This is a genomic window from Cronobacter universalis NCTC 9529, from assembly GCF_001277175.1.
Classification (GTDB): Bacteria; Pseudomonadota; Gammaproteobacteria; order Enterobacterales; family Enterobacteriaceae; genus Cronobacter; species Cronobacter universalis.
On record NZ_CP012257.1, the window covers coordinates 1,148,870 to 1,262,069 of the forward strand.

The 113,200-nt window shown below is 58.9% G+C and carries 103 protein-coding genes, 1 tRNA gene, 4 pseudogenes and 1 other annotated feature (1 of these 109 only partly in view); of the genes and pseudogenes, 59 read left to right on the forward strand and 49 right to left on the reverse strand.

All coding sequences use genetic code 11. The annotated features are described in order from the left end of the window. From maa to acrA, 5 genes are all read right to left on the reverse strand, one after another. On the reverse strand, positions 1–276 hold the 5' portion of the coding sequence (gene maa / locus AFK65_RS05215) for a maltose O-acetyltransferase (protein WP_007706151.1). Its footprint begins 276 nt before the window's first position; only the first 276 of its 552 coding nucleotides appear in the window; it begins with the start codon at positions 274–276; its stop codon lies off the left edge, out of view. A gap of 214 nt (positions 277–490) precedes the next feature. Continuing rightward, a complete protein-coding gene (locus AFK65_RS05220) occupies positions 491–709 on the reverse strand; it encodes an HHA domain-containing protein (RefSeq protein WP_007706154.1) in 219 nt (72 codons plus the stop codon). Positions 710–735: 26 nt separating this feature from the next. Next, positions 736–1,110 (reverse strand): Hha toxicity modulator TomB, encoded by a 375-nt coding sequence (gene tomB / locus AFK65_RS05225; protein ID WP_007706157.1) that lies wholly within the window; start codon positions 1,108–1,110, stop codon positions 736–738. A gap of 463 nt (positions 1,111–1,573) precedes the next feature. Next, a complete protein-coding gene (acrB, locus tag AFK65_RS05230; RefSeq protein WP_007706160.1) occupies positions 1,574–4,723 on the reverse strand; it encodes a multidrug efflux RND transporter permease subunit AcrB in 3,150 nt (1,049 codons plus the stop codon). Positions 4,724–4,744: 21 nt separating this feature from the next. After that, positions 4,745–5,950: a multidrug efflux RND transporter periplasmic adaptor subunit AcrA gene (gene acrA, locus AFK65_RS05235; RefSeq protein WP_007706161.1), complete on the reverse strand. Its 1,206-nt coding sequence runs from the start codon at positions 5,948–5,950 to the stop codon at positions 4,745–4,747. Positions 5,951–6,094: 144 nt separating this feature from the next. On the opposite strand from acrA, the gene acrR reads away from it, so the two are divergent. After that, positions 6,095–6,760 carry a multidrug efflux transporter transcriptional repressor AcrR gene (acrR, locus tag AFK65_RS05240; RefSeq protein ID WP_007706162.1) on the forward strand — a complete coding sequence of 222 codons (666 nt, stop codon included), beginning with the start codon at positions 6,095–6,097 and terminating at the stop codon, positions 6,758–6,760. A gap of 116 nt (positions 6,761–6,876) precedes the next feature. After that, entirely contained in the window at positions 6,877–10,248 is a 3,372-nt protein-coding gene (gene mscK, locus AFK65_RS05245) for a mechanosensitive channel MscK (RefSeq protein WP_172461544.1), read from the forward strand. A 40-nt stretch (positions 10,249–10,288) separates the two neighbouring features. Here mscK and rsmS read toward each other — a convergent pair whose 3' ends face one another. Together rsmS and priC are read right to left on the reverse strand one after the other, a co-directional pair. Then, positions 10,289–10,441: a pleiotropic regulatory protein RsmS gene (gene rsmS / locus AFK65_RS20735; protein WP_007706164.1), complete on the reverse strand. Its 153-nt coding sequence runs from the start codon at positions 10,439–10,441 to the stop codon at positions 10,289–10,291. A 23-nt stretch (positions 10,442–10,464) separates the two neighbouring features. Further along, complete coding sequence (gene priC, locus AFK65_RS05250) at positions 10,465–10,980, reverse strand: primosomal replication protein PriC (protein WP_007706167.1); 516 nt, start codon at positions 10,978–10,980, stop codon at positions 10,465–10,467. A 66-nt stretch (positions 10,981–11,046) separates the two neighbouring features. Here priC and AFK65_RS05255 point away from each other — a divergent pair, with 66 nt between their 5' ends. The 12 genes from AFK65_RS05255 (at position 11,047) to AFK65_RS05310 (ending at position 24,649) form a co-directional block, all read left to right on the forward strand. Beyond that, positions 11,047–11,424 (forward strand): DUF454 family protein, encoded by a 378-nt coding sequence (locus AFK65_RS05255; protein ID WP_032804336.1) that lies wholly within the window; start codon positions 11,047–11,049, stop codon positions 11,422–11,424. A gap of 151 nt (positions 11,425–11,575) precedes the next feature. After that, positions 11,576–12,127, forward strand: a complete 552-nt coding sequence (apt, locus tag AFK65_RS05260; protein ID WP_007706173.1) for an adenine phosphoribosyltransferase — start codon at positions 11,576–11,578, stop codon at positions 12,125–12,127. 90 nt (positions 12,128–12,217) lie between these two features. Beyond that, a complete protein-coding gene (dnaX, locus tag AFK65_RS05265) occupies positions 12,218–14,188 on the forward strand; it encodes a DNA polymerase III subunit gamma/tau (RefSeq protein ID WP_038857796.1) in 1,971 nt (656 codons plus the stop codon). Next, positions 13,521–13,585, forward strand: a sequence feature (DnaX frameshifting element). Its footprint overlaps the gene before it by 65 nt. Positions 14,189–14,270: 82 nt before the next feature. Beyond that, positions 14,271–14,603, forward strand: a complete 333-nt coding sequence (locus AFK65_RS05270; protein ID WP_004386900.1) for a YbaB/EbfC family nucleoid-associated protein — start codon at positions 14,271–14,273, stop codon at positions 14,601–14,603. A gap of 178 nt (positions 14,604–14,781) precedes the next feature. After that, positions 14,782–15,387 (forward strand): recombination mediator RecR, encoded by a 606-nt coding sequence (gene recR, locus AFK65_RS05275; protein ID WP_007706179.1) that lies wholly within the window; start codon positions 14,782–14,784, stop codon positions 15,385–15,387. A 157-nt stretch (positions 15,388–15,544) separates the two neighbouring features. Then, a complete protein-coding gene (gene htpG, locus AFK65_RS05280) occupies positions 15,545–17,419 on the forward strand; it encodes a molecular chaperone HtpG (protein WP_007706182.1) in 1,875 nt (624 codons plus the stop codon). Between the two features lie 314 nt (positions 17,420–17,733). Beyond that, positions 17,734–18,378 (forward strand): adenylate kinase, encoded by a 645-nt coding sequence (gene adk, locus AFK65_RS05285; protein ID WP_007706188.1) that lies wholly within the window; start codon positions 17,734–17,736, stop codon positions 18,376–18,378. Between the two features lie 135 nt (positions 18,379–18,513). Next, on the forward strand, positions 18,514–19,647 hold the full coding sequence (locus AFK65_RS05290) for a sugar diacid recognition domain-containing protein (RefSeq protein ID WP_038857795.1): 1,134 nt from the start codon (positions 18,514–18,516) through the stop codon (positions 19,645–19,647). Positions 19,648–19,767: 120 nt separating this feature from the next. Next, positions 19,768–21,033: a GntP family permease gene (locus AFK65_RS05295; RefSeq protein ID WP_038857792.1), complete on the forward strand. Its 1,266-nt coding sequence runs from the start codon at positions 19,768–19,770 to the stop codon at positions 21,031–21,033. A gap of 10 nt (positions 21,034–21,043) precedes the next feature. Continuing rightward, entirely contained in the window at positions 21,044–22,198 is a 1,155-nt protein-coding gene (locus tag AFK65_RS05300) for a glycerate kinase (RefSeq protein WP_038857789.1), read from the forward strand. Positions 22,199–22,318: 120 nt separating this feature from the next. Beyond that, positions 22,319–23,281: a ferrochelatase gene (hemH, locus tag AFK65_RS05305; protein WP_038857788.1), complete on the forward strand. Its 963-nt coding sequence runs from the start codon at positions 22,319–22,321 to the stop codon at positions 23,279–23,281. A 63-nt stretch (positions 23,282–23,344) separates the two neighbouring features. Continuing rightward, a complete protein-coding gene (locus AFK65_RS05310; RefSeq protein WP_007706203.1) occupies positions 23,345–24,649 on the forward strand; it encodes an inosine/guanosine kinase in 1,305 nt (434 codons plus the stop codon). A gap of 124 nt (positions 24,650–24,773) precedes the next feature. On the opposite strand, the gene ybaL is transcribed toward AFK65_RS05310, so the two are convergent. Then, entirely contained in the window at positions 24,774–26,456 is a 1,683-nt protein-coding gene (gene ybaL, locus AFK65_RS05315) for a YbaL family putative K(+) efflux transporter (protein ID WP_007706206.1), read from the reverse strand. Between the two features lie 520 nt (positions 26,457–26,976). Here ybaL and ushA point away from each other — a divergent pair. Then, positions 26,977–28,629, forward strand: coding sequence for a bifunctional UDP-sugar hydrolase/5'-nucleotidase UshA (ushA, locus tag AFK65_RS05320; protein WP_038857787.1), 1,653 nt, complete (start codon positions 26,977–26,979; stop codon positions 28,627–28,629). A gap of 1 nt (position 28,630) precedes the next feature. Here the strand turns inward: ushA and ybaK are convergent, their stop codons facing one another. The 5 genes from ybaK to copA all read right to left on the reverse strand — a co-directional run bounded on the left by ybaK (position 28,631) and on the right by copA (position 33,392). Further along, a complete protein-coding gene (ybaK, locus tag AFK65_RS05325) occupies positions 28,631–29,110 on the reverse strand; it encodes a Cys-tRNA(Pro)/Cys-tRNA(Cys) deacylase YbaK (protein ID WP_007706210.1) in 480 nt (159 codons plus the stop codon). A 204-nt stretch (positions 29,111–29,314) separates the two neighbouring features. After that, positions 29,315–30,115, reverse strand: coding sequence for a TraB/GumN family protein (locus tag AFK65_RS05330; RefSeq protein WP_038857785.1), 801 nt, complete (start codon positions 30,113–30,115; stop codon positions 29,315–29,317). A gap of 67 nt (positions 30,116–30,182) precedes the next feature. Then, positions 30,183–30,443 carry a type II toxin-antitoxin system RelE/ParE family toxin gene (locus AFK65_RS20740; protein WP_081639391.1) on the reverse strand — a complete coding sequence of 87 codons (261 nt, stop codon included), beginning with the start codon at positions 30,441–30,443 and terminating at the stop codon, positions 30,183–30,185. A 57-nt stretch (positions 30,444–30,500) separates the two neighbouring features. Then, positions 30,501–30,752, reverse strand: coding sequence for a type II toxin-antitoxin system Phd/YefM family antitoxin (locus AFK65_RS05335; RefSeq protein ID WP_032805251.1), 252 nt, complete (start codon positions 30,750–30,752; stop codon positions 30,501–30,503). 132 nt (positions 30,753–30,884) lie between these two features. After that, positions 30,885–33,392, reverse strand: a complete 2,508-nt coding sequence (gene copA / locus AFK65_RS05340) for a copper-exporting P-type ATPase CopA (protein ID WP_038857783.1) — start codon at positions 33,390–33,392, stop codon at positions 30,885–30,887. Between the two features lie 276 nt (positions 33,393–33,668). Here copA and AFK65_RS05345 point away from each other — a divergent pair, with 276 nt between their 5' ends. Beyond that, on the forward strand, positions 33,669–33,896 hold the full coding sequence (locus tag AFK65_RS05345) for a hypothetical protein (protein ID WP_007706231.1): 228 nt from the start codon (positions 33,669–33,671) through the stop codon (positions 33,894–33,896). A gap of 173 nt (positions 33,897–34,069) precedes the next feature. Beyond that, complete coding sequence (gene cueR, locus AFK65_RS05350; protein ID WP_004387263.1) at positions 34,070–34,480, forward strand: Cu(I)-responsive transcriptional regulator; 411 nt, start codon at positions 34,070–34,072, stop codon at positions 34,478–34,480. A gap of 2 nt (positions 34,481–34,482) precedes the next feature. Here the strand turns inward: cueR and AFK65_RS05355 are convergent, their stop codons facing one another. From AFK65_RS05355 to tesA, 7 genes are all read right to left on the reverse strand, one after another. Continuing rightward, complete coding sequence (locus tag AFK65_RS05355; RefSeq protein ID WP_038857781.1) at positions 34,483–35,202, reverse strand: DUF3142 domain-containing protein; 720 nt, start codon at positions 35,200–35,202, stop codon at positions 34,483–34,485. Then, positions 35,172–37,316 (reverse strand): tetratricopeptide repeat protein, encoded by a 2,145-nt coding sequence (locus AFK65_RS05360; RefSeq protein ID WP_038857779.1) that lies wholly within the window; start codon positions 37,314–37,316, stop codon positions 35,172–35,174. Before AFK65_RS05360 ends, AFK65_RS05355 begins: the two co-directional genes overlap by 31 nt. A gap of 92 nt (positions 37,317–37,408) precedes the next feature. Next, positions 37,409–37,864, reverse strand: coding sequence for an NfeD family protein (locus AFK65_RS05365; RefSeq protein WP_038857778.1), 456 nt, complete (start codon positions 37,862–37,864; stop codon positions 37,409–37,411). Then, positions 37,861–38,778 carry an SPFH domain-containing protein gene (locus tag AFK65_RS05370; RefSeq protein WP_038857777.1) on the reverse strand — a complete coding sequence of 306 codons (918 nt, stop codon included), beginning with the start codon at positions 38,776–38,778 and terminating at the stop codon, positions 37,861–37,863. The genes AFK65_RS05365 and AFK65_RS05370 overlap by 4 nt, the downstream gene beginning before the upstream one ends. Positions 38,779–38,887: 109 nt before the next feature. Next, on the reverse strand, positions 38,888–39,742 hold the full coding sequence (locus tag AFK65_RS05375; protein WP_007706245.1) for a co-chaperone YbbN: 855 nt from the start codon (positions 39,740–39,742) through the stop codon (positions 38,888–38,890). A 58-nt stretch (positions 39,743–39,800) separates the two neighbouring features. Beyond that, positions 39,801–40,571, reverse strand: a complete 771-nt coding sequence (locus AFK65_RS05380) for an SDR family oxidoreductase (protein WP_038857775.1) — start codon at positions 40,569–40,571, stop codon at positions 39,801–39,803. 28 nt (positions 40,572–40,599) lie between these two features. Further along, complete coding sequence (gene tesA / locus AFK65_RS05385; RefSeq protein WP_038857952.1) at positions 40,600–41,229, reverse strand: multifunctional acyl-CoA thioesterase I/protease I/lysophospholipase L1; 630 nt, start codon at positions 41,227–41,229, stop codon at positions 40,600–40,602. Between tesA and ybbA the strand changes: the two genes are divergently transcribed. Continuing rightward, entirely contained in the window at positions 41,197–41,883 is a 687-nt protein-coding gene (gene ybbA / locus AFK65_RS05390) for a putative ABC transporter ATP-binding protein YbbA (RefSeq protein ID WP_007767829.1), read from the forward strand. The two genes, tesA and ybbA, sit on opposite strands and share 33 nt — an antisense overlap. Further along, complete coding sequence (ybbP, locus tag AFK65_RS05395) at positions 41,880–44,294, forward strand: putative ABC transporter permease subunit YbbP (protein WP_038857773.1); 2,415 nt, start codon at positions 41,880–41,882, stop codon at positions 44,292–44,294. Before ybbA ends, ybbP begins: the two co-directional genes overlap by 4 nt. Here ybbP and mnmH read toward each other — a convergent pair. Then, positions 44,284–45,417, reverse strand: coding sequence for a tRNA 2-selenouridine(34) synthase MnmH (gene mnmH / locus AFK65_RS05400; protein ID WP_050569314.1), 1,134 nt, complete (start codon positions 45,415–45,417; stop codon positions 44,284–44,286). The two genes, ybbP and mnmH, sit on opposite strands and share 11 nt — an antisense overlap. Positions 45,418–45,751: 334 nt before the next feature. On the opposite strand from mnmH, the gene AFK65_RS05405 reads away from it, so the two are divergent. Together AFK65_RS05405 and AFK65_RS05410 are read left to right on the forward strand one after the other, a co-directional pair. After that, positions 45,752–47,122, forward strand: a complete 1,371-nt coding sequence (locus AFK65_RS05405) for a pyridoxal-phosphate dependent enzyme (RefSeq protein WP_038857771.1) — start codon at positions 45,752–45,754, stop codon at positions 47,120–47,122. 11 nt (positions 47,123–47,133) lie between these two features. Then, a complete protein-coding gene (locus AFK65_RS05410; protein ID WP_038857769.1) occupies positions 47,134–48,279 on the forward strand; it encodes a trans-sulfuration enzyme family protein in 1,146 nt (381 codons plus the stop codon). A gap of 162 nt (positions 48,280–48,441) precedes the next feature. Here the strand turns inward: AFK65_RS05410 and purK are convergent, their stop codons facing one another. The 4 genes from purK to ppiB form a co-directional block, all read right to left on the reverse strand. Next, positions 48,442–49,509, reverse strand: coding sequence for a 5-(carboxyamino)imidazole ribonucleotide synthase (gene purK / locus AFK65_RS05415; protein WP_038857768.1), 1,068 nt, complete (start codon positions 49,507–49,509; stop codon positions 48,442–48,444). Beyond that, a complete protein-coding gene (gene purE, locus AFK65_RS05420) occupies positions 49,506–50,015 on the reverse strand; it encodes a 5-(carboxyamino)imidazole ribonucleotide mutase (protein WP_007706288.1) in 510 nt (169 codons plus the stop codon). Before purE ends, purK begins: the two co-directional genes overlap by 4 nt. Before the next feature lie 131 nt (positions 50,016–50,146). Next, a complete protein-coding gene (lpxH, locus tag AFK65_RS05425) occupies positions 50,147–50,869 on the reverse strand; it encodes a UDP-2,3-diacylglucosamine diphosphatase (RefSeq protein WP_007706289.1) in 723 nt (240 codons plus the stop codon). Between the two features lie 3 nt (positions 50,870–50,872). After that, positions 50,873–51,367, reverse strand: coding sequence for a peptidylprolyl isomerase B (gene ppiB, locus AFK65_RS05430; RefSeq protein ID WP_007706290.1), 495 nt, complete (start codon positions 51,365–51,367; stop codon positions 50,873–50,875). Between the two features lie 176 nt (positions 51,368–51,543). Here ppiB and cysS point away from each other — a divergent pair, with 176 nt between their 5' ends. Then, positions 51,544–52,929 carry a cysteine--tRNA ligase gene (gene cysS, locus AFK65_RS05435; RefSeq protein WP_038857767.1) on the forward strand — a complete coding sequence of 462 codons (1,386 nt, stop codon included), beginning with the start codon at positions 51,544–51,546 and terminating at the stop codon, positions 52,927–52,929. A 163-nt stretch (positions 52,930–53,092) separates the two neighbouring features. Beyond that, positions 53,093–53,310: pseudogene (gene vapB / locus AFK65_RS22185) on the forward strand (type II toxin-antitoxin system VapB family antitoxin). A 59-nt stretch (positions 53,311–53,369) separates the two neighbouring features. On the opposite strand, the gene AFK65_RS05440 reads toward vapB, so the two are convergent. After that, positions 53,370–54,290: a LysR substrate-binding domain-containing protein gene (locus AFK65_RS05440; protein ID WP_007706303.1), complete on the reverse strand. Its 921-nt coding sequence runs from the start codon at positions 54,288–54,290 to the stop codon at positions 53,370–53,372. Positions 54,291–54,505: 215 nt separating this feature from the next. Here AFK65_RS05440 and AFK65_RS05445 point away from each other — a divergent pair, with 215 nt between their 5' ends. From AFK65_RS05445 to AFK65_RS05460, 4 genes are read left to right on the forward strand one after another with little or no spacing between them, the layout of a single operon-like run. Beyond that, positions 54,506–55,837 carry an MFS transporter gene (locus tag AFK65_RS05445; RefSeq protein ID WP_007706306.1) on the forward strand — a complete coding sequence of 444 codons (1,332 nt, stop codon included), beginning with the start codon at positions 54,506–54,508 and terminating at the stop codon, positions 55,835–55,837. Between the two features lie 36 nt (positions 55,838–55,873). Then, positions 55,874–56,623, forward strand: coding sequence for an SDR family NAD(P)-dependent oxidoreductase (locus tag AFK65_RS05450; RefSeq protein ID WP_038857766.1), 750 nt, complete (start codon positions 55,874–55,876; stop codon positions 56,621–56,623). A 12-nt stretch (positions 56,624–56,635) separates the two neighbouring features. Continuing rightward, positions 56,636–57,481, forward strand: a complete 846-nt coding sequence (locus AFK65_RS05455; protein WP_007706312.1) for a transketolase — start codon at positions 56,636–56,638, stop codon at positions 57,479–57,481. Then, entirely contained in the window at positions 57,481–58,479 is a 999-nt protein-coding gene (locus tag AFK65_RS05460) for a transketolase family protein (protein ID WP_007706315.1), read from the forward strand. The genes AFK65_RS05455 and AFK65_RS05460 overlap by 1 nt, the downstream gene beginning before the upstream one ends. A gap of 399 nt (positions 58,480–58,878) precedes the next feature. Here the strand turns inward: AFK65_RS05460 and malI are convergent, their stop codons facing one another. Further along, on the reverse strand, positions 58,879–59,895 hold the full coding sequence (gene malI, locus AFK65_RS05465; RefSeq protein ID WP_007706318.1) for a Mal regulon transcriptional regulator MalI: 1,017 nt from the start codon (positions 59,893–59,895) through the stop codon (positions 58,879–58,881). Positions 59,896–59,959: 64 nt separating this feature from the next. After that, positions 59,960–61,459, reverse strand: a complete 1,500-nt coding sequence (locus AFK65_RS05470; protein WP_038857764.1) for a PTS transporter subunit EIIC — start codon at positions 61,457–61,459, stop codon at positions 59,960–59,962. Between the two features lie 244 nt (positions 61,460–61,703). Here AFK65_RS05470 and AFK65_RS05475 point away from each other — a divergent pair, with 244 nt between their 5' ends. Beyond that, on the forward strand, positions 61,704–62,648 hold the full coding sequence (locus AFK65_RS05475) for a hypothetical protein (RefSeq protein WP_007706341.1): 945 nt from the start codon (positions 61,704–61,706) through the stop codon (positions 62,646–62,648). Between the two features lie 39 nt (positions 62,649–62,687). Here the strand turns inward: AFK65_RS05475 and ybcJ are convergent, their stop codons facing one another. After that, entirely contained in the window at positions 62,688–62,900 is a 213-nt protein-coding gene (gene ybcJ / locus AFK65_RS05480) for a ribosome-associated protein YbcJ (protein ID WP_007706344.1), read from the reverse strand. A gap of 1 nt (position 62,901) precedes the next feature. Further along, entirely contained in the window at positions 62,902–63,768 is an 867-nt protein-coding gene (gene folD / locus AFK65_RS05485) for a bifunctional methylenetetrahydrofolate dehydrogenase/methenyltetrahydrofolate cyclohydrolase FolD (RefSeq protein WP_007706347.1), read from the reverse strand. 208 nt (positions 63,769–63,976) lie between these two features. Here folD and AFK65_RS05490 point away from each other — a divergent pair. After that, positions 63,977–64,053: transfer RNA gene (locus tag AFK65_RS05490), tRNA-Arg, on the forward strand. A gap of 11 nt (positions 64,054–64,064) precedes the next feature. Here AFK65_RS05490 and AFK65_RS05495 read toward each other — a convergent pair. After that, positions 64,065–64,289, reverse strand: a pseudogene (locus tag AFK65_RS05495) (integrase); the annotation flags it as partial. Between the two features lie 54 nt (positions 64,290–64,343). Between AFK65_RS05495 and AFK65_RS05500 the strand changes: the two are divergent. The 8 genes and pseudogenes from AFK65_RS05500 to bamE all read left to right on the forward strand — a co-directional run. After that, a pseudogene (locus AFK65_RS05500) lies at positions 64,344–64,949 on the forward strand (LysR substrate-binding domain-containing protein); the annotation flags it as partial. A gap of 215 nt (positions 64,950–65,164) precedes the next feature. Next, on the forward strand, positions 65,165–65,446 hold the full coding sequence (locus AFK65_RS05505; RefSeq protein WP_007706353.1) for a hypothetical protein: 282 nt from the start codon (positions 65,165–65,167) through the stop codon (positions 65,444–65,446). A 35-nt stretch (positions 65,447–65,481) separates the two neighbouring features. Beyond that, positions 65,482–65,826: a carboxymuconolactone decarboxylase family protein gene (locus AFK65_RS05510; protein ID WP_007706356.1), complete on the forward strand. Its 345-nt coding sequence runs from the start codon at positions 65,482–65,484 to the stop codon at positions 65,824–65,826. A gap of 40 nt (positions 65,827–65,866) precedes the next feature. Further along, positions 65,867–66,550 (forward strand): cupin domain-containing protein, encoded by a 684-nt coding sequence (locus AFK65_RS05515; RefSeq protein WP_081589329.1) that lies wholly within the window; start codon positions 65,867–65,869, stop codon positions 66,548–66,550. Further along, a complete protein-coding gene (locus AFK65_RS05520) occupies positions 66,547–67,641 on the forward strand; it encodes a flavin monoamine oxidase family protein (RefSeq protein WP_007706358.1) in 1,095 nt (364 codons plus the stop codon). Before AFK65_RS05515 ends, AFK65_RS05520 begins: the two co-directional genes overlap by 4 nt. Before the next feature lie 388 nt (positions 67,642–68,029). Beyond that, positions 68,030–68,101, forward strand: coding sequence for a hypothetical protein (locus AFK65_RS22190; RefSeq protein ID WP_236692224.1), 72 nt, complete (start codon positions 68,030–68,032; stop codon positions 68,099–68,101). A gap of 184 nt (positions 68,102–68,285) precedes the next feature. Continuing rightward, on the forward strand, positions 68,286–68,810 hold the full coding sequence (locus tag AFK65_RS05525; protein ID WP_226993377.1) for a hypothetical protein: 525 nt from the start codon (positions 68,286–68,288) through the stop codon (positions 68,808–68,810). Continuing rightward, entirely contained in the window at positions 68,807–69,154 is a 348-nt protein-coding gene (gene bamE / locus AFK65_RS05530; protein ID WP_007706365.1) for an outer membrane protein assembly factor BamE domain-containing protein, read from the forward strand. Before AFK65_RS05525 ends, bamE begins: the two co-directional genes overlap by 4 nt. A 459-nt stretch (positions 69,155–69,613) precedes the next feature. On the opposite strand, the gene AFK65_RS05535 is transcribed toward bamE, so the two are convergent. After that, positions 69,614–70,090 (reverse strand): glutathione peroxidase, encoded by a 477-nt coding sequence (locus tag AFK65_RS05535; RefSeq protein ID WP_007706367.1) that lies wholly within the window; start codon positions 70,088–70,090, stop codon positions 69,614–69,616. Positions 70,091–70,256: 166 nt separating this feature from the next. Further along, positions 70,257–70,985 (reverse strand): SDR family NAD(P)-dependent oxidoreductase, encoded by a 729-nt coding sequence (locus tag AFK65_RS05540; RefSeq protein WP_007706369.1) that lies wholly within the window; start codon positions 70,983–70,985, stop codon positions 70,257–70,259. A gap of 98 nt (positions 70,986–71,083) precedes the next feature. On the opposite strand from AFK65_RS05540, the gene AFK65_RS05545 reads away from it, so the two are divergent. Continuing rightward, positions 71,084–71,467 carry a winged helix-turn-helix transcriptional regulator gene (locus AFK65_RS05545; protein WP_007706371.1) on the forward strand — a complete coding sequence of 128 codons (384 nt, stop codon included), beginning with the start codon at positions 71,084–71,086 and terminating at the stop codon, positions 71,465–71,467. A 28-nt stretch (positions 71,468–71,495) separates the two neighbouring features. Here the strand turns inward: AFK65_RS05545 and AFK65_RS05550 are convergent, their stop codons facing one another. Then, a complete protein-coding gene (locus AFK65_RS05550; RefSeq protein WP_007706373.1) occupies positions 71,496–72,125 on the reverse strand; it encodes a glutathione S-transferase family protein in 630 nt (209 codons plus the stop codon). A gap of 120 nt (positions 72,126–72,245) precedes the next feature. Between AFK65_RS05550 and AFK65_RS05555 the strand changes: the two genes are divergently transcribed. After that, positions 72,246–72,725, forward strand: a complete 480-nt coding sequence (locus tag AFK65_RS05555; RefSeq protein ID WP_007706376.1) for an RES family NAD+ phosphorylase — start codon at positions 72,246–72,248, stop codon at positions 72,723–72,725. A gap of 4 nt (positions 72,726–72,729) precedes the next feature. Here the strand turns inward: AFK65_RS05555 and AFK65_RS05560 are convergent, their stop codons facing one another. Together AFK65_RS05560 and AFK65_RS05565 are read right to left on the reverse strand one after the other, a co-directional pair. Next, a complete protein-coding gene (locus tag AFK65_RS05560; RefSeq protein ID WP_007706378.1) occupies positions 72,730–73,083 on the reverse strand; it encodes a DUF1304 domain-containing protein in 354 nt (117 codons plus the stop codon). A gap of 65 nt (positions 73,084–73,148) precedes the next feature. Then, complete coding sequence (locus AFK65_RS05565; protein ID WP_007706380.1) at positions 73,149–74,342, reverse strand: MFS transporter; 1,194 nt, start codon at positions 74,340–74,342, stop codon at positions 73,149–73,151. Between the two features lie 206 nt (positions 74,343–74,548). Between AFK65_RS05565 and AFK65_RS05570 the strand changes: the two genes are divergently transcribed. From AFK65_RS05570 to AFK65_RS21730, 3 genes and pseudogenes are all read left to right on the forward strand, one after another. Beyond that, positions 74,549–74,854, forward strand: coding sequence for an ArsR/SmtB family transcription factor (locus AFK65_RS05570; protein WP_007706382.1), 306 nt, complete (start codon positions 74,549–74,551; stop codon positions 74,852–74,854). A 1-nt stretch (position 74,855) separates the two neighbouring features. Continuing rightward, positions 74,856–75,397 (forward strand): annotated as a pseudogene (locus AFK65_RS05575) (rhodanese family protein). Positions 75,398–75,730: 333 nt separating this feature from the next. After that, positions 75,731–76,297 (forward strand): hypothetical protein, encoded by a 567-nt coding sequence (locus AFK65_RS21730; protein ID WP_032804348.1) that lies wholly within the window; start codon positions 75,731–75,733, stop codon positions 76,295–76,297. Between the two features lie 573 nt (positions 76,298–76,870). On the opposite strand, the gene AFK65_RS05580 is transcribed toward AFK65_RS21730, so the two are convergent. Together AFK65_RS05580 and AFK65_RS05585 are read right to left on the reverse strand one after the other, a co-directional pair. Beyond that, positions 76,871–78,778 carry a methyl-accepting chemotaxis protein gene (locus AFK65_RS05580; protein ID WP_038857761.1) on the reverse strand — a complete coding sequence of 636 codons (1,908 nt, stop codon included), beginning with the start codon at positions 78,776–78,778 and terminating at the stop codon, positions 76,871–76,873. A gap of 265 nt (positions 78,779–79,043) precedes the next feature. Beyond that, positions 79,044–80,159 carry a YbdK family carboxylate-amine ligase gene (locus AFK65_RS05585; protein ID WP_007706620.1) on the reverse strand — a complete coding sequence of 372 codons (1,116 nt, stop codon included), beginning with the start codon at positions 80,157–80,159 and terminating at the stop codon, positions 79,044–79,046. A 182-nt stretch (positions 80,160–80,341) separates the two neighbouring features. On the opposite strand from AFK65_RS05585, the gene AFK65_RS05590 reads away from it, so the two are divergent. Then, a complete protein-coding gene (locus AFK65_RS05590) occupies positions 80,342–81,055 on the forward strand; it encodes a GNAT family N-acetyltransferase (protein ID WP_038857760.1) in 714 nt (237 codons plus the stop codon). On the opposite strand, the gene entD is transcribed toward AFK65_RS05590, so the two are convergent. Both entD and AFK65_RS05600 read right to left on the reverse strand, forming a co-directional pair. Then, on the reverse strand, positions 81,024–81,692 hold the full coding sequence (gene entD / locus AFK65_RS05595; RefSeq protein ID WP_167343470.1) for an enterobactin synthase subunit EntD: 669 nt from the start codon (positions 81,690–81,692) through the stop codon (positions 81,024–81,026). The genes AFK65_RS05590 and entD overlap by 32 nt on opposite strands. Before the next feature lie 35 nt (positions 81,693–81,727). Further along, entirely contained in the window at positions 81,728–84,001 is a 2,274-nt protein-coding gene (locus AFK65_RS05600; protein ID WP_038857757.1) for a TonB-dependent siderophore receptor, read from the reverse strand. A 279-nt stretch (positions 84,002–84,280) separates the two neighbouring features. On the opposite strand from AFK65_RS05600, the gene fes reads away from it, so the two are divergent. The 3 genes from fes to AFK65_RS05615 all read left to right on the forward strand — a co-directional run bounded on the left by fes (position 84,281) and on the right by AFK65_RS05615 (position 89,666). Further along, positions 84,281–85,525: an enterochelin esterase gene (fes, locus tag AFK65_RS05605; protein WP_071602547.1), complete on the forward strand. Its 1,245-nt coding sequence runs from the start codon at positions 84,281–84,283 to the stop codon at positions 85,523–85,525. 3 nt (positions 85,526–85,528) lie between these two features. Then, positions 85,529–85,750, forward strand: coding sequence for an MbtH family protein (locus tag AFK65_RS05610; protein WP_007706641.1), 222 nt, complete (start codon positions 85,529–85,531; stop codon positions 85,748–85,750). A gap of 79 nt (positions 85,751–85,829) precedes the next feature. Next, positions 85,830–89,666 carry an enterobactin synthase subunit F gene (locus tag AFK65_RS05615; protein WP_050569315.1) on the forward strand — a complete coding sequence of 1,279 codons (3,837 nt, stop codon included), beginning with the start codon at positions 85,830–85,832 and terminating at the stop codon, positions 89,664–89,666. A 184-nt stretch (positions 89,667–89,850) separates the two neighbouring features. Here AFK65_RS05615 and AFK65_RS05620 read toward each other — a convergent pair whose 3' ends face one another. From AFK65_RS05620 to AFK65_RS05630, 3 genes are read right to left on the reverse strand one after another with little or no spacing between them, the layout of a single operon-like run. Then, positions 89,851–90,393: a 1,2-dihydroxy-3-keto-5-methylthiopentene dioxygenase gene (locus AFK65_RS05620; RefSeq protein WP_007706649.1), complete on the reverse strand. Its 543-nt coding sequence runs from the start codon at positions 90,391–90,393 to the stop codon at positions 89,851–89,853. After that, the gene (gene mtnC, locus AFK65_RS05625; RefSeq protein ID WP_007706651.1) at positions 90,390–91,079 is read right to left on the reverse strand and encodes an acireductone synthase; all 690 of its coding nucleotides are present in this window, start codon (positions 91,077–91,079) and stop codon (positions 90,390–90,392) included. Before mtnC ends, AFK65_RS05620 begins: the two co-directional genes overlap by 4 nt. Then, positions 91,076–91,690, reverse strand: coding sequence for a methylthioribulose 1-phosphate dehydratase (locus tag AFK65_RS05630; protein WP_007706653.1), 615 nt, complete (start codon positions 91,688–91,690; stop codon positions 91,076–91,078). The genes mtnC and AFK65_RS05630 overlap by 4 nt, the downstream gene beginning before the upstream one ends. A gap of 136 nt (positions 91,691–91,826) precedes the next feature. Here AFK65_RS05630 and AFK65_RS05635 point away from each other — a divergent pair, with 136 nt between their 5' ends. Further along, on the forward strand, positions 91,827–92,987 hold the full coding sequence (locus AFK65_RS05635) for a pyridoxal phosphate-dependent aminotransferase (RefSeq protein ID WP_007706657.1): 1,161 nt from the start codon (positions 91,827–91,829) through the stop codon (positions 92,985–92,987). Here the strand turns inward: AFK65_RS05635 and citR are convergent. Next, positions 92,982–93,944, reverse strand: coding sequence for a DNA-binding transcriptional repressor CitR (citR, locus tag AFK65_RS05640; RefSeq protein WP_038857756.1), 963 nt, complete (start codon positions 93,942–93,944; stop codon positions 92,982–92,984). The two genes, AFK65_RS05635 and citR, sit on opposite strands and share 6 nt — an antisense overlap. A gap of 489 nt (positions 93,945–94,433) precedes the next feature. On the opposite strand from citR, the gene ahpC reads away from it, so the two are divergent. Next, a complete protein-coding gene (gene ahpC / locus AFK65_RS05650; RefSeq protein ID WP_007706673.1) occupies positions 94,434–94,997 on the forward strand; it encodes an alkyl hydroperoxide reductase subunit C in 564 nt (187 codons plus the stop codon). Between the two features lie 257 nt (positions 94,998–95,254). Continuing rightward, positions 95,255–96,820, forward strand: a complete 1,566-nt coding sequence (gene ahpF, locus AFK65_RS05655; RefSeq protein ID WP_007706676.1) for an alkyl hydroperoxide reductase subunit F — start codon at positions 95,255–95,257, stop codon at positions 96,818–96,820. 176 nt (positions 96,821–96,996) lie between these two features. On the opposite strand, the gene uspG is transcribed toward ahpF, so the two are convergent. Next, positions 96,997–97,425 carry a universal stress protein UspG gene (gene uspG / locus AFK65_RS05660; RefSeq protein WP_007706679.1) on the reverse strand — a complete coding sequence of 143 codons (429 nt, stop codon included), beginning with the start codon at positions 97,423–97,425 and terminating at the stop codon, positions 96,997–96,999. A gap of 242 nt (positions 97,426–97,667) precedes the next feature. Here uspG and AFK65_RS05665 point away from each other — a divergent pair, with 242 nt between their 5' ends. After that, positions 97,668–98,900, forward strand: coding sequence for a zinc-dependent alcohol dehydrogenase (locus tag AFK65_RS05665; protein ID WP_007706681.1), 1,233 nt, complete (start codon positions 97,668–97,670; stop codon positions 98,898–98,900). 67 nt (positions 98,901–98,967) lie between these two features. Here AFK65_RS05665 and rnk read toward each other — a convergent pair whose 3' ends face one another. Next, positions 98,968–99,378 (reverse strand): nucleoside diphosphate kinase regulator, encoded by a 411-nt coding sequence (gene rnk, locus AFK65_RS05670; protein ID WP_038857755.1) that lies wholly within the window; start codon positions 99,376–99,378, stop codon positions 98,968–98,970. Positions 99,379–99,529: 151 nt separating this feature from the next. Beyond that, the gene (locus AFK65_RS05675) at positions 99,530–100,906 is read right to left on the reverse strand and encodes a GntP family permease (protein ID WP_038857753.1); all 1,377 of its coding nucleotides are present in this window, start codon (positions 100,904–100,906) and stop codon (positions 99,530–99,532) included. 399 nt (positions 100,907–101,305) lie between these two features. Here AFK65_RS05675 and AFK65_RS05680 point away from each other — a divergent pair, with 399 nt between their 5' ends. The 7 genes from AFK65_RS05680 to AFK65_RS05710 all read left to right on the forward strand — a co-directional run bounded on the left by AFK65_RS05680 (position 101,306) and on the right by AFK65_RS05710 (position 109,429). Next, entirely contained in the window at positions 101,306–102,571 is a 1,266-nt protein-coding gene (locus tag AFK65_RS05680) for an ABC transporter substrate-binding protein (protein ID WP_038857750.1), read from the forward strand. A gap of 233 nt (positions 102,572–102,804) precedes the next feature. Continuing rightward, positions 102,805–103,758, forward strand: coding sequence for a carbohydrate ABC transporter permease (locus AFK65_RS05685; protein ID WP_038857749.1), 954 nt, complete (start codon positions 102,805–102,807; stop codon positions 103,756–103,758). Continuing rightward, positions 103,758–104,603, forward strand: coding sequence for a carbohydrate ABC transporter permease (locus AFK65_RS05690; protein WP_007706701.1), 846 nt, complete (start codon positions 103,758–103,760; stop codon positions 104,601–104,603). Before AFK65_RS05685 ends, AFK65_RS05690 begins: the two co-directional genes overlap by 1 nt. 3 nt (positions 104,604–104,606) lie before the next feature. Then, positions 104,607–105,722: an ABC transporter ATP-binding protein gene (locus AFK65_RS05695; RefSeq protein ID WP_038857748.1), complete on the forward strand. Its 1,116-nt coding sequence runs from the start codon at positions 104,607–104,609 to the stop codon at positions 105,720–105,722. Positions 105,723–105,731: 9 nt separating this feature from the next. Beyond that, positions 105,732–107,387 (forward strand): glycoside hydrolase family 13 protein, encoded by a 1,656-nt coding sequence (locus tag AFK65_RS05700; protein WP_007706703.1) that lies wholly within the window; start codon positions 105,732–105,734, stop codon positions 107,385–107,387. Beyond that, positions 107,387–109,063 carry a glycoside hydrolase family 13 protein gene (locus tag AFK65_RS05705; protein ID WP_038857746.1) on the forward strand — a complete coding sequence of 559 codons (1,677 nt, stop codon included), beginning with the start codon at positions 107,387–107,389 and terminating at the stop codon, positions 109,061–109,063. Before AFK65_RS05700 ends, AFK65_RS05705 begins: the two co-directional genes overlap by 1 nt. 84 nt (positions 109,064–109,147) lie before the next feature. Then, positions 109,148–109,429, forward strand: a complete 282-nt coding sequence (locus AFK65_RS05710) for a hypothetical protein (protein ID WP_007701137.1) — start codon at positions 109,148–109,150, stop codon at positions 109,427–109,429. Positions 109,430–109,447: 18 nt separating this feature from the next. Here the strand turns inward: AFK65_RS05710 and rna are convergent, their stop codons facing one another. Continuing rightward, a complete protein-coding gene (rna, locus tag AFK65_RS05715; protein ID WP_038857745.1) occupies positions 109,448–110,254 on the reverse strand; it encodes a ribonuclease I in 807 nt (268 codons plus the stop codon). Positions 110,255–110,361: 107 nt separating this feature from the next. Continuing rightward, on the reverse strand, positions 110,362–111,723 hold the full coding sequence (gene dcuC, locus AFK65_RS05720; RefSeq protein WP_050569313.1) for an anaerobic C4-dicarboxylate transporter DcuC: 1,362 nt from the start codon (positions 111,721–111,723) through the stop codon (positions 110,362–110,364). A gap of 472 nt (positions 111,724–112,195) precedes the next feature. Here dcuC and pagP point away from each other — a divergent pair, with 472 nt between their 5' ends. Next, positions 112,196–112,774, forward strand: a complete 579-nt coding sequence (gene pagP, locus AFK65_RS05725; protein ID WP_007699880.1) for a lipid IV(A) palmitoyltransferase PagP — start codon at positions 112,196–112,198, stop codon at positions 112,772–112,774. Positions 112,775–112,964: 190 nt separating this feature from the next. Continuing rightward, on the forward strand, positions 112,965–113,174 hold the full coding sequence (gene cspE / locus AFK65_RS05730; protein WP_002439184.1) for a transcription antiterminator/RNA stability regulator CspE: 210 nt from the start codon (positions 112,965–112,967) through the stop codon (positions 113,172–113,174). Positions 113,175–113,200: the final 26 nt, after the last annotated feature.

Sequence of the window (113,200 nt, forward strand, 5' to 3'; positions counted from 1 at the left end):
GCAGACGTCCAGAATAACGCAGTCGAAATTGGCGTAAAAATTCTCGCCCAGGTAAATGTTGTAACCGTAGTCGCAGCGGAAGGTTGGCTCAATGTACGCGTTTCCCGCTTCGCCCAGCAGCGACTTCAGTAGAGCCTGACGTTGCGCTTTCTCATCGGGCGCGCTGTGGTTGTATTCATGCAGGAGATGCCGCGCGCGCACGCGATCCTCGCGCAGTTCCGGGTCGTTCGGGCGGTACAGCTCGCCCGCAATCATTTTGCGTTTCTCTTCGCTCATGGCTGGTGTCGCTCAGTTTCAGTTAATGGAAAGCCTGATAGTAGTCACTAAATGCGCGACTGACCATTCACTGCATTTTAGGGGGAAGAGAAAGCCGGGGAGGAGCCATGCTAACGGAGGACATATCCGGTGTGGCACGCACAACGCGAATCGCTCGACACTAACATGGCGCCGACATTATCAAAAAGATAATCACATACAAAATAGCGGGAGATTAACGAACAAATTTCCACACAGACGTCGGGATTTTATCGTAAAGCTTATTCATGGTCAGTTCAGCCAGGCGATGATCTGCGGCTGAATAAAATACCGCCAGTTCATTGTCGGATAATTCATATTTATTTTTTTCAATAACGCGCTCAAGCGTGTCAATTGTCTGACAGCGTCTCAGTCGCATTAAATAATCGATTTTGGTTAATGGTTTGGTCGTCATAATACACCTAAGTGATTGTTCTATTTTTAAAAAGACAAGCTCACAGGGTTTTCTTTGCTGGCGTTAATGAAACACCGGAAAAGCCTGTTTCCGGACTTGCGCCATTTTTGCAAATCTTGCGCATTGATACCGTAATTGCTGAAAAGCATAAAGGTATCGTCCAGATATTCATCTAATTGTTCAATGAGAGCGGTATCATCTTCATGCTTAATTTTATAATTAAGACCGAAGCTGGCAATATGCTCAATCAAGTCGTTGAGTTGCAGGTTAACGGCGGATGTGGGGTCGTTAACCCAGCCATGCTGGTTTTCGCCTAGCGTGGCGAGGCAATCATGATACAGGCTTTCACACAGAAATTTAAGCTGCGCTATATCATGCCGTTTTGGTGAGTATTCGTCCATAACGTATCCCCTTTTTAGCGAAAATTTTTAGTCAACAACACCGCAGGGGCAGATACACAACCAGTGTCCGGAGGCGTGGCGCTCCATTTTTAATCTACTTTTACTATAAAACACCCTGAGGATTTTTTCCTGGCACGATTACGAAAAATTACATTTCCGCTGTTAATCGCACATCGGCGCAGACTCTTTTACGCGAATCAATAAAGGTAAGGTACGCAGACGCATTCAGAAAGAAAACTTAACCTTTAAGTCTTAGTTTTACCTTAGTTTAAAACTTTCATTTATTCGCGCCTGAAGAATATTCTGTAATAAAGTCTTTTTCTGCATCAGATTAATCCCAATAAAATATTTCTCGTGAAAAAAAGATGCGTGAAAGAGGGCGGTGGCGATTTTTTGCGCGAGGCGTTAAAAAGCGGCGGGCAGGGAAGGGGTAAAAAAAAGGCCGCGTAAGCGGCCTTTTTTATTAGTGATGCTCAACCGGATGGCTGTGCTCAACATCTTCATTCTTACGGCTGAAGCGGCGGCGGACCACCACGAAGAACACCGGAACGAAGAAGATAGCCAGGATGGTGGCGGTCACCATCCCGCCCATGACGCCGGTACCGACGGCGTTCTGCGCGCCGGAGCCTGCGCCAGAGCTAATCACCAGCGGCATAACGCCGAGGATAAACGCCAGCGAGGTCATCAGGATGGGACGCAGACGCATACGTACCGCTTCCAGCGTCGCTTCTATCAGGCCTTTACCTTCTTTCTCCATCAGATCCTTAGCGAATTCCACAATCAATATGGCGTTCTTCGCCGACAGGCCGATGGTAGTCAGCAGACCCACCTGGAAGTACACGTCGTTGTTAAGCCCGCGCAGCGAGGCCGCCAGCAGCGCGCCGATAACCCCGAGCGGAACCACCAGCATGACCGAGAACGGAATCGACCAGCTCTCATAGAGCGCCGCCAGACACAGGAACACCACGATAAGCGAAATGGCGTACAGCGCCGGGGCCTGGTTGCCGGACAGACGTTCCTGATAGGACATGCCCGTCCAGTCGTAGCCGATACCGGTCGGCAGCTTGCTGGCGATCTCTTCCATCATCGCCATCGCTTCACCGGTACTCTTACCTTGCACCGCCTGGCCCTGGATCTGCATGGATGGCAGACCGTTATAACGCTCCAGACGCGGCGAACCATATTCCCAGTGGGACGTCGAAAAGGCCGAGAACGGCACCATCTGCCCGTTTGCGCCACGCACATACCAGTTATTGATATCGCCCGGCAGCATACGGTACTGCGCCTGCGACATGACATACACCTTCTTCACGCGACCGCGGTCGATGAAGTCGTTGACGTAGCTGCCGCCCCAGGCAGAAGCGAGCGTGGTATTGATATCGCTGATGGATACACCCAGCGCCTGCGCTTTTTCCTGGTCGATATCGATTTTAAACTGCGGCGTATCTTCCAGACCGTTCGGACGTACCTGCGAGAGCAGATCCGGGTGTTTGGCCGCTTCGCCCAGCAGCTGGTTACGGGCCTGCGTCAGCTTATCGTGGCCCAGGTTGCCCTGGTCGATAAGCTCGAAGTCAAAGCCGGTCGCCGTACCGAGTTCCACAATCGCCGGCAGGTTAAAGGCGAAGACCATCGCATCTTTAATCTGCGAGAAACGTCCCATCGCGCGGCCGGTAATGGCCGGGACTTTGTTTTCCGCACCCGAACGCTCATCCCAGTTTTTCAGCGAGACGAACGCCAGACCGGTGTTCTGGCCGCGGCCGGAGAAGCCAAAGCCGTTAACGGTAAAGACGGAGTTAACGTTGTCTTTCTCCTGGGTGAGGTAGTAGTTGGTGACCTCATCCAGCACCTTCTGGGTACGCTCCTGCGTGGCGCCAGCCGGGAGCTGCGCCATCGTCAGGAAGACGCCCTGGTCCTCTTCCGGCAGGAACGAGCTCGGCAGACGAATAAACAGGAACGCCATCGCCACGACGATCAGCAGGTAGAGCAGCAGATAACGGCCGGTGCTGCGCAGAATGTTGCCTACGCTGTCGGTGTAATGGTGCGTGCTCTTGTCGAACATGCGGTTAAACCAGCCGAAGAAGCCTTTTTTGCCTTCGCCGTGATCGCCTTTCGCGACAGGTTTAAGCATGGTGGCGCAGAGCGCCGGCGTCAGGATCAACGCCACGATAACCGACAGCACCATCGCGGAAACGATAGTAATAGAGAACTGACGATAAATCGCACCGGTTGAACCGCCGAAGAACGCCATCGGGATAAATACCGCCGAGAGCACCAGCGCGATGCCGACCAGCGCGCCCTGGATCTGACCCATCGATTTGCGGGTCGCTTCTTTGGGCGGCAGGCCTTCTTCGACCATGACGCGCTCGACGTTCTCGACCACCACGATGGCGTCATCCACCAGCAGGCCGATGGCAAGCACCATCCCGAACATAGTGAGGGTGTTTATCGAGTAGCCGAAGGCCGCCAGTATCGCAAACGTACCAAGCAGGACGACCGGCACCGCGATGGTCGGGATAAGCGTCGCGCGGAAGTTCTGGAGGAACAGGTACATGACCAGGAACACCAGCACGATCGCTTCGACCAGCGTTTTCACCACTTCGAAAATGGAGATTTTAACGAACGGCGTGGTGTCATACGGGTAAACGACTTTCAGACCGCTCGGGAAGAACGGCTCAAGACCGGCAATGGTCTTACGCACCGCTTCAGCTGTATCCAGCGCGTTCGCGCCGGTCGCGAGTTTAATACCGAGACCCGCCGCCGGCTGGCCGTTGTAACGCGCGATAATGTCATAGTTCTCGCCGCCAAGCTCAACCTTCGCCACGTCTCGCAGCAGCACGCGCGAACCATCCTGATTCACTTTCAGCAGGATTTTGCTGAACTCCTCGGCGGAGGTCAGACGGGTCTGCGCGATAATCGAGGCGTTCAGCTGCTGGCCTTTCACCGGCGGCGTACCGCCAAGCTGACCGGCCGCCACCTGGGCGTTCTGCGCTTTAATGGCGCTGATCACATCCACCGGCGTTAACTGGAAGTTGTTCAGTTTGTTCGGGTCGAGCCAGATACGCATCGCGTACTGGGAGCCGAAGAGCTGCACGTCGCCCACGCCCGTGGTACGGCTGATCGGATCTTTAATGTTCGCGCCCGCGTAGTCGGCGATATCTTCCTGCTTCATCGAGCCATCGGTGTTGATAAGGCCTAACACCATCAGGAACGAGCTGGAGGATTTCTCGACGCTCACGCCCTGTTGCTGCACTTCCTGCGGCAGGAGCGGCATGGCGAGCTGCAGCTTGTTCTGCACCTGCACCTGCGCGATATCCGCGTCAGTGCCGGATTCGAACGTCAGCGTGATCTGCACGGTACCCGAGGAGTCGCTGGTGGAGGACATGTACATCAGGCCATCGATACCGTTCATGTTCTGTTCGATAACCTGCGTCACGGTGTCCTGCACCGTTTTCGCATCCGCGCCCGGGTAGGTCGCGTTAATCGTCACCGCTGGCGGCGCAATCGACGGATATTGCGCCACGGGCAGTTTCATAATGGACAAGCCACCTGCCAGCATGATGATGATGGCGATCACCCACGCGAAGATGGGGCGATCGATAAAAAACTTAGCCATGTTTTAACGGCTCCTGTTAACTCAAGACTGCGGTTGCTGTGACTGCGTCTGACCAGCGGCGCCGGATTGCTTCTGTTGCTGCTGGTTGTCAGTCACTTCCTGCGCTTTGACCTGCGCGCCCGGGCGAACCTTCTGCAACCCGGAGATAATCACGCGATCGCCGGCCTTCACGCCGTCCGTCACGACCCACTTATCGCCCATCGCCTGGCCGACCTGCACCGGACGCACTTCCACTTTGTCGCCTTCGCCTACGACCATCACGGTCGCATCGCCGCGCGGAGTACGGGCCACGCCCTGCTGCGGCACCAGAATCGCGTTCGGGTTAACCCCTTCTTCGAGACGGGCGCGGACAAACATGCCCGGCAGCAGCGTGTGGTCAGGGTTCGGGAAAATCGCGCGCAGCGTGATGGAGCCGGTGGTCTGATCCACGGTCACATCGGAGAACTCCAGCGTGCCGTCCTGCGGGTATTTCAGGCCGTCGGCGGTCGAGAGCGTAACTTTCGCTTTTCCGTTCTCCTGCTTCAGTTGGCCGTTCGCCAGCTCCTGCTTAAGACGCAGGAAATCGTTGCTGGACTGGGTGACGTCAACATAGATAGGGTCAAGCTGCTGCACGGTGGCGAGCGCCGTGGTCTGGCCGTTCTGCACCAGCGCGCCTTCGGTCACGTTGGATTTGCCGATACGACCGCTGATAGGCGAGGTCACTTTGGTGTACGCGAGGTTAATACGCGCGGTTTCTACCGCGGCTTTCGCTGCCACCACGGCGGCGTTAGCCTGCTGGGCTTCCGCCTGCGCATTGTCATAGTCCTGCTGGCTGATGTACTGCGTGCCGAGCAGTTTCTGATAACGCTTGAGCGTCACCTGCGCGATATTCGCGCTGGCCTGCGCTTTGGCCAGATCGCCTTTCGCACTTTCGTAAGAGGCCTGATATGGCGCCGGGTCGATTTGATAAAGCGACACGCCAGCCTTGATTTCACTGCCTTCTTCGAAATTACGTTTGAGAATAATGCCGCTGACCTGAGGACGAACTTCCGCCACACGGTAAGCGAGGGTGCGGCCCGGAAGTTCAGTTGTGATTTGCAGAGGTTCGCTTTTCAGCGTCACCACACCCACTTCGGGCGCCTGGGGCGCTTGTTGCTGAGCCTGTTCACCGTCACATCCTGTAAGCGCAAAGCTGCCTGAGAGCATCAGAACGACCGCCAGAGGCGTGAACCCTCTGTTTTTGTTCATATCTAAACCTCGAGTGTTCGATTCCAAAAAATGACCAATGGATCAAAAGTCCGCAAACCCATTGCTGCGTTTATAGTGTCGTCATGCTATGGTACATACATACAAAAATGTATGTAAGTCTGACTCCTGTAAATTCACCGACCTATGGCACGAAAAACCAAACAGCAAGCCCTGGAGACGCGTCAACACATTCTGAATGTGGCGATTCGCTTGTTCTCGCAACAGGGTGTGTCAGCCACGTCGCTGGCGGACATTGCCCAGGCGGCGGGCGTAACGCGAGGCGCCATTTACTGGCATTTCAGGAACAAGTCGGATTTGTTTAGCGAAATCTGGGAATCATCAGAGGCCAGCATTGGCGATCTTGAAAATGAGTATCGGGCAAAATTCCCAGACGATCCACTCTCTGTTTTACGGGAGATTCTCGTTTATATACTTGAAGCTACGGTGACAGAAGAGCGTCGTCGCCTGATGATGGAAATAATTTATCACAAATGTGAGTTTGTTGGAGAAATGGCTGTCGTCCAGCAGGCGCACCGCAGTCTGTGCTTCCAGAGTTACGACCGCATCGAACAGGCGCTAACGCAGTGTATCCAGACCGGCATGCTGCCGGAAAACCTGCAAACCCGTCGCGCCGCTATCCTGATGCGCAGCTATATCTCCGGGCTGGTGGAAAACTGGCTTTTCGCTCCTCAGACGTTTGATCTTAAAAAGGAAGCGCGCGAACTGGTGGCGATTTTACTGGAGATGTACCAGTTCTGCCCAAGCCTGCGCCGCGCCCCTGACGCCGCGCCCGCCGCTGACCCGCACTGAAATTATCTTAAAGCCCCGCGGGCTGCTATTCCATGCGCGAGAGGCGTGCTATTCTCAGCGCCGTTCCAGTATCCCCGCAGGCATTCCGCGTGCGGTCCGGCCATGACGTCACTCAAATGATTATGCAGCACACAACCCTTTCGCGGCGCCTGGCGTCCGCTGTTTTTTTTGCCGTTTTGCTGGTGTTCGGCGCGCTTTCGCCTGTCGCGGCGCAGGCGGGGTCGGCAAGCGGCGAACTTCCGTCGCGCGCTGACGTGCAGTCGCAGCTCGACGCGCTCGGCAAACAAAAAAACCACTCCGCGCAGGACAAACTGACGACTGAAGATTTGTCGGCGACGCTTGAGACGCTGGATAAAATCGAGCGTATCAAACAAGAGACCGTGCAGCTGCGCCAGCAGGTCTTGCAGGCGCCGGAGAAAATGCGCCAGGCGACAGACAACCTCAGCGCTCTGCAAAATCAGGACAGCGACGAGGTGGTGCGCCAGACGCTGAAAAACCTGTCGCTGCGCCAGCTGGAGTCGCGCGTGACGTCTGTGCTGGATGACCTGCAAACGGCGCAGAACGATCTCGCGACGTTTAACAGCCAGCTGGTGTCGCTACAGACCCAGCCGGAGCGCGTCCAGAACGCGATGTACAACGCCTCGCAGCAGCTTCAGCAGATCCGCAACCGCCTGAACGGCACAGCCCCTGGCGAAGAGGCGCTGCGCCCGTCTCAGCAGACGCTCCTGCTCGCGCAGCAGGCGCTGCTGAACGCCCAGATAGAACAGCAGCGTAAAAGCCTTGAAGGCAACACGGTATTGCAGGACGCGCTCCAGAAACAGCGCGACTACACCACCGCGCATATCAACCGTCTTGAGCATCAGTTACAGCTGTTGCAGGAAGCGGTGAACAGCAAGCGCCTGACGCTCACCGAGAAAACCGCGCAGGAGGCGATTGCGCCGGAAGACGCCTCCAGTATTCAGAACAACCCGCTGGTGCGCCAGGAGCTGGAGGTGAACCATCAGCTCAGCCAGCGCCTGATCGACGCGACCCAGAGCGGCAACACGCTGGTGCAGCAGAACATCCGGGTGAAGAACTGGCTCGACCGCGCGCTGCAATCCGAGCGCAACCTGAAAGAGCAGATCTCCGTGCTGAAAGGCAGCCTGCTGCTGTCGCGCATTCTGTATCAGCAACAACAGACGCTGCCGTCCGCCGATGAGCTGGAAGATATGACCAACCGCATCGCGGATCTGCGTCTTGAACAGTTCGAGGTGAATCAGCAGCGCGACGCGCTGTTCCAGAACGACGCGTTCGTCGCGAAGCTGGAAGAGGGGCACAAGAGCGAAATCAACGACGACGTGCACGACGCGCTGTTGCAGGTGGTCGATATGCGCCGCGAGCTGCTCGATCAGCTCAACAAACAGCTTGGCAATCAGCTGATGATGGCGATTAACCTGCAAATCAACCAGCAGCAGTTGATGAGCGTCAGCACCAATCTTCAGGAGATGCTGACCCAGCAAATCTTCTGGGTGAACAGCAACAAGCCGATGGACTGGGAGTGGGTAAAAGCGTTCCCGCAGGCGCTGCACGATCAATTAAAGGCGATGAAAATCACCCTTAACTGGGAGAAAGCCTGGCCTGCGATGCTGAAAGCGCTGCTGGCGGGGCTGCCGCTGCTGTTAATCGCCGGGCTTATTCGCTGGCGTTTCGGCTGGATGCGTCAGTACCTCAATAAGCTGGCGGGCGAAGTCGGCCAGCTGCGCAACGACAGCCAGTTGCATACGCCAAAAGCGATACTTATCAACCTCGTCCGCGCACTGCCGGTCTGCCTGATTATTCTGGCGGTCGGGCTTATCCTTTATGTAATGCAGCTAAACATCAGCGATCTGCTCTGGGCGTTCAGTAAAGAGCTGGCGGTGTTCTGGCTGGTCTTCGGCCTCTGCTGGCGCGTGCTGGAAAAAGACGGCATGGCGGTAAGCCACTTCAATATGCCCGCCACGCTGACCAGCCACTGGCGCCGTCAGATTGTGCGGATAAGCCTGGCGCTGCTTCCGCTGCTGTTCTGGTCGGTGCTGGCGGAGCTGTCGCCGCTGCACCTGATGGACGACGTGTTTGGCCAGAGCATGATTTTCCTGAACCTGCTGTTAATCAGCGCGCTGGTATGGCCGATGTGCCGCGACAGCTGGCGCGATAAAGAGTCACACACCATGCGGCTGGTGACGGTGACCGTGCTCTCTATCGTGCCGGTGGCGCTGCTGGTGCTGACGGCAACGGGCTATTTCTATACCACGCTGCGCCTCGCCGGGCGCTGGATCGATACCGTTTATCTGGTCATTGTCTGGAACCTGCTCTACCAGACCGTGCTGCGCGGCCTCAGCGTCGCGGCACGGCGGATTGCGTATCGTCGCGCGGTGGCGCGTCGCCAGAATATGGTGAAAGAGGGCGCAGAAGGGGCTGAGCCGGTAGAGGAAACCTCGCTGGCGCTCGATCAGGTGAACCAGCAGACATTGCGTATCACCATGCTGGTGATGTTCGCGCTGTTTGGCGTGGTGTTCTGGGCTATCTGGTCCGATTTAATCACCGTCTTCGCCTATCTCGACAGCATTGTGCTGTGGCACTACAACGGCACCGAAGCCGGAGCGGCGGTCACAAAAAGCGTGACGCTCGGCAGCATTCTGTTCGCGGTGGTGGCGTTTATGGTCGCCTGGGCGCTGATTCGCAACCTGCCAGGCCTGCTGGAAGTGCTGGTGCTTTCGCGCCTGAAAATGCGCCAGGGGGCGTCTTACGCGATTACCACTATCCTGAACTATGTGATTATCGCGGCGGGCGCCATGACGGTGTTCGGCTCGCTCGGCGTGTCGTGGGATAAACTCCAGTGGCTGGCGGCGGCGCTGTCGGTGGGTCTCGGGTTCGGCCTCCAGGAGATCTTCGGTAACTTCGTCTCCGGTCTGATAATCCTGTTCGAACGCCCGGTGCGTATCGGCGATACCGTCACCATCGGCACGTTCTCGGGCACGGTCAGCAAGATCCGCATTCGCGCCACGACCATCACCGATTTTGACCGTAAAGAAGTGATCATCCCGAACAAAGCGTTTGTGACGGAGCGTCTGATCAACTGGTCGCTCACCGACACCATCACCCGCGTGGTGATCCGCCTCGGCGTGGCGTATGGATCGGATCTCGATAAAGTGCGCGAGATCTTACTGAAAGCGGCGATGGAGCACCCGAAAGTGATGCACGATCCTGAACCGGCGGTGTTCTTTACCACTTTCGGCCCAAGCTCGCTGGATCACGAACTGCGCCTCTATGTGCGTGAACTGCGCGATCGCAGCTATACCGTGGATGAGCTGAACCGCACCATCGACAGACTGTGCCGCGAAAGCGACATCAATATCGCCTTTAACCAGCTGGAAGTGCATCTGCATAACAACAACGGCGAGACGCACACCGAAGTGAAGCGCGATTTACGCAATGATAACGACGGCGAAGCGAACGCCGCCAAAGCCTGACGCCGGTAATCGCCCTTTTTCCCGCACGGGGGAGGGGCGATTACTTTTCGGTTTCGCTAAGCTTGCGAAGATAGTCGTTACGCACAATCTCCAGCGCCGCCAGCACCGTTTGCGGCGGGATCTCATGATTCTCCAGCAACATAATCAAATCGACCGCGAGCTTGACCTCGTCAGGGGCTTGTTCCAGCGACATGGTTTCTCTCCTCCGTAATTTATTCAGCGCGTGATGCGTTCAAGCGCGCGCTCGGTGCGGGCGATAGCCGCGCGGCAGCGCGCCAGACGCTCGTCAAACGCGGTGATTTCACGCGCCAGTTGCGGATCATGACGTTCAGCGTAGCGTTGCTCGCGTTCGTTTTTCATCGCCAGCAGGCGCCGTTCATACTCCTGATACTCCGCAAGCCTTGCATGTAGCCGCCCGCCCGGCAAATGCGCGTTCTCATGACGACGCAGCGTGGCCGTCGCCGCCTCGCGCTGTAATGCCTCGATTTGTGCCGCGAGCCGCTCCGCAAGCCACGCCACGCGCGCCGCATCGCCCTGAGTGACCGCCGCCTCAAGGTGCGAGAGGCTCTCTTCGGCTTCCGCCAGATAGTCGCCGAGCCGCGCGCCGCCGCACGAAAACAACTGTCTGTCGAAGCGCGGCGAAAAGTGGCGCTGCGAGGCGAGCGGCCCGATAAGCGTATGCAGCGTGGCGACACGGGTCTTCAGCGATTGTAATAATAGGGGGGTTCTCATTTTACTCCGGGCGTCTGGTCATGCGCGCTGTGCTACAGTAACTCACCTGCTTTCGCGAGTACGATTATGCAAAGGACTATATTACTCATCCTGGGGTGGCTGGCGGTAGTGCTGGCGACGCTGGGCGTGGTGCTGCCGCTGCTGCCGACAACGCCGTTTTTGCTGCTGGCCGCCTGGTGTTTTGCGCGCTCATCGCCGCGTTTTCATCACTGGCTGCTCTATCGCTCGTGGTTTGGCGGTTATCTGCGCCACTGGCAGCAGCACCGCGCGATGCCGCCCGGCGCGAAGCCGCGCGCGATTCTTTTTATTCTCGCCACGTTCGCTATCTCGCTGTGGCTGGTCAAGATTTTTTGGGTGCGTATTCTGCTGCTGGTCATCCTTTCCGGGCTGCTGATTTTCATGTGGCGCATCCCGGTGATTGATGAAAAACAACAAAACGGGTAAAGCGTACCCGTGATAGTTGCATTTACCGCGCGCAGCCAGTAAATTCGAGCGTTTTCGAGTACAGGGGCCGTTGATTAAAGGGTGAACAAATTCGCCTTTCAGTCGTGTCCGGCAACCTGTGAGTAATACCGTTTTTATCAGGCATACATCCATGACCGCAACTGCGCAGCAGCTTGAATATCTTAAAAATAGCATCAAAAGCATTCAGGATTACCCGAAGCCGGGCATTCTCTTTCGTGACGTCACCAGCCTGCTGGAAGACCCCAAAGCCTATGCGCTGAGCATCGAACTGTTAGTGGAGCGCTATAAAAACGCGGGCATCACGAAGGTGGTGGGCACCGAAGCGCGTGGTTTCCTGTTCGGCGCGCCGGTCGCGCTGGCGCTGGGCGTGGGTTTTGTCCCGGTGCGTAAACCGCGTAAGCTGCCGCGTGAAACGATCGCAGAAAGCTATGAGCTGGAGTACGGCACCGATCAGCTGGAGATCCACGTTGATGCGATCAAGCCTGGCGATAAAGTGCTGGTGGTCGACGATCTGCTGGCGACCGGCGGCACCATTGAAGCCACCGTGAAGCTTATCCGTCGTCTGGGCGGCGACGTAACCGACGCGGCGTTTATCATTAATCTGTTCGACATCGGCGGCGAAGAACGCCTCAACAAGCAGGGCATCACCTGCTACAGCCTCGTGCCGTTCCCGGGCCACTGATCTTCCTTCCCGGCAGCCTCGCCCATCGGGTGGGGCTGTGTTAGCATTACCCCTTCAGAATCCACCACTCAAGCGTTTCAGAGCCTGCCCATGAGTTATCAGGTCTTAGCCCGAAAATGGCGCCCACAAACCTTTGCTGACGTCGTCGGCCAGGAGCATGTGCTCACCGCCCTGGCGAACGGTTTATCGCTGGGCCGAATTCACCACGCCTATCTGTTTTCCGGTACGCGCGGCGTCGGCAAGACTTCTATCGCCCGTCTTCTGGCGAAGGGGCTGAACTGTGAAACCGGCATCACCGCCACCCCGTGCGGCGTGTGCGACAACTGCCGTGAAATCGAGCAGGGGCGTTTTGTCGATCTGATTGAAATCGACGCCGCTTCGCGCACCAAAGTGGAAGATACCCGCGACCTGCTGGATAACGTCCAGTACGCGCCGGCCCGCGGCCGCTTTAAAGTTTACCTTATCGATGAAGTCCACATGCTCTCGCGCCACAGCTTCAACGCGCTGTTGAAAACGCTGGAAGAGCCGCCCGCGCATGTGAAGTTCCTGCTCGCGACCACCGATCCGCAAAAGCTGCCGGTGACTATTCTCTCCCGCTGCCTGCAATTCCATCTGCGCGCGCTGGACCCGGATCAAATCCGCCAGCAGCTTGAGCATGTGCTGACGCAGGAAGGCATCGCGCATGAGCCGCGCGCGCTGCAACTGCTGGCCCGCGCCGCCGATGGCAGCCTGCGTGACGCGCTAAGCCTGACCGATCAGGCCATCGCCAGCGGCGACGGACAGGTGACCGCCCAGGCGGTGGGCGCGATGCTCGGCACGCTGGATGACGACCAGGCGTTAAGCCTCATTGAGGCGCTGGTCGCCGCCGACGGCGAGCGCGTCATGCAGCAGATTAACGACGCCGCCGCGCGCGGCGTCGAATGGGAGGCGCTGCTGGTCGAGATGCTCGGCCTGCTGCACCGCGTCGCGATGGTGCAGCTGTCGCCTTCCGCGCTCGGCGCGGATATGGCCCCGCTGGAGCCGCGCCTGCGCGAACTGGCGCGCGTCGTGCCGCCGGGCGACATTCAGCTCTATTACCAGACGCTGCTTATCGGGCGCAAAGAGCTGCCGTGGGCGCCGGAGCGTCGGATGGGCGTGGAAATGACGATGCTGCGCGCGCTGGCGTTCCACCCGCGCGCGCCGCTGCCGGAGCCCGAGCACGACGTACAACCTGCCGCGGTGCTGCCGGTGGTGCACGCGCCTGAAGCGCCGGCAATGCCTGCGTCAACGCCGTCATATCAGGCGCCGTCGGCGCCCGCTTCGCCAGCCGTTTCTCAACCGCAGCCGGGCGCGCAGACGCCGCTGCCCGACACGACCAGCCAGCTTCTACAGGCGCGCAGTCAGTTGCAGCGCGCGCAGGGAGCGGCCAAAACAAAAAAGAATGAACCGGCAGCGCCAGCCACAGCGCGGCCGGTGAATAACAGCGCGCTGGAGCGGCTGGCGTCCGTGACCGAGCGCGTGCAGTCCCGGCCCGCGGCGGTAAAAGACGAAGCCCCGGCCAAAAAAGAGGCGTATCGCTGGAAAGCGAAAAATATCGTGCCGCAGGCTCAGCAGGCTCCCGTCGCCACGCCGCGAGCGCTGAAAAAAGCGCTGGAGCATGAGAAAACGCCGGAGCTTGCCGCGAAACTCGCCGAAGAGGCGATTACGCGCGACGAATGGGCCGCCGAGGTCAGCCGTTTACAGGTGCCGAAGCTGGTGGAGCAGGTCGCGCTGAACGCGTGGAAAGAGCAGGACGGGCAACATATTCGCCTGCACCTGCGCCCGTCGCAGCGCCACCTTAACTCGGCGTCGGCGCAGAAAACGCTGGCCGACGCGCTGGGCGTTTTGTACGGCGCGCCGGTTGAACTGACTATCATTGAAGATGATAATCTGGCGCACCGGACGCCGCTGGAATGGCGGCAGGCGATCTACGAAGAGAAACTCGCCCAGGCGAGAGAAGCGATTATCGCGGATACCAATATCCAGACGCTGCGTCGTTTCTTCGATGCGGATCTGGATGAAGAGAGTATTCGCCCCCTTTGACAGGCGGTATCGCTGCCTGTTGTAACCCATGGCCTCGCTGTCGGCACTGCCGTCAGCGACCTGAAGCAAAAGAGAGAAGCTTATGTTTGGTGGTAAAGGCGGTCTGGGCAACCTGATGAAACAGGCCCAGCAGATGCAGGAAAAAATGCAGAAGATGCAGGAAGAAATCGCCCAGCTGGAAGTGACGGGCGAATCTGGCGCTGGCCTCGTTAAAGTGACCATCAACGGCGCGCACAACTGCCGTCGCGTGGAAATCGATCCGAGCCTGCTCGAAGACGATAAAGAGATGCTGGAAGATCTGGTCGCCGCCGCGTTCAACGACGCCGCGCGCCGCATCGAAGAGACGCAGAAAGAAAAAATGGCCTCTGTGTCTTCCGGTATGCAGCTGCCGCCAGGCTTCAAAATGCCGTTCTGATGCACCCCGGACGGCAGGCCCCGCCTGTCGTCCCGCTTTTCGTTTTGCTCCCCATCGCGATGACTCTCCCACCCGCCATCATCTCTGAACTATCCTGTAACTAAGCAGGTTTAGGGTGCGCGCATAAAGGCGCAAATGGTAATCTACACGCTTTGTTCGTTGTTAAGGAATTTCATTCATGCAGACCAGTCCTCTGCTGACTCAACTGATGGAAGCGCTGCGCTGCCTGCCGGGCGTGGGCCCGAAATCGGCGCAGCGCATGGCGTTTACGCTGCTGCAACGCGATCGCAGCGGCGGGATGCGGCTTGCTCAGGCGCTGACCCGCGCCATGTCGGAGATTGGCCACTGCGCCGACTGCCGCACCTTCACCGAGCAGGAAAAATGTAATATCTGCACCAATCCGCGCCGTCAGGAAAACGGACAGATTTGCGTGGTGGAAAGCCCGGCGGATATCCACGCCATCGAGCAGACCGGCCAGTTCTCCGGCCGTTATTTCGTGCTGATGGGGCATCTTTCGCCGCTCGACGGTATCGGCCCGGACGATATCGGCCTTGACCGCCTGGAGCAGCGCCTGGCCGCGGAGCCGTTAAAAGAGATTATTCTCGCCACCAACCCCACGGTGGAAGGTGAGGCGACCGCCAATTACATCGCCGAGCTCTGCGGCCAGTATGGCGTTGACGCAAGCCGCATCGCGCACGGCGTGCCGGTGGGCGGCGAGCTGGAGATGGTCGACGGCACGACGCTGTCGCACTCGCTGGCCGGACGCCATAAGATGACGTTTTAAGCGTTACAGCCTGATATTCCTGAAAGCCGCATTGCGCGGCTTTTAACCAGTCAGCGTTCGCCGTTTTGCCCGCCGCTTGAAAAATTTCCCCGCTATCCCCATCTCTCCCTCAACCGTTTTTGTTCACTGTGGCCTGTTTTGTTGAGGTATCACCATTATGAAAGGACAAGAGACCCGTGGTTTTCAGTCAGAGGTAAAACAGCTTCTGCACCTGATGATCCATTCTCTCTATTCAAATAAAGAGATTTTCCTGCGTGAGCTTATCTCCAACGCCTCGGATGCGGCGGACAAACTGCGCTTCCGCGCGCTCTCCAGTCCCGATCTCTATGAAGGCGACGGCGATCTGCGCGTGCGCGTGTCGTTTGATAAAGACAAACGCACCCTGACCATCGCCGATAACGGCATCGGGATGACCCGCGACGAAGTCATCAACCATCTCGGCACCATCGCGAAATCGGGCACCAAAGCGTTTCTCGAATCGATGGGCTCCGATCAGGCGAAAGACAGCCAGCTTATCGGCCAGTTCGGCGTGGGCTTCTATTCGGCGTTTATCGTCGCCGATAAGGTGACCGTGCGCACCCGCGCGGCAGGCGTCAGCGCCGATGAAGCGGTGTTCTGGGAATCGGAAGGCGAAGGCGAATATACCGTTGCGGATATCAGCAAAGCCGATCGCGGCACTGAAATTACCCTGCACCTGCGCGAAGGCGAAGATGAGTTCTTAAACGACTGGCGCGTGCGCTCGATCATCAGCAAATACTCCGACCATATCGCGCTGCCGGTAGAGATTGAAACCCGCGAGGAGAAAGACGGCGAAACCGTTGTCTCCTGGGAGAAAATCAACAAGGCGCAGGCGCTGTGGACCCGCAGCAAAGGCGAGGTCAGCGACGACGAATATAAAGAGTTTTACAAGCACATCGCGCACGACTTCACCGATCCGCTGACCTGGAGCCACAACCGCGTGGAAGGGAAGCAGGAGTACACCAGCCTGCTGTACATTCCGTCCCAGGCGCCGTGGGATATGTGGAATCGCGATCATAAACACGGGCTGAAACTCTACGTGCAGCGCGTGTTTATCATGGACGACGCCGAGCAGTTCATGCCGAACTACCTGCGCTTTGTGCGTGGCCTGATTGACTCCAACGATCTGCCGCTCAACGTATCGCGCGAAATTCTTCAGGACAGCACCATCACCCGCAACCTGCGCAGCGCGCTGACCAAACGCGTGTTGCAGATGCTGGATAAGCTGGCTAAAGACGACGCCGAAAAATACCAGACCTTCTGGAAACAGTTCGGCCTGGTGCTGAAAGAAGGCCCGGCGGAGGACAGCGCCAACCAGGAAGCGATCGCGAAACTGCTGCGTTTCGCCTCCACCCATACCGATTCCGCCGCGCAGACCGTGTCGCTTGCAGATTATGTCTCCCGCATGAAAGAAGGGCAGGAGAAGATCTACTACATTACCGCCGACAGCTACGCGGCCGCGAAGAGCAGCCCGCATCTGGAGCTGCTGCGTAAGAAAGGCATCGAAGTGCTGCTGCTTTCCGATCGCATCGACGAGTGGATGATGAGCTATCTCACCGAGTTCGACGGCAAAGCGTTCCAGTCTGTGGCGAAAGCTGACGAATCGCTGGAGAAACTGGCGGATGAAGTCGACGAAAGCGCCAAAGAAGCGGAAAAAGCGCTGGAGCCGTTTGTTGAGCGTGTGAAAACCCTGCTGGGCGATCGCGTGAAAGAGGTGCGCCTGACGCACCGTCTGACCGATACGCCGGCGATTGTCACCACCGACAACGACGAGATGAGCACGCAGATGGCGAAACTCTTCGCCGCGGCGGGCCAGGCGGTGCCGGAAGTGAAATACATTTTTGAGCTGAACCCGGATCATCAGCTGGTGAAACGCACCGCCGATACCCAGGACGAGGCGCAGTTTAAAGAGTGGGTTGAGCTGCTGCTCGATCAGGCGCTGTTCGCCGAGCGCGGTACGCTGGAAGATCCTAACCAGTTTATCCGCCGTATGAACCAGCTGCTGGTCTCCTGATCGCGCGTTAGGGGCGATTTGTTAAGGCGGGTGCGCTTCGCTTACCCACCCTACAATGAGGGCGTTGTATTAACGTAGGGCGGGTAAGCGAAGCGCACCCGCCGCCGTAAAACGTCTCCTCATCCCATCATCAACAAAAAGGCGGACACGCTTACGTGCCCGCCTTTTTTACGCCGCATACGCCATTTTCTGCGCTCCACGCCCCGGTGAAACCATTCACCATCCGCCGCGTTTGTTGTCGGCATAGCGCCTTTAATGGTATGGTTTTCGCTTCAATCACGTCGTGAAAATGCAAACGTATGGAGAATTACGCAATGCGTATTATTCTGCTCGGCGCTCCGGGCGCAGGAAAGGGGACTCAGGCACAATTCATCATGGAGAAATACGGCATTCCGCAAATCTCCACCGGTGATATGCTTCGCGCCGCAGTGAAATCTGGCTCTGAGCTGGGTAAACAGGCTAAAGACATCATGGACGCCGGCAAGCTGGTTACCGACGAGCTGGTGATTGCGCTGGTCAAAGAGCGTATCGCCCAGGAAGATTGCCGCAACGGTTTCCTGCTGGACGGTTTCCCGCGCACCATTCCTCAGGCGGACGCTATGAAGGAAGCGGGCATCAACGTTGACTACGTGCTGGAATTCGACGTACCGGATGAGCTGATTGTCGATCGTATCGTTGGCCGTCGCGTTCACGCGGCTTCCGGTCGCGTTTACCACATCAAATTCAATCCGCCGAAAGTGGAAGGCAAAGACGACGTGACCGGCGAAGAGCTGACCACCCGTAAAGACGATCAGGAAGAAACCGTTCGTAAGCGTCTGGTGGAATACCATGAGATGACCGAGCCGCTGATCGGCTACTACCGCAAAGAAGCGGAAGCGGGCAACACCCGTTACGCCAAAGTCGACGGCACCAAAGCCGTTGGCGACGTTCGCGCCGAACTGGAAAAAATCCTCGGCTAAGCCGACGCGGCATGACCAACGCCGGGCTCTGCCCGGCGTTTTGCTATCTGCGCCTCACATCCTTGCCGCCTGCGCCTTAAATTTTCCTGCCTGACGGCGTATAACGTCTGCGGATCAACACACAGGGAAAACCGCATGTTCAGACAGACTCCGCTCCTGGATGAGTCCACCGCCCGGCTGATTGTCCGGCGCGCCATGAGCATTATCGATTACCCGGTTAACGTCATGGACAGCCACGGCGTCATCATCGCCTCCGGCGATCCGCAGCGCCTGATGGAGCGTCACGAAGGGGCGCTGCTGGCGCTCGCCGAGAGCCGCGTCGTGGAAATAGACGCCGCCACCGCGCGCCATCTGAAGGGCGTGCGTCCGGGCATCAATCTGCCGTTCTGTTTTCGCCAGCGCCAGATTGGCGTTATTGGCATTTCCGGCGAGCCGTCGCAGGTGCGCGCCTGCGGCGAACTGGTGAAAATGGCGGCCGAGCTGATGGTCGAGCAGGCGGCGCTTCTTGAACAGAATCAGTGGGAGAAACGCTATCGCGAAGAGCTCACGCTACAGCTGCTCGCGGGCGGCGGCGACTTGGAGGCGCGCGAATCGATGGCCGCCTGGCTTGGCGTCGCGCTCTCCGTGCCGCGCATCGCCTGGATAATCGAACTGCGCGACGGCAACCCGCAACAGATGCGCGAGTTGCTGGCGGAGCTTGAGCGCGAGGCGCGTGACGCCCTGTTCGCCATGACCGGTTTTAGCGAAATGGTCATGCTGCGCCCGGCGAGCATGGAGAACGGCCAGTGGAGCCCGCAGCAGGAACGCCAGCAGGCGCAGCATCTGCACGCGCTCTGGCAGGGACGTTTTAACGTGCGGCTGATTCTTGGGGGCTTTTATCCCGGCGACGCGGGGCCGTCCCGTTCGCTGCGCGCGGCGCGCGCCACGCAGTCGATGGCGCGCCGTCTTAAGCTTCGCCACAAAACTCTCGTTTATGATGAAAACCCGCTGGCGGCGTTGCTGTGCGATCCCGGCGACGACTGGCGCGCCGAAGAGCTGGGCGCGCCCTGGCGCAGGCTGGCGGAGCACGATGATAAAGGCGTGCTGCGCCAGACGCTGCGCCACTATTTTTCCCGAAACTGTGAGCAGGCGCAGACCGCCAGCGCGCTGCATATCCACGTCAACACCCTGCGCTACCGGCTACAGCGTATCGAGGCCATCACCGGCCTTAAAATCAACCAGTTATCTGACTGCCTCCAGCTTTACGTCGGGATGCTGACGCAGCCATAATTTGTAGAAACCCACAAAGGCAGGCGGGCGGCGGCGCGCTTTCTTTGTGGGTTTCGCTCACGAATTCCCCGCGGCGCGACGCTATGTTGTCCTGACCCTTACCTCAAAGAGAAAACAATAATGACAATGGTATCCACTCCCGGCGCGCTGACGGCGTTGGTCGTCGCGATTGTGTTAATTCTGCGTAAAGTGCCGCCCGCTTACGGCATGCTGGCGGGGGCGCTGGCGGGCGGCCTGGTGGGCGGCGCGGATCTCGTCCACACGGTCAGCCTGATGATTGAAGGCGCGCAGGGCATCACCAACGCGGTGATGCGCATTCTGGCGGCGGGCGTGCTGGCCGGTGTGCTGATTGAATCCGGCGCGGCGCACACCATCGCGGAGACCATCGTGCGCAAGGTGGGCGAGAAGCGCAGCCTGTTGGCGCTCGCTATTGCGACGCTTATCCTGACGGCGGTCGGCGTGTTTATTGATGTGGCGGTGATCACCGTCGCGCCAATCGCGCTCTCTATCGCCCAGCGGGCGGGCATTTCGCGTATCGCGATTCTGCTTGCCATGATTGGCGGCGGCAAAGCGGGTAACGTGATGTCGCCAAACCCGAATACCATCGCCGCGGCGGATAACTTCCATGTGCCGCTGACCTCCGTGATGCTGGCAGGCGTTATTCCGGGGCTGTTTGGCCTGGCGATGGCCTGTTTTCTGGCGAACCGCTTGAGTAACAAAGGCAGCCGGGTCACCGCGCAGGAGTTGCCGGCGCAGGATACCGGCCCGCGCCCGGGCTTCGCCGCGGCCATCAGCGCGCCGCTGGTGGCGATCCTGCTGCTGTCGCTGCGCCCGATCGCGGGCATCGCCGTCGATCCGTTAATCGCGCTTCCGGCGGGCGGCCTTGCGGGCGCGCTGCTGATGGGGCGGCTGCGCCAGTGCAATACGTTTATGGTTTCCGGTTTAAGCCGTATGGCGCCGGTCGCCATTATGCTGCTCGGCACCGGGGCGCTGGCGGGCATCATCGCCAACTCGGGTCTGAAAGATGTGCTGATCGACACGCTGACCCACACCGGGCTGCCCGCATGGCTGCTGGCGCCGCTCTCCGGCACGCTGATGTCAATGGCGACGGCGTCCACCACCGCCGGCACCGCCGTGGCGTCCGCCGTCTTCAGCCATACGCTGCTGGAGCTTGGCGTCAGCGGGCTGGCGGGCGCGGCGATGATCCACGCGGGCGCTACCGTGCTCGATCACCTGCCGCACGGCAGCTTTTTCCACGCGACCGGCGGCAGCGTCGGGATGACCGTGCATGAACGTCTTAAACTCTTACCGTATGAAACGCTGGTGGGCTTCACCATTGCCACCGTCTCGGCGCTGATGTTCGGCGTACTGGGTGTTGCTGCTTAAGGAACAAACCATGACAACCCTGAAACAAATCGTTATCGCACCGGATTCATTTAAGGAAAGCCTGAGCGCAATGGATGTCGCCAGGGCTATCGAAGCGGGCTTTCGTGAAATCTACCCGCAGGCGCATTACGTCTGCGTGCCGATGGCGGATGGCGGCGAAGGCACCGTCGAGGCGATGGTCGCCGCGACCGGCGGACAGATCATCACCACGCCGGTCACCGCGCCGCTCGGCAATAAAGTCGACGGCTTCTTCGGCCTGCTGGGCGACGGCGAAACGGCGGTGGTCGAAATGGCGGCGGCGTCCGGCCTGCATCTGGTGCCCACCGCGCAGCGCGATCCGCGCATCACCACGAGTTACGGCACGGGCGAGCTTATCCTCGCGGCGCTGGAGCGGGGCGTGAAGGCGATTATTATCGGCATCGGCGGCAGCGCCACCAATGACGGCGGCGCGGGCATGATGCAGGCGCTGGGCGCGCGGTTTCTCGACGACGAAGGGCGTGAACTGGCACCCGGCGGCGCGGCGCTTGCCGGGCTGGAACGCCTTGATCTGTCGGCGCTCGACCCGCGACTGGCGCAGGTCAGCGTGACCGTCGCCTGCGACGTCGACAACCCGCTGTGCGGTGAGAAGGGCGCGTCGGCGGTGTTCGGTCCGCAGAAAGGGGCGACGCCAGCCATGGTGACAGAGCTGGACGCCGCGCTCAGACGCTTCGGCGAACAGCTCGAAGCTGCGACGGGCAAAACGATTATCAGCGCGCCGGGCGCGGGGGCGGCGGGCGGCATGGGCGCCGCGCTGCTCGGCATGCTCAACGCAGAGCTGCGCCCCGGCATTGAGATTGTTATCGAGTCCCTGGGACTTGCGCAGGCGGTGCGCGACGCGGATCTGGTGATTACCGGCGAAGGGCGGCTCGACAGCCAGAGCATTCACGGTAAAACGCCGATCGGCGTGGCGCGGGTGGCGAAGCAGTTTCAGCGCCCAGTGGTGGCGATTGCGGGCAGCCTGACGCCCGATTATCAGATAGTGCATGAGCACGGCATCGACGCCGCGTTTTCGGTTCTCGACCGCATCGTGACCCTTCAGGAGGCGCTGGACGACGCCGAACGCAACCTGCGAGTGACCGCCCGCAACGTGGCGGCGCTCTGGCGCCTGGCGGAAAACCGGCGCTAACGCCTTTTGCTGTTATCGGTTCCGATAAATAACTTTTACGTTACAATGATTTTCATTCGCAGCGGTGCGGCTGATTTCTTCAGGCGCGCCGTCCGCGCCGGATATCAATGAGGAACCGTGATGCAGTCAGTAAAAAGCGGCGTTTTATTAGTCAATCTCGGCACCCCGCAGGCGCCAACTTCCGCTGCCGTTAAGCGTTATTTAAAACAGTTTTTGAGCGACCGGCGCGTCGTGGACGTACCGCGCGTTATCTGGTGGCCGTTGCTTCGCGGCGTCATTCTGCCGCTGCGTTCGCCGCGCGTGGCGAAACTCTACAAGTCCGTCTGGATGGAAGAGGGCTCGCCGCTGATGGTCTACAGCCGTCGCCAGGAGAAAGCGCTGAGCGCGGCGCTGGGCGATGTGCCGGTGGCGCTCGGCATGAGCTACGGCCAGCCGTCGCTCGACAGCGCCGTACAGAAGCTGCTCGACCAGCATGTCGATCACATCATCGTGCTCGCGCTCTATCCGCAATACTCCTGCTCCACCGTGGCGGCGGTGTGGGATGAGCTGGCGCGCATTATCACCCGGTATCGCAAGCTGCCGTCCATGACGCTTATCCGCGATTACGCCTGCGAGCCAACCTACATCAGCGCGCTAGCGCAGTCTGTCCAGCGCTCGTTTGAAACGCATGGCGAGCCGGATCTGCTGCTGCTCTCTTACCACGGCATTCCGCAGCGCTACGCCAATGAAGGCGACGACTACCCGCAGCGCTGCCGCGACACCACCCGCGAGCTGGTGTCGGCGCTCGGCATCGCGCCGGAAAAAGTGATGATGACCTTCCAGTCGCGCTTTGGCCGCGAGCCCTGGCTGACGCCGTACACCGACGAAACCATGAAGATGCTTGGCGAGAAAGGCGTGAAGCATATTCAGGTGATGTGTCCGGGCTTCTCCTCGGATTGTCTGGAAACGCTGGAAGAGATCGCGGAGCAGAACCGCGAGATTTTCATCGAGGCGGGCGGTGAGAAGTTTGAATACATTCCGGCACTTAATGACGATCCGGCGCATATCGCGATGATGAAAGAGCTGGTTGACCGTTACCGTTAATCGCGCGCGGGGCGGGGAGTGTGCTACCATTCCCCGCCTGATTAGCCACCTGCACGCAATACCATGAAATTTCCCGGCAAACGTAAGTCCAAACACTATTTCCCCGTCAGCGCTCGCGATCCGCTCCTGCAACAAATTCAACCTGAAACCGACGTCAGCGCCTCCTGGGTGGTGGGTATCGACCAGACGCTGGTGGATATCGAAGCCCGCGTGGATGACGCGTTTATCGAACGCTACGGGCTGAGCCTCGGCCATTCGCTGGTGATTGAAGATGACGTCGCCGAAGCGCTCTATCAGGAGCTGGTGCGCGAGGATCTGATCACCCACCAGTTTGCCGGCGGCACCATTGGCAACACCATGCACAACTACTCCGTACTGGCGGATGATCGCTCGGTGCTGCTGGGCGTCATGTGTAATAACGTGCAGATCGGCAGCTACGCCTACCGTTATCTCTGCAACACCTCAAGCCGTACCGATCTGAACTATCTCCAGGGCGTTGACGGCGCGATTGGCCGCTGCTTCACGCTGATAAGCGAGCAGGGCGAGCGCACCTTCGCCATCAGCCCTGGCCATATGAACCAGTTGCGTCCTGAGAGCATTCCGGAAGCGGTGATTGCAGGCGCGTCAGCGCTGGTGCTGACCTCGTATCTGGTGCGCTGCAAACCCGGCGAGCCGATGCCGGAGGCCACCATGACCGCCATTCGTTACGCCAAAAAGCACAACGTGCCGGTGGTGCTGACGCTCGGCACCAAATATGTGATTGCCGATAACCCGCAGTGGTGGCGCGATTTCCTGAAAGAGCATGTGTCGATTCTGGCGATGAATGAAGAAGAGGGCGAAGCGCTGACAGGCGAAAGCGATCCGCTGCTGGCGTCTGACAAGGCGCTCGACTGGGTGGATCTGGTGCTTTGCACCGCCGGGCCGGTCGGGCTCTATATGGCGGGCTTTACCGAAGAGGAAGGCAAGCGCAAAACCCAGCATCCGCTGCTGCCAGGCGCGATCGCGGAGTTTAACCAGTATGAATTCAGCCGCGCGATGCGCTTTAAAGATTGCGAAAAGCCGCTGCGTATTTTCTCCCATATCGCCCCGTATATGGGCGGGCCGGAGAAGATCATGAACACCAATGGCGCCGGCGACGGCGCGCTGGCGGCGCTGTTGCACGACATTACCGCCAATAATTATCACCGCACCAACGTGCCGAACTCCAGCAAGCATAAGTACGCCTGGCTGACCTATTCGTCGCTGGCGCAGGTGTGTAAATACGCGAACCGCGTGAGTTATCAGGTGCTGAACCAGCATTCGCCGCGTCTGACGCGCGGTCTGCCGGAGCGCGAAGACAGTCTCGAAGAGGCGTACTGGGAGCGTTAACCTTTCACGTCACGGCGGGTGCGCATTCGCTTACCCGCCCTACGGTTAAACGGCCTGTTTTTTGTAGGGTGGGTAAGGCGCAGCCGCACCCACCTTTTTCACCGTCACGCAACCTTCCCGCCCATCAACTGTGGCTCAAAATCTCCCGGGCCTGTTCGGGCTTATCGAGCATACGCAGCATCGTGCTCGCGATTTCCCGCTCGCCCATCACCACCTCATTCGCGCCGCGCTCGGTAATGTAATCTACCTCGTCGTCATAATGCGCGCGGGCGATGATTTCGATATCCGGGCGCTTCTCACGCGCGGCGGCGACGATTTCACCCGCTTCATAACCGTTCGGGATGGTCAGCAGCAGCCAGCGCGCGCAGTCGAGATGCGCCAGCGTCATCGTCTGCTCGTTAGCGGCATTGCCAAGCACCGCGCGAACGCCACGCTCGCGCAGCGCCTCGACGCGGGTGCGCGAGGTTTCCACCACCACCAGCGGAATGCCCTCGGCGATAAGCTTCTCGCCAAGCAGGCTGCCGACGCGGCCATAGCCCACCAGCAGCGCGTGATTGCAGATATCCACCGGGTTTTGCTGCTCTTCTTCCATCGCCTCTTCCAGCGTCTGTTCTTCCAGCTCGTCGTGACGCGACAGGAAACGCTCCAGCAGCACAAACAGCACCGGGTTAAGCATGATGGACAGGATCGCGCCCGCCAGCACCAGGTTCTGCCCGTCCTGCGGCAGCAGATCCAGCGCCATGCCAAGCCCGGCCAGGATAAACGCGAATTCACCGATCTGCGCGAGGCTCACCGCAATCGTCAGCGCGGTGCGGCGCGAGTGGCCGAACAGCTTCACCAGCGCAAACGCGGCGATCGACTTGCCGAACAGGATAATCAGCAGCGTGCCAACGACCGCCAGCGGCTGCTGAACCAGAATCATCGGGTCGAACAGCATCCCGACCGAGACGAAAAACAGCACCGCGAACGCGTCGCGCAGCGGCAGGGTATCGTGCGCGGCGCGGTGGCTCAGCTCCGATTCGTTCAGCACCATGCCTGCGAAGAACGCGCCCAGCGCGAACGAGACATCAAACAGCTCGACCGCGCCGAAGGCAATGCCGAGCGCCAGCGCCAGCACCGCGAGCGTAAACAGCTCCCGCGAGCCGGTGGCGGCGCTGCGCGCCAGGATCCACGGCACCAGGCGGCGGCCCACCAGCATCATCAGCGCGATAAACGCAATGACTTTGCCAAGCGTAATGCCCATATCGAGACTCAGGGTCGCAAGGCCGAGATCGCCTTTCTCCAGCATCCCGGCGACGGCGGGCAGCAGCACCAGCGTCAGCACCATCACTAAGTCTTCGACGATAAGCCAGCCGATGGCTATCTGCCCGCGCTGGCTCTCAATCAACTGCCGCTCTTCAAGCGCGCGCAGCAGCACCACGGTACTGGCGGTGGAAAGGCACAGGCCGAACACGATGCCGGTCATCAGCGACCAGTCGAGGAACGTTGAGAGCCCGACGCCCAGCAGCGTCGCCACGGCTATCTGCAAAATGGCGCCGGGAATGGCGATAGACTTTACCGCCATCAGATCCTTTAACGAGAAATGCAGACCCACGCCAAACATCAGCAGGATCACGCCAAGCTCCGCCAGCTCCGGCGCAAGCTTTGTATCCGCGACAAAACCGGGCGTAAACGGCCCGGCCACCACGCCCGCGAGCAGGTATCCCACCAGCGGTGAGATACGCAGCCGGTTGGCGAGCATACCGAGAATAAAGGCCAGAACAAGGCCACCGACAAGTGTGGTGATAAGCGGTGTGGCGTGATGCATTCCGTCTCCTTTCGTTGAATGTGGTACACCGGATAATTTACGTGCAACTCGTAACAGTTTATGACAATTTTCGGCAGCGCGGGGCAGTTTGTTAGCGAAAACTTTCCGAAATCCCTCGTTAAACGCAAAAAATGCGAACCGGGCACAGAAATCTATATTATCAGCAACGAAGCAAGGCATTATGCGGAAAGGCGGTCGGGATGATTCGTGGTTTACAGGGCGAAAGCGCGTATTTTGCTGGTGGAAAAAGTAAACGGCGCATCAACAGCCTCTTTAAGCTGCTAAATGGCGCTTTTTTGACGAGAAGATGACCGTAAAGTGATAGCAATCCTGTGGATTTGCCGTGTATCTGCGCTTTTTTACTTGTGAGGCGCTAAAGATCCGCTTTTATAACAAGGCATAAACTTTGCTTACCGTTCCGTTGTGGTTTTGAGGAAAGTCGCAAATCTGAAAACAAAGTTGAGTATGTTCGGCAGGCGCTGTAATTTCAGCATTCACGTTAAGGATAGGGAGAGTTGTCATGGGGTTAGCCAGAAAAGGGTTGGCTGTCGCGCTGCTGGCGGGGCTTAGCCTGCTGAGCGGCGGCGCATCCGCCTGGGAGCAGGATAAAACGTATAACATCACCATTTTGCACACCAACGATCATCACGGTCATTTCTGGCGTAACGAATATGGCGAATATGGGCTGGCGGCGCAGAAGACGCTGGTGGACAGCGTGCGGCGTGAAGTCACCGCCCAGGGCGGCAGCGTGCTGTTGCTCTCCGGCGGCGACATCAACACGGGCGTGCCGGAATCTGACTTACAGGACGCCGAACCCGATTTTCGCGGCATGAACCTCATTGGCTACGACGCGATGGCCGTCGGCAACCATGAATTCGACAACCCGCTGAGCGTGCTGCGCCAGCAGGAAAAGTGGGCCAAATTCCCGCTGCTCTCCGCCAACATCTACCAGAAGAGCACCAATGAGCGCCTCTTCAAACCCTGGGCGATTTTCAAACCGCAGGGCATTAAAATCGCGGTGATTGGCCTGACCACCGACGACACCGCCAAAATCGGCAACCCGGAATATTTCACCGATATCGAATTCCGCAAGCCTGCCGACGAAGCGAAACTGGTGATTCAAGAGTTGCAGCAGAATGAAAAACCGGACGTCATCATCGCCGCCACCCATATGGGGCATTATGATAACGGCGACCACGGCTCTAACGCGCCGGGAGATGTCGAGCTGGCGCGCGCGCTGCCGGCAGGCGCGCTGACGATGATTGTGGGCGGTCACTCGCAGGATCCGGTCTGTATGGCGTCGGAGAATAAAAAACAGGCGGATTACGTGCCGGGCACGCCGTGCGCGCCCGATCGGCAGAACGGCACCTGGATTGTGCAGGCGCATGAGTGGGGCAAATATGTCGGCCGCGCCGATTTCCAGTTCCGCAATGGCGAAATGAAGCTGGTGCGCTATCAGCTCATCCCCATCAACCTGAAGAAAAAAGTGACCTGGGATAACGGCCAGACCGAGCGCGTGCTCTATACGCCGCAGATCCCGGAGAACCCGCAGATGCTCTCGCTGCTGACGCCGTTCCAGAAAAAGGGCCAGGCGCAGCTGATGGTCAAAATCGGCAGCGTCAACGGGCGGCTTGAAGGCGATCGCAGCAAAGTGCGTTTTGTGCAGACCAGCATGGGCCACTTAATTCTTAACGCCCAGATAGCGCGCACCGGCGCGGATTTCGCGGTGATGAGCGGCGGCGGCATTCGTGACTCCATCGAAGGCGGCGATATTACCTATAAAGATGTGCTCAAGGTGCAGCCGTTCGGCAATACGCTGGTGTATGTCGACATGACCGGCAAAGAGGCGCTGGAGTATCTGACCGCCGTCGCGCAGAAAAAACCGGATTCCGGCGCCTATCCGCAGTTTGCTAACGTGAGCTTTACGGCCTCTGGCGGCACGCTGAACGACGTCAAAATCAAAGGCGAGCCGGTCGATCCGGCGAAAACCTACCGCATGGCGACGCTCAGCTTTAACGCCACCGGCGGCGACGGTTATCCGCCTATCGATAAAAAACCGGGGTACGTGAATACCGGATTTGTGGATGCTGAAGTGCTGAAGCAGTACATCCAGCAGAGCTCGCCGCTGGATGTAAACGCCTTTGAGCCGAAAGGCGAAGTGAGCTGGCAGTAATTCAGTCGCGGCGGGCAATGTCGGCGAACTGCGCGTTCAGCAGCTTCGCCAAATCCGCCGCCGCGAGTTCGATATCCAGCCCGCGCTTGCCGCCGGAGATATAAATGGTCGGGAAGTCGCGGGCGGGCGCGTCAATCAGCGTCGGCAGGCGCTTTTTCTGCCCGAGCGGGCTGATGCCGCCTACCAGATACCCGGTGGTGCGCTGCGCTATCATCGGGTCCGCCATTTCCACTTTCTTAGTGCCGAGCGCCTTCGCCACCTTTTTCAAATCCAGCTGGGTGGCGACCGGCGTAACGGCGACAGCCAGCTGTTTCATATCGCCATTGACCGCCACCAGCAGCGTTTTATAGACCTGCTCTGCATTAAGTCCGAGCTTGCGCACCACTTCATCGCCGAAATTGGTTTCATTCGGGTCGTGCTCATAGGCGTGCAGCGTAAACGCTATCTTATTTTTTTCGAGTAGATTAACCGCGGGCGTCATGTTTCCTTTCCCATATCTGTGGCCTGTCGGCGCAGCATAGCGCCAGACAGGGGCGAAAAAATTGTATCAGCTTGCTGGATTATATTGGCAGCATGGATGGTTTGCGCGACAATCGCCGCAACCGTTCGCTAAGGCGCACGGCATAACGATAATAACGAAAGTTCCTCTTTGACGGGCCAGTAGCGATACTGGCCTTCTTTTTAATTAAGACGCGCGAAACATCGCCGGCAGGTTATCTTCGCCGTAAAGATGCAGCGCGCCGACGGCCACCACATAACGCCCCGGCGGCAGCGAGAGCAGGTAGTGATGCCACTGCCGGTTACGCTGCTGCATCAGCATATCGCCAAGCTCGGCGCTGAACGTGTTCGGCAGCGCGACGCTGCCCGCCGCCTCGGGCGGACGCGCCATCCACCAGCCCATCATAATCTGCAACAGCCGCGCGTTGGTGTGCCAGTGGGTCAGCGTATCTTCAAGCAGCGCCAGACCGTCCTGCGGCAGGCGGCGCAAAAGCTCCACCTGGCTCTGCGCGCCTTCCAGTTCGTTCACTTTCACCTGGTGCGTCTGCGCCGCGTTCAAGAGCTGATAATCGATGCCGAAATCGGGCCGCAGGCCGAGGCGCTGGGCCTGGTGCGCCTGTAAAATGAGCGCCACCTGCCAGAGCGGCAACGTATCGAGCCGGGAGAGCGGCAGCGCCAGGTCGTCGATAAGTTTTTCAAGCTGGAGGAACAGCGCCTCGTCGAGACGCTCGCCGAGCGGCGGGCAGGGCGGCGGATCGCCGAAGGGCGAGCTATCGCCGCGGATATCGGCTTCGACGATCAGCGCGTCGGCGCGCCGCAGTTTTTCCACCAGCCGTGCGGGGAGCGGCGCCATATCCGGCGTGCCCATATGAATGCTGCCGACCAGGTGCAGATAGCGCCCGCCGGGCAGCGTAATATCGACCGCCGGCCACGGATAACCGGGGCGCAGCGTGTCAAACCAGGTGCGCAGACGACGTAACAGGCCCATAACCACTTCCCCTGACGTAAAAAGCCATGCTAACGCGCAGGCGGGGCGGGTGCAAACGAGAGGGAGTTCAAACCCTCCGGGCGGAGAGTTCGCCGGCAGGCAAGCGGCTATGGTGCAACACGGCGAGCACGATAATGCCGGAATCAGGCGCGCTGTAATAAATAATATGACTGGCGCAGGGGAAACGGCGTAGCGGGCAACCTGGCTCGATCGTGCTTTGCATGCCCATCCCTGGCTCGCGCGCGAGCTGTTCGAGCGTGTGGCGTATTTTCAGCAGATACTCGCGGGCGTGCCGCGTCCCGAAGCGTATCCCGGTAAATTTCTTAATCTACTTTAGATCGCGCTGCGCCTCGTCCGTGAGCCGGTATGCCGCCATCGTGGTCCTTTATTCGTCCATGAGTTGTCGAAAATAATCATCGCCGTCGGCCAGTCTGCCGTGGTCGATATCCTGTTTCGCACGTTCCAGTTTCGCCTGCAACAACTGGCGTTTAAGCGCGTCAATTTCTGCGTACTCCTGCGCAGAAATCACCACCGCGACGGGTTTGCCGTTGCGGTTGATCTGAACAGGTTCACGCTGCGCCATCAGCAATAAGTTGCCAAACTGGGTTTTCGCTTCATTTGCGGTAAGCGTTTGCATCATCAGCCCTTTCGTATGAATCGTTCGATTCGTTCATTTTAAACGCTATACACGATGACGACCAGCGCCGTTTTCCGAATCTGCACCGCCGTATTACGGCGATAAAAAAGCCCGCCGGAGCGGGCTTGGGGCTTATTTTTTCGGGTTAAATCGCAGCAGCCGGTTGGCGTTACTGACGACGGTAATGGACGAGAGCGCCATCGCCGCGCCTGCGACCACCGGGTTCAGCAGGGTGCCGGTCAGCGGCCACAGGATGCCTGCCGCCACGGGAATGCCGAGCGCGTTATAGATAAAGGCGCCCAGCAGGTTCTGTTTCATATTGCCAAGCGTCGCTTTGGAAATCGCCATCGCGTCGGCGACCCCGGTCAGGCTGTGGCGCATCAGCGTGATCGCGGCGGTTTCAATGGCCACATCGCTGCCGCCGCCCATCGCAATCCCCACTTCCGCCTGCGCCAGCGCCGGGGCGTCGTTAATGCCGTCGCCAATCATCGCCACTTTACGGCCCGCCTGCTGAAGCTGCTGAATCACCTGCGCTTTGCCATCCGGCAGCACGCCTGCGATCACCTCGTCAATGCCCGCCTCGCGGGCGATGGCGTTCGCGGTGACGGCGTTGTCGCCGGTCAGCATCACCAGCCGGTAGCCCTCGCGGTGCAGGCGCGCCAGGGCGTCGGCGCTGTCTTCACGCAGCGGATCGCGAATGGCGAAGAGGGCCGCCAGCGTACCGTCTACCGCCAGCAACACCGGCGTGGCGCCGAGGCTCGCCTGACGCTGCGCCTCGTCGCGCAGCGCGTCGGTCGCGATGCCGTTTTCTTCCAGCAACGCCTGATTGCCGAGCAGCAGCGTTTTGCCCTGCGCCTCGCCGCTAACGCCCAGCCCGCGCAGCGTGCGAAAACCACTGACGGCGGGAAGTTCTGCGCCGCTGGCGCGTTCGATAATGGCGCGCGCCAGCGGATGGCTGGAGCCCTGCTCCAGCGCGGCGGCGAGGCGCAGCGCGTCCGCTTCGGTGATGTCGCCCGTGGTGGCGATGGCCGCCACCTGCGGTTTGCCTTCGGTCAGGGTGCCGGTTTTGTCGAACACCAGCGTGTCGACGTCGCTTGCGCGTTGCAGCGCGTCGGCGTCACGCACCAGCACGCCGAACTCCGCCGCGCGCCCGACGCCTGAGATAATCGACATCGGCGTGGCAAGGCCCAGCGCGCAGGGGCAGGCGATAATCAGCACCGTGGTGACAATCACCAGCGTATAGACGATCTGCGGGGCCGGACCTGCGAAATACCAGACCGCGCCGCTGAATAGCGCAATCAGCACCACGACCGGAACGAACACGGCGGAGATGCGGTCGGCCAGCTTGCCGATTTCCGGCTTGCTGCTCTGCGCCTGGCGCACCATGCGGATAATGCGCGACAGCGTGGTGTGGTTGCCCACCGCGGCGGCGCGAAACAGCACGCTGCCGTCCTGCACGACGGTGCCCGCGTGAATGGCGTCACCCGCCGCTTTTTGCTGCGGCACCGGTTCGCCGGTCAGCATCGCTTCGTCAAACCAGCCTTCGCCGTCGGTAATGTCGCCATCAACAGGGACGCGATCGCCGGTGGTGAGGCGCAGCGTCATGCCCGGCGTCACTTCCGCCAGCGGCACGCTTTTCTCGCCTTCCGGCGTGACGACGCGCGCGACCGGCGGCGTGAGATCCAGCAGGCGCTCCAGCGCCTTTGATGAGCGCTGGCGGGCGCGCGCCTCCAGCATATGGCCGAGGTTAATCAGACCAATAATCATGGCGCTGGCTTCGTAATAGAGGTGGCGCGCTTCCATCGGAAAATGCTGCGGCCAGAGGTTGACGCTCATGGAGTAGAGCCAGGCCGCGCCAGTGCCGAGCGCCACCAGCGTATCCATCGTCGCGCTGCGGTTGCGCAGGCTTTTCCAGGCGCTGGTATAGAAATGACCGCCCGCGAAAATCATCACGCCGAGCGTGATAAACCCAATGACCAGCCAGAGCGAACGGTTGGCGTCGGTGACCATCATGTTGTCGCCGAACATGCCCCAGATCATCACCGGAATGCCGACGGCGAGCGCGAGCGCCGCCTGCCAGCGAAAGCGTTTCATGGCCGCCTGCGCGGTCTGCTGCTGGCGCTCCCGGCGTTCGGCGTCGTCATCGATGGCTTCTGCGCCGTAGCCCGCTTTTTCTACCGCCGCGATTAATTCAGCGGCGGAGGCATGGCCCATCACCAGCGCTGTGCGCTCCGCCAGGTTGACCCGTGCCTGCGTGACGCCCGCCACCCCCTGCAGGGCGTTCTGAACGCGGCTCACGCAACTGGCGCAGCTCATGCCGTTGATAAGCAGCTGTCGGCTGTCGTCATCGTCGGCGATATCCGCTGCCGGAAGCTCAGGTTGCGCCGCTGTCAGTGCTTCCGACGGGGTTGATGACTCTGTCAGCGGGTTAGCCTTTGGGTGTGCGAGCGTCGCGTCGTAACCGGCCTGTTTAACCGTCTCAATCAGGGCGTCCGCAGGCGCGGTGGTGGTGACGCTGGCATGTTCAATCGTGACATCCGCGCGTTCAACGTCCGGGCGCTGCTCCAGGCTCTCTTTCACCCGTTTTACGCAGTGTCCGCATGAAAGCCCGTCCAGGGCCAGTTCTATGGTGTTTGACATACGTTGTCTCCTCAGTAAGCGGTCAGCCTCGGGTTGACCGGAAAACGAAATGTTTTCAACTGTCCTTAAGCGTAAACCTTCCATCAAGGGGAAGGTCAAGGTTTTAAATCACGGAGGGAAAGACGCGTGTATAAAAGTGTCCAGATAGCGACAGAAATCTGGGCAATGTGTCCGGTACGCACTGGAGAAGAGGGGGAAAGCACAGGGCGTTTCTGTTAGCGTGGCTCGCTGATAACTTCTTGTACACGCGGAAGAATTTGGATTCTGGGCAATGTTATGAAATTTATGAAATTATCGCTTTTTGCTGCGTTCGGGGCGGTATGCGGCGCAGCGCTGATGCTGCTAATCTTGCCGGTGGTGTGTCGCGTAGTGGTGGGGCCGATACAGGGTGAAGATCAAATGTCGCAAAACTTTGTGATTTTCCTGGTGGGAACGCCGTTACTGGCTGCGATCGGTGCCTTTGCTGGCTGGTTTCTCGGCACAAAAGTGATTCAGAAGCATTAACCTGGTCTGTGATACTTTCTGCCAGCCTTTACGGAACGTCGTGCGTTATAATCCCTTAACGAAATGCCGGGATTACTGCGGGAAATCGCATTTATGGCGATGTAGCGCGTAATCTGGTGGAGTAACGCCGGGCTTTACGGCACGACGTCATGCAAACGCCTGAAGGGGGAAACGTGAATATCAGCGATGTGGCGAAAAAAACCGGGCTGACCAGCAAAGCGATTCGTTTTTACGAAGAGAAAGGGCTGGTGACGCCGCCGCTGCGCGGCGATAACGGCTACCGCACCTATTCGCAGCGGCATATCGATGAACTGACGCTGCTGCGCCAGGCCCGGCTGGTGGGGTTTAATCTGGAAGAGTGTCGCGAGCTGGTGCATCTGTTTAACGATCCGGCGCGCCACAGCGCGGACGTGAAAGCGCGCACGCTGCAAAAGGTGGCGGAAATTGAAAGCCATATCGAAAGCCTGCGGGCGATGCGCCAGCAGTTGCTGGATCTCGCGGCCGCGTGCCCTGGAGATGACAGCGCCGACTGCCCGATTATCGATAACCTTTCCGGCTGCTGCCACCGGCGCGCTGACGCGTAACGTCAGCGCTCGCCGTTCATCACGAAAATCACCGCGCCGCGATACCAGGGCGATGCCGCAAGGGTTTTCTCGTGCGCCTTATCCCACTCGCCATTTTGTGCGATGCCAATTTTAAACGGAATGCGCAGGCCGAGCAGGGCGGGCAAATAGCGCGCGTAGCCCGGCACCGTGTGTCGACCCTGATAGGTCTGCACCACCAGTTCATCCACCGGCAGGGCGTTAAGCTGCGCGACGCTGCCGGTCTGCGCCCAGTCGAGCAGGCCGGTCACGCCGAGCGCGAAACGCGCATCCAGCCGCGCCCGCAGCCGCGTTAAAAATTGGCCATAATCCCCGATGCGCCGCGTCGCTCCGTCAAAATCAATCTGTAACCCGGTCACCGGATTTCCCGCCTGCGCCCAGCGCACGGGCAGACGGGCCAGCGTGTCGAGCGTCTCATCGCTGATATCGAGCCGCTCAAGCCGCACGGTGAGCCAGAGGGCAGGCGCTCGCAGACGGGCGACCGGCTGGCCGAGGCGCACAAACACGGGCTTGCCCTGGCGCGTCACCACGTCGCCCTGATGCAGATAGATAACTTCAGCCTGACGCAGCGCCGCAGGCGGCCTGACGCCCGACCAGAGCCAGAAGGCCCGGTAGTCGGCGTCATTCGCCCGCGTCGCCTGCGCCCACGCGCTCGTTGTCGCCAGCAGCAGGCTTACCAGTAATATTTGAGCTGCTGCGCCCATGGGCTTCCCGGCCAGTTTTTCTTAAGCTGCCCGAACCAGGCTTTACGCGTCGCTTTATCGACATCCTCGCCGCCGCAGTCGTTATACCCTGACGGCGCATAGCACATCACGGCGCGGTACAGCGCGTAGCTTTTATCCTCCGGCTCGGCTTTCGGGTTGGCGATCACCTGTTGGTAATAGTGCTGACGGTTCGGCAGCCCGACCGGGTGTTCGGTGCGGGTCACGGTATCGAGCGTACTGTTGCCGCCGCTGTCGCCCCACGGGTTGACCTGCGTGCCCGTCAGGCGGAAAAATTCGCCCAGACAGTTCAGCGCGTGGCTGTCGTCCGGGTGGGCCGCCAGCGTTTTCGCGGTCTCGTCGAGCGGCCTACAGGCGTAGCCTTTCGCCACATCGTCGCCGTTCCAGGCGAAGACTTTCAGGCTGACGTCGCCGAACGCCTGTTCATCCAGCGGTTTGAGATCGCCTGCGAGCGCTTTATCCTGGAGATAATCCTGGTAGCGACCTTCGGTCAGATGGCGGGTGAGCAGCGTGTGCAGCGCAATCGTGCGCTCTTCGTTATTCATGCCGTGCTGCACCTGATTTTTAAGGAGATCCAGCGGCGCTCTGGTTTTCAGCACCAGTGAGCGGTAGCGCAGGCCCGTCACCAGGCTCTGCGGCGCGAAAATCGCCGCCGTTTCGTTGTTCTCAACCAGCGCGGCCGCCAGTTTCATCTGCAAAAGCTGTTGTTCTGCGCCCGGCTTTGCGGATTTCAGCAGGCGCTGCCAGTGGTCGCGCGCGGCGGCCCACTGCTTTTGCGCGCCCAGCGCGTCGCCGTACAGCACCTGCTCGCTGAAAGCGAGAATATCGTTCTGCGGCAGGCTGTCGGCAGGCTTGATCGCCGCCACGACGGCCGCGTAATCCTGCTGCTGCCAGAACAGCCAGGCGTTTTGCAGGTAGTTCCACAGCGGCATCAGCTCCGCTTTTTCATAGAACGGTTTGTAGTTGTCGAGCATCTGGCGCGTTACGTGCGGGTTTTTATCGGCTTTACGTTCATTTTCGCGCAGCCAGCGCAGCGTCTGGGTAAAGGTGAGCAGCGGCGCGTCCGGGCTGCTGACGAAAAAGGTGTCGCCGCTGGCGTCTTTGCTTTGCAGTTTGGCGTCGTTCTCTAAAAGCAGCGCGCGCAGGGCGTCGGCGTCCGGCGCCGCTTTCAGCGCCTGCTCGTAGCGCGGGGCCAGCGCGTCCCAGTCCTGGAGATACCAGTAGATGCGTCGCTGCATACCGCGCGCGGAGTCAGCGTAGTCGCCCTCCGGCCAGGCTTTCAGGTACGCCTCAGAAAAAGCGAGCGCCTGGCGCGCGGCGTTTTTGTCAATTTTAGTGGTATCAAACAGGCCGTAATCGTCGTCCACCGCCGCGGCGCTGCTCTGGTTAAGCGCCACGCGCATCAGCATATAGGCGGCGGTCTGCGCCACCCACGGCTGGCTGCTGGCTTTAAGCGCGCTAAAACGTTCAGTCGCGGCGGGGTAGTCGCCCTGATAAAAGGCGGTCGCCGCGCCAAGATATTCATCGAACGCGGCGGCGGCGGAGCCCTGCGGCGCGTTGAGGCTCTCTGGCGCGCTGTCAGGCGCCTGATAAATACTCAGACGCGCCTGCGCCAGGTGTTGACGCTGCGCGTCGGTCAGCGATTTCTCATTATTCAGCGCGGTCAGAAACGCGATGACGCTCTGCGAATTATTGGAGACGAAACGGTTTTCACGGTCGGCGTCGCTGAGCGTCGCGGCGGCCGGATCGAGGCGGATGCGGGTCAGCAGCGTTGCCAGCGGGTCCGGCGCATCGCCTGCGGCGGCGCCGGGCGCGGCAGCCTCAGTGGCATCTTCTTCGTGGTAGCCAAAATGGTAATCGCGGGTGGCGCGCGTGTCGGCGGGCAGCGGCCAGACCGGCAGCGCGAAATGTTTCTGCTCGCTTATCATGCGAATCAGGTTATCGCGGGTGTCGTTATTCACATTAAGCCAGGGCTCGCCTTGCAGAACGCAGCCGGGCGCGCCCCAGGTGCAGTCTTCGATATCGGAAGAGGCCTGCGCGCAGAGCGTGGGCAGCGTCAGCAGCGCGAGGGCAATCCCTGTCAGTCGTAGCGTCATAACGTCGTTTCCTTGTGAATATTTTGTAAAAAAGCCTGCCCGGATCATGCCCGAACAGGCTTTTATTGAACAGTATTGTCTTGCGAGAACGGCTATTGCGTCCGGCTCGCCTGCACGCGCAGGCGAATGCCGTCGAGCGCGACCACTTCCACGACGGTACCTGCCGGTAAATCGCTGCTCGCCACGACCGGCCAGACGCTGTCGCCGACGGTGATCTGCCCACGTCCATTCGCCAGCGCCTGCGTCAGCGTAAAGCGCTGGCCGATCAGCTGCTGGCCGCGCTGGTTCAGCGCGTTGTCAGGCCGCGGCTGCGCCCGGCGTGACAGCCAGCGCCACCAGAGCCAGACGGCGATAAGCATGAACAGCGCGAAACTGACCCCCTGCCACTCCCAGCCCAGCGGCAGAAGCCAGGTGAGCAGCCCGGTCGCCACCGCCGCCACGCCGCTCCAGAGCAGAAAGCCGTTGCCGCCAAGCATTTCCGCCGCCAGCAGCAGGCCGCCCAGACAGAGCCAGAAGACGTGAGGGTGAGAGAGGATAAGCGTCATCATGGGCGTTTACGCTCGGTGCCGCTCTCTTTCATCAGCTCGGCGATACCCGCGATCGAGCCCATCAGGCTTGAGGCGTCAAGCGGCATCATCACGACTTTGCTGTTGCTGGAGGAGCCAATCTGCTGGAGCGCGTCGGTATATTTCTGCGCCACAAAGTAATTCACCGCCTGAATGTCGCCCGCGGCGATCGCTTCGGAAACCATCTTCGTGGCGCGCGCTTCCGCCTCGGCCGAACGTTCACGGGCTTCCGCCTGTAAAAACGCCGACTGGCGATCGCCTTCCGCTTTGAGGATCTGCGACTGTTTTTCGCCCTCGGCTTTGAGGATCTCCGCCTGGCGCACGCCTTCGGCCTCCAGAATATAGGCGCGTTTGGTACGTTCGGCTTTCATCTGGGCGTTCATCGAGGCGATAAGCTCGGCGGGCGGGCGCACGTCGCGGATTTCGATACGCGTAACTTTGATGCCCCACGGGTTGGTGGCTTCATCGACAATATGCAGCAGGCGGGTGTTGATGCTGTCGCGCTGCGACAGCATTTCGTCCAGCTCCATTGAGCCGAGCACGGTACGGATGTTAGTCATGGTCAGGTTGATGATGGCAAGCTCAAGGTTGCTCACCTCATACGCCGCGCGCGGCGCGTCGATCACCTGAATAAAGCAGACGGCGTCGATAGTGACGTTGGCGTTATCTTTAGAGATAACTTCCTGCGACGGGATATCGAGCACCTGCTCCATCATGTTGATTTTGCGGCCCACGCGATCCATAAACGGCACCACGAGATTCAGGCCGGGCTGCAGGGTTTTGGTATAGCGGCCAAAGCGCTCCACCGTCCACTGGAAACCCTGCGGCACGATTTTGACGCCAGCCATAACGATAACCAGCGCGACGAAAATAAGTACGGGGATAATAAACAGCATCGAACCAACCTCCTGTTGTGTGCAATAGCGACTATTCTATCGCCTGCCAGCGCCGGGCGCAGCGCCCGAATCTGGCAGGGGAACGTCACGGCATCCTTGCCGGTAGGGATCAGTAGAGCAGGGAGTAGAGCTGACGGCGATATTTTGACGCCAGCGCGTCACCGGTGCCCAGCGCGGCCAGGATTTCCTGGAACATTTTACGCGCCTGACCGTCGGCGGCGCTAAGATCTTTCTTCAGGTGTACGAAAAGCAACTCCAGCGCCTCTTCGTTACGCCCGACCTGATGCAGCTGCAGCGCAAGCTGGCTGGCGAGCTGCGCGTCATCCGGATTTTGCTGCACCTGCTGTTGCAGCTGTTGGATTTCCGGCGTGTCCGCCGCCTGTTTCAGCAGGTCTATCTGCGCCACCAGGCTCTGATAACGGGTGTCCTGATCCTGCAACGGAATGGTTTTCAGCACCGCTTCGGCGTCTTCGGAGCGGTTAAGGGCGATCTGCGCCTGCGCCAGCAGGAGGCCGATTTCGCTCGCCTGGTTCGACATCTGCCAGGCCTCTTTCAGCAGCGGCAGCGCTTCGGCGTTTTTGCCTTCCTGCATCAGCGCCATCGCTTCCTGCGCTTTCAGCTCTTCTTCACGCGGCAGCACTTTTTCCAGCAGCGCGCGGATCGCCTCTTCCGGCTGCGGGCCCTGGAAGCCGTCCACCGGCTGGCCCTGGCTGAACAGGTAGACCGTCGGAATGGCGCGCAGGCCAAACTGCGCGGCGATAGCCTGCTCGTTATCGCAGTCCACTTTCGCGAGGATAAACTGGCCCTGATACTGGTTCGCCAGTTTCTCCAGCACCGGCGTCAGCTGCTGGCAGTGCTGGCTGCGATCGGACCAGAAATAAAAGAGCACCGGCACCGTCATTGATTGCTCCAGGACCTGGTGCAGGTTCGCTTCGCTGAGGTTGATAATATTCTGTTCGGACATGAGTCACTCTCTGTTGTCGATTTCCTTTTTACATGGGGGCAGGGCGCGCGCCTTCAACTTACCCGTGTAAAATTTTGTCCATTAATCGCGTCGGCAGTAGCCGTTTCAGTATGCCTACCGCATGGGTCACCAGCGTAACCGGATAACGAATACGCGGATTCGGGCTCTCAAAAGCATGGCGCACTTTGGCGACGACCGCCTCCGGGCCGAGCGTAAAACGCGCGGCGATGCCGGGGTTTTCGACCGGTTTATCCGCCTGCGTCTGGTTAACGTTATCCGTAAAGCGCGTGCGAATAGGGCCGGGCTCGATCAGGCTCACCTTCACGCCGCTGTAGCGCAGCTCCATGCGCAGCGCGTCAGACCACGCCTCCAGCGCATATTTGCTGGCGGCGTAGGCGCCGCGTCCGGGCGTGGAAATTAACCCCATGACCGAACTGGTGTTGACGATGCGCCCTTCGCCGTGCGGCAGCATCGCGGGCAGCAGCAGCATGGTGAGCTGATGCGCGCCGAAAAAGTTCGTCGAGAACTGCTGTTCCATCTGCGCGCGGCTGATGGTGGAGAGCGGCCCGTACACGCCGTAGCCGCCGTTATTGAAAATCCCGTACAGCCGGTTATTCGTCAGGCGGATCACCTCCTGCGCGGCGGCCTCCACGCTCTGCGGCGAATCGAGATCGAGTTCAATGCCGGTAAAACCCAGCGTGTTCATCCGCGCCACATCGTCCGGCTTGCGGCAGGCCGCGAGGATCTGAAACCCCTGGCGGCGCAGCTCGTGCGCGCAGGCAAGACCGATACCGCTGGAACATCCTGTAATTAAGAGTGATTTTTGCATAACTTTACCCGCTCAGCGCCCCGCAGGGTTATGAGTCGTGTTTAACTAAAGGGGCCAGTCGCTGCGCCATCCAGTCGGCGATAAACGGCTGGGCGTCGCGATTGGGATGAATGCCATCGTCCTGCATCCACTGCGGTTTGAGGTAAACCTCTTCCATAAAAAAGGGCAGCAGGGGGATGGAAAAGGATTGCGCCAGTTCCGGGTAAATCGCCTCAAACGCCTGATTGTAGCGGCGTCCGTAGTTCGCTGGCAGTTTTATCTGCATCAGCAGCGGCTCCGCGCCCGCGGTTTTAACCTGTTCTATGATTTTCCTGAGCGTGGCGGAAAGCGTATCCGGCGGAAACCCGCGCAGGCCGTCGTTGCCGCCAAGCTCAATCAGCACCCAGCGCGGCTGATGCTGTTTAAGCAGCGCAGGCAGGCGCGAAAGGCCCTGCTGGGCGGTGTCGCCGCTGATACTCGCGTTCACCACGCGCACGTCGCGCTGCTGCCATTTATCGTTCAGCAGCGCGGGCCAGGCGGCGTCCGCCGCCATACGATAACCGGCGCTCAGGCTGTCGCCCAGCACCAGTAACGTGTCCGCCGCGGCGGCGCGAAAGCTTAATAACGCCAGTAACAGGAAAGGGAAATGCCAGCGGAAAACATTCTTGAAGTTCATCATCTTAATAAATCCGTCGGTCAGGGGGAACACGCCCTGTCCATCCTTACCGGAGTTGAACTGGTTGTCAAACCGGGCCAGAGCATCGCGCTGGTGGGCGAGTCCGGCTCCGGCAAGTCAACGCTGCTGGCAATACTCGCGGGGCTGGACGACGGCACCAGCGGCGAAGTGCGCCTGCTCGGCGAGCCGCTGCACCAGATGGATGAAGAGGCGCGGGCCCGGCTGCGCGCGCGGGACGTCGGCTTTGTGTTTCAGTCGTTCATGCTGATCCCGACACTCAACGCGCTAGAGAATGTCGAGCTGCCCGCGATGCTGCGCGGCGAAACCGGCAAGGCCAGCCGCCAGCAGGCGCAGGCGCTGCTGGAACAGCTGGGGCTTGGCAAACGCCTCGATCACCTGCCCGCCCAGCTTTCCGGCGGCGAACAGCAGCGCGTGGCGCTGGCGCGCGCGTTTAACGGCCGCCCGGCGGTGCTGTTTGCCGATGAACCCACCGGCAACCTGGATCGCCAGACGGGCGATCGCATCGCCGATCTGCTCTTCTCCTTAAACCGCGACAGCGGCACCACGCTTATCCTCGTGACGCACGATCCTGAACTGGCGGCCCGCTGCGATCGCACGCTGCGGCTGCGCGACGGCAAGCTGTGGGAGGAAGCATGACGGCCCGCTGGTTCTGGCGCGAATGGCGCTCGCCATCGCTATTAATCGTCTGGCTGGCGCTGAGCCTGGCGGTCGCCTGCGTGCTGGCGCTCGGCAATATCAGCGACCGCATGGAGAAAGGCTTAAGCCAGCAGACCCGTGAATTTATGGCGGGCGACCGGACGCTTAAGAGCTCCCGCGCGGTGCCGCAGGCGTGGCTCGACAAAGCCGGGGAAGAGGGCCTGGACGTCTCCCGGCAGCTCAGTTTTTCCACCATGACGTTTGCCGCCGACCGCCCGCAGCTGGCGAGCGTCAAGGCGGTGGATACGCGCTACCCGCTCTACGGCACGCTGCAAACGCGCCCGCAGGGACTGCTGCCCGCGCCGGGCACGGTGCTACTGGCGCCGCGCCTGATGGCGCTGCTTGGCGTGAAACCCGGCGATCCGGTGGATGTGGGCGACGCGACGCTGAAGGTGGCGGGCGAGGTGATCCAGGAGCCGGACAGCGGCTTTAACCCCTTCCAGATGGCCCCGCGACTGTTGATGAACCTGGCGGATGTCGAACAGACCGGCGCGGTGCAGCCCGGCAGCCGTCTCACCTGGCGCTATAAATTCGCAGGCGAGCCTGAGGCGCTCGCGCAGTATGAACGCTGGCTGCTGCCGCAGCTTCAGCCGGAACACCGCTGGACCGGCCTTGAGCAGGACGACAGCGCGCTCGGCAAATCGCTCCAGCGCTCGCAGCAGTTCCTGTTGCTCTCGGCGCTCCTGACCCTGCTGCTGGCGGTGGCCGCGGTGGCGGTGGCGATGAGCCACTACTGCCGCAGCCGCTATGACCTGGTGGCTATTCTGAAAACGCTGGGCGCCGGACGCGCGGCGCTGCGCAAGCTTATCGTCGGCCAGTGGCTGATGGTGCTGCTGCTGGCGACCGTCACCGGCGGGGCGGCCGGGCTGCTTTTCGAAGCGATCCTGATGCGGTTGCTCAAACCGGTGCTGCCCGAAGCACTGCCGGAAGCGAGTTTCTGGCCGTGGCTGTGGGCCGTGGGCGCGATGGTGGTGATTTCGCTGCTGGTAGGGCTGCGGCCCTACCGCCTGCTGCTCGCGACACAGCCGCTGCGGGTGCTGCGCCGCGACGCGGTGGCTAATCTCTGGCCGCTGAAAATCTATTTGCCGGTAATGGCGCTGATTGTGGTGGCGCTGCTTGCCGCGCTGATGGGCGGAAGAATGCTGCTCTGGGCAGTGCTCGCGGGTGCCGTCGTGCTGGCGGCGCTGTGCGGGCTCGCGGGCTGGGCGCTGCTGTGGGGAATGCGTCGCCTGCGGCTGCGCTCGCTGGCGCTGCGTCTCGCGGTCAACCGCCTGTTGCGCCAGCCGTGGCAAACCCTGAGCCAGCTTGCGACGTTTTCGCTCTCTTTCATGTTGCTGGCGCTGCTGCTGGTGTTAAGAGGCGATCTGCTCGGCCGCTGGCAACAGCAACTGCCGCCGGAGAGCCCGAACTATTTTCTGATTAATATCGCACCGGAGCAGCGCGACGCGGTGAAAGCCTTTCTGGCGGAGCATCAGATTATCCCGCAGGCGTTTTACCCCATCGTTCGCGCGCGGCTGACGCAGATTAACGGCAAGGCCACCGTGGGCAACGAGGATGAAGCGCTCAACCGCGAGCTGAATCTCACCTGGCAGGCGGAGCGCCCGGCGCATAACCCGCTCACTGCCGGACGCTGGCCGCCGGGGCCGGGCGAAGTCTCGATGGAAGAGGGGCTGGCGAAGCGCCTGAATATCGCGCCTGGCGACAGCGTGACCTTCACTGGCGACACCCAGGCGTTTACGGCGAAAGTGACCAGCCTGCGTAAAGTGGACTGGGAGAGCCTGCGGCCTAACTTTTTCTTTATCTTCCCGCCGGGCGCGCTGGACGGGCAGCCGCAGAGTTACCTGACCAGTTTCCGCGCTGACAAGGCCGACGCCATGCTGACCCAGCTTAACCGGGAGTTTCCGACGGTGAGCGTGCTGGATATCGGGGCGATCCTCAGACAGATAGGCCAGGTGCTGGAGCAGGTGAGCCGCGCGCTGGAGGTGATGGTCGTGCTGGTGACCGCTTGCGGCGTGTTGCTGCTGCTGGCGCAGGTGCAGGTGGGCATGCATCAGCGCCGCCAGGAGCTGGTGGTCTACCGCACGCTGGGCGCGGAGAAAAAACTGCTGCGCGCCACGCTCTGGAGCGAGTTTGCGCTGCTTGGCCTGGTGGCGGGGCTGGTGGCCGCCATCGGGGCGGAAGTGGCGCTCGGCGTGCTGCAAACCCGCGTGTTTGACTTCCCGTGGGAGCCGGACTGGCGGCTGTGGGTGATGCTGCCGCTTTGCGGCGCGCTGTTATTGTCGCTGTGCGGCGGCTGGCTCGGCGTGCGGCTTTTAAAAGGCAAAGCGCTGTTTCGCCAGTTTAACCGCTAGCGCAGTAGCGGTGACGCAGCCAGGCGTCCACCTGCTGGTAGTCGCCGCGAAACACGATCTGCTGCGCTTTTTTCTCTAACTGATAGCGATACATCGGGTCGTAATAGCCCTCCAGCAGCGGCGCAAGCCAGGCGAAATGCGCGTGCGTTTCACCGGTGCGCTGCTGATGGGCGAGCGCGGCGGCCTGTAGCGAGGCAAGCTCGGCGTAGCGCGCAAGCCCGAGACGGCGGCGGATGGCGTAAAGCCCGTGGTGCAGATAGTCGCCATAAGCGCGCCAGCCTGCGGCGTCATCGCCGAGCGCTGCCTGAAACGCGGCCTGCATCTGCGCAAAATACTCCTCACGCAGCCGCTCCAGACGGCGTTCCAGCGGCTCTTCGACCACCGCAACAGGCGCCTGTAGCATCTGTTCGCGCAGTACGGCGGGCAGATGGTTGGCGCCTATCATTTTGCCTTCATCTTCCAGCACCCAGAACGGGTTGCTGAGGGTCGTCCAGCGGGCGTGATGGTTAAGCATCGCGGCGGCGAGATGGTTTTCAAAGCTGGCCTGCGCCCGTTGCGGCGTCAGCGTCCGGCCAAACGACGAGCCGCGGTGATGCGCCAGCCCCTCCAGATCAATGCCGGTCGGCAGCGCTTTCACCAGTTGCGTTTTGCCGCTGCCGGTACAGCCGCCTATGAGCACCATCGGCAGACGGCTTAAGCGATCCGTGGCGTCCATCGCCGCCTGGCGCAGCCGTTTGTAACCGCCTTCCACCAGCGGATAGTCGATGCCGCGCTCACGCAGCCACTGCTGAACGATATGGCTGCGCATTCCGCCACGGGCGCAGCAGAGATAGCCTTCGGGATGATGCCCGCAGGCGAGACGCCACGCGTTAAGCCGGGCTTCGCGCACCTCGCCGCCCACCAGCCGGTGGCCGAGCGCCAGCGCGGCCTGCTGGCCGTGCTGCTTGTAACAGGTGCCGACCGCCGCGCGCTCGTCGTTATTCATCAGCGGCAGATTAATCGCCCCTGGCATGGCGCCCTGCGCAAACTCCACCGGCGCGCGAACGTCAATCAGCGTGACGCCGCGCTTAATTAGCGCCAGCGCGTCGTCGCTGTCTGGCCGCCGTCCTGCATCCTTTTGCATGTTGTTCTCGCTTTTTTAAAACGCCGCTATTGTACGCCGCTCACTCTTGCCGGGGTATACGGAAAACGTGCCGGGCGGCTTCGATAAATTCCGGCAATCCAAATGCGCAAACCGGCAAAGCCTGGCGTGCGCGACTGAAAAAACGGTGAAAATCGCAGCAAAAACGCTTTGTTCAGCCATCGATATTTCCGGACGACTTTACCGCTCGACTTCTTTACCGCCATAACAGCAGAGAATATTCCATCTGGTTCTAACGACCCGCGAATCATTCTTTAACCGCGAAAAAACGCAGTCCTATCATTTGGCCATTCTCTGATGACCGGATAAACCGACCATGTCGATAGTCGATTCTGTAACCTCTCTTATCGGGCAGACGCCGCTGCTGCGCCTCGCAAAGCTCGATACCGGCCCGTGCGAACTGCTGCTGAAACTGGAAAACCAGAACCCCGGCGGTTCGATTAAAGACCGCGTGGCGCTCTCGATGATTAACGAGGCCGAACGCCTGGGGCGGCTTGCGCCCGGCGGCACCATTATTGAAGCCACGGCGGGCAACACCGGCCTCGGCCTTGCGCTTATCGCCGCCCAAAAGGGCTACAAGCTGATCCTGGTGGTGCCGGACAAAATGAGCCGCGAGAAAATTTATCACCTGCGCGCGCTGGGCGTGGATGTGCGGCTTACCCGCTCGGACGTTAACAAAGGCCACCCGGCCTATTACCAGGATTACGCGCAGCGCCTCGCCGATGAAACGCCCGGCGCGTTTTACATTGATCAGTTTAATAACCCGGCCAACCCGCTGGCGCATCAGACCACCACCGCGCCGGAGCTTTTTGCGCAGGCGGAAGGGCGCATTGACGCTATCGTGGTGGGCGTTGGCTCCGGCGGCACGCTCGGCGGGCTTCAGGCCTGGTTTCGCGAGCACTCTCCCCATACCGAATTCGTGCTCGCCGATCCGGCAGGATCGATCCTGGCCGATCAGGTTGAAACGGGGCGCTATCACGAGGCGGGATCGTGGCTGGTGGAGGGCATCGGCGAGGATTTCATTCCGCCGCTCGCGCATCTGGAGGGCGTCCGACAGGCTTTTCGCGTAACCGACGCCGCCGCGTTCGCCGCCGCGCGCGATCTGCTGAAAATCGAAGGGGTGCTGGCGGGCTCTTCCACCGGCACGCTGCTGGCCGCCGCGCTGCGCTACTGCCGCGCGCAGACGACCCCGAAGCGCGTGGTGACCTTCGCCTGCGACAGCGGCAATAAATATCTCTCGAAAATGTTTAACGACGACTGGCTGCGCCAGCAGGGGCTACAGACGCGGCCCGCCGTGGGCGATCTGCGGGATTACATCGCGTTTCGCCATGATGAAGGCGCGGCCGTGACCGCGGCACCCGATGACTCGCTCGCGACGGTGCTCGCCCGGATGCGGCTTTACGATATCTCGCAGCTTCCGGTGCTGGCGCAGGGGCGCGTGGTGGGCATTGTCGATGAGTGGGATCTGCTGACGTTTATCCGCGGCGACAGCCAGCGCTTTCTCACGCCCGTCTCGGCGGCCATGAACCGCGAGGTGGTGACGCTCGATAAAAGCGCCAGCGAGCGGGAACTGTTTGAGGTTTTCGAACGCGGGCTGGTGGCGGTGATTACCGACGATACGCGCTTTCTCGGGCTTATCACCCGCACCGATGTGCTGAACCGCTGGCGCAACCAGCTTGAATCTTAAGGAGTTTTATCATGGATAAATTCGCAACGCTCAGCGTGCACAGCGGCACGCATCACGATCAGCATGGCGCGGTGATGCCGCCGATTTACGCCACCTCCACCTACGCGCAGCCCGCGCCCGGCGAGCATACCGGCTATGAATATTCGCGCAGCGGCAACCCGACGCGCCACGCGCTGGAGCGCGCCATCGCGGAGCTTGAAGCGGGCAGCCAGGGGTTCGCGTTCGCCTCCGGTCTGGCGGCCATTTCCACGGTGCTGGAGTTGCTTGATAAAGAGAGCCATATCGTGGCGGTGGACGATGTATATGGCGGCACGTACCGGCTGCTGGAAAACGTGCGTAAGCGCACCGCCGGGCTGACCGTTTCCTGGGTGAAGCCTGACGATCTCGCGGCGCTGGAGGCGGCGATCCGCCCGGAAACCCGGATGATCTGGGTCGAGACGCCGACCAATCCGCTGCTGAAACTGGCGGATCTCGAGGCTATCGCCGGGCTGGCGCGCAGGCGCGGGCTGATAAGCGTCGCGGATAATACGTTCGCCTCGCCCGCCATTCACCGCCCGCTGACGCTCGGGTTTGATATTGTGGTGCATTCGGCCACCAAATACCTGAACGGCCACTCCGACGTGGTGGCCGGGCTGGCGGTGGTGGGCGATAACACTGAACTGGCGCAGCAGCTGGCCTATTTGCAGAACGCCGTCGGCGGCGTGCTCGATCCGTTCAGCAGTTTTCTGACGCTGCGCGGCATTCGCACGCTGGCGCTGCGTATGGAGCGGCACAGCGCCAGCGCGCTGAAGATTGCGCAGCGGCTGGCGCAGCATCCGCAGGTGGAAAAAGTGTTTTTCCCGTGGCTGGAAAGCCACCCGCAGTATGCGCTGGCGCGCCGTCAGATGGCGCTCTCAGGCGGTATGATTTCCATCGTAGTGCGCGGCGATGACCAGCGTGCGGCGCAGGTGATTAAAAAGCTGCGGCTCTTTACGCTTGCCGAGAGTCTCGGCGGCGTGGAGAGCCTGGTGAGCCAGCCGTTCAGTATGACGCACGCCTCGATCCCGCTTGAGCAGCGGCTGGCGAATGGCATTACGCCGCAGTTGATTCGGTTGTCGGTCGGGATTGAAGACGCGGAGGATTTGCTCGCGGATCTCGAGCAGGCGCTGGAGGCATAACGCCTCGCCCGGCGGGTGCGCTGCGCTTACCCGCCCTACAATATTTCTGCTTTATGCCCGGCGGGTAAGCGCAACGGTGAGTGGTAGGGTGGGTAAGCGAAGCGCACCCGCCATGAGGGCAACCGCGACACCTAATAAAAAAGCACCCCGCAGGGTGCTTTTTTATCGCAAATGCGCCTGCGCCCAGGCGATGCCGCTGGCGTATTCTGGCGGCAGCAACGGGGAGAGGGCTTCCAGCGTGGCGTCAATCAGCGTCGCCTCGGCATCGCTCAGATTGAGATGCCCGACTTTACGGCCTTCACGCACCTCTTTGTCGTACCAGTGCAGATGCACCAGCGGCAGCTTCAGCCAGTCGTAATTCAGATCGGTGCCGATCAGATTCACCATCACCGATGGGCCGCTCACTACCGGCTGCGGCAGCGGCAGGCTGGTCACGGCGCGCAGATGCAGTTCAAACTGGCTGATGGACGCGCCGTTCTGCGTCCAGTGGCCGCTGTTGTGCACGCGCGGCGCCAGTTCGTTAATCAGCAGGCCCTGCGGCGTCACGAAACACTCCATCGCCATCACGCCCACATAATTCAGCTCGTCCATAATCGCGCGCAGCATCGCTTCGGCCTGCTTCTGCTGCGCGGCGTTAGCCTGCGGGAACGCGACGCTGGCGCGCAGAATGCCGTCCTGATGCAGGTTATGGGTCAGCGGATAAAAGACCGCGCTGCCGTCATGCGCGCGAGCGCCGACCAGCGACACCTCGCCGGTAAAGTTAATGCCCTGCTCGACAATGCACTCGCCGTAGCACTCGGCGGGCAGCGTATCGGTCTCGTGCGCGCGTAGCCGCCACTGGCCGCGGCCATCGTAGCCGCCGGTGCGGCGCTTGACGATAGCCAGCTCACCGAGAGCCTCAAAAATCTGCGGCCATTCGCCGCTGTTTGCCAGCAACTGCCACGGCGCGGTGGGAAGATTCAGCTTATCGAGCAGCTGTTTCTGGGTGAAACGGTCGGCGATAAGCGGGAAAACGTCGCGGTTAACGAACGCGTTGTGGCGCGCCAGCTCGCGGGTCAGGGCGGTTTCCGGCCAGCGTTCAATTTCCGCCGTGATAACGCTCTGCGAGAACGGCACCGCCTGCGGATCGGCGTCGAGCCCTACCGGCCAGACGCGAATGCCAAGCGGCTCGCCTGCCTGACGCAGCATTCTGCCAAGCTGGCCGTTACCCAGCACGCATACCTGCTTCATGCCTCACCCCGCGGGTCCGGATTCTCCAGCACTTCCTCGGTTTGCTTCTGACGCCAGTTCTCAAGCCGCGCCAGCAGCGCGCTGTCGTGCTGAGCCAGGATTTGAGCGGCCAGCAGAGCCGCGTTCGCCGCGCCCGCTTTGCCGATAGCCAGCGTGCCCACTGGAATCCCGCGCGGCATCTGAACGATAGAGTAGAGGCTGTCCAGCCCGCTCAACGCCGCGCTCTGCACCGGCACGCCCAGCACCGGCACCAGCGTTTTCGCGGCAATCATGCCCGGCAGATGCGCCGCGCCGCCTGCGCCCGCGATGATCACCTGAAACCCGTTCTCCTGCGCGCGCTCGGCGAAGCTGAAGAGTTTATCGGGCGTGCGGTGCGCGGAAACCACTTCAACGTGGTGAGGAACATCCAGAGCATCGAGAATTTCTGCGGCAAACTGCATGGTGGCCCAGTCGCTTCTGGAACCCATGACGATGGCGATACGCGCCGGGGTGTGGCTGGAGGACATACGTCTCAAAACTCCTGTGGTCAGGCGGCAAAATCAACGGGGTCGCCGTTACGAGGGCCTTGAGAATATCACGGAAAACCGGCAAGGAAAACGGTTGCGTAGGCGTGAGAACGGCAAAAACGCGGGGGGAATCAGAACGGAAACGCTACCAGTTCCACGTCGTCAGGGGTGACTTTGATCATTGAGCCTTCGCTGTGCCAGGCGCTTAACACCACGCGGTGCGCGGGCTTGCCGTTCGCCTCCAGCGTGTGGACGGCGGGGCGGTGGGTGTGGCCGTGAATGAGCCACTGCACCTGCTGGCGGGTCATGGCGCTAACGACCGCCTGCGGGTTGACATCCATGATGGCGAGATCTTTCTGGCTGTTGGAGGCTTTGCTGCCGGCGCGCATGCGGGCGGCAATGCGGCGGCGAAGCCGCAGGGGCAGGGCAAGAAAAAGAGTTTGCAGCCACGGTTTATGCACTTTGGCGCGAAACGCCTGATAACCGGCATCGTCGGTGCACAGCGTGTCGCCATGCATGATCAGCACGCGTCTGCCGTAGAGATCCAGCACTTGTTCTTCCGGCAGCAATTGCATGCCGCTTTCGCGGGCGAAGCGACGGCCGAGCAGGAAATCGCGGTTGCCGTGGATGAAATAGCAGGGAACGCCGGATTGCACGAGCGCGCGCAGGGCGGCGGCTATCTCGCGGTGCAGTGGTTGCGGGTCGTCATCGCCAATCCAGGCTTCAAAGAGATCGCCCAGGATATAAAGCGCGTCCGCTTCACGCGCTGTACCGGCTAAAAAACGCAGAAAACCGGCGGTAATCGCCGGTTCTTCTGGGCACAGATGAAGATCTGCAATAAAGAGCGTCGCCACGAATTACTCGCTGACGGTCACGCGCTCGATAATCACGTCTTCTTTCGGCACATCCTGATGCATGCCGCTGCGGCCGGTGGATACGCCTTTGATTTTATCAACCACGTCCATGCCTTCGACCACTTCTGCGAATACGCAGTAGCCCCAACCCTGCAGGCTTTCGCCGCTGAAGTTCAGGAAGTCGTTATCTGCAATGTTGATGAAGAACTGCGCAGTCGCGGAGTGCGGCGCCTGCGTGCGCGCCATCGCCAGCGTGCCGCGGGTGTTCTTCAGGCCGTTGTTGGCTTCGTTTTTGATAGGATCTTTGGTGCTTTTCTGCTTCATGCCCGGCTCAAAGCCGCCGCCCTGAATCATAAAGCCGTTGATTACACGATGGAAAATGGTGTTGTCGTAGAAACCTTCGCGGCAATATTCCAGAAAGTTTTTTACCGTTTCCGGCGCTTTGTCATCAAAGGTCTTGATTACGATGTCGCCGTGATTGGTGTGAAAAGTAACCATGTCTGCATCCTGTTTTGTTTCAGTGGTGCTTCGGCTTCCGAAAGAAGCCACAGTAGGAGGCTGTTATAGCATAACTCACCGCTTGCTTCACCTTGCAAAGTGGGGTGCTTGCGCTTTCAATTATGGGTAATATAGGGGTTTTATCTGCTTACCACACACTGACACGGAAACTTCTGATGTTAAAAATCTTCAATACCATGAGTCGCCAGAAAGAAGAATTTAAGCCTATTCATGCCGGGGAAGTCGGCATGTACGTGTGTGGTATTACCGTTTACGACCTCTGTCACATCGGTCATGGCCGTACGTTTATCGCGTTTGACGTCGTTGCGCGCTACCTGCGTTTTCTCGGCTATAAGCTGAAATATGTGCGCAACATTACCGATATTGACGACAAAATTATTAAACGCGCCAACGAGAACGGCGAAGATTTCGTGGCGCTGGTGGACCGTATGGTCGCCGAGATGCACAAAGATTTCGATGCGCTGAATATTCTGCGCCCGGAAAGCGAGCCGCGCGCGACGCAGCACATCCCGGAAATTATTGAAATCGTTGAGCAGCTGATCGCTCGCGGCCATGCGTATGTCGCGGGCAACGGCGATGTGATGTTCGCGGTGGAGAGCGACGCGGATTACGGCAAGCTCTCGCGCCAGGATCTGGAACAGCTCCAGGCGGGGGCGCGCGTGGAAGTGGCCGACAGCAAACGTAACCCGATGGATTTCGTACTGTGGAAGATGTCCAAGCCGGGCGAGCCGAGCTGGCCGTCGCCGTGGGGCGACGGGCGTCCGGGCTGGCATATTGAGTGCTCCGCGATGAACTGCAAGCAGCTCGGCAGCCATTTCGATATTCACGGCGGCGGCTCTGACCTGATGTTCCCGCACCATGAAAACGAAATCGCCCAGTCGACCTGCGCGCACGACGGTGAGTATGTGAACTACTGGATGCACTCCGGCATGGTGATGGTCGATCGCGAGAAGATGTCCAAATCGCTCGGCAACTTCTTTACCGTGCGCGACGTGCTGCAACACTACGACGCTGAGACCGTGCGCTACTTCCTGATGTCCGGCCATTACCGCAGCCAGCTGAACTACAGCGAAGAGAACTTAAAGCAGGCGCGCGCCTCGCTTGAGCGTCTCTACACCGCGCTGCGCGGCACCGACGCCAGCGCGGCAGCCGCGGGCGGCGAGGCGTTTGAAGCGCGTTTTGTCGAAGCGATGAACGACGATTTCAACACGCCGGAAGCGTATTCCGTGCTGTTTGATATGGCGCGTGAAGTGAACCGCCTGAAAGCGGAAGACAGCAGCGCGGCGAATCAGTTAGCCGCGCATCTGCGTAAGCTTGCCGCCGTGCTGGGCCTGCTGGAGCAGGAGCCGGAGCAGTTCCTGCAGTCGGGCGCGCAGACCAGTGACGATGAAGTGGCGGAGATCGAAGCGCTGATCGTTAAGCGCCTTGAAGCGCGCAAAGCGAAAGACTGGGCGGCAGCGGACGCCGCGCGCGATCGCTTAAACGAGATGGGCATTATTCTGGAAGATGGCCCGCAGGGCACAACCTGGCGACGTAAATAAGAAAAAGCGGCGAAAGCCGCTTTTTTTATACCAATCTGAACACCACCGCCTGGGGAAGTGGTCAGCCACAGGGTGGCTCTGCCAGAAAGGCTCTCATGCGCTCGGTGTTGTCAATATCATATCGTATGGACACCCAGGTACCCAAAATATTCGCAAGTTAAATATAAGAGCCGTATCCATTTTCAAAAAGCGGCAACAATCGCGCCATCCGCTTCCCCCGTGACATTGATTTTGAGGGGGGAGCAAGCTCGAACTCCTCCGGGAAGGGGACCGCATCATTCTGCGCCCGTCCGCCCGGCCTGGGGCTCGTTCGCGCAGTCCGAAAAAGCAGGCCCGCACGCTATGGCTGGGCGCAAAGAGGTTGTCAGCGATGGAGGTTAAAAGGGAGAGATCCAGCCGCAGTTTCTGAAAGCGTCATAAACCCCAGCGGTTACCCGGCATTACAGATGATACCCCGACAACCGCAGTTCTTTGTCCATCCACTCGGTAAATCTCTGGATTTTCCATGTGCGTTCGTTCATGTGCGGCATCACAAGATGATGCGCGTTAATGCCGATCCCCATCTCATCTGGTAGCACCTGCACAAGCGAACCATCTTGCAGGTAATCGGTTGCCATCATTTTGCTCTCCAGAATAAACCCCAGACCTATGCGCGCCGCTTCAAAGCTCATGTAGGAGCGGTCAAAGCTGAGGCTGAAGTTGAGCCAGGGCCTGTCGATATTGTGCCACGCAAACCATTTTTCCCAGTTTACCAGGGTGCTGGTTGACGAAATAAGTGACTGTTGCAGCAGATCGGTGGGGGTGCTGATGGGATGTTTTTCCACATACTCCGGTGAGGCCATTACCACCAGCATGTCGCTTTTGATGGTCATCACCCGGTAGGCATCCCAGTCCGGGATACCGTGGCGGATATCAATGTCGATATTATCTCTGGCGAACTGCAGGTTTTCATAGGAGCAGGTGAGATTGATGGTGATATCAGGATATTCGGCGCGGAACCTGCCCAGGCGGCGCAACAGCCATGACAGCCCAAAGGTGGGCGAGGAATGCACGCGAAGCACGGCGCTCTCTTTCTCTTCTACGATCTGACTGGTGGCGCGCCCGATGGCGCTCATCGCTGCCGAGACCTCCCGCAGATACTTTTCTCCCGTTGGGGTGAGCTGAACCCCTTTGCCGCTGCGGATGAATAATTTCTTGCCCAACCACGATTCCAGCGACGCTATCTGATGACTCACCGCGGAGGGAGTGACGTTGAGCTGCTCCGCCGCCTGATGGATGCTCAGGGCGTTGGCAACGGCGATAAACGCCTGCAAATTTCTGAGCGAGGGCAGCGATAACGTCTGACGATCCTGCGCGGGCATGGTCTACTCCTTACCTGTTTAATGATGAAAAACATAACATTCAGGCTGCGTACGGGCAATTTTATCCCGATGTTATTTTTTTGAGCTGTATCTCGAATCAAATTTATCTCAGGAATAAATGAGTTTTATTGCATGGTGTTTCATGGGGGAGCCGATATATTGACGTTGAGCGCAATAATAAAATGACTCACTGTGTTCGAATAATGAGGTAAGTTATGTCTCGTATAGAACAGGCTGTCCCCTACATAAATACTAAAAAAACCAATTATCGTTTCATCGTGCTGGCATTGATTTTTATTGTCTATGCCATTAACTATGCTGACAGAACAAATATTGGTGCGGTATTACCGTTTATCATTGACGAATTTCATATCAATAATTTCGAAGCTGGCGCCATTGCCAGTATGTTCTTTTTGGGATACGCCCTGAGCCAAATTCCGGCAGGCTTTTTTATCGCCAAAAAGGGTATTCGCGGCATGGTGGCGCTGTCGATATTTGGCTTCTCCGCCTTCACCTGGCTGATGGGCACGGCGACCTCTGTTCTGGGCCTGAAGTGTATTCGTCTGGGGCTTGGGCTAACCGAAGGGCCGTGTCCCGTCGGGCTGGCCTCCACCATTAACAACTGGTTTCCGCCAAAGGAGAAGGCGACGGCCACGGGCGTATACATCGCGGCCACTATGTTTGCGCCTATACTCGTGCCGCCGCTGGCCGTGTGGATCGCCATGACCTGGGGCTGGCGCTGGGTCTTCTTCTCCTTTGCAATCCCCGGTCTGGTCATTGCCGTCCTGTGGTATTTGCTGGTGCGCACGAAGCCGTCCGAGAGCGCATTCGTCTCTAAAGCGGAGCTGGAAACCATTACCGAGGGTCAGGAGAGGCAGGACGCCAGACGGGAAAACATCGTGATTTCACCCGGCTTTGCGCGCCTTGACCGGCTGATCCGCGTGCGGGAGTTAGCCCCGGTGAGTACGGTGAAGGGGCTGTTTACCTCAAAGAATATCCTCGGCGACTGTCTGGCCTATTTCATGATGGTCAGCGTGCTGTATGGCCTGTTGACGTGGATCCCGCTCTATCTGGTGAAAGAGAAAGGCTTTACGTTTATGAGCATGGGGCTGGTCGCCAGTATGCCGTGCATCGGCGGTTTTATCGGGGCGATTTTTGGCGGGTATGTCTCTGACAAACTGCTCGGTCGCCGACGCAAACCGACCATGATGTTTACCGCCATCAGTACCGTCTTAATGATGGTTATTATGCTGAATATTCCGCAAAGTACCGTGGCGGTTTGCGTGGGACTGTTTTTTGTCGGCCTGTGTCTGAATATCGGCTGGCCAGCTTTTACGGCTTACGGCATGGCGGTTGCGGACAGTAAAACGTATCCCATTGCCGCGTCAATTATCAACAGCGGCGGTAATCTCGGGGGATTTGTTTCTCCGATGCTGGCGGGCTTCTTACTCGATAAAACAGGCAGTTTTAATTCCGTGTTTATTTATTTCGGTATTTGTGCGTCCATTGGCTTAATTGTAATTATGCTTCTTGAAGAGCCGAAATAAGACATTTAATTCCTCTATTCATAATGGAGTAAATATATGCTACTGAAAGATAAAGTCGCCGTTATTACCGGCGCGGCTTCCGTACGCGGTTTAGGTTTTGCCACGGCTAAATTATATGCTGAGCAAGGCGCTAGGGTGGTGATTATTGATTTAGATGCCGAAGCCAGTCGGGCAGCGGCGGCGAGCCTGGGTGAAGAGCATCTGGGCCTGGCGGCGAACGTCAGCAACGAATTACAGGTCAACGCCGCCATTGAACAGGTGCTGGGAAAATACGGGCGCATCGATATTCTGGTGAATAACGCCGGTATTACTCAGCCGATCAAGCTGATGGAGATTAAACGCGAGAATTACGACGCGGTGCTGGACGTCAGCCTGCGGGGGACTCTGCTGATGTCCCAGGCGGTGATCCCGACTATGCGCGCGCAGAAGTCGGGCAGCATCGTCTGCATTTCATCGGTATCCGCACAGCGAGGCGGCGGTATATTCGGCGGTCCTCACTACAGTGCGGCAAAAGCGGGTGTCTTGGGCCTGGCGAAAGCGATGGCCCGCGAACTGGGGCCGGACAACGTCCGCGTAAACTGCATCACCCCGGGACTTATTCAGACGGACATCACCGCAGGCAAGCTGAGCGATGAGATGAAAACGTCCATCCTGGCGGGCATTCCGCTTAACCGCCTCGGCGACGCGCAGGATATTGCCCGCGCCGCGTTGTTCCTTGGCAGCGACCTTTCGTCTTACTCCACCGGTATCACGCTCGACGTGAACGGCGGCATGCTGATCCATTAAGGAGACCCGACGATGACGGATACCACAGTTCAACAGGTTGCCGCCGCGGCCTGGCGCATTCGCCGCTATGCGCTGCGCATGGGCGAAGTGCAGGGGCAGGGTTACATTGGGCAGGCGCTGGGTTATGCCGACGTACTGGCCACCGCGTTCGCCCACGGTATGAACCTCAAGCCGGACGAGCCGGAGTGGGAAGGTCGTGACCGTTTTCTGCTCTCCCACGGTCATTACGCCATTGCCTGTTATGCCGCCCTGATTGAAGCCGGGATCATTCCTGAAGAAGAGCTGGAAACCTACGGCTCGGACGACAGCCGCCTGCCGATGTCCGGCATGGCAACCTATACGCCGGGCATGGAGATCTCCGGCGGTTCACTGGGGCAGGGGTTATGTATTGGGGTCGGCATGGCGCTGGGACTGAAGCACAAGCAGAGCGCGGCATGGGTCGTTAATTCTATGTCGGACGGCGAGCTGGACGAAGGTTCAACCTGGGAAGCGGCGATGTCGGCGGCTCACCATGGTCTGTCTAACCTCATTGTTCTGGTGGACATTAACCGCCAGCAGGCAGACGGCAACTCGCACACCATACTCGGCTTCGAGCCGCTGGAGGACAAATGGACTTCCTTCGGCTGGTATGTGCAGCGCGTAAACGGCAACGATGTTTCTGCGCTGGTGACGGCGTTTGATAATGCTAAGCGCTACCCGGAAAACCAGCCGCGCGTCATTTTGTGCGACACGCTGATGGGCAAGGGCGTGCCATTCCTTGAGCAGCGTGACAAGAACCATTTTATTCGCGTGGATGCTGACGAGTGGCAAAAAGCACTCGCCGTGCTGGATGCGAACAAACCAGAAGGAGTGCTGTAATGAGCCAGTCCACGGAGAAAAAACCGCGCCTGACCACGTCGGCCATGATTGCCTCTATTGCGGAAGAAGGCCAGGAGACGCGCTCTGCACCGTTCGGCCATGCGCTGGTGAAGCTGGCCGAACAGCGCCCGGAGGTTGTCGGTATGACGGCGGATTTGTCGAAATATACCGATCTGCATATCTTTGCCCAGGCGTATCCGGAACGCTTCTTCCAGATGGGGATGGCGGAACAACTCTTAATGGGCGCGGCCGGGGGAATGGCAAAAGAGGGTTTTATTCCCTTCGCCACGACATATGCCGTCTTTGCCACGCGCCGCGCCTACGATTTTATCCATCAGGTGATTGCCGAAGAGCATCTGAACGTGAAGATCTGCGCGGCGCTGCCGGGGCTGACCACCGGTTACGGGCCGAGCCACCAGGCGACGGAAGATATTGCGATTATGCGCGGTATTCCGGGCATGACGATTATCGATCCCTGTGACGCGATAGACACTGAACAGGCGGTGCCAGCGATCGCGGCGCATGATGGCCCGGTCTATATGCGACTGCTGCGCGGCAAGGTGCCGGTGGTGCTGGATCAGTACAACTACCAGTTCAGGATTGGTAAAGCCGCGCTGCTGGAAGAGGGGAGCGACGTCCTGATTATCGCCTCAGGCCTGATGACCATGCGCGCGCTGGAGGCGGCGAAGCAGCTGCGTAAGGATAACGTCAGCGTGGCGGTGCTGCACTCGCCCACGATTAAGCCGCTGGATGAAGAGACGATCCTGGCGCAGGCGGCGAAGCCGGGACGGCTGGTGATTGTGGCGGAAAACCACAGCAGCGTGGGCGGGCTATGCGAGGCTGTCGCGTCGCTGCTGATGCGCCATCGCGTGCATGTCGACTTTGACACCGTTGCGCTACCGGATGCTTTCCTCGATGCGGGCGCGCTGCCGACGCTTCACGATCGTTACGGGATCTCAACGGCAGCCCTGGTGGAGAAGATCCGGCGCAGGCTCTGATTTTTAAGGGGCGGGTATCCACTCGCCCCTTAATTATTTCAGTAAACGACCTTGTAAACCCGTGCGCTCTGCCCCTTTCTTCGTTTTTCTTCTGAGCGCGCGGCAATGAGGCCGCTGCATGCGAAGGTACTGACCGAAGAAGCCAACCGTTTTTGATTTCACCCTGGCTTAAGGCATCGCATACATGAGCCAGTAAAAATTATTTAACACCAGCCGCTGTTTTACTTAAAGCAGCGATATTTACGCCCCTGTGGGGCAAGGGGCATTTTTACGGCAGTGATTCTGGTAGTTCCGGCAGGTGCGCTGCGCTTACCTGCCCTACGAAACGATGCGATATTCGTTGTAGGGTGGGTAAGCGAAGCGCACCCACCGAAGATAACGCGCCCCCGCCGTCCTCCCTTACGCCGATCCGCGCGCAATCAACTGGCCCGAAAGCGTGATCCGCTGCGCGGGCAGACCCGGCTCGCGGATAAGCCGCACGATCAACCCCGCCGCCTGGCGCCCGGTCTCTTCGCTGGCGGAAGAGACATAGGTAAACGAGGGCGACGTCAGATTCACATGCATCATGTCCTCAAAGCCAATCAGCGACACCTGCTGCGTCAGGAATACATCTTTCCCCACGGTACGCCCCACCTGATGAATCGCCTCCAGGCAGCCGATAATCGCGTGGGGCGAATGGCACAGCAGGGCGGTGATTTTGTTATTCGCCTCGAGAAGCTGGCGCACCGTCTGGCTGACTGCCAGCGTCTCCTCGGCGCAGGCGCGCGCGAACTCATCGCGCCACGGCAGCCCGTATTGCGACAGCGCCGCGCGGTAGCCGTAAAGCCGCTCCTCGCGGATAAGACATCCCGCCGTACCGCCGATATACGCAATATTACGGTGGCCGCGCTCAATCAGATAACGCGTGGCGAGCCCGCCCGCCTGGCGGTTATCGCGCATCACGCTGTTGAGCTTCTCTTCCACCGGCGACTGCGACACCACCACCAGTGGGAGCGTACTGTGCATGACCGGCGCAGGCAGCGCGCGCTGGGTTGAGTCGGCCGTCAGATAAACCACTCCCGCCACGCCCTGGCGGGTAAACGAGACCAGACAGCTCTCCAGACGGCCCGTTTCGCGCCCCGGCTGGGTGAGGAACACCATAAAGCCCTGCGCCTCCAGCGCCTGCACCAGGCTTGCCGTTACGCGGGTCGAAAAGGGATCGTTGAGATCTTCGACGACCAGGCCAATCAGGTTCGAGGTTTTACCGCGCAGGTTAGCGGCCGCGACGTTATGCACGTAGCCCAGCACCTCAATGGCGGCATGCACTTTGTCGATGGTCGCGGCAGAGATTTTTCCCTTCTCGCGCAGCACCAGCGAGACCGTCGAAACCGACACACCCGCCTGGCGCGCCACATCGATAATGCTGACCTTTTTCATCTGCCCTGATTTATCCTTTTATCGCTGATGTCGCGGGCCTGGCGTCAGGCCCGCGCAGGCGTCGTTATTTCCCCGTCATGCCTGACAGGCTCTGCGCAATAAACTGCGCGCGCGCCCCGAAAATCACCTGAATGCCGTTGTCGCCCACAAACACCACGCCGCGCGCGCCAAGCCCGTTCAGCCCGTCTTTATCAACGAGATCCGGGCGCGCCACTTCCAGACGCAGGCGCGTAATACAGGCGCCGACGCTGGTGATGTTCTCTTTACCGCCCAGCAGGCCCACAATATTGCCCGCGAGCTCTGCGTCGGTTTTATCATCCGCACTGGCGGTGACATCCACGCGGCCCGGCGTTTTCACGTCAAAACGGCGGATCACAAAGCGGAAGGTGAAGTAGTAAATAATCGCCATCGGGATGCCGACGATAACCGCGTTCAGGTAGTGCGTCTGATAGCCGTTAAAAGAGGGCAGAATGCCGAACGAAATATAGTCGATAAGCCCGGCGGAGAACGATTTGGCGATATGCGCGTCCAGCAAATACATGCACATATACGCAAGCCCCGCCATGATGGCGTTAAATACATACAACACCGGCGCGACAAAAATAAAGGTAAATTCAACCGGCTCCGTGATCCCCGTCAGAAAACAGGTCAGCGCGGCGGAGAAAAGAATGCCGGAGGCGATTTTCTTATTCTTCGTGCTGGCTTCGTGATACATCGCCAGACACGCCGCCGGCAGCGCAAACAGCATCAGCGGAAACTCGCCCTGCATAAATTTACCGGCATTCTGGTAGGTATTGCTGCTGAAGCTTTTCACGCCCTCTTCCAGCATTTTGAACCAGATGGTCTGGTCGCCGTGGATAACCTGTCCGGTCTGGGTGGTGTAATCGCCAAACGAATACCAGAACGACGGATACCAGATATGGTGCAGCCCCAGCGGGATCAGCGCGCGCTCCACCAGCCCGAAGATAAACGTCGAGGCCGCCTGATTATCGCCGTTGACGATAACTGACAGCGCGTCGATGCCCGCCTGAATGTGTTGCCACACATACGGCAGCGCCAGCCCCAGCAGGAACGAGAGAAACGCCGCGGCAATCGCCACAAACCGTTTGCCGGAGAAGAACCCCAGGAATTCCGGCAGTTGCAGCGTGTGGAAGCGGTTATAACACCACGCGGCGAGAATGCCTGAAATCAGCCCACCGAACACGCCCATCTGGAGCGTCGGAATACCGACCACCATCGCGTATTTGCCGCCGCTCGCCGCCATTTCCGGCGTGATGCCAAGCTGCGTGCTGATGGTGATGTTAATGATAAAGACCGAGACCGCCGCCGAGAGGGCCGCGATGCCGGATTCCGACGCCAGACCGACGGCGGAGCCGATGGCGAACAGCAGCGGCAGGTTATCGAAAATAACCCCGCCCGCGTTCATCATCAGCGGCAAATGGAATTTATCGCCGAAGGCCAGCAGCAGGCCGGCGGCGGGCAGCAGCGAAATAGGCAGCATCAGCGCGCGGCCTATCATCGACAATTTTGAAAGCGATTTAACGAAACCTGTTATCAGACTCATACCGATCCCCCGATTGGAACAGCCGGGCTTTTGCGCCCTGTTTTATAGTAGGTAGAACGTTCTAGTAGAACGTTCTACCTATCGTCTGTTAATCAATTTTCCATCGCAATTAAAATTTGATTTGGTATCAGACAAAATTGTGATTCTTAGAAGTCTGTCAGGAAAAACCTTACTTCATAAAGGGGATTGCTATTACGGTCTACTATTATTTGGGTCCGCGATTAAGGGGAAATCAGGAAATTAAATGAATAACGTATTGGATAATTTGGATAAATTCGTCTCTTTGCTTTTTAAGTTGAGCCTGGCAGCAGGCGCAATGGTGCTTTTTAGCTATTGCGCTTCCATTGGTTACGTGCCGGAAAATCTCACCGCAGGAGATGGGATATATTTTTCACTCCTGGCGGTCGCATTCGGATTCATGTTGCTTTTGACCTCGCTCCTTTTAGGCGCGCCGGGCTTGATTCTGTGGCGTTTGCTTCTTTGGGGAGGGGTCTTATGGCTTCGCCACTTAAGACGACAGCAACGCAAGCGCGGGCCTGGCATGCCTGTTCGCTACAAAAGCCGATTGCGACGTAAAAAACAGCCTTACAGAGAAGATGATTACCTATCAAAAGGCTTCCCGCGCCTGAGCCGCTTATGGTACGGATTTGCTTGTCTCGGCCTGATATATGCTTATCTTATCGGTCGTAAGAGCTGGCTCGATTTATTGTATGTTGCTGCTACCTCTATTCTGTGCGGTTTATTTATTTCCTTGTGGCTTGCAACGCTTCAGACTTATCTGCGGGAAAGCAAACGCAGCCCCGTACCACGACGTCAGCTCCGTCAGCGGCGTTTTCTCTGGATTGCACCATTAGTAATGATGATTGTGGCAGTGGTTAACGGGCGGATGCTTACTCGCGTTACAGAAGGCTCTTTGCTTATGATTAATTTTCGCCAGGTAAATACGGTGGTTCATATAAAGAAACCCTGGACAGACATGCTGGCCGCACAGGGTATTACCGGTTCAGCGAGTCCGGTTGGCAGTGAATATCGTCGTTACACGCCGGTAACGATTAAATTCTCCGTGCTTGGGAAAGACAAATTGCTGGAGTGGGAATTAAAGGGACGTAAGTTCGACTTGCATGTACCTTCCAGTGATGTGCTGGTTGATGGCAAGTGGCATTGTGAAGAAGGGAAAACGTGTAATTAGAAATGCCAAACGGCGGGAGACCCGCCGTTTTGGTGACATTCATGCCGTGACCGTGACGCTCTGGCCGTCGAAGCGGACGGTTTGTCCGGCGACGATTTTGCAGCGCTTGCGGGTTTCCACCGCGCCGTCGACGGTCACCAGACCTTCGGAAATCACGATTTTCGCCTGCGCGCCGCTTTCGCTCCAGCCTTCCAGCTTCAGCAGATCGCACAGTTCGACGTGAGGGTGTTTACCTAAAGAAAATGTTGCCATGTTATGCCTCCTCGCCGTCATGGTATTCAACGCACGCCTGCAGCGTGTTCTGGATAAGCGTGGCGACCGTCATCGGGCCGACGCCGCCCGGCACCGGGGTAATATAACCGGCGCGCGCTGCGGCATCTTCAAACACCACGTCGCCGACCACTTTGCCATTTTCCAGACGGTTGATGCCGACATCAATCACGATGGCGCCTTCTTTGATCCACTCGCCCGGAATAAAGCCCGGCTTGCCGACCGCGACAATCAGCAGATCGGCATTTTCAACATGCTGACGCAGATTTTTGGTGAAGCGGTGGGTCACGGTGGTGGTGCAGCCCGCCAGCAGCAGCTCCATGCTCATCGGACGGCCGACGATATTGGACGCGCCGATCACCACGGCGTTCAGGCCATAAGTGTCGATGTTGTAGCGCTCAAGCAGCGTGACGATGCCGCGCGGCGTACACGGGCGCAGACGCGGCGCGCGCTGGCACAGACGACCGACGTTGTACGGATGGAAGCCGTCCACGTCTTTATCCGGCGCGATGCGCTCCAGCACTTTCACGTTATCGATACCGGCCGGCAGCGGCAGCTGAACCAGAATGCCGTCAATGGCGGCGTCCGCGTTCAGTTCATCAATCAGCCCCAGCAGTTCGGCTTCGCTGGTGGTTTCCGGCAGATCGTAAGAGCGGGACACAAAGCCAACTTCCTCACACGCCTTACGTTTGCTGCCGACATAAATCTGCGACGCCGGGTTCGCGCCAACGAGCACGACCGCAAGCCCTGGGGCGCGTTTTCCGGCCGCCACGCGCGCTTTCACTTTTTCGGCAACTTCAAGCCGCACCTGCTGCGCAATCGTTTTACCGTCAATAATCTTTGCTGCCATCAGAGAGAAGATTCCGTCTGTAATCAAATGAAGTGGGGATGAGGATATTCTGTCAGAAGCGCGCCGTGCTGTCAGTTTTCGTTTGTGTCTTTCGCTCAATTGTCCAGCAGGCGGTTCGAAAGCCATTGACTCACCTGGTACTGACCGTATAATTCCAGGCGTTTCACACTGCTACCGGCAGAGAAAACGTGAAACGCCTCTTCACGAGGCGCCCTTAGCTCAGCTGGATAGAGCAACGGCCTTCTAAGCCGTGGGTCGCAGGTTCGAGTCCTGCAGGGCGCGCCATGATTATTCAATCACTTACTCTTTACTGTTTGCCTCCTTTTTTCCATGTGGGACAGATTTGGGACATTAATACCCAAAATCGCGTCGATTGGCTTCGTGTGCTCGGTCAGATGACCTGGTGCAAGATTCGCATATCGCCTTACCATTTCCATTGACTCCCTGCCGCCCATTTCGTGCAGCACGAAAAGAGGAACGCCCGACTGAATAAGCCAGCTTGCCCAGGCGCGCGCGTCATCCACGCGCATTTAACGTCCCGGCGCTTTAACGCTACATCATGGCAATAGCCCGGTCGGGTACTGATGATGAACTGGCTGATGGATCGCCTGAACCGGTTTTCGGAAACGCACGAAAATATCGATCTGCGCCTTAACGTCACGGAAAAGTTGATGGACGTGTCGCACGGTGAGGCGGATATCGGTATTCGCTGCGGCCAGGGCGACTGGCCCGGCGTGAATAAAACCTGGCTGATGGATGAGGAAGCGGTGCTGGTCTGCAGTCCCCACCTGGTGCCGTCCGGGAAAATGGCCTGCAGTGAATGGCTCGCCACGCAAAAACTCATTCACGATGACACGCCCCATCCCGGGGCGGATTTTCCGACATGGAATGATGTACTGAAAACGGTCGGCGCCCCCGACGCGCTGGAGAGCGGGCTGCATATTAATTCCACTTCAGCTGTGATCCTGGCGGCGCTGAGCGGCAGGGGCGTGGCAATTGTCCGGTACGCTCTGGTGAAGCAGCTTATCGAAACCGGGCAGCTGGTCCAGCTGCATCCCGACCACCGATGGCCGCTCAAGTGGTCTTATTATCTGGTGACCCCGCAGCAAAAAGTCATGCGTGATGAAGTGAAAGTTTTCCACGACTGGCTTCTTCAGGATGTCGTCTCGGATCGTTCATAAACTGCCCGCTCAGGTATTACGCTGCTCCGGCAATCACACCGGGCGCGTATGCTTATTCTCTGCCAAACCACGACATAGAATTTCTTCTCTGCTCCGCAAGATTATCTGATTTGTTGAAGCTGTCTGGCTTTCTGATAATCGCCCTCAACGAAAGGTAATAAAGACCGGGTTTGTAACCCGGCGTGTTACCTCAACCCTGAGCGAAGGAGAGAACGATGGCTTATCTGCAAATCACCCTGGATATCAGTAATGAAAACCGTGCGGCAGCCGCGGGGGTATACCAGAAATACAAAACCCCATTTCTGACCACCATTGAGGGTGCCACTTCTAAAGAGCTGCTTATCCGTGACGAGGATGTCCAGGTGCTGCACGGCTTTGAGACTGTGGCGCAGGCGCAGGCATACCTTAGCAGTCCGCTGTTCACGCAGGATGTCGTTGCAGGATTGAAACCCTATTTAAACAGCGCGCCTGACGTACGTATTTTCGACGTCATGTAATGATTTTTCTGAGACAAAAATAACCGGAGTTTTCAATGTTCTTAAACTGGAATGAATATCGCAGTGGCCTGCTCGCCACTATCGGCAAATTTGGCAGACTGCAGCCAGAGTTTATGAAAGGCTTTCAGCAGATGGATAAAGGGGCGTCAGAAAACAAGCACCTCGATGCCAAAACTCATGAACTGATTGCACTGGCCGTGGCCGTCACCACCCGCTGTGATGGTTGCCTGGCCGTTCATGTGGACGCTGCGGTTAAGCACGGTGCCACGCGTGAAGAGATCGCCGAAGCGCTGGCCGTTGCCATCAACCTGAACACCGGCGCAGCGCTGACATATACCGCGCGTGCTCTGGATGTTTACGACAATCTGCCGAATAAATAGGCCTGCGGACGGCCCCTCCAGGGCCGTCTAATCACTGACTATGATGTTACTGAATTCTGATTTTTCGCAGTGTGCGATCGTTACTCCGGACGATTATCAGTGGATACCTTCTCCCCAGCCCGGCGTTGAGCGCGTGATGCTTGACCGGATTGGTCGCGAGCAGGCCCGCGCAACCAGCCTTGTCAGGTATGCGCCCGGATCCGAATTTCCCGTACACAGCCATCCCGGCGGAGAGGAGATTCTGGTGCTCGACGGTATTTTTACCGAAAACGGGGTCGACTATCCTGCCGGCTGGTATCTGCGCAGCCCGGACGGTTCTTCTCACCAACCCTCAAGTCGCGACGGCACAACCCTTTTCGTCAAGCTGCGCCAGATGTCTGCCGGTGAGCGCCAGCCGGTCAGGATAAATACGCAGGAGGCAGCTAACTGGCACGGTCAGCCGCAAAGACAAGCCTGCCCTTTATTCTCCGGCACCTCAGAAACCGTGCTGCTTCAGAAGCTTGCTCCGGGTGAGCGGATCTTCTGTGCACCGCTTGTTGGCGGAGCAGAGATCCTTCTTTTGCAAGGGGAACTCCATGCGCCGGAAGGTTGCTATGGGGCAGGAAGCTGGCTGCGGTTTCCGCCGGGTGATATGCCTGCTCTTATAGCCACCGCCTCTGGCGCACTTTTTTATCTGAAAACGGGACATCTCAGCCCGACAACCCTGACCGGAGCGACATTATGAAGCAGAGCGCTGTTATCATTGGTGCGGGGATAAGCGGCCTTTATGCCGCCACGCTGCTTGAAAAAGCGGGTGTTGATTATGTGATCCTTGAGGCTCGTGACAGAACGGGCGGGCGCGTACTGTCAGGCCTGGAACTGGCGGGCGCCTCTGCTGGCATTCATGTAGATATGGGGGCAGCGTGGTTCTGGCCTGATATTCAACCGGACTTCGCGCAACTGATCGAGCGGCTTAATCTTCCGGTAATCGCGCACGGCCGCCCGGGAGACATGCTCTATGAGCGCCAGCTGGATTCGCCCCCCGAACGCTACCCGTCATGGGAGAGCTCCCCGGCGTCTTTCAGGCTGAAGGGAGGAATGCAGACGCTCACGGCGGCGCTTAAAAGTCAGATCCCGGCTGAGAAGATTAAAACCGGCCATCAGGTGGTGGCGGTTTCCCGGGCTGGCAAGGAAGTGCAGGTCCATACCCGTTCCGAAGGCAATAAAAAGGCCGTGTTTTCTGGTGAGCATGTCTTCCTCGCTTTGCCTCCCGCCCTGGCAGCTAAAATAGATTTCAGACCAGCGATGCCGGAACAGGTGCTGTCGAACTGGCGGAAAACTCCGACATGGATGGCTCCCCATGCGAAATATGTCGCTGTATATAAAACGGACTTATTTCATGCACGGCAGCTTTCCGGCAATGCAGGAAGCCGTGTGGGGCCAATGGTTGAGATCCACGACGTATCCGAGCCAGATTCGGGCAAAACGGCGATTTTTGGTTTTATTGGCGTACCGGCAAAATCAAGATGGACAGTCAGCGAAGCTGTTCTCAAAAGCCTTTGCCGGGAGCAGCTCGTACGCTTATTTGGGCAGGATGCGGCAGAACCCGAAGCTGAGTATATAAAAGACTGGGCGGCCGATCCGTTTACTGCGACGGAATTTGATCTCCTGCAGGAGGACGGGCACACAATGCCTGAGCAACTTCCCGCCACGGGAGAATGGTTCGATGAGGTAACAGGTATCGCCAGTGAATGGTCGCCGCAGTTCTCGGGCTATCTGGCAGGCGCAATTGACTCTGCATTAACGGGCGTTCAGCGCTGGTTACAACAGAAATAACCCCGTGAAAATGGTTTGTAGCCTTTCGAACCGGAGAGGGGTTATTAAAAAACATGCGTTTCCGGTTCGATAATACGTCTGTTATTGGAAACAGCTGGCTTCTGAAACGTCCGCTTCTGGCACAAAGCAGATGTTATTAACACCATACAAATGTCTCTGATTTCCACACGATCAGGAATGACGCGACGTCTGGATGCCGGCCACTGGCACCGGAAGGCGGGCGTTGTGTTTGGTAATTTTTTCAGCCAGGGCGTAGCGCAACTGAAACGGTTTGACGAGAACGGTCCGCGCGTAAACAGCGAGGCGCTAATGTCATTGATGGACAAACTTAACCAACAAGGTAGAGCACATTGTATTGTGCGGGGCACTTATTCAGCAGGAGTGGCAAATGAAGCGGGAGATGTTTTTGCCGTGCTACACGACACGGCGGGATAATGTGCCGCTCACGCAGGCATGTTAAAAGCGATCTCTTCAGGACGTAATATCTGCATAGTATGAGTTGCAAAGCAGACCATTAAAAACGCTAAAACATACGTTTCTTCTAAAGAAATAGAGAGTGCTGCCGATACACATTATTTATACGATTTCTCTACCTGTTTTCCGTAAAATAATTAATTTAATGCAGACGTAACAAGGATTTTACAATGATGAATTATTCTATTAATGGTACGGCGACTAGTAAAGCTGCTTTACTATCTGTGACTTTATTCTTAGCTGGTTGTAGTAACTTATTCCCTCAACCTGCTCTGTATGTTCCCCCGGCGAATACACCCGATGTCGCGAAAATTCGCTTGATGGGCGCGCCTATGAGCTATGCTCTGTATCAAACAGATAGCGAGGGTAAAACAACCGGAGGCTGGGTGCAAAAACATAGCGCTTACGTCAATATCCTGCTCGGGAATACCCGAGATCTTGGATTTCCCAAGCTGAAGAATAAAGATTACAGCGACACCTTTTTCGAAACGACGCTACTCCCGGATCGTGAAACAACTATTCATCACTCCTTATATGGAGGTTGCTCAGTTGTTCTGAATATCACTCCAAAGAAAAAAGCGTTATATGAAATTCGTTACAGTTATGCTGATAAAACAGGTTACTGCGTCATTTATGCCAAAGAAATAAAATATGACGCTGATATGGGTATTTATTACGAGGATAATGTAGAGTGAAAGTGAAATATTTTCTTTTGCTGGTAGTCACTACAATCGCGCTGACGGGGTGTGCTGCCAATGTGGATAGAACACATGCCTCCGATTTAGCTAATTATTCAGAGAAGGATATCCGCAATAAAATCGTAGTAGGTAAATCCACTAAAAAAGATGTCCTGCTTTTACTTGGTACACCAGCCATTCCAAAAGAATTTAAAACCGCCAGCCACTGGATTTATGCCTCAAAAGTCGTGGATCGTCGTCTCTATTTCTTTATCCCTATCTTCAGGGACAGAGATCAGTTTCTGTTGTTGGAATTCAATAACAATGGTGCAGTGAGTAAACTTCAATACACCGAGAAGTAATTCATCGGCAGGCCTAACTCCTGCCGTATTTTTCTTCACCGTGTATAAGAGAAGCCATGATCGCCCGGCGGCTTACTTACACTCCGCTTTGAGCGTAAAGCGAACATCGAAACACCTTCTCATTAAGAGGTCTGTTGTTCCTGATTAAATGTCCGCTTCTGGCACAGGGCGGACGATATTGAGACTCTACCGCTCCCCGCGCTGTCTGGAAGGAGGACTATCCGCCCAGTGTTACGTATGCTGTTCTTAAGCCCGGTGTGGTGAGCCCGTATCACACTGGGCGACGCGGTGGGAAAGTTGTGTCGTATTTGTGACGTAACTGCACGGCACACGATGCTTCGAAACGACGCCGGGAGCGAGGTGAATCTAAGCCCTTCTTTACCCGTTAGCTGCTTATTTTCACTGTGGTATATCAGGATTGAAAATCGCGCTCTGTTCAGTGGCCGGGCGCATTGACATTTATAGCGCTGTAAGAATGAAGGTTTCTATTTTCTCAGGGGGCGTAAACGGGGCAAAACGCCTGAGCGGTTTGCCGTCGCGTCCTATCAAAAACTTAGTGAAGTTCCATTTGATTCGTCCACCTAACACGCCGGGTAATTCGTCTTTCAGGTAACGAAACACCGGGTGCGTAGCGGCGCCGTTGACCTCCACTTTCTCGAACATGGGGAAGCTCACACCGTAGTTGATGTGACAGGTCTGCGCGATTTCATCGGCACCGCCGGGTTCCTGATGACCGAACTGGTTACAGGGGAAACCAAGCACAACCAGACCCCGGTCGGCATACTGCTTATACAGCGCTTCAAGGCCCGCGTATTGTGGCGTAAAGCCGCAATGGCTGGCGGTATTAACCACCAGAATCAGCTTGCCAGCGTAGTCGGCCATAGAGATGAGCTCGCCGCGAAGGCTGGTGGCAGTCAGTTGATGAAAGGGGGTCATGACGGGCTCCTCAACGCAGAATCAGTGTGATGTCGACATTGCCACGTAGCGTATTGTTGCAGGGCAGACAGCGTCTGTCTGGCGAGATAATAGCGCATCCTTCGTTAGCCGGGATACGCGCGCCGGTTTTTCTGCCACCGGCGCGCGGTACCTCAGCGAATGCCGTTTACGCTGTCATACCACCATCAATGACCAGTTCCGCGCCGCTGACGTAAGCGCTTTCATCCGACGCAAGAAACAGCGCTGCCGCCGCCACTTCGTCGGGGTGGCCTAAGCGCCCGGCCGGGATGCGCGCGTTCATCATTTGCCTGAATTCGTCGCTGACTTTATCAAACATCGGCGTATCCGTGGGGCCCGGGCTTAGCGTGTTGACCCGGATGCCGCGCGGCGCCAGCTCCGCATTCCATGTACGGGCATACGAGCGCACCGCGGCTTTGGTGGCAGAATAGGTGCCATAACCGGCATTGGCCATGGAGCCTGCGATCGAGCCGAGCAGCACGATGGCCCCGCCGTCGCTCATATGCCGGACCGCGCGCTGCGCCGTTAACACCATGGCGCGCACGTTGAGGCCAAAAGCGCGGTCGAGATGCTCCTCTGTGGTCTCTTCCAGGCTCGCCGGCTCGGACAAGCCAGACGAGTAAACCAGCACGTCGAGGCGTCCGGCTTTTGCCTGCAGCGTGTCAAAGAGGCGGGCGATGTCGTCGGTTTGAGTGAGATCGCACGGTATCGCGTCGATCCGATCGCCAATAGCGGCAACGGCGTCGGCGAGCTGCGCTTCGCGGCGGGCAGTGATAAACACATGGGCGCCTTCCTGCACAAAACGGCGCGCGATCGCAAGCCCGATACCGCTGTTGCCGCCTGTCACCAGGACGGTCTTTCCTTCAAGTTTCAACATGGCTACTCCGGATAGGGGGTGGAAGCCAGATGATACATTTTGTATATTTAGGGTCAATTACGCACCTGATGTACACCAGATATAGAGAAGGTAACCACATGTCGACGGATATCGCTGCCCAACTGGCCGAAATCAACAGCACCCGCCCTGTCCTGGAACAGGTGGCCAACAAATGGTCGGTATTGATTCTGACCGTACTGTGCACTCAACCCGCGCGCTTTAACGCCATTAAACGCAGACTGGATCCGATCACGCATAAAGCCCTGACGGAGGCGCTGCGCCGGCTTGAGCGCAACGGCCTGGTCAGCCGTCGCGTCATCGCGTCATCGCCCGTGGCGGTCGAGTATTCGATTACGCCGCTCGGGCGAACGTTGCAGGAGCCTTTTGTGGCGCTTGTGAGCTGGGCCAGGCAGCATGGCGCGGCCATCGAGCAGGCGCAGGTGACTTACGACGACAGGCTCGCCGCCGATGAGGCCGTCTGAAGGAATAAAGACCGGAAAAGCATCACATTCAGGCTTGCCAGTGCTGGCCGATGATCTCCCGGATGACGGGATATTTTTCAGCCTCGACCAGCGACGAACAGAAACCGGCCCGCGAGTGGCTCAGTCGCTCACGCGCCCGGCTCCACCGGGTGACGACACAGGCCAGTATTTCAAGCCCGCCGGGGCGTTCCGCACGCCAGGCCTGTGAGCCATAAAACACGTCGCTGAATATCTCCCATTGCTGATAGAGTTTTTGCAGCGCGCCTTTTGCCAGCAATTTATTTTGATCTTCTGAGCCGTCAGGTAGCCATCGTTCAGGGTAATCAATAATTCCCACAGCGGCATAACAGTTGGCGCTGATATAAACCAGCCCGCGTAATTGCTGAGCGCGTACCCGAGCCTCCGAAGATAATAGCCCCGAATCGGGGTATTCCATGCCGAGATGAATAATGATGGCTGTGCTTTCCGTCATTACTGAGCCATCAGGAAGCACTAACGTGGGAATTTGCACTAACGGATTGAGCGTGCGTAATGCGTCAATATCGCTCTCTTCTTGCCACGAACTTGCCGTAAACACGCTGTATTTCGCGCCGCAGGCCTTAAGCGCCATCTCAATGGCGGCGGAGCCTGAACGCGCGGTGCCGTAAAGTTTATACATGGTTATTTTTCCCGTGACTGATATAACCTGATAGTAGCAGAGCGTTCTGGCGTGCGGTGAACAGGGCATCGGTCACGGATATGCAGAACCGACACCCACAATTTTGATGGCTGAAAAATAATGGATATCACCCCTTTTTATACCCGCATCGAAGGCATTTTTTATCGGGCAATCGATCCGGCGTACCGGCACTTTGCGTTATCGGGCTCCAGAGCGGCGGGGCGATATTCACGAGGCGATCAACCCACGCTGTATTTGAGTTCTTCACCGCAGGGCGTTGAGGCGGCCATGCAAGCGCATCGCGATAACAGGGCCAGCCTGGAAATCATCAAGGTCAGCGTCGTGGCCGAGAAGATTTTTGATCTGCGCAATACCGATGCCGTTATTGCGGCGGGCATCGACATAAAGGACGCGATTGCGCCGTGGCAGGAGACCGTGAAAGCGGGCGGCATTCCGCCGTCATGGGAGGTGCGCGCGCGTCTGGAATCGCTGGGCGTGAACGGGTTGATTGACCCTTCACGCAAAGCGCCGGGGCTCTGGCATCTGGTGCTTTTCTCGTGGAATGAGAACAGCCACACTCAGGTGCGAATCATTGAATGAGGCCTTACAGCCCCATCCATAGCGCGATTAACGCCAGCAGCGCGGGTAGCGCCTGAACATAAAGAATTTTCCTGCTGGCGGTAATGGCGCCAAAGATCCCGGCAATCAGCACGCAAACCAGAAAGAAAACCTTAAACGGCAAACCGCTGTCGCCCAGCCACAGCCCCAAGAATAACCCTGCCGCTAAAAACCCGTTATACAGCCCCTGACTGGCGGCCAGCACCCGGCTGTCGCGCGCGAAATCAACGCTCAGATTAAACGCCTTGCGCCCTGTTTTCGTCTCCCACAAAAACATTTCGAGCACGAGGATGTAAACATGAATAACGGCGACAAGCGCAATAAGAACGGTGGCTACCATAAGCAACTCTCATCAGGAAGGATGCAATAACAACAGTATACGCGCGGCCGGCCCGTAAGGAGCTATCAGGCCGTCGCGGATACCCGTGCGCCTGCACGCCACCAGACGATTAACGCCGCCAGCGCCACGACGCCGAGCGCTGCAAACGCCATCCGCCATGACGAATGCGCGACGATACTGCCCGCCAGCGCCGGGCTGAACGCCGCCCCCGCGCCCTGCATCAGCATAATAACGCTCTGCCCGGCGTTGACATGCCCGGAGCCGCGCAGCGCGTTGACGATATAGCCCGGCACCGCGACGCCTAAAATCCCGGCGGCGACGCCGTCGAGGATTTGCACCGGGATCACGGACAGCGGCCCGGCAAAGCTTGCCGCCAGCGCGGCGCGGACTGGCAGCACGATCAGCGCAATCATAATCAGATGGCGATAGCCATAACGCCGCGCCTGCGCGGAGGTAAAGAGCGCGACCGGGATCATGACGCACTGGGAAATCACCACCGTCGCCGCGGCGTAAAGACCCGGGCTCCACAGGCTGCTGCCGGTGGACGCCACGCGCATGCTCAGCATCGGCAGCAGCGCGGCGTTGCCGAGGTGAAACAGCAGCAGCGTTAGCCCGGTGGTGATAAGCACCGGGTTACGCATCAGCACGGAGAGTTGCGGTACGGTACGCGCCGGGTCGCCTTTTTCAATGCCCCGCGCCACATCGTGATCGATATCCTGCTCGCGGATAGCCAGCACGCAAAGCGCGGTGAAAACGGCCATGCCGGTCATCAGGATAAACACCGCGCCGATGCCCCACAGCCACATCGCGCAGCCCGCCAGCACCGCCGCCACCATATTGCCGCCGTGGTTAAACGCTTCGTTGCGGCCCATCTGGCGGGTGAAGCCGCGCTGGCCGGTCAGCCCCAGCGTGATGCCTGCGACGAGCGGCCCAATCAGCGCGGCGGCAAGCCCGGAGACGATTTGCGACACCACGGCGACGCTGTAACGCGTGCTGTGCCAGAGCAGCAGGGTCGCGAGCGTCACCAGCGCGCAGCAGACGAGCAGCAGCAGGCGCTTTTTACGGGTGGCGTCGATCATAATCCCGGCGGGCACCGTCGCCAGCAGCGCGGCGATCCCGCCCGCCGTCATCACAAACCCGATATCATCCGGCCGCCAGTGCCGCTCCGTCAGAAAGATGCCCAGAAAAGGCCCCAGCCCATCGCGCACATCCGCCAGAAAAAAGCTCATCAGGCAGAGCGCCTGTAGCGATCGCAACATGATGTTAATTCTCCCTGCCTGCCGTCGAGACTCGTCATTGCGTTATCGTATTGTTATCACAGAAGTATGAAGCTAATACAAAAAGTCACACAACGTTAACGTAACGAAATGAAACGGTTAAGGCGGCGCGGCGCTATCAGGGCGATTGACACCGCCGCTGATAGTTTAGTATTTTCTTAATTAAGAAAAATCTAAACTGTTAAGCCATGACCGATCTGAACGCGTTACACACGCAGGCCAACAAGGCCGCTGCGCTTCTCAAGACGCTGAGCCACCCGCAGCGGTTGCTGATTTTGTGCGTGTTAATTGAACACCCCGGCACAGAAGCCGGAGAACTGTGCAGAATGAGCGGCCTTAGCGCCTCTGCGACGTCCCAGCATCTGGCGCGGATGAAAGCGGAAGGGCTGATAGAAGGCATTCGCGAGGCGCGGTTCATCCGCTACCACATCAGGAACGAGGCGGTCGTGGCCGTCGTGCATACCCTCAAAACTATTTATTGTCCGGGAGAATAAAATGTCATCGATATTTATCACGCCTGCGGAAGTGCACGCGCTTTCCGGGCGCAGGATCATGCTGATTGATATCCGGGGGCAGGAGGAATGGCGGCGGGAACATCTCTCCGGCGCACGTTCTTTGCCGCTGGAGACGGTTCAGCCCGGCAGCCTTGATAAAGACGCCCTGGCGCAAACCGATATGGTCATTTTTCACTGTCTGAGCGGAATGCGCACGGAGAACGCCCGGCAGCAGCTGATAGCGGCGGCGCATCCGGCAGAGGTGCGGATTATGCAGGGCGGCCTGAATGCGTGGAAAGCCGCAGGTTTACCGGTCATTACCGACAGCCGCCAGCCCTTACCGCTGATGCGCCAGGTACAGATCGTCGCTGGCGCGCTGGCGCGCTGGCGCTCTGCGGCACGCTCGCGGGCGCGACGGTTACGCCTGCGTTTTATATTATTCCGGCGTTCGTCGGTGCCGGGCTGATGTTCGCTGGCATCACAGGCTGGTGCGGGATGGCGAAACTGCTGGCCGTTATGCCCTGGAATAAACCGGTGGTGTAGCGCCGTAATAGCCGAGAAGAAAGGGCTTTTTATCCATAGTGTTTGCTAACTAACCGTATCTGAATATTTCAGGAAAAATGAGGTTGATCCGCCTGATTTTATCTTTATATGAAATCAAATTACATTCACTTGATTTATATTTGTCGCCTTTTGTTATTTTTTCTATAAGGTCTAATAATTGTCAATAATATACTTGAAGTGGAACTTCTCTAATTATAAATTAATTGTGTTGATCTGATCTTAAAGGAATAAGAATCAGAAAAATTAGCGAAGCCCGAAAGTGCGACCAACACATCCGGGCTTCTTACCGCACTTGTTATGAAGGATAACAGTATGGCTATCGCTGATAGTAACACACACATGTTTCTGAATAAGAACTCCCCTTCTAAAGATGGGCGCTTCGATGACTTTTTTCCTCAATCTTGGTGCGGAACACCGATGAAAGAGCTTCTTTCTAATCCGCTTGTTATCAACTCTGATTTTTTGTCGCTTGTACCTAAATGTGCTGAGCTGGTTGCGGAGCTCTTAGAAACGCATAGTACGACGGCCCGTCTTGCGCTGACTGGACGTTTAAACTATGCGCTTAAATTACTATTAGCAAGCCTGAATGGAATGCTCACTAAAGAGCAAGAAGAATTGCTTACCATCGAAAAAAAAGCAGTTATTCAAACAGATGAAGCTTTTAGTCCTGATAATGATACATTATGTGAATACTGTTTATCTCTTACAGAAATATTACTAAGTGGTGCAATAGATGAGATAAATCAAAAAAATATACTTGGGTTATTGTTCGAATTGGTAAATTACCTTTGCGAAAGTTTAACTACCCCTCGTTTTTACAATTCAGCAGAAGGGTTACGTTACCTATATAATGATTCATTAGTTCAGAATGGCCTATAAACTTGGCTGACTGTCAAAGGTGGATGATTTTTTTATCATCAGCGATTATGACAGTAACTATGAATAGACAACGCTTAGGATGTTGTTAATGTATTAAAAGAGGCCAAGTGCCTCTTTTTTTGTAGGTGCTATAACCTGTAAGTAAGAAAAGGCGCCAAATCCTTCTGGCTGAGGGTATTAATCCGTTACGGGGTGTTGGTTGTTATTTACAGCGCGTCATTAAATAATGCGCACACAGAAATAACAAACATGCTGATTTGCGAAAGGATAAAACATTTCGCGCCGAAACTATATTCCATATTTCGCTCTCCCGGAGCATTTCAGAGGCTGTGTTGAGTCAATAGGTCAGTAGTTGCGGGACGTTATAATTACTCTGCCGTAATGGCGTGAAATCCCGTCAGCAATGACTGCAATGCAAATAATAAAAAAGCCGCAGGTGAGCGCGGCTTAAAACCTGTATTCAGGTGGCTGCGGATATTAGGATATTAACCCCTGTTAATCAAGTAATGGGGCGATATTCCCCAAAAAACCACTATATTTTGTAGCCGTGCGAACACGGCTACAGTATTACGTTTACGCCACCACAAACCGGTTAACCAGCTGCGACATAGTTTCAGACTGATTATCCAGCGTCTGGCTGGCGGTCGCGGCCTCGGACACCAGCGCCGCGTTCTGCTGCGTCACCTGTTCCAGCTGGTTCAGGGCTTCGTGCACCTGCGACACGCCAAGCGACTGCTCAGCCGCGGCGCGGGCGATATCGCTGATAAACGTCCGCATCCGGGCCGTGTTAGCCACGGCGGCGTCCAGCGCGTGGCCGGAGGCGTCGACATGCTCCACGCCTTCGCCGATTTTCGCCATGTTGTTCGCCACCAGCTCGCGGATAAGCCCCGCCTCCCGGGCGCAGCGCTGCGACAGCGTGCGCACTTCGGAGGCCACCACCGCAAAGCCGCGCCCCAGCTCTCCGGCGCGCGCCGCTTCCACGGCGGCGTTGAGCGCCAGCAGGTTAGTCTGGAAAGAGATATCGTCTATCGAGCCGACAATACGCGAGATCTGCTCGCTGGAAGCCTGAATATCCGCCATGCTCTGGCGGGCCGAGTGCGCCACCGCGCTTGCGCTCTGCATCTCTTCTTCCATCAGGCGCGTCAGGCGCTCCGCCTCATGAGCGTTGTCGGCGGTCTGGGTGATGACGGTCGTTATCTGCTCCATGCTGGCGGCGGTTTCCACCAGCGATGCCGCCTGTTCATCGGTACGCTGCGCCAGATCCTGGTTGCCCGCGGCGATGTCGGCGCTGGCGTGACGCAGGATGACGGCGCCGGTTTTGATCTCGGCGACGATGCGCTGAATATCTTCAATAGCGCGGTTGTAGGCGCGGTTCAGAGCGGAGAGCTCATCGCTGCCCGGCACGTCCAGACGGCGCGTTAAGTCGCCTTCCATGCCGTCAATGGCGGCGAGCGTCGCGTGCAACTGACGATGAATGCTGCGCGCCACGACCACGGCGAAGCTCATCGCCACGATAAGCGCCAGCAGCGTGATGATGAGAAAGCGCTGCCAGCCTGCGCGGGCGTCGCTCGCGAGCGCGCCCGCGGTGGCGAGAAGCTGCGCGGAAGCCGCGTTCTCCAGCGTGCGCAGGGTGTCGATACGCTGCGTCTGCGCCTCAAACCAGCTGCCCGGCGAAATGCCAAACCCGCCGCTCGCGGCCTTATCCAGCGCGGTCTGACGCAGCGCCAGCGCGCGGGTCGCCGACGGCAGCGCGAGCGCGGCATCGATGCGCTTCACGCCGTCAGCGTCGGAAAGCTGGCGCGAGGCGGCAAGCCACGCCTGCTGTTTGCCCACCACTTCGCTCAGACGCGCCACCTGGCCGTCGGCGAAACGATCGGCGAAGAAAATGCCGGAGAGCAGCGCGCGCTCGACGCCCGCCTGTTCTTTCATACTCAGCAGGCTGTAGTAAACCACCATCTGGTTCACAATCACCCCGGCGTGGCTTAAATGCGTACTGCGCGCCACCAGCTCCAGCACGGTGCTGATGGTATCGGTATAAAACGCCACGCCCTGCGGCGCGGGAACGGAAAGGGCGGTGATCTGCTGGCGCGTGTCGTCGAGCATCGACACCCGCTGGCGGAAGGCGCGAATGGCTTCGCCCACGCTGCCTTTCAGGCTCTCTTCATCGGTGTTTTTCATGGCGGCGTTAAAGGCCGCGAGCGCGCTGTCCGTCTGGCCGCGCTGCGCGGTCAGCTCACTGCTGAACTGCGCCCCTTTGCTGCCAAGATAACCGGCGCTCAGGCCGCGCTCTTTTTGCAGCTCATGCACCACATCGCCGGCGCTTTTCGCAAGGCGCGTCACTTCTTCGACATTGCGCATTTGCCGTTCGGTATCGATGCGCGACAGCATCCCGGCGCCCGCCAGCCAGAGCAGCGCTATTAATAGAGGTAAAAGCGCGATGGCTAATTTGGTTTTCATAGAGAGGCGATATATCCATGACATTAGCGTCATTCCTGTGTTGCGATAGAAATCGTTATATTTGCTATCGGTAACACCAATAAGATGCTTTAATCGCTGCCGCTGCGTTTGAGACTATAAAATAACTAAAAAGAGTTATTCTGATGATCCAGAATAAAAAAGGGCGAGTTATAGTTTTCAGAAAAGATAAAAGCCAGCGATGAATGGCTGGCTTTCGGGGGGCTGGTGGCTCCCTGATTAAGGTAAATACCCTTAATCGGTCAGGAGCCAGTCAGGAATAAAAGAATTATCAGGCGGCCCAGATTTCACCGTTCAGGCGCACCAGTTCCGAGAGCGAACCGCCGTCGGCGGTAAATTCACGAATGCGGTGCACGTCGCTGTCGTTATTTTTCACGTAGCGGTGAATCGCCTCCAGCGCGCTGCCGGCGTTTAGCGGGCGGGCGTAGCGTTCAAGCTTGTCGAGCAGGCGCAGAATATCCTCGCCAATGGTGCGCTGTTCGCCGGTACTGACATCCGTAAGCATTCCGTCAAGACCATAGCGGCATGCCTGGAACCGGTTGAACCGGTAAATAAGGTAATCCTCAGCCTTATGTTTATAAGGGCGCTCTTCCAGCAGCCAGTGGGAAAGCGCCTGAATAAAGCCCGCGATATTTACGGCGCGCTCCAGCGTTAATGGCGTATCCATCACGCGTACTTCCACCGTGCCAAAGCCGGGGCTCGGGCGAATATCCCAGTGCAGATCTTTAATCGATTCCACCACCTTCGTGCTCTCCAGGCGCGCGTACATTTTTTCGAACTGCGTCCAGTCGGCGGCAAACGGGGCCGGGCCGTTATCCGGGAACGCCGAGAAAATATTCAGCCGTGACGAGGCGAAACCGGTGTCTGAGCCCTGCATATAAGGCGACGCCGCCGACAGCGCCACAACATGCGGCACAAAGCGCGACAGTCCGTGGAGCAGATAGATAGCCTCTTCGCCGTTGCGGCAGCCCACATGCACATGCTGGCCGAATACCGTGGCCTGTTTGATCAGATAGCCGAACAGCTCCAGCGTGCGGGCGTAGCGTTCGCTGGCGCAGACCTCCTGGCGCTGCCACTTCTGAAACGGGTGCGTGCCGCCGCCGCTTATCATTAAATGATGCTGCTGGGCGCAGGCGAGAATTTCACGCTGCATCGCGGCGAATTCCGCCGCCACCTGATTGATATCGCGGCAGACCCCGGTCGCGATTTCCAGCATGCTTTCGGTGATGTCGTGTTTCACTTCACCCGCCGTGACGCGGCTCTCCAGCGCGCTAATCAGCGTCGAGGAATCCTGGCTTAAGTTAAAACCGGGCGGGCTGACTACCTGGAGCTCCAGTTCAACGCCCAGGGTATAAGGTTCGGAAGGGGCAAAAGGTTTGAGGGGCATTCGACGCTCTCTTATCACTCAGGGTTTTGCTCCAAGTATAGTCATGCGAAATCATTCAGTTGCGGTGAAACCGCTCAGATAAAACCGAGTTCCTGCGCGCGTTTTTTCCGCTGCGTTATCGCTATCTTCCTGGTTTCACTCCTGATATAACTTTTTATTAACAACCATCAGGAGGAGTGCTTGTGGCTTATTACAACCATTACGATCAGCAGGTCGGCGCGCCGGTGCCGGACTGGAAAGGCGCAAGAATGCCTGAGCGCGTTACGCTTGCCGGGCGCTACTGCACGCTGGAGCCCCTCAATGCCGACGCGCACGCCGCCGCGCTGCTGGCGGCGTATCAGGACGCGCCGGATGACCGCGACTGGACGTGGCTGGCGAGCGATCGTCCCGACACGCTGGCGCAGTGCCATGCGTGGGTGACGCAAAAAGTGATGGATCCGTCGCTGGTGCCTTTCGCGGTGATCGACAACGCGCGCGGCGAGGCGGTGGGGCTGGTGTGCTTTATGCGCATCGATAAAGCCAACGGCGTGCTGGAGATAGGCCATGTGACCTGGTCGCCGCGCATGAAAAACCGTGTTACCGGCACCGAGGCGCTGTGGCTGTTGATGCGCGATGCCTTTGAGCACGGTTTCCGGCGCGTGGAGTGGAAGTGCGATGCGATGAACACCGCTTCGCGGCGCGCCGCCGAACGGCTCGGCTTCACATATGAAGGGCGATTGCGTCAGATGATGGTGCGTAAAGGCCGCAACCGCGATTCCGAGTGGTTTTCGCTGCTCGACAGCGAATGGCCGCAGGCGGATGCCGCGCTGCGCGCCTGGCTGTCGCCGGAGAATTTCACCGCCGATGGCGTGCAGAAACAGCCGCTCAGTCACTTCCGGGCCAGTTCACCAGCGTGAGGATCTGCTGCGCCTCCTGACGCCAGCTCAGCGTGAAGCGCCGCCCTGAGGCAAACGGCCCGAGCGGGCAGGCAAGGCGCAGCGTCAACTGATGGTCGTCCAGCGCGACGACTTTCGCGCATTCAAAACCGAACCAGTCGCCCACCTGCGGGAACAGCGCTTTAAAGAGGCTCTCTTTGGCGGAAAACGCGAGCGTCAGGGCGCTGGCGAAGGGCAGCGGCGTGCGGGCCAGCAGCGCGCATTCTTCGGTGTCGATAATGCCGGGGGCCAGCTCGTGTGCCGTCTGCGCGTCCATCATATTTTCGACGTCAATTCCGACGCCGCCTGATATGGCGATAACCGCGGCCCAGGCGCGATGGCCGGTGTGCGTAATACTGCCGGTAAACCCAGCGGGCCAGCATGGCTCGCGGTGCGCGCCGATGCCGGGCGGTGAGAATGGCGCGCCTGCCGCCCGCAGTGCGGCGACGGCGGCGATACGGCCCGCCAGATGCTCCGCCTGACGCCGCGCGACGGCGTTCGCCAGCGTCGCGTGATGCGGCAGCCACAGCAGATCGTCAGGTGTGAAAGTGTCGGGTGAGAAATCGACGCGCCAGAGCGGCTGTCCGGCGAAGGTCAACGGGGTGAGGGTGGTCTGCATCGGAAAAGGGCGGGCATTTCTGCCCGCCGTCGTCATCAGAAGTGAGTGTTGATGCCCATGAACCAGGTGCGGCCCGATTCGTTATAGGTTTCCGCCCCCGCGCCATACATCCAGGCGTTGGTTTTGGCGTTACCGGTGGTCTGGGCGTTGCCCGCGCGCCAGTGGCGCTTGTCGAAGACGTTATCGAGGCCCGCCGTCAGGCTGACGTTTTTGGTTACGTCCCAGGTGCCGCTCAGCCCGACGATGCTGTAAGGGCTGACTTCATTGGTGCCGCTGTCGGTCACGCGCTCGCCCTTATAGTTGTACATCTTCGGCTTCTGACGGCCATACCAGGTGAACGTGCTTTGCAGCGACAGATCGTCGCGTACCTGCCAGCTCAGCGTCGAGTTCAGGGTAAACTCCGGAATGATCGACAGACGATCGCCGGTGGTTTTGTTCTTACTCTGCAACATCCAGGTCAGGTTGTTGCTCCACTGGACGGTATCGGTCACTGGCAGATTCAGCGTGCCTTCAAGCCCTTCCACCACGGCTTTCGGCACGTTCTCCCACTGGTAGAGATCCGTTTTATTGCTGATCGCCGTGACGGGGCTGTAACCGGCTTCGATTTTGTCGTGGTAGTCGTTACGGAACCAGGTGAGGCCCGCCTGATAACCATTCTGTTTGTACTCAAGACCAATCTCTTTATTGACGCTGGTCTCCGCTTTCAGATCTTCATTGCCCATCAGGTAGCAGCCGGTGTTAGTGGCGCTGGCGTAGCAGCCCTGGCCGCGGCTGTAGAGAATGTAGTCATCGTTGGTCTGATAGAGGCTCGGCGCTTTGTAGGCGCGCGCGATGCCCATTTTCAGCGTTACCGCGTCGGTCAGCGCCTGCGTCAGGTTCAGCGCCGGGCTCCAGTTGTTGCCGACGATAGTGTGGTGATCGAAACGCAGCGACGGGGTCAGCGTGGTGCTGTCGGTGAGCTGCATATTGTCTTCGGCAAACAGCGAGAAGATTTCCGCTTTGGCGTATGGGCTGCGGTTGGTGGAATCGACGCCAGGGATAGCCCCGCCGCTGGTGGAGCCGGTCAGCGCCTGAGCGGTGGATGTGCCGTCTTTCAGGCGCTGCTGGTTCCACTCGGTGCCGAGCGTCAGGTTCTGGTTCACCAGCCAGTCGAAGGGAATGCTCACTTCGCTGTGCAGCAGCACGTCGCTCAGGTTGATATCCGAGAATTTCTCGCTGTTAAACAGCCCTTCCAGACCGCCCGTCAGGCCTTCGCCAAGACGCGAGTTGCGCGTGTGCTCATACTGGGCGTAAGTGTTGGTGGTCACGCCGTTATCCCAGCCGCCGGTCCAGGTGACCGCGTAGTTCTGGCGATAGAGACGGTTGGTTTCCTTGCCGTAATATTTTTTCACCAGCCCGTTGGTGCTGTTGTCGTTGTTGGTGTTCTGGGTGTCGCCCGCGTAGAGGTTGCCCTGACGGCTGTAGCCCGCTTCAAACTCCAGCGCCTGCATCGGCGCGAATTCCCAGCGTACCTGGCCGTTGATGTCTTTATTGACCACGCCTTCACGCCCGGCGGGCAGGGTATCGGCATAGCTGCCGGTGCGCAGCGATTCATGCCCGGCGTTGATGTCCTGGGCGTCGGCCTGGGTTTTCGCCAGGTTGCCGTACAGGCGGAAGCTGACGCTGTCGCCGAGCGGCCCGGTCAGGCTGAAGTTGGTGCGTTTGGTGGCGCCTTCAGCTTTATGTTCCGGCACGTCGAAATAGCTGTCCCAGGCGCCGTGCCATTCGTTGCTGCTGCGTTTGGTGATGATATTCACCACGCCGCCCGCCGCGCCGTTGCCGTAGCGTGCGGCGGCAGGGCCGCGCAACACTTCGATGCGCTCGATCATCTCCGGCGGCACCCAGGCGGTATCGCCGCGGCTGTCGCGCTCGCCGCGCCAGCCCTGACGTACCGAATTACGGCTGCTGACGGGTTTGCCGTCAATCAGGATCAGCGTGTTTTCCGGTCCCATCCCGCGGATGTCAATCTGGCGGTTGTTGCCGCGCTGGCCGCTGGTGGAGTTGCCGGTCAGGTTGACGCCCGGCATGGTGCGGATGATTTCCGACACATCGCGCGCCGGCGGGTTTTTACGGATTTCATCGGCGGTAATGGTCGAGACGCCAGGCGCCTGAAGGTTTTGCTGTGCGGCGGTGACGACAATGGTGTCATCGCCATCGGTTGCTTTGCCATCCACGGGAGCGGTGTTGTCCTGCGCCCAGGCGGGCAGCGCAGCGCCATACATCCCCAAATTAATCAGCATCGCCAGAGAGAGAGGGAGCTTTTTATTCATCTTTTATCCTGCTGTCTGTGCTGCGGCCCGGAAGTCCTTCCCCAGTGGGGCAGGGCGCAGCAGGGAATATGCCAGAGCCGCCTGACGCAAACCCCGCTCATCCCGGAGCGGCAGCGCGCAAACGCCTGGTCGGGTTAATGTTTTTGAGTGAAAGACGCGCTTCCCACAGCGCGCCAATACGCTATTGCAAATGCAAATAATTATCAATAATATTATCATCAAATTATCTGGGCTCACGTAAATCCATGATATTTATCAAGACTAACAAGGAGCGGGACGGTGGCGGAGCACGCGGCGGGAAGTGAAGCCTGGTGGCAGGCGAAGCAGGCGCAGGGCATGCCGGAGATTTCTGGCGCAGCGCCGGGCCAGTGCAGTGTGACGTTCTGGTGGCGCGATCCGGCAGGCGATGAAACGACGTCTGAGATACAGCGGGTGTGGATTTACCTCACCGGCATCACCGATCACCACAAACCCTCCGCGCCGCAGTCGCTCACGCGTCTGCCGGGCACTGACGCCTGGTGGTGGCGCGCCGAATTAAACGCCGCCTGGCGCGGCAGCTACTGTTTTATCCCTTCCACAAAAACCGATGATTTCGCCGTTGACGCCTTTGCAGACGTTCCGCCGCGCCACGCGTTGCGCGAAGGCTGGCGCACGCTGCTGCCGCAGGCTATTCCCGACCCGTTCAATCCGCGCCACTGGCGCGGCGGCCGCGGGCATCCGGTGAGCGCGCTGCATCTGCCGGGCGCGCCCGCGCAGCCGGGCTGGGACGAGAACGACGCGGCGTACACGCCCGCGCGGGAATTTCTCTGGCACAGCGAACGGCTCGGCAACGCGCGCCGCGTGTGGCTGTTTACCACCGGCGGCGATGACGCGCCCCGGACGCGCCCGCTCGCTATTCTGCTGGATGGTCAGTTCTGGGCGCACAGCCAGCCGGTCTGGCCCGCGCTTCAGACGCTCACCAGCCGCGGCGTTCTGCCGCCTGCCGTTTATCTGCTGGTGGATGTGATTGATACCGCGCACCGCAGCCGGGAACTCCCCTGCAACGCCGCTTTCTGGGAGGCGCTGTGGCATGAACTGCTGCCCCAGGCGCGCGCTTATGCGCAGTGGCGTGAAACCCCGCAAACCACCGTCGTCGCCGGACAGAGCTTCGGCGGGCTCTCCGCGCTCTATGCGGGGCTGCGCTGGCCTGCGCGTTTTGGCTGCGTGCTGAGCCAGTCCGGCTCGTTCTGGTGGCCGAAACGCGAGGCGAACGGCGAGGACGGCTGGCTGGTTGAAGAACTGGCCGCAGGCCGTCTCGACCCGCGCGGGCTGCGTATTTTTCTTGAAGCGGGTATCCATGAGCCGCTTATTTTGCAGGCGAATCAGCGCCTGGTTTCTTTACTGCAACAGACGCCGCAACCGCTTTTCTGGCGTCAGGTTGAGGGCGGTCACGATGCGCTTTGCTGGCGCGGCGGGCTCACCGACGGGCTGACCGCGCTCTGGGCAGACGCACTCGCCCCGGCGCATTTTTCAGGACAGGAGTGACGTATGGAATTCAGCAATCCCTTCGATAATAAGCAGGGCCGTTTCTGGCTGCTCGAAAATCACGAAAAACAGTTAAGCCTCTGGCCGGAGCCGTGCGCGCTGCCGCCGGGATGGCGCGTGGTGGCCGCGCCGCAGCCTCTTGAGGTGTGCGAGGCGTGGCTTAATGAGCACGGACAGGCGCTGCAGCCTGCCGATTTCGCCCACCACAACGAGACCCGAGGTTAACGTGACGGACATAACGCTCACCCCTGTGGAACATGACAGCGTCTCGCTGCCGCTGGTGGCGGCGCAGCCCGGTATCTGGATGGCTGAAAAACTCTCCAGCCAGACCAACGCCTGGAGCGTGGCGCATTACGTTGAGCTGAACGGCGCGCTCGACGCGCCGCTGCTGGCGCGCGCTATCGTGGCGGGCATGATGGAGGCCGATACGCTGCGGATGCGTTTCGAGGAGCGCGACGGCATCGTCACGCAGCGATTTGACGCCTCGCTCACGTTCGCCACGCCTGACATTATCGATCTGCGCCGCGAGGCCTGCCCGCAGGCCGCCGCCCAGCGCCTGATGCACGCCGATCTGGAGCAGGATCTGCGCGTCACCCACGGCACGCCGCTGGCGCATCACGCGTTGCTTCGCGTGGGGGAAACGCGCTGGCTCTGGTATCAGCGTTACCATCATCTGGTGGTGGATGGTTTCAGTTTTACCGCGATTACCCGCCGTATCGCCGATATTTATCGCAGCCTGCGCCGGGGCGATCAGCCCGACGCGTCGCCGTTCGTCCCCTTTAAGGAGGTGGTCGAGGAATACGCCCGCTATCAGGCATCTGAAGCCTGCGCGCGCGACGCCGCCTTCTGGGCGCAGCAGGTGCGCGACCTGCCGCCGCCGGCGACGCTTTCTGATCAGCCGCTTACCGGGCAATCTTCCACCACCTCGCTGATCCGCCGCTCGCTGCGCTTTGATGACGCCCACTTCGCCACGATTCTGGCGAACAGCGGCGGGCTGGCCGCGGCGGATATGGCGCTGGCGCTGGTGGCGCTCTGGCTCGGTCGTCTTAGCGGGCGGGACGCGTACAGCGCCGGTTTCATCTTTATGCGCCGCATCGGCTCCGCCGCGCTGTGCGCCACCGGCCCGGTGCTGAACGTGCTGCCTTGTCCGGTGCGCATGGAGCCTGGACAGACGCTGGCGCAGTTCGCCGCCGCCTTTGCGAAGACGCTCAAAACGCTGCGCCGCCATCAGCGCTACGACGCGGAGCAGGTGCTGCGCGATGCCGGCAAAGTGGCGCAGCAGACGCCGCTCTACGGCCCGGTGCTGAACCTGAAAATGTTTGATTACCGGCTCGATTTCGATGGCGTGGAGGGGATAACCCATCAGCTCGCCTCGGGGCCGGTAAAAGATCTCGAAATCGCGCTCTACATCGACGAACAGGGCGGTGTGACGCTGGAGCTGCTGGCGAATCAGCAGCGCTATAATGCCGCGCAGATTGAGCGCCAGCTCGCGCGTCTGCCGCGTCTTCTGGCGCAGTTTGCGACTGACCCGGAGCTTGCGTGCGCGCAGGCGGATCTACTGGATGACGACGACTACGCGCTGATGGCGCGTGTGAACCAGACTGCCGTGCAACTGCCGCTGGAGACGCTCAGCAGCCTGCTGGCGAAGCAGGCGCAGGCGACGCCGCAGGCCCCGGCGCTTGCCGACGCGCGCCATGCCTTTACCTACGGTGAAATGCGTGAGCAAGTGCTTACGCTTGCGGCGGAGCTGGTGCGCCGCGGCGTTAAGCCGGGCGATGTGGTGGCCGTCGCGCTGCCGCGCTCGGTGTTTCTCTCGCTGGCGCTACAGGCCATTGTGGAAGCGGGAGCCGCCTGGCTGCCGCTCGACACTGGCTACCCGGACGATCGCTTGCAGATGATGTTAGAAGACGCTCGTCCGGCGCTGCTGATTACCGCCGCCTCAGAGCAGGGGCGTTTCGCGCATATCCCGAGCCTGCCTGTGTTCTGCTACGACGCGCCGCTACCGGTCAGCGCCCCGCAGCCGCTCGCGCGCTCGCGTCCATCGCACACCGCCTATGTGATTTTCACCTCCGGCTCCACCGGTCGCCCGAAGGGCGTCATGGTCGGTCAGACCGCTATCGTTAACCGGCTGCTGTGGATGCAAAGCCAGTATCCGCTCGGCGCGGATGACGTGGTGCTGCAAAAAACGCCGTGCAGTTTTGATGTGTCGGTGTGGGAATTTTTCTGGCCGCTTATCGTCGGCGCGCGGCTGGTGATGGCGCCGCCACAGGCGCACCGCGATCCGCAGGCGCTCCAGGCGCTGTTCGCGCGCTGGCGGGTGACGACGACCCATTTCGTGCCGTCGATGCTGGCGGCGTTTGTCGGCGCTCTCTCTGACGCGGCGATCGGCGCCTGCGCGTCGCTGCGCCAGGTGTTCTGTAGCGGCGAAGCGCTGCCGACTGAACTGTGCCGCGACTGGGAACGGCTGACCGCCGTGCCGCTGCATAACCTCTATGGCCCGACGGAGGCGGCGGTGGACGTGAGCGGGTATCCGGCCTTCGGCGCGGCGCTGGCGCAGGTGAAGGGGGCCAGCGTGCCGATTGGCTTCCCGGTCTGGAATACCGGCCTGCGCATTCTTGATAATCTGATGCGCCCGGTGCCGCCGGGCATGGCGGGCGATCTCTATCTCACGGGGGTTCAGCTGGCCCAGGGCTATCTCGGCCGCCCGGATCTGACCGCCAGCCGCTTTATCGCCGATCCGTTCGCGGCCGGCGAGCGGATGTACCGCACCGGCGATGTGGCGCGCTGGCTGCCGGACGGCGCGGTGGAATATCTCGGGCGCAGCGACGATCAGCTGAAAATTCGCGGCCAGCGCATTGAGCCTGGCGAGATCGACCGCGTGATGCAGCGCCTGCCGGATGTGGCGCAGGCGGTGACGCATGCCTGCGTGCTGAATCACCACGCCGAAACGGGCGGCGATGCGCGCCAGCTGGTGGGGTATCTGGTCTCCGCCTCCGGCGACGCGCTGGACGTGGCGGCGCTGCGCGCGCGCTTAAGCGAACTGCTCCCCGCTCATATGGTGCCGGTGACGCTTATTCAGTTGCCTGCGCTGCCGCTCAGCGCCAACGGCAAGCTGGATCGCAAGGCGCTGCCGTTGCCGCAGCTCGCCGCGCGCGAGCCGGGCCGGGCCGTAGCGCCGGGGATGGAAACGGCGATCGCCTGCGCGTTTTCGGAACTCTTAGGCGTTGAAGTGACCGACGCGCAGGCCGATTTCTTCGCGCTCGGCGGCCATTCGCTGCTGGCGATGCGCCTGGCGGCAAGGCTCACGCGCGAGCTGGGACGTACTGTTACCGTCGGGCAGGTGATGGTGGCGTCGACGGTGGAAAAACTCGCGGCGGCCGTGGCAGTGGAACAAAACGACGCGCAGGCGGAGCAGGCGGGCTTTGATGTGATCCTGCCGCTGCGTGAAGGCCGCGGGCCGACGCTGTTCTGCTTCCATCCGGCGTCGGGTTTCGCCTGGCAGTTTAGCGTTCTGCAACGCTGGCTGTCGCCGCGCTGGGCGATTACGGGCATTCAGTCGCCGCGCCCGGACGGGCCGATGCAGCAGTGCGCGTCGGTGGATGAACTGTGCGACCGCCATTATGCGACGCTTCGCGAGCAGCAGCCGCACGGGCCGTACTGGCTGTTCGGCTATTCGCTTGGCGGGACGATCGCGCACGGCGTCGCCGCGCGGTTGCAGGCGGCGGGCGAGGAAGTGGCGTTCCTCGGTCTGCTCGACACCTGGCCGCCGGAAACGCAGAACTGGCAGGAGAGAGGCGGGCGCGAGCCTGACCCGGCCGTGCTGGCGGAGATCGAGCGCGAGCGGGCGGCGTTTGTGAGCGCGCAGCAGGGGCAGGGGTCGCAAAGGCTGTTTGAAACGATTGAAGGCAATTACGCCGACGCGGTGCGGCTGCTGTCTACCGCGCGCAGCGCGCGCTTTGAGGGCGACGCGACGCTGTTTGTCGCCGAACGCACCGTGACGCCGGGCCTGGATCCGTTTAACGCATGGGCGCCCTGGACGCGTCGCCTTGAGGTGCACAATGTGGATTGCGCCCATGTGGAGATTATCTCCCCGCAGGCGTTCGAGGTGATAGGCCCGGTGTTGCGGGATATTCTCGGGTAGTTCTGGCGTTATGGGTGAGTATGACGGTGGGTGCGCTTCGCTTACCCACCCTACGAACACCGGGTGCCTGGATTACCGGTGGGTGCGCTTCGCTTACCCACCCTACGAACATTGAGTCTATGGATTTATGTAGGGCGGGTAAGCGTAGCGCACCCGCCACGTTACCTTGCCCGCCATATATGCGCTATGCCAGGCGCGGGTACGCTTCGGCTATCGGGCTGCCGGTGAAATTCGCGATCCAGCCTTCCGGATTATCGAAAATGCGGATCGCCGTGAAATGCGGCTGCGAGCCCATATCAAACCAGTGCGGCGTTCCGGCGGGCACCGAAATCAAATCGTTCTTCTCGCACAACACCTGATACACCTTGTCGCCAATATGCAGGCAGAACAACCCGGCGCCTTCCACGAAAAACCGCACTTCGTCTTCGCCGTGGGTATGCTCATTGAGAAACTTGCCGCGCAGCGCCTCTTTCTGCGGGTTATCGGCGCGCATGCTGATCACATCCCAGCTCTGGTAGCCTTTTTCCGCCACCAGCTGGTCAATCGCGTGCTGATAGGCGGTCAACACCGCCTCCGGCGTCGGGTTATCGCCCAGATCGCGGTCGGCCTGCCAGCGTTCGAAACGCACGCCCTGCGCGTTAAGCTGTTCGCGGATAGCGTCGGCGTCGGTGCTCTGCCACAGCGGTTCGCTGGCACCGTTATCGGCAAAAATCGTCAGTGCGCTCATGTCGGGATCTGCTCCGGGTGAATGTCATCGAAACTGGACACCTGGCGGTGGGTGCTTTGCGTATCTGGCTCGCCGCGGATCAGCTGGACTGTTTTCCAGCCCGCTTCGCGCGCGGCGTCCAGCTCCTCGCGGATATCCGAGAGAAACAGCAGCTGATGCACCGGCACGCCGGTCTTCATGGAGATATTGCGGTACGACGACACCTGGCGTTTGGCGCCGACGTGGGTATCGAAAAAGCCGCTCAGAAGCTCCGTGACGTCGCCATGATCGCTGTGGCTAAAGAGCAGCTTCTGCGCCGGTACGGAGCCGGAGGAGTAGATGTAAATATCGATATCCTGATCGCTCCAGCGGCGCAGGGCGGGCACAACATCCGGGTAGAGATGGCCGGTGAAATCGCCGTTGACGTAACCTTCGCGCCAGATATAGCCCTGAATCGATTTCAGGGCGGGAGATTTGCGGTCTTCATCCATAAATTTGAAGAGCGTTTCAATCAGCTGATCCACCGACGCCGCGGGCGCGTGGATCTCGCCGCGCAGCTCGTTAAGCAGCAGATTCACCGGTTCGCGCTGCTCGCCTGAGCGGATAAAACGCTCCAGACGCTCGCGCGCATAGGGGAAGAGGACGTTATGAACGAAGCGGATATCGGTCGTGGTGCCTTCAATATCGGTAACTATGGCGCGGATCATGCTCTCTCCAGCAGGCGTCGCTGCATTTCACATTCAAACAGAAATTCGAGCCCCTCCAGATGGCGACGCGCGACGGCGACATCGCTCCCCCAGCAGGTCAGCCCGTGGCCGCGCAGCAGAAACCCGTAGCGCAGCGGGAACTGGCGGTGGTGACGCGCAATGCGCTCCGCCAGACCACCAATATCCTGATCGTTATCGAAAATGGCAACAGGCACATCATCAAGATGCGTAATTTGTCCTGCCAGCGATTTCTGCATCTCGTAGCCGCACAAATGAAGCGCGTCGCTTTTCTCCACGCGCGACAGCACCGTCGCGTTAACGGTATGCACATGTAGCACGCAATTCGCCTCCGGGAACAGGCGATAAATCAGGGTATGCAGGCCGGTTTCGGCAGACGGTTTACGGCCGGACGGCGCGAGGTTAGTGGCAATCTCCACCTGCAGAAAATCGTCTGTCGTCAGGCTGCCTTTATCCTTGCCCGATTCGCTCAGCCAGCACCAGCGCGCGTCTTCGCGCAGCGACATATTGCCGCCGGTAGCGGGCGCCCAGCCCTTCGCGCCTATCCAGTGACAGGCGGCCACCAGCTCTTGCAGTTGGCTCTCTTTACTCATCGCATCCCCGCAGGCATATCGTTAGCGTTTAGACGTCTAAGCGTCTTGATTGCCAGAGAGTAGCATCGTGTTATAGTGTCGGCAACAGACAGATAACACCAAAACAACACGACACCGCGCGAAAGGATCAGCCGTTATGAGCCATACCCCGTTGACGCCAGAAAGCAAACTGCCCGCGCTGGGCACGACCATCTTCACCCGCATGAGCGCGCTGGCGCAGCAGCACCAGGCGATTAACCTGTCGCAAGGCTTCCCGGATTTCGACGGCCCGCGCTATTTACAGGCGCGGCTGGCGCACCATGTCGCGGCGGGCGCGAACCAGTACGCGCCGATGACGGGCGTGCAGGCGCTGCGTGAAGCGATTGCCGATAAAACCGGGGCGCTCTACGGCCATCGCCCGGATGCCGACAGCGATGTCACCGTCACGGCGGGGGCCACCGAGGCGCTCTACGCGGCCATTACCGCGCTGGTGCGCCCTGGCGATGAAGTGATCTGCTTCGATCCGAGCTACGACAGCTACGCGCCCGCCGTGGCGCTGTCCGGCGGGGTGCTGAAGCGCATCGCGCTGACGCCGCCGCATTTTCGCGTGGACTGGGCGCAGTTCGCCGCGCTGCTCTCCGATCGCACCCGGCTGGTTATCCTCAACACGCCGCATAACCCGTCCGCCACCGTCTGGCGCAACGCGGATTTCGCCGCGCTGTGGGCGGCTATCGCGGAGCGTGAAATCTATGTGCTGAGCGATGAGGTCTATGAACACATCTGCTTTGCCGAAGAGGGCCATGCCAGCGTGCTGGCGCATCCGCAGCTGCGCGAGCGGGCGATCGCGGTGTCGTCATTCGGCAAGACGTATCACATGACCGGCTGGAAGGTGGGGTACTGCGTGGCGCCTGCCGCGCTCAGCGCCGAGCTTCGCAAAGTGCACCAGTATCTGACGTTCTCCGTTAATACCCCTGCGCAACTGGCGCTGGCGGATATGCTGCGCGCCGAGCCTGCGCATTATCTTGATTTGCCGGATTTCTACCGGGCGCGCCGCGACCGTTTCATTCAGGCGCTCGGCGACAGCCGCTTTAAGATCCTGCCCTGCGAAGGCACCTATTTTCTGCTGGCGGATTACAGCGCTATCTCAACGCTTGATGACGTGAGTTTCTGCGAATGGCTGACCACGGAGGCGGGCGTCGCCGCCATTCCGCTGTCGGTGTTCTGCGACGCCCCGTTCCCGCACAAGCTGATTCGCTTATGCTTCGCCAAACAGGAGGCGACGCTGCTCGCCGCCGCGGAGCGTCTGGCGCGGTTATAGCGTGGGCTGATCGGGCGATGCCGCGCTGCGGCGTTGCGCCGCCGGCACGTCGCGCAGGAAGTGCTGCTCGATGAGCGACGCAAAGCTCACGAAAGATGCGTTGGTTAACGATGAGCGGTTATAGATAAGGTAATAATCATACTGCGGCAGGCTGAAGTTCAGCTTCACCGGCCGCAACCCGAACACCTGACCGTAACGCCGTAACGTTGGCGCGGGCAGGATGCCGATAAAATCGGTGCTGCCGATTATCGCCATGATCGATGACAGCGAGTTGCTGGTAAACGCAATTTGCCGCTCGCCGATAAGCTCTGCCGATTTCACATGGTAATGTTTCTGCCCCTCGGCAGGGCCGTTAAACAGTGTGAACTTTTCCTGCGCCAGCGCTGCGCTGTCAGCATGTTCGCCCAGTCGCGGGTGCTTTTCGCTGCACACCAGCACCGTCTCTTCGCTAAAACAGTGTTTGCAAATCACCGAATGGCTGGTCACCGGCGCCATACCGATGATCAGATCCGCTTTGCGATAAGCCAGCAGATCTTCCGCCGTTTCGCTGGCAAGCGAGGTGTCGTAATGCTCCAGTTCGAAATCATAATGTTCGCGAAACGCGCTGACCAGGTCCGGCAAATGGTCAGCCGCCAGCGCGGGCGGGCAGTAGAGCACGAAGTTTTTACGCAGCGGCGCGCCCTGCATAATGTTAATGGTCTGCTCAAGCTGATTAAGATTATCTTCCAGATAGTGGTGCAGATTGGTGCCGACGGTGGTGGGCGTAATCCCTTTGCCGGAGCGGACGAAGAGGGGATCGTTAAGCTGGTTGCGCAGGCGCTGTAGCGACTGGCTTATCGCCGACGGCGTCAGGAACAGCGCTTCCGCCGCCTTGCTGACGCTGCGATATAAATAGATGCACTCGAAGATCACCAGAAGATTGAGATCGAATTTCTTCAAATCCTGCAAATTTGCCATGGCAGCCTCGCAACGAGACGAAAGGGGATTTTTGTGGGTTATCCGTTCTCAGTAAATAATAGATAAAAGTGATGTTTTTGCGCAGACGCGACGGGGCGGAATCTGAAAAACTGGCCCGCCTTCACATACCCGGCGAGGACAATTCCTGTAAAGCGCTCCCTATCACAGCCATAGGCAGGAATAATCTTTGCGTCCGTTGCCCTTTGGGCAGGGGAGTGTTCTAATCGAAGGAACGTCTGCGCAGCAAAACACCGCGCGCAACGCTTTCGCCAGTACGCTGGCTCTGCTGTGGCCTGCGGGTATCTCAGCGCTCAGGCCGCCCGTTGAGGTGGCTTTTTTATTTTTTCGCGAGACGGCGAGAAACGTTCACTAAGGTTGGCCCGGATCGGTTGTTAGCTATTGCTTATTGATTTGATAACGCAAACGCATTGGCCTGGGTTACGAAAATTCGATACCTTACATCCCATCGAAAACACGGAGGAAGTATAGATGTCCTTGATTAACACCAAAATCAAACCTTTCAAAAACATGGCGTTCAAAAACGGTGAGTTCATCGAAGTTACCGAGAAAAACACGGAAGGCCGCTGGAGCGTATTCTTCTTCTATCCTGCTGACTTTACTTTCGTATGCCCGACCGAACTGGGCGACGTGGCTGACCATCACGAAGAGCTGCAGAAACTGGGCGTAGACGTTTACTCCGTTTCTACCGACACCCACTTCACCCACAAAGCGTGGCACAGCAGCTCCGACACCATCGCGAAAATCAAATACGCGATGATCGGCGACCCGACTGGCGCCCTGACCCGTAACTTCGAAATCATGCGTGAAGACGAAGGTCTGGCTGACCGCGGTACGTTCATCGTTGACCCGCAGGGCATTATCCAGGCTATCGAAATCACTGCTGAAGGTATCGGCCGTGACGCGTCTGACCTGCTGCGTAAAATCAAAGCGGCTCAGTATGTAGCTTCTCACCCAGGCGAAGTGTGCCCGGCTAAATGGAAAGAAGGCGAAGCGACTCTGGCTCCGTCTCTGGACCTGGTTGGCAAAATCTAATTTTTTCTGTCGTCTTTCACGCTACAGGTGCGTTGGCTGCGCTTACTCACCCCGGTCACTTACTGATGTAAGCTCCCGGGGATTCCTAAGCTTGCCGCCTTCCTGTAACGCGAAATACTCGGAAAAAGGCATTATCACGGGTGCAGTCTTGCACCCGTTTTTTTGAAAACGCTTTTACGCGCTCTCATTTAAGTTGCATCGCGGCGTCGCTGCACTGAGGCGGCTTAAATGAGGAAGCGTAAGCTCAGGAGAAAATTATGCTCGACACAAACATGAAAACCCAGCTCAAGGCCTATCTTGAGCGTCTGACAAAACCTGTTGAGTTAGTGGCCACGCTGGATGACAGCGCGAAATCGGCAGAGATCAAAGAACTGCTGCTGGAAATCGCCGAGCTGTCCGACAAAGTCTCCTTCCGGGAAGACAACACGCTGGCGGCGCGCAAACCTTCATTTTTGATTACCAACCCGGGTTCCATGCAGGGTCCGCGCTTTGCAGGCTCTCCGCTGGGTCACGAATTTACGTCGCTGGTGCTGGCGCTGCTGTGGACCGGCGGTCATCCGTCGAAAGAAGCGCAGGCTCTGCTGGAGCAGATCCGCGACCTGGACGGCGATTTCGAGTTTGAAACCTACTACTCGCTCTCCTGCCACAACTGCCCGGACGTGGTGCAGGCGCTGAACCTGATGTCAGTCCTGAACCCGCGCATTAAACACACGGCGATTGATGGCGCGGTGTTCCAGAATGAAATCACCGATCGCAACATCATGGGCGTGCCGGCCGTGTTCATGAACGGCGTGGAGTTCGGCTCTGGCCGTATGACGCTTGCGGAAATCGTCGCGAAAGTGGATACCGGCGCTGAAAAACGCGCGGCGGAAGAGCTGAACCAGCGCGACGCTTACGACGTGCTGATTGTCGGCTCCGGCCCGGCGGGCGCGGCGGCGGCGATTTACTCCGCACGTAAAGGCATTCGTACCGGCCTGATGGGCGAGCGTTTCGGCGGCCAGGTGCTGGACACCGTAGACATCGAAAACTACATCTCTGTGCCGAAAACCGAAGGCCAGAAACTGGCGGGCGCGCTGAAGTCGCATGTGGATGATTACGACGTTGACGTTATCGACACCCAGAGCGCGACGAAGCTGATTCCGGCGGCGAGCGAAGGCGGCCTGCACCAGATTGAAACGGCGTCCGGCGCGGTGCTGAAAGCGCGCAGCGTGATCGTGGCGACCGGCGCGAAATGGCGCAACATGGGCGTGCCTGGCGAAGATCAGTATCGCACCAAAGGCGTGACCTACTGCCCGCACTGCGACGGCCCGCTGTTTAAAGGCAAACGCGTCGCGGTGATCGGCGGCGGTAACTCCGGCGTGGAAGCGGCTATCGACCTCGCGGGGATCGTTGAGCACGTAACGCTGCTGGAATTTGCGCCGGAGATGAAAGCCGACCAGGTGTTGCAGGATAAACTGCGCAGCCTGAAAAACGTCGACATCATTCTGAATGCGATGACCACCGAAGTGAAAGGCGACGGCACGAAACTGACCGGCCTTGATTATCAGGATCGCGTAACGGGCTCTGTGAAGCATCTGGAAGTGGCGGGGATCTTTGTGCAGATTGGTCTGCTGCCTAATACCACCTGGCTTGACGGCGCTATCGAGCGTAACCGCATGGGCGAGATCATCATCGACGCCAAATGCGAGACCAGCGTGAAGGGCGTATTCGCCGCGGGCGACTGCACCACCGTGCCGTACAAACAGATCATCATCGCCACCGGCGAGGGCGCGAAAGCCTCCCTGAGCGCGTTTGATTATCTGATTCGCACCAAAACCGCATAACAAGAAAGTAAGACACCTGCGTAAAAGCCGCCCTCAGGGGCGGCTTTTTTATTGGCGGATGAGGTGAGCTGGTGTGGGGTAACTGGCGGGTGCGCTGGCGCTTACCCGCCCTACGTTTAACTTCACAGATAGGTAGGGCGGGTAAGCGCAGCGCACCCGCCATTAATCCCCGAAACTTAACGCACCACAAATACCGGCACATGGGCGTGGCGCACCACGCTTGAGGCGTTCGAGCCTAACAGATGCGTGCTGATCGACGGATCGCGAGAACCAATCACCACCACGTCGGCATGCAACTCTTGCGCCATCGCGTTAACCTCATCGCGTACGCTGCCGAAACGAACATGGCTGCGCAGGCGCGATTCCGGCAGGGTGAAATGTTGCTTCAGGGTTTGCAGGCGCTGATTCGCCTCGGCTTCCAGATGCTCTTCAAAACGGCGGATATCGGCGGCGAAGCGGTGCAGGCTCAGATTCGCCGAGCCCGGCAACACATGCAGCAGATGAATAATTCCGTCCTCCTGCGCCAGAAACTCCGCGTGGCGAATCGCCTTGTCGCTCAGTTCCATTTCAAACACATCGACAGGCATCAGAATCGTGTTGTACATCGTCACTCCTCCTTTAGCGGTTATCTACGCGCTTATTAAACCCTGTTTTTGTCATGGATACTTTTATTCATGCGACAAATTTGCGTTTTTTTACGCAGCGGCTTTCGCCAGGAAAACTCTTAAAGCCGCCGCGCTGGCGGCGGATCCGGCGGCTCACGGCCCATCCAGACTACCCTTGGTGTAGACCAGATGAACTTTCGCACTGGAACCTGTCTCTTTTTACCGTCTGCCAGGAGGTCGTAATGAAGGCGTTAACCTACCACGGGCCGCATAACGTTAAGGTCGAAAATGTCCCGGACCCGATTATCGAGGCGCAGGACGATATTATTCTGCGCGTCACGGCGACCGCGATTTGCGGCTCCGATTTGCATCTCTATCGCGGCAAAATCCCGCAGGTCCATCACGGCGATATTTTCGGCCATGAATTTATGGGGGAAGTGGTGGAAACCGGCAGCGCGGTGAAGGATATCCGCAAGGGCGACCGCGTGGTGATCCCCTTCGTAATCGCCTGCGGCGACTGTTTCTTCTGCAAGTTACAGCAATATTCCGCCTGTGAAACCACCAACAAAGGCACCGGCGCGGCGCTGAATAAAAAGCAGATCCCGGCGCCTGCCGCGCTGTTCGGTTACAGCCACCTTTATGGCGGCATTCCGGGCGGCCAGGCGGAGTATGTGCGCGTGCCGAAGGGCAACGTCGGGCCGTTTAAAGTGCCGCCGGTGCTTTCTGACGATAAAGCGCTGTTCCTCTCCGATATCCTGCCGACGGCCTGGCAGGCGGTGAAAAATGGTCAGGTGCAGAAAGGCTCCCAGGTGGCGATTTACGGCGCGGGCCCGGTGGGGCTGCTTAGCGCCGCCTGCGCCCGACTGCTCGGCGCAGAACAGATCTTTATGGTTGACCATAACGATTATCGTCTCGCGTTTGCGAAAGAGCGTTACGGCGTTATCCCGATCAACTTCGATGAAAACGACGATCCGGCGGCGTTTATTATTGAAAACACGCCGGGCAACCGCGGCGTGGACGCCGTTATCGATGCGGTCGGCTTTGAGGCCAAAGGCAGCCTGACCGAAACCGTACTGTCGAATCTCAAAATTGAAGGCAGCAGCGGCAAAGCGCTGCGCCAGTGCATCGCGGCGGTGCGTCGCGGCGGCGTGGTAAGCGTGCCGGGCGTCTATGCGGGCTTTATCCACGGCTTCCTGTTTGGCGACGCGTTCGATAAAGGCATCAGCTTTAAGATGGGCCAGACGCACGTCCATGCGTTTCTGCCGGAGCTGCTGCCGCTTATCGAGCAGGGCTTGCTGACGCCGGAAGAGATAGTCACGCACTATCTGCCGCTGGAAGATGCCGCGCGGGGCTATAAGATTTTCGAGAAGCGCGAAGAGGAGTGCCGCAAAGTGATTCTGGTGCCGGGCGCCGCGACGCCGGAGGCCGCGCGTGAGAAAGTCACCGCGCTGATGAACGCGCCGTTGCAGCCGTAATTTTCAGCAACTAAAAACAGAAAGAGGATGCCCTGGCATCCTCTTATTTTTTACCGCTCCGGGGCGTTTAAAGACGGTATTCGCCCGCCGCTTCCGGCTGGTAGAGCAGTTCCAGCACTTCGATATGCGTTTCGCTGCCGTCCGGCAGCGGCCAGCGGATGGCGTCGCCCACGCGCAGGCCCAGCAGCGCCGCGCCCACCGGCGCCATGACTGACAGCGCTTCCGGGCTGCTGCCCGCGTTTTGCGGATAGACCAGCAGGCGCTCGTAGGTTTCGCCGCTCGCCAGATCGCGAAATTTCACCCGGCTGTTCATCGTCACCACATCTTCCGGCATCGCCTGCGGGCTGACCATCCGGGCGCGATCCAGTTCATCGTTCAGCGCGTCAGCCACCGGCAGACGCGCGAACGTGGGCTGCTCCAGCAGACTGTCGAGACGTTCAGCATCGAGTTCGTTGATGATAAGGGCAGGTCGGGACATTTGTTACTCCATGTCATTGAATCAGGCGGCGTTTCGCCGCTAACCAGCGTCCAAAGAAAAACCCTCACCGTCAAAACGATGAGGGTCCGCGTCAGGGGATGATACTCAGCCTTGCGCGCCGTTTGAAGTGAGCCAGCTCACGAAACGGGGCTTAAAGCAGGATGCTGCCCACCGCCGCCAGCAGGAAGGCGATGGAGCCCAGCAGGGTTTCCATCACGGTCCAGGTTTTCAGCGTGGTTTTCTCATCCATCTCAAGGAAACGGCCCACCAGCCAGAAGCCGGAGTCGTTGACGTGTGAGAGCACCGTCGCGCCGCCCGCGATGGCGATAACGATAAAGCAGAGATCAAACTGGCTTAAGCCCGGCGTCGCCTGCACCATCGGCGCGACCAGCGCGGCGGTGGTAGTCAGCGCGACCGTCGCCGAGCCCTGCGCCACGCGCAGCGCGGTGGAGATAACAAACGCCGCGAGAATAACCGGCATACCGGTATCGGAAAGCACGCCCGCCAGCGCGTCGCCAATGCCGCTGGCGCGCAGCACGCCGCCGAACATCCCGCCCGCGCCGGTCACCAGAATAATCCCGCAGATGGGGCCAAGCGCGCCGTCGCAGATTTTCTCCAGATGCTGGCGGCTGTGGTTGCGGCTAAAGACCATCAGCGCGAAGAAGACGGTGATCAGCAGCGCGACCGGCGTTTTACCGAGCATACGCAGGAAGTTCGCCACGCTGTTGTCGGCGCTGATCCAGCCCAGCACTTTGGCGGTGTTCAGGCCGGTATCGAGAAAAATGAGCATCAGCGGCAGCAGCAGGATCGTTAACACCATGCCGAAGGACGGCGGGCGATGCGTCGGATCGGCGTCCACTTCGCCAAGGAACGAGGAGGGGAGTTTGATATCGAATTTTTTACCGGCGTACTGGCCATACAGATAACCGCCGAAATACCAGGTGGGGATAGCGATAATCAGACCGACGATCACCAGCAGGCCGATATTGGCGCCCAGCAGTTCGCTGGCGGCAACCGGGCCCGGATGCGGCGGCACCAGCGCATGCATGGCCGCAAACGCGCCCGCCGCCGGGAAGGCGTATTTCAGCGTCGAACCGCCAAAGCGCTTCGCCACGCTGAAGATAATCGGCAGCATGACGACCAGACCTGCGTCAAAGAAGATCGGGAAGCCAAACAGCAGCGAGGCGATTCCGAGCGCGAAGGGCGCGCGGTGTTCGCCAAATTTGTTAATCAGCGTATCGGCCAGCACTTTCGCGCCGCCAGAGACTTCCAGCAGACGGCCTATCATCGCGCCGATGCCCACCAGCAGCGCGACGCCCGCAAGCGTACTGCCAAAGCCTGTTAGCAGCGTAGGCACGACTTTATCAAATGGCACTTTGGTCAACAGCGCCACAACAATACTGACCAGGGTAAGCGCAAGAAAAGCATGCACTTTAAAGCGCATGATAAGTATCAGCAGCAGTACGACGGCCCCGGCGGCAATGCCCAGCAGCGTACCGGCGTCATAAGCGTAAGTGGTTTCTGTCATCGTTATCGTCCTCAATAGGGGTACAGTGAAACCGTAGCCTGGTCGGCGGTTTTCTCACTGATACCGGTAACATGATACCGATAACATGTGGCGGCTTGTAAACAGGGTCTGTCATATTTATTAACATTTTGAGATCACCGTCAAACTCCTGCATGCACGGCGCTTTTCCTTCCGTCTGCGCATATCCCGCCTCGCGCATCTGTCAAACTTTCCGGACCGTTTTTTTCACTAAATCGCCAGATTTGTTGGCTATATCGAGCTTTTTTGTCGTGAAGTCGCCGCGAAGTTGCCGCTATTCCATAACCTTAACTAGCTTAGGATCGTGATGATTTGCCGTACATCGCGCTGTAGGCGGCGGCGCAACGCCTCCGCACCCTGTTCAGTGCATAAGAGGACATCATGAAAAAGCTCACCTTCACTTTTCTGACCGTGGCGCTGGCGGGCACCAGCCCTTTCGCGTTTGCCGATACCCTGCGCATGGAGTGCCCCGTTTCGCCCGGCGGCAAACAGTACTGCCAGCACATCAAAGAGCGTTTCGAGAAACAGACCGGCAATCAGCTGGAGTTTATTGAGTTCCCGGCGGCCTCCGATGAAAAGCTGGCGCTGCTGCAACAACTCTTCGCCGCCAAAGATGAGAAAGCGGTGGACGTGTTTCAGTCCGACACCATCTGGATAGGCCTGCTGGATAAGCAGACGCTCGATCTCACCGACGCGATGGGCGGCATGGAAAAAGACTTTTTCCCCGGTCCCTGGAAGAACAACACCGTCAACGGACGCCTGAAAGCAGTGCCGTCGTATATCGATACCGGCGTGCTGTTTTATCGCAAAGATTTACTGGAAAAATACAAAGAGCAGCCGCCGAAAACATGGGACGAGATGGCGCGCATCGCCACGAAAATCCAGGCGGAGGAGCGCAAGGCGGGACATAAGAATTTCTGGGGGTATATCTTCCAGGGGAAATCTTACGAAGGACTGACCTGTAACGCGCTGGAGTGGATCGATTCATACGGCGGCGGCACGTTTGTCGATGAAAAAGGGAACGTGACCATTAATAACCCGAAAGCGGCGCAGGCGCTGGATATGGCGCGCGGCTGGATGGGCAAAATCACGCCGAAGGGCGTGCTGGGTTACAAAGAGGAAGAGTCGCGCACCGTGTTCCAGAACGGCGACGCGCTGTTTATGCGCAACTGGCCGTATGTCTGGCAGCTATCGCAGGCCGATGACAGCCCGCTTAAGGGCAAAGTGGGCGTGATGCAGCTCCCCGCCGGGCCGGAGGGTCGCCAGGCGACGACGCTCGGCGGCTGGCAGTGGTCGATTAACGCTAATACCAAAAACCCGCAAGCCGCCATCGCGCTGCTGAAAATCTTAAGCGATGACGATTCGCAGACGACGCGTCTGAAGATCCTCGGCCATGCGCCGACCCGCGTGGCGTTGTATGAGAACAAAGAGGTGCTGGCGATTGCGCCGGAGCTGACCCAGTTCCGCGATATCTTCGCCCAGGCCGTGCCGCGCCCGGCGACGGTGACCAAAGCGCAGTATCCGCGCGTGTCGAACGCTATTTTCAACGTGACGTTTAGCGTGCTGAACGGCAAAGAGGATGGCAAGAAAGCGGCGGCGGATATGCAAAAGCGTCTGACGCGCGCGAAGGGCACCGGCTGGCGGTAAGGTTTGGATGGCGTGGCGGCTGGCGGGTGCGCGTGGCATACCGCCCTGCATACGATGCGCTGGTTTTCTCGGTGGCGGGTGCGCTTCGCTTACCCGCCCTACAAAAACCAGTTGCGAGTTCGTAGGGCGGGTAAGCCACGCGCACCCGCCGTTCAAACTCCTCGCGCCTGCGCGAAAAGGCCGGGGAGAGGTGCTACATCATCGTGTCCCTCAACATGCTCAACGGAGCGCCTATGAAATCCGATAGCCTTACGTCGCCGCCGGCTCCCCGGCGGCACAACGCCTCCTGGCATCAGCGCCGTCGGCGCGTGGCGTGGGGGCTGGTGCTGCCCTCGCTGCTCCTGCTGGCGCTGGCGGCGGGCTGGCCGCTGGTTCGCACCATCTGGTTTAGCTTCACCAACGCCATGCTTGACGCGCCCCAGGATTACCAGATGGTGGGCATCGCGAACTACTTTGCGCGCAAGGATGGTGTGAGCATCGGCGTGCTGAGTGACCCGCTCTGGTGGCAGGCGGTGGGCAATACCCTGTGGTTTACGTTCACCTCGGTGGCGCTGGAGCTGCTGCTCGGCATGCTGCTGGCGCTGCTGATGAACGAGAAATTCCGCGGGCAGGGGCTGGTGCGAACCGCCATTCTCATTCCGTGGGCCATCCCGACAATCGTCAGCGCCAAAATGTGGGGCTGGATGTTCCACGATCAGTACGGCGTAGTGAACGATCTGCTCGGCAAAATCGGCCTGCCGTCGCATCTCGCATGGATTGCCGAGCCGTCGCTCTCCATGTGGGCGGTGGTGATTGCCGATGTCTGGAAAACCACGCCGTTTATGGCGCTGATGCTGCTGGCGGCGCTACAGCTGATTCCGGCGGATCTTTACGAGGCCGCGAAAGTGGACGGCGCCAGCCCCTGGCAGCGCTTTAAGCGCATCACGCTGCCGCTGATTATGCCCGCGCTGGTGGTGGCGCTGATTTTCCGCGTGATGGATTCAATGCGTATCTTCGATCTCATCTACGTGCTGACCTCCAACAGCGAGGCGACGATGTCGATTTCCGGTTACGCTCGCGAGCAGATTGTCTCTTATCAGGATATGGGCATGGGCTCCGCGGCCTCGGTGCTGGTCTTTATGATGGTGGCGGGCATCGCGGCCTGCTTTATCCGCGTCGCGCGCTTAAACGACAAGGAGAAAAACTGATGAAAATCACGCGCTGGCAGCGCAGGGCAGGGCATAAAGCGGTGATTTACATCGGCGCGCTGATGGCCTGTCTGTTCTGCGTTTTTCCCTTCTATTACGCCATTATTAGCTCGCTGCGCGCGGGCCAGGAGCTGTTTACGCCCGCCTATTTCCCGAACAGCTGGCACTGGGATAACTATGTGGTGGCGCTGGTGGATAACGGCATCGCCCGCAGTCTGCTGAACTCGGTGCTGGTGGCGGTGGTGACGGTGGGCCTCTGTTTGCTGGTGTCGGTGACTGCCGCCTTTGCGCTGGCGCGCGTGCCGTTTCGCGGGCGTCGCGTACTGCTTTTTACCATTCTCTGCGTCTCGATGTTCCCGCAGGTGGCGGTGCTGACGGGCATGTTTGAACTGGTGCGCTTTCTCGGGCTTTACGATTCGCTCGGCGCGCTGGTTATCTCCTACACCACGTTTTCGCTGCCGTTCACCGTCTGGGTGCTGACGACGTTTATGAAGTCGATTCCGGTGGAGCTGGAAGAGGCGGCGATTGTCGATGGCGCGAAAACCGGCACCATTATTCGCCGCGTCTTTGCGCCGGTGCTGGCGCCCGCGCTGGTGACCACCGGGCTGCTGGCGTTTATCGGCGCCTGGAATGAGTTCATGTTCGCGCTGACGTTTATTATTTCGGGCGACAAACGCACCGTGCCGGTCGCCATCAGTATGTTCAGCGGCGCATCAAGCTACGAGCTGCCCTGGGGCAGCATTATGGCCGCGTCGGTGGTGGTGACGCTGCCCATTATTGTTCTGGTGATTATCTTCCAGAAACGCATCGTCAGCGGGCTGACCAGCGGGGCGATTAAGGGGTAAATCATGGCGCAACTTCGTTTAGAGAAAGTCCAGAAACGCTACGGCACCCATGCCGAAGTGATTAAGCCGCTCGATTTACAGATCAACAGCGGCGAATTTGTGGTGGTGGTCGGCCCCTCCGGCTGCGGCAAATCGACGCTGCTGCGCCTGGTCGCCGGGCTTGAGGAGATAACCGACGGCGATATGTATATCGATGACCAGCGGGTCAACGACGATTCGCCGTCGGAGCGCGGCATTGGCATGGTGTTCCAGTCCTATGCGCTCTATCCGCATATGACGGTCTACCAGAATATGGCGTTCGCGCTTGAAATGGCGAAGGTGCCGGAGAAGGAGATTGACGAGCGGGTGCGCGAAAGCGCGCGGATTTTACAGCTGGAGCACCTGCTGGATCGCCGCCCGAAAGATCTCTCCGGCGGCCAGCGCCAGCGCGTGGCCATAGGCCGCGCGATTGTGCGCGAGCCGAGCCTGTTTCTCTTCGACGAACCGCTCTCGAACCTTGACGCCTCGCTGCGCGTGCAGATGCGCATGGAGATAGCGGCGCTGCACAGGCGCATTCACGCCACCATTCTGTATGTCACGCACGATCAGGTGGAGGCGATGACGCTCGCCGACCGCATCGTCGTTCTCAATCAGGGCCAGATTGAACAGGTCGGCACGCCCCTTGCGCTTTACGACACCCCGGCCAACGTGTTTGTCGCGCAGTTTATCGGCTCGCCGAAGATGAACCTGATCCCCGGCAAAATGCTGCGCGTGATGGAGCACGCCTGCGAGGTGGAGCTGGAAAACGGCCTGCGCCTGACGCTGCCGGTGCAGGCCGTCGCCGGGCAGGAGGGCGACGCGGTGCAGCTTGGCATTCGCCCGGAGCATGTGGAGATCATGACGCTTGCGAAAGCGGACGTGGAAGGCGAAGTGCTATTCGTTGAGCATATGGGTAATGAAACTCTGGTTTATGTGAATGGCGGTTATGGCGCAGAACCGCTGGTCATGCGCCATACTGAGAGGCTGGAAGTCCGGCCTGAGCACCATCTGGGGCTGAAACTGCCAGCGGAACACTGTTACCTTTTCGACAGCGCGGGCAACGCGTTTGCGCGCTTAAGCGGCCCGAAAACCCAGCATTAAGGGAGCGTGATGAAAGCAATCGACAAGAAGTGGTGGCATAACGCGGTGGTCTACCAGATCTACCCGCGCAGCTTTATGGACGCCAACGGCGACGGCGTGGGCGATCTGGCGGGGATCATCAGCAAGCTCGACTATCTGCAACAGCTTGGCATCAACCTTATCTGGCTCTCGCCGGTCTATAAATCGCCGATGGACGACAATGGCTACGATATCTCCGATTACGACGACATCGCCGCGGAGTTCGGCACGATGGCGGAGATGGAGCAGCTGATCCAGGAAGCGAAGGCGCGCGATATCTATATCCTGATGGATCTGGTGGTGAACCACACTTCCGATGAGCACCCGTGGTTTATCGAGGCGAAAAAGGGCAAAGATAACCCGTACCGCGATTTCTATATCTGGCGCAAACCGGCTCCGGACGGCGGCCCGCCGAATGATTACCGCTCGCATTTTGGCGGCAGCGGCTGGGCGTATGACGAGGCGAGCGGCGAATATTATCTGCACCAGTTTTCGGTGCGCCAGCCGGATCTGAACTGGGAAAACCCGCGCGTGCAGGAGGAGATCCACGCGATGATGAACCGCTGGCTGGATAAAGGCATCGGCGGTTTTCGCATGGACGTTATCGATTTAATCGGCAAAGAGGTGGACCGGCAGATCATGGCGAACGGCAAGCACCTGCATGTGCTGCTGCGCCAGATGCATGACGCCACATTCGGCCCGCGCGATTCGCTGACCGTGGGCGAAGCCTGGAGCGCCACGCCGGAAGACGCGCTGCTCTACAGCGATCCGGAACGCCGGGAACTCTCGATGGTGTTTCAGTTTGAACATATCAAACAGACCTGGGATGAAAAAGCCGGTAAGTGGCGCAGCAGGCCGTTCGAGCTGTCGCGCTTTAAGGCGGTGATCGATAAGTGGCAGACGGCGCTGGCCGACCGCGGCTGGAACTCGCTGTTCTGGAGTAACCACGACCTGCCGCGCGCGGTGTCGAAATTCGGCAATGACGGCGAGTTTCGTGAGGTCTCGGCGAAAATGCTCGCCACCGCGCTCCACTGCCTGCGCGGCACGCCCTATATCTATCAGGGCGAGGAGATCGGCATGACCAACGTGCGTTACTCCTCCATTGAAGAGTATCGCGACATCGAGAGCCTCAATTTTTACCGGGAACTGATTGCAGGCGGCCTGACGCATGATGAGATGATGACCGGTATCTACGCCAACGGCCGCGACAATGCCCGCACGCCGATGCAGTGGGATGAGAGCCCGAACAGCGGCTTTACCACCGGCGTGCCGTGGCTCGGCGTTAACCCGAACTATCGCGAGATTAACGTGGCGCAGGCGCTGGCCGAGCCCGATTCCATTCTCTGGCACTATCAAAAGCTGGTGGCGCTGCGTAAACAGTACCCGATTCTGGTGTATGGCGATTATCAGATGCTGTTTGCCGAGCACCCGGAAGTGTTCGCCTGGGTGCGTCGCTACGAGGGCGACACGCTGCTGGTAATTAACAACTTTTTCGGCAACGCCATCACGTTGCCCATTCCGGAAGCGATGCAGGCGTGGCACGGCGAATGCCTTATCAGCAACTATGCGCCGCGTGACCAGCTCGCCGTGAGCCTGGAACTGCAACCTTATGAATCTTTTGCGCTGTTAATTCATCAGGAGGGGTAATGAGCGAAGCATCGACGCAGGTAAAAGGCCGCTGGTGGAAAGAGGCGACGGCCTACCAGATTTATCCGCGCAGCTTTAAAGACAGCAACGGCGACGGCATTGGCGATCTTAACGGCATTATCGAAAAGCTCGATTACCTGAAAGATCTGGGTATCGATCTTATCTGGATCTGCCCGATGTATCCGTCGCCCAACGACGATAACGGGTACGACATCAGCGACTATCAGGGGATCATGGCGGAGTTCGGCACCATGGCCGATTTCGACCGGCTGCTGGAGGGCGTGCATCAGCGCGGCATGCGGCTGATCCTCGACCTGGTGGTGAATCATACCTCTGACGAGCACCCGTGGTTTCTCGAATCGCGCGCCTCGACGGATAACCCCAAACGCGACTGGTATATCTGGCGTGACGGCAAAAACGGGGCGGAGCCGAATAACTGGGAATCGATTTTCAGCGGCTCGGCCTGGAAGCGTGATGACGTGACCGGTCAGTATTTCATGCATCTGTTCAGCAGCCGCCAGCCCGATCTTAACTGGGAAAACCACGAGATGCGGGCCGCCGTCTACGACATGATGCGCTGGTGGCTGGATAAAGGCATCGACGGGTTTCGCATCGACGCCATCGCGCATATGAAAAAGGAACCGACGTTAAGCGACGTGCCCAACCCGGAAAAACTGCCCTATGCGCCGTCGATGGTGTCGCACCTCAATTACGACGGTCTGCTCGATTATGTGGACGATATCTGCCGCAACGTCTTTAACCACTACGACATCGTCACGGTGGGCGAGATGAACGGGCTGGACGCCGCTCACGCGGAAGAGTGGGTGGGCGAAAACCGCGGACGGCTCAATATGGTGTTTCAGTTCGAGCATGTCCGGCTCTGGGAGCCGCAGGCGGGCCTGCGCCCGACGCCCGCCGTGCTGCGTAACATCTTCACCGCCTGGCAGCAGGCGCTGGAAGGCAAAGGCTGGAACGCGCTCTATGTGGAAAACCACGACGTGACGCGCGTGGTGTCGCGCTGGGGCGATACCGAGCGTCACTGGCGCGAAAGCGCGACCTGCATCGCGGCGATGTATTTTCTGATGCAGGGCACGCCGTTTATCTACCAGGGCCAGGAGATCGGCATGACCAATACGCGCTTTGCGAGCCTTGATGATTTTGACGACGTCTCGGCCCATAACAAAGCGCGCGATTTGCGGGATCAGGGGATGAGCGAAGAGGAGATTGTCGAATTCCTGACGCGCACCGGGCGCGATAACTCCCGCACGCCGATGCAGTGGGACGCGTCGCCGTATGCGGGCTTCAGCACCCATGAACCCTGGCTGAAGGTGAATCCGAACTACGAGATGATCAACGTTGAAAGCCAGCAGCACGATCCGCATTCGGTGCTGAACTTTTATCGGCAGATGATCCACCTGCGAAAGCGCGAGCCGGCGCTGATTTACGGGCGCTATGAGACGCTGCTTGACGATCACGAACAGATTTACGCCTACCGCCGCGTGCTGGGCGATGAACAGGTAGTGGTGCTGTGTAATTTCTCCGGCAAAGCCGCGGAATATGATGCAGGGGCGCTGTCGCTCGACGGCGCGTTCTGCGTACTGGCGAATCTCGGCGACACGCAGGAGCCGCACCGGTTACGCGCCTGGGAAACGCGGGTGTACAAACAGGCGTCGTGAAGGATTTCAGGATGTGACGTAACAGTCTTTTTTGCGAGACAGATCGCGCCACAATGGCGCGATTTTTTTACATGGACGCAAATGATGATTCGTAAAACAACTCTGGTCGCGCTGGCGCTGCTGGCGATGTGGTATGCGTCGCCTGCGGCGGCGGCGCTCAGCGATGATAAAGTTAAAGAGCAGATTATTCAGGAGTCGATAGACGATTATTCCGGCAACTGCCCGTGCCCCTATAACACGATGCGTAATGGCCGTGCCTGCGGCGGGCGCAGCGCCTGGAGCCGGGAAGGCGGCGCTTCGCCAGTCTGCTATAAACGCGAGGTGACGGCGGAGATGATCCGCGAATGGCGCGAGCGCAACGAATAATCGCGCCCGCGTAATCGATCAATATCCGACGTTATCGAGGATAAAGTTTTTACCGCAGTTCCCCGGATGCGGCTGCGGCGCGAAGGAATCGGCGGTGAGCGGGGCGTTGATCTTCGCGGCGTTCAGCGAGATCTGCATCTCGGTAAGGTAAGCCGGATTGCCGTTGCAGGTGAGTTTCACCGCACGCACGTTCTGGCGGCCAAACGCTTTAGCGACGGCGGTATCAAAGGCCTGGCGGCTGACCGCTTTGCCGTAGTTGGCGGCAAGAAACGCGCCGATCGGGCTCTGCTTCACTTCGTTGTTCATGCGCACCATGGTGCCGAAATAGGCGTCCGGATCGAAGCCGAAGCAGACGCCGTGCTTGGCGTATTCATAACGCTCAAGGCAGGAGTCGCCGCCGGCGCCCGGCATTGTTTCGCTGAGCTTCTCCGCGGTTTCCAGCGACAGGCCGGTTTCCGCCGCCTGGCATTTTTTATCGGCGCGGGCGAGCGGCATGTTCGGAATTGGGCGCGTGGCGCAGCCGTAGCGCATCCAGCGTTTCTCATCGACGCCGCGTAAGGCGACAGTTTTCGGCATCCCCGGCCACAGGCCATGCACGGTCAGGTAGTTGCGTTTATCGTCTTCTTCTTTTTGCAGCGCGCATTCGGCGGGCTCATCGCGCTGGCGCTCGTGCATGCTCTGGCAAAAGCCGGTTTGCCATGAGAGCGCCAGCACGTAGCGATCGAAATCGCCATACTGCTTCGCTTCCAGCGGCTGCGCGCCAGCGGTCGTCGCAGCCATTGCCAGCAGGGCGCCCGCAGCCAGTAAAACTTTCCTGTTAACCATAGTATGGGTCCGAAATCGACGGGATAAATCACAAGGGTGTGTCATTTAAACATAAAAAAAGCGCCGCGAGGGCGCTTTTCGGACAGATTCCGCTTAAGGACAGACGATTATGCCGCAACCAGCAGTTGCGTCGCCAGAATCACGACGATTAATCCAACCAGCACCGGCACAGACGTGCGCTTAACGACCTCAAACGGAGAGATTTTCGCCATCCCGGCCACCGCCACCACCACGCCGGAGACCGGCGAAATGGTGCGGCCCAGGTTGGAGGCCTGAAGCATCGGGATCGTCAGATAAGCCGGATTAATCCCGGCGCTGTGGGCAAGCTTCGGGATCATCTCAACGAACGCGTAAAACGGCGCGTTGCCGGAGCCGGTCGTCATCGCGGCGAGCATCGTGAGCGTGACCAGCACCAGCATCAGAATAATGCTGGCCGAGCCAAACGACGTGGCGATGGAGATAAGGCTCTGGATAAAGCCGATAGCGCTGAGCCCCTGGGCGAAAACACCGGCGGCTACCAGCAGAATGACCACGCCCGCAAACGCGTCCGCCATGCCGCGGTACGCCACCTCCAGCCCGGCAAACACCGTTTTGCTGTCAAAACAGCGGATAAACTCAATCACGGCGGTCAGCACCATGCAGATCACCAGAATCGTGATGATGTGCAGTTGCGGGCCCCATTTGCCGTCGAAAATCAGCACGCCGATAATCGGGCTGAACGGCAGGATCGCGTAGAAGGCAGGCGCGTTAGTGGTGATATCTTTCACATCCAGCGTTTCGTGGTAGATGTGCTCTTTTTTATCGAGCCAGCGCTGCCAGAAGAAGTGGGCGATCGCCATGCTGATAATGGCCGCGATGGAAATCGGCAGCGTCGTTTTAAACGCGAAATCGATAAGCGGCATTTCAGAGGCCTGCGCGGCCAGCACCACATCGCCTGACGTCGGGGAGAGAATAATCGCCGCCGGAGAGGCGCAGATAGCCGCCGCCGCGCCGCGGCTGATGCCGACGTTCACCATCACCGGAAAGAGCGTTGCCATCAGTAAAACGCCAAGGCCGGTCGCTGACGACACAGCCAGCGACATCAGGCAGGCGACGAAATAGGCGGCAATCATCAGCAAATAAGGCGAATTAATATAACGCAGCGGGCGGGAGGCGAGTTTGACCACCATATCGTTGGCGCCGGTGTGCGTCATATACGCGGCAAATCCGCACAGCATCATAATCATCATGCCGAGATCGCCGCCGCGGCTCATCAGCAAAATTTTTATATATTCAAAAATATCGCTGGCGGCGTAGCCGGTGCTGGTTTCTTTGGCCGGTAATATCGCGTGACCCATTAGCGCGCTAATAATTAACAGCAAAATACCACCGACAAAAAGCACGCCGGTGGCGGAATAACCTTTAATGATATAACGCGCGACTCCCACAATAACCACGACGCCTGTGAGGAGTTCCAGTATTGTTCCCATAATTGCCTCTGTTGAGCGACTGCAGAAATAACCTGGCGACGTCAGGCGCGTGGCGCAGGCATGATGCGGGGGAATGTGCCTGAATTACCCTGAGCGTTATCTGATACACATCAATAAACCCTCTGCTAGCCGCAAAGATGAACTGCGGCTAAATAAACTATCAATAAATTAATAGGTTGCATAGCGACAAGGTTGGACAGAGCCGCAGATAATGGCGCACAAGCGCAGGAACAGTGGAATTTACGTTAGGGAGCCGCGTGGGGAGCCGTTATTGGCGGGCATTATTCCGTCCGGCGTATTAATAAGAGAAGTGGCCGCTACCGGGGGGGGGCTGGCGGGGAAGAAGCGTCTGAAAAAAGCGCCTCCAGTCCGGCTGCCGGCTCTCTTTAGGAATTAACTGGCAGTCGGTTAAGTCTTCATTGAGGCAGGATCGCGTAAAATATGACTTCATACTAACAGTGGTAATTAAGACGTGACCGTAGTTAATAAATCCTTTCTGACCTTTCTTGTATTTTTCTGCCAGATATTATTTCCCCTGAACGCCTCGGCGCTGGAAGCGCCACGCACCGTGAAAGCCTGGGCCTCCGTGCTTGGCGATAATATCGCCGAAACCTGGAACGAGCCGCAGCATGTGGATCTCTATGTTCCCGCCATCACCTGGCATGCGCGTTTCGCGTATGACAAAGAGAAAACCGATCGCTACAACGAACGCCCCTGGGGGGCGGGTATCGGTAAATCGCGCTGGGATGAAAAAGGCAACTGGCATGGCCTGTATGTGATGGCGTTTAAAGACTCCTACAACAAATGGGAGCCTATCGCCGGTTACGGCTGGGAGGCGACGTGGCGCCCCCTGCCTGACGACGCGTTCCATGTGGGGCTGGGGTATACCGTGGGCGTGACGGCGCGTGATAACTGGGATTACATCCCGATTCCGCTGGTGTTGCCGCTGGCGTCGGTAGGCTACGGACCGGCGACCTTCCAGATGACATACATCCCTGGCACCTACAACAACGGAAACGTTTACTTCGCGTGGCTCCGGTTGCAGTTTTAAGCGCAAAATATTTTCAGCCATAAGAAAATGCGCTAAGCCAGACAAAACAAGGCTCACAAGCCCAACGGCAAAAAAAGTTCGCGACTTTTATCACTTTTTCTAAAAGTTGGACTGGACAAAAGCCACCACAATTGATGTACTGATATCCGACACAGCATTTGTGTCGATTTTTCATGTAAAGGTAATTTTGATGTCTAAGATTAAAGGTAACGTTAAGTGGTTTAATGAATCCAAAGGATTCGGTTTCATTACTCCGGAAGATGGCAGCAAAGACGTGTTCGTACACTTCTCTGCGATCCAGAGCAATGGTTTCAAAACTCTGGCTGAAGGTCAGCGTGTAGAGTTCGAAATCACTAACGGTGCCAAAGGCCCTTCTGCTGCTAACGTAATCGCTCTGTAATTACATACAGCAAGAATTTCAAAACC

Bases quoted from the DNA above. Each gene is read 5' to 3' on its own strand.
- AFK65_RS05220 (WP_007706154.1), bottom strand. From the start codon at position 709: ATGACGACCAAACCATTAACCAAAATCGATTATTTAATGCGACTGAGA.
- tomB (WP_007706157.1), bottom strand. From the start codon at position 1,110: ATGGACGAATACTCACCAAAACGGCATGATATAGCGCAGCTTAAATTT.
- acrB (WP_007706160.1), bottom strand. From the start codon at position 4,723: ATGGCTAAGTTTTTTATCGATCGCCCCATCTTCGCGTGGGTGATCGCC.
- acrA (WP_007706161.1), bottom strand. From the start codon at position 5,950: ATGAACAAAAACAGAGGGTTCACGCCTCTGGCGGTCGTTCTGATGCTC.
- acrR (WP_007706162.1), top strand. From the start codon at position 6,095: ATGGCACGAAAAACCAAACAGCAAGCCCTGGAGACGCGTCAACACATT.
- mscK (WP_172461544.1), top strand. From the start codon at position 6,877: ATGATTATGCAGCACACAACCCTTTCGCGGCGCCTGGCGTCCGCTGTT.
- rsmS (WP_007706164.1), bottom strand. From the start codon at position 10,441: ATGTCGCTGGAACAAGCCCCTGACGAGGTCAAGCTCGCGGTCGATTTG.
- priC (WP_007706167.1), bottom strand. From the start codon at position 10,980: ATGAGAACCCCCCTATTATTACAATCGCTGAAGACCCGTGTCGCCACG.
- AFK65_RS05255 (WP_032804336.1), top strand. From the start codon at position 11,047: ATGCAAAGGACTATATTACTCATCCTGGGGTGGCTGGCGGTAGTGCTG.
- apt (WP_007706173.1), top strand. From the start codon at position 11,576: ATGACCGCAACTGCGCAGCAGCTTGAATATCTTAAAAATAGCATCAAA.
- dnaX (WP_038857796.1), top strand. From the start codon at position 12,218: ATGAGTTATCAGGTCTTAGCCCGAAAATGGCGCCCACAAACCTTTGCT.
- AFK65_RS05270 (WP_004386900.1), top strand. From the start codon at position 14,271: ATGTTTGGTGGTAAAGGCGGTCTGGGCAACCTGATGAAACAGGCCCAG.
- recR (WP_007706179.1), top strand. From the start codon at position 14,782: ATGCAGACCAGTCCTCTGCTGACTCAACTGATGGAAGCGCTGCGCTGC.
- htpG (WP_007706182.1), top strand. From the start codon at position 15,545: ATGAAAGGACAAGAGACCCGTGGTTTTCAGTCAGAGGTAAAACAGCTT.
- adk (WP_007706188.1), top strand. From the start codon at position 17,734: ATGCGTATTATTCTGCTCGGCGCTCCGGGCGCAGGAAAGGGGACTCAG.
- AFK65_RS05290 (WP_038857795.1), top strand. From the start codon at position 18,514: ATGTTCAGACAGACTCCGCTCCTGGATGAGTCCACCGCCCGGCTGATT.
- AFK65_RS05295 (WP_038857792.1), top strand. From the start codon at position 19,768: ATGACAATGGTATCCACTCCCGGCGCGCTGACGGCGTTGGTCGTCGCG.
- AFK65_RS05300 (WP_038857789.1), top strand. From the start codon at position 21,044: ATGACAACCCTGAAACAAATCGTTATCGCACCGGATTCATTTAAGGAA.
- hemH (WP_038857788.1), top strand. From the start codon at position 22,319: ATGCAGTCAGTAAAAAGCGGCGTTTTATTAGTCAATCTCGGCACCCCG.
- AFK65_RS05310 (WP_007706203.1), top strand. From the start codon at position 23,345: ATGAAATTTCCCGGCAAACGTAAGTCCAAACACTATTTCCCCGTCAGC.
- ybaL (WP_007706206.1), bottom strand. From the start codon at position 26,456: ATGCATCACGCCACACCGCTTATCACCACACTTGTCGGTGGCCTTGTT.
- ushA (WP_038857787.1), top strand. From the start codon at position 26,977: ATGGGGTTAGCCAGAAAAGGGTTGGCTGTCGCGCTGCTGGCGGGGCTT.
- ybaK (WP_007706210.1), bottom strand. From the start codon at position 29,110: ATGACGCCCGCGGTTAATCTACTCGAAAAAAATAAGATAGCGTTTACG.
- AFK65_RS05330 (WP_038857785.1), bottom strand. From the start codon at position 30,115: ATGGGCCTGTTACGTCGTCTGCGCACCTGGTTTGACACGCTGCGCCCC.
- AFK65_RS05335 (WP_032805251.1), bottom strand. From the start codon at position 30,752: ATGCAAACGCTTACCGCAAATGAAGCGAAAACCCAGTTTGGCAACTTA.
- copA (WP_038857783.1), bottom strand. From the start codon at position 33,392: ATGTCAAACACCATAGAACTGGCCCTGGACGGGCTTTCATGCGGACAC.
- AFK65_RS05345 (WP_007706231.1), top strand. From the start codon at position 33,669: ATGAAATTTATGAAATTATCGCTTTTTGCTGCGTTCGGGGCGGTATGC.
- AFK65_RS05355 (WP_038857781.1), bottom strand. From the start codon at position 35,202: ATGGGCGCAGCAGCTCAAATATTACTGGTAAGCCTGCTGCTGGCGACA.
- AFK65_RS05360 (WP_038857779.1), bottom strand. From the start codon at position 37,316: ATGACGCTACGACTGACAGGGATTGCCCTCGCGCTGCTGACGCTGCCC.
- AFK65_RS05365 (WP_038857778.1), bottom strand. From the start codon at position 37,864: ATGATGACGCTTATCCTCTCTCACCCTCACGTCTTCTGGCTCTGTCTG.
- AFK65_RS05370 (WP_038857777.1), bottom strand. From the start codon at position 38,778: ATGCTGTTTATTATCCCCGTACTTATTTTCGTCGCGCTGGTTATCGTT.
- AFK65_RS05375 (WP_007706245.1), bottom strand. From the start codon at position 39,742: ATGTCCGAACAGAATATTATCAACCTCAGCGAAGCGAACCTGCACCAG.
- AFK65_RS05380 (WP_038857775.1), bottom strand. From the start codon at position 40,571: ATGCAAAAATCACTCTTAATTACAGGATGTTCCAGCGGTATCGGTCTT.
- ybbA (WP_007767829.1), top strand. From the start codon at position 41,197: ATGCCAGCGGAAAACATTCTTGAAGTTCATCATCTTAATAAATCCGTC.
- tesA (WP_038857952.1), bottom strand. From the start codon at position 41,229: ATGATGAACTTCAAGAATGTTTTCCGCTGGCATTTCCCTTTCCTGTTA.
- ybbP (WP_038857773.1), top strand. From the start codon at position 41,880: ATGACGGCCCGCTGGTTCTGGCGCGAATGGCGCTCGCCATCGCTATTA.
- mnmH (WP_050569314.1), bottom strand. From the start codon at position 45,417: ATGCAAAAGGATGCAGGACGGCGGCCAGACAGCGACGACGCGCTGGCG.
- AFK65_RS05405 (WP_038857771.1), top strand. From the start codon at position 45,752: ATGTCGATAGTCGATTCTGTAACCTCTCTTATCGGGCAGACGCCGCTG.
- AFK65_RS05410 (WP_038857769.1), top strand. From the start codon at position 47,134: ATGGATAAATTCGCAACGCTCAGCGTGCACAGCGGCACGCATCACGAT.
- purK (WP_038857768.1), bottom strand. From the start codon at position 49,509: ATGAAGCAGGTATGCGTGCTGGGTAACGGCCAGCTTGGCAGAATGCTG.
- purE (WP_007706288.1), bottom strand. From the start codon at position 50,015: ATGTCCTCCAGCCACACCCCGGCGCGTATCGCCATCGTCATGGGTTCC.
- ppiB (WP_007706290.1), bottom strand. From the start codon at position 51,367: ATGGTTACTTTTCACACCAATCACGGCGACATCGTAATCAAGACCTTT.
- cysS (WP_038857767.1), top strand. From the start codon at position 51,544: ATGTTAAAAATCTTCAATACCATGAGTCGCCAGAAAGAAGAATTTAAG.
- AFK65_RS05440 (WP_007706303.1), bottom strand. From the start codon at position 54,290: ATGCCCGCGCAGGATCGTCAGACGTTATCGCTGCCCTCGCTCAGAAAT.
- AFK65_RS05445 (WP_007706306.1), top strand. From the start codon at position 54,506: ATGTCTCGTATAGAACAGGCTGTCCCCTACATAAATACTAAAAAAACC.
- AFK65_RS05450 (WP_038857766.1), top strand. From the start codon at position 55,874: ATGCTACTGAAAGATAAAGTCGCCGTTATTACCGGCGCGGCTTCCGTA.
- AFK65_RS05455 (WP_007706312.1), top strand. From the start codon at position 56,636: ATGACGGATACCACAGTTCAACAGGTTGCCGCCGCGGCCTGGCGCATT.
- AFK65_RS05460 (WP_007706315.1), top strand. From the start codon at position 57,481: ATGAGCCAGTCCACGGAGAAAAAACCGCGCCTGACCACGTCGGCCATG.
- malI (WP_007706318.1), bottom strand. From the start codon at position 59,895: ATGAAAAAGGTCAGCATTATCGATGTGGCGCGCCAGGCGGGTGTGTCG.
- AFK65_RS05470 (WP_038857764.1), bottom strand. From the start codon at position 61,459: ATGAGTCTGATAACAGGTTTCGTTAAATCGCTTTCAAAATTGTCGATG.
- AFK65_RS05475 (WP_007706341.1), top strand. From the start codon at position 61,704: ATGAATAACGTATTGGATAATTTGGATAAATTCGTCTCTTTGCTTTTT.
- ybcJ (WP_007706344.1), bottom strand. From the start codon at position 62,900: ATGGCAACATTTTCTTTAGGTAAACACCCTCACGTCGAACTGTGCGAT.
- folD (WP_007706347.1), bottom strand. From the start codon at position 63,768: ATGGCAGCAAAGATTATTGACGGTAAAACGATTGCGCAGCAGGTGCGG.
- AFK65_RS05505 (WP_007706353.1), top strand. From the start codon at position 65,165: ATGGCTTATCTGCAAATCACCCTGGATATCAGTAATGAAAACCGTGCG.
- AFK65_RS05510 (WP_007706356.1), top strand. From the start codon at position 65,482: ATGTTCTTAAACTGGAATGAATATCGCAGTGGCCTGCTCGCCACTATC.
- AFK65_RS05515 (WP_081589329.1), top strand. From the start codon at position 65,867: ATGATGTTACTGAATTCTGATTTTTCGCAGTGTGCGATCGTTACTCCG.
- AFK65_RS05520 (WP_007706358.1), top strand. From the start codon at position 66,547: ATGAAGCAGAGCGCTGTTATCATTGGTGCGGGGATAAGCGGCCTTTAT.
- AFK65_RS05525 (WP_226993377.1), top strand. From the start codon at position 68,286: ATGATGAATTATTCTATTAATGGTACGGCGACTAGTAAAGCTGCTTTA.
- AFK65_RS05535 (WP_007706367.1), bottom strand. From the start codon at position 70,090: ATGACCCCCTTTCATCAACTGACTGCCACCAGCCTTCGCGGCGAGCTC.
- AFK65_RS05540 (WP_007706369.1), bottom strand. From the start codon at position 70,985: ATGTTGAAACTTGAAGGAAAGACCGTCCTGGTGACAGGCGGCAACAGC.
- AFK65_RS05545 (WP_007706371.1), top strand. From the start codon at position 71,084: ATGTCGACGGATATCGCTGCCCAACTGGCCGAAATCAACAGCACCCGC.
- AFK65_RS05550 (WP_007706373.1), bottom strand. From the start codon at position 72,125: ATGTATAAACTTTACGGCACCGCGCGTTCAGGCTCCGCCGCCATTGAG.
- AFK65_RS05555 (WP_007706376.1), top strand. From the start codon at position 72,246: ATGGATATCACCCCTTTTTATACCCGCATCGAAGGCATTTTTTATCGG.
- AFK65_RS05560 (WP_007706378.1), bottom strand. From the start codon at position 73,083: ATGGTAGCCACCGTTCTTATTGCGCTTGTCGCCGTTATTCATGTTTAC.
- AFK65_RS05565 (WP_007706380.1), bottom strand. From the start codon at position 74,342: ATGTTGCGATCGCTACAGGCGCTCTGCCTGATGAGCTTTTTTCTGGCG.
- AFK65_RS05570 (WP_007706382.1), top strand. From the start codon at position 74,549: ATGACCGATCTGAACGCGTTACACACGCAGGCCAACAAGGCCGCTGCG.
- AFK65_RS21730 (WP_032804348.1), top strand. From the start codon at position 75,731: ATGGCTATCGCTGATAGTAACACACACATGTTTCTGAATAAGAACTCC.
- AFK65_RS05580 (WP_038857761.1), bottom strand. From the start codon at position 78,778: ATGTCATGGATATATCGCCTCTCTATGAAAACCAAATTAGCCATCGCG.
- AFK65_RS05585 (WP_007706620.1), bottom strand. From the start codon at position 80,159: ATGCCCCTCAAACCTTTTGCCCCTTCCGAACCTTATACCCTGGGCGTT.
- entD (WP_167343470.1), bottom strand. From the start codon at position 81,692: ATGCAGACCACCCTCACCCCGTTGACCTTCGCCGGACAGCCGCTCTGG.
- AFK65_RS05600 (WP_038857757.1), bottom strand. From the start codon at position 84,001: ATGAATAAAAAGCTCCCTCTCTCTCTGGCGATGCTGATTAATTTGGGG.
- AFK65_RS05610 (WP_007706641.1), top strand. From the start codon at position 85,529: ATGGAATTCAGCAATCCCTTCGATAATAAGCAGGGCCGTTTCTGGCTG.
- AFK65_RS05615 (WP_050569315.1), top strand. From the start codon at position 85,830: ATGGCTGAAAAACTCTCCAGCCAGACCAACGCCTGGAGCGTGGCGCAT.
- AFK65_RS05620 (WP_007706649.1), bottom strand. From the start codon at position 90,393: ATGAGCGCACTGACGATTTTTGCCGATAACGGTGCCAGCGAACCGCTG.
- mtnC (WP_007706651.1), bottom strand. From the start codon at position 91,079: ATGATCCGCGCCATAGTTACCGATATTGAAGGCACCACGACCGATATC.
- AFK65_RS05630 (WP_007706653.1), bottom strand. From the start codon at position 91,690: ATGAGTAAAGAGAGCCAACTGCAAGAGCTGGTGGCCGCCTGTCACTGG.
- AFK65_RS05635 (WP_007706657.1), top strand. From the start codon at position 91,827: ATGAGCCATACCCCGTTGACGCCAGAAAGCAAACTGCCCGCGCTGGGC.
- citR (WP_038857756.1), bottom strand. From the start codon at position 93,944: ATGGCAAATTTGCAGGATTTGAAGAAATTCGATCTCAATCTTCTGGTG.
- ahpC (WP_007706673.1), top strand. From the start codon at position 94,434: ATGTCCTTGATTAACACCAAAATCAAACCTTTCAAAAACATGGCGTTC.
- ahpF (WP_007706676.1), top strand. From the start codon at position 95,255: ATGCTCGACACAAACATGAAAACCCAGCTCAAGGCCTATCTTGAGCGT.
- uspG (WP_007706679.1), bottom strand. From the start codon at position 97,425: ATGTACAACACGATTCTGATGCCTGTCGATGTGTTTGAAATGGAACTG.
- AFK65_RS05665 (WP_007706681.1), top strand. From the start codon at position 97,668: ATGAAGGCGTTAACCTACCACGGGCCGCATAACGTTAAGGTCGAAAAT.
- rnk (WP_038857755.1), bottom strand. From the start codon at position 99,378: ATGTCCCGACCTGCCCTTATCATCAACGAACTCGATGCTGAACGTCTC.
- AFK65_RS05675 (WP_038857753.1), bottom strand. From the start codon at position 100,906: ATGACAGAAACCACTTACGCTTATGACGCCGGTACGCTGCTGGGCATT.
- AFK65_RS05680 (WP_038857750.1), top strand. From the start codon at position 101,306: ATGAAAAAGCTCACCTTCACTTTTCTGACCGTGGCGCTGGCGGGCACC.
- AFK65_RS05685 (WP_038857749.1), top strand. From the start codon at position 102,805: ATGAAATCCGATAGCCTTACGTCGCCGCCGGCTCCCCGGCGGCACAAC.
- AFK65_RS05690 (WP_007706701.1), top strand. From the start codon at position 103,758: ATGAAAATCACGCGCTGGCAGCGCAGGGCAGGGCATAAAGCGGTGATT.
- AFK65_RS05695 (WP_038857748.1), top strand. From the start codon at position 104,607: ATGGCGCAACTTCGTTTAGAGAAAGTCCAGAAACGCTACGGCACCCAT.
- AFK65_RS05700 (WP_007706703.1), top strand. From the start codon at position 105,732: ATGAAAGCAATCGACAAGAAGTGGTGGCATAACGCGGTGGTCTACCAG.
- AFK65_RS05705 (WP_038857746.1), top strand. From the start codon at position 107,387: ATGAGCGAAGCATCGACGCAGGTAAAAGGCCGCTGGTGGAAAGAGGCG.
- AFK65_RS05710 (WP_007701137.1), top strand. From the start codon at position 109,148: ATGATTCGTAAAACAACTCTGGTCGCGCTGGCGCTGCTGGCGATGTGG.
- rna (WP_038857745.1), bottom strand. From the start codon at position 110,254: ATGGTTAACAGGAAAGTTTTACTGGCTGCGGGCGCCCTGCTGGCAATG.
- dcuC (WP_050569313.1), bottom strand. From the start codon at position 111,723: ATGGGAACAATACTGGAACTCCTCACAGGCGTCGTGGTTATTGTGGGA.
- cspE (WP_002439184.1), top strand. From the start codon at position 112,965: ATGTCTAAGATTAAAGGTAACGTTAAGTGGTTTAATGAATCCAAAGGA.